This is a genomic window from Myxococcus sp. CA040A (genome assembly GCF_013336725.1).
Classification (GTDB): Bacteria; Myxococcota; Myxococcia; order Myxococcales; family Myxococcaceae; genus Myxococcus; species Myxococcus llanfairpwllgwyngyllgogerychwyrndrobwllllantysiliogogogochensis.
In genome coordinates, this window is record NZ_JABUMR010000013.1 from 57,672 (window position 1) to 173,014 (window position 115,343).

Below are 115,343 nucleotides of genomic sequence, written 5' to 3' on the forward strand. Positions count from 1 at the left end.
CCCAGCTTCCTGGCCATCAACCAGCGCACCGAGTTCGAGAAGGCAAACACCCTGTTCTCCGAAGCCCGGGACCTGGCCCGCACCTCGTCCGGCCCGGACCCGATGGCGACCGGGACGTGGCTGAGCAGCCAGTGCACGGACCTGGTGACGGACGAGCTGGGCTCCAAGGACCGCCTCGACTACGTGCTGGTGTTCCCCGCCGAGGACACGCTGGAGTTCCCCGCCTATGCCCTGCTCAAGGAGCCCACGGCGGACGTGAAGCCGCACTTCGACCCCGACTCCGGCTTCCTCCTGGAGAGTCCCCAGCAGTTCTTCCAGCAATGCCTGTCGGACCACGCGATGGTGGACGTGAGCGTGGCGTTGACGCGGGTGAAGGATGTCGTGAAGTACAACCCCGCCAAGCCGCACCGGATGGAGTACGCGGTGAAGCAGGTCACGGATTTGGAGACGGAGAGCGGCTGTTGCGCGGACTGGTTCACGCCCCGCGTACACATGACAGCGAATGGCTTCTTCCGGGAGAACGCCTTCCTGAACGTCGTCGAGGACCAGACCATCTACCCGAACTGGCTGGTGCACACCGGCCCTGACAATCCCACGCAGTTCCCTGACCTGCCGGCGAACTTCACGGGGGTGGTGAACATGACGTCGGCCATCTGGGAAGAGGATGTCGGCCCCAATGACCACTACGACTCCATCCCCGAGGGGGGCGCCGGGACGACGGTGGACGAGCGGGACGGCCACTTCAGCTTCTTCGCGGGGTCGGGAATGGTCCGCCGGGTGAAGGGTGAGACGAATCCCAATGATTGGTTCATGGGGCTCGAGCTGATGGGGAGCTTCCTCAATGGCTATGAGAACGGAATGACCCTGGAGACCGAAGGCAAGGACATGGACACCGGCGACAACGCCCGGGTCCGGCACTACATCCAACTGAAGGAGCTCGAGTCCCCATGAGCGCAATGAATCTGAAGTCCGCGGTGCTCGCGCTGCTCCTCGGGGGCACGGCGACCGCCCACGCCGTCGAGCCGATGGTGCCCTACGACAACTTCAACCCGACGGAGTCCAACCCGCCTCGCGCGACGAAGGTGCGCGGCATCGACCCGGCCCGGTGGGCCAGCCAGGAGAGCGGAAGCCGGCAGCAGGCCCTTCGTGAGCTGGCCTTCACCCGCCTGCGGCTGATGAGCCGCGCCAACACGGGCACCGGACGGTACGGACTGCGCTTCACACAGCCGTCGGCGGTGACGGCCATCGAGGCGAAGGTTCGCGTGAACAACGCCAGGAGCACGGGTTGCTCGGGCTCCAGACTCGGAGTCGCCCACGGCACGGCGGAGCTGTCCGGTCACTTCTTCAATGCCTCCTCTCCGGGCCGGGGCAGTGCGCGCGATGACATCACAGCCGCCATCCGCATTGTCTCCCGGTCGACAGACCCCGTGGGCTCGCAGGAGCTGCGGGTGGAGGCGGCCATCGAGCGGTGCAGGGACGCGTCCTGCACGGAGCGCAGCTCGCTCTTCACCGCGGACCTGGGGCTGATTCACCAGGGCGAACAGGCGAGGCTGCGGGTCCAATGGGACGCGGTAAATGACCGCTTCGTGTTCCAGCGGGACACCCAGCCGGAGGTGCATGGCGCGTACACCGTCGCGGACACCCAGGCTCCCGGAGTCTCGAACAAGGAGTTGGTGGTGACCCATGCCCTGCCCACCTGCGCGAGCGGCAGTCCCAGTCCGCTGGGGTATGTGAATGCATACTTCCATGATGTCCTGGTGAACGAAGCGGCCGCCCCCGCGCCGTGAGGGAGCCCCGGACTGGGGGCATGCTTTGAGCCCCCAGCACCCGTCCTTCCTTGTCAAGGCCCCCTTCGAGGCGGGCTGTTTGATATGTCGATGCCGTGGTTGCTCCCAATCCATGCGAGCGCCACACCCCGAAGGGGGAATCCACATGGGCATCGTTTCGAGAAGTGGCCGGGGCCTGGTCGCCGCACTGGTCGGGGTGGGCGCAATGGCTTCCATCAATTGTGGTGAGGGTCAGGACCTGCCGGAGAATACCCAGGCACAGGTCCAGCAGGAGCGTGCGCCCCTGGACTGCGCCTCCTCCAACGCGTGCGCCAGCCTCACGGCCCCCACCGTGGAGCTCACCGCTCCGGCTCCGGGCAGCTTCCTGCGTGGCACTGTCACGCTCACGGCGGACGCCTCGGATGACGTGGGCGTCACGCGCGTGGACTTCTTCGACGGGGCCACGCTCATCGGCTCCGCCACCCAGGCCCCCTTCAGTGTGAGCTGGAATACGACGACGGCCTCCGGCCCACGCACGCTGACGGCCCAGGCCTTCGACGCGAATGACGAGTCGGGCACCTCCAGCCCGGTGAGCGTCCTGGTGGACAACTTCGTCCCCATCATCCTGACCGGCTCCCCCCCGTACACGCCCCAGACCCTGAACTACGTGCGCGGCATCGTCAATCTGGGCTGGACGGTGACGGACCAGAACCTCTCGGGCGTCGCCCTGGCGGAGTTCCTCCTGAACGGAAACTTCGTGGCCTCACAGCCCGGCTACTCGGGCTTCACCTACAACTTCACGTGGGATACGCGGGTGCTGGGCAACACCTCCTACAGCCTGACACTGCGTGCGACCGACCACGCGGGCAACGTCCAGACGAACACCCGGACCCTCATCGTCGACAACGCCCTGCCCTCGTCGTTCCTCTCCGCGCCGGCCAACGGCTCGGTGGTCAGTGGCGTCGTCACGCTGTCCGCCAATGCCTCCGACAGCCAGGCCTTGCTCTATGTTGTCTTTGAAATCGACGGAGTCATACAGACGCCCTATTCAACCACCGCGCCGTTCACGAGAGCGTGGGACACGACGGGCAAATCAGGCACGCATGTGATTGTCGCCATCGCCTATGACCGGGCTGGCAACGGCCGACGCAGCAACGCCGCGACAGTCACGGTGCCCTGAGCCGCCCGCACCGGGGCGGGCCACGGGCGCAGGCGTGGCCCGCCCCGGTGCCATGAGGTGGGCCGCGCCTTGACGCACACTCGCCGTCATGTTCTCGTTGTAAACATGCCAATCATTCATGACGGAGTTGCTCTTCGGCGAGTGACGATTGCGATGACCGCACTCGTCTTCTTGCTCATTCCCGCAGCCGATGCTTCGGCGCAGCCCACCTTGACTTATTTGTCCGCGGCAGCGCCGGGCAAAACGGTCCGCGCCTGGGATTGTTGCAAGGCAAGCGGTTCATGGACTGGGAAAGCCGCGGTCAACGCTCCGGTCAAGTCTTGCGCCAAGGATGGCGTAACAGTGCTCAATGCGAGCACTCAAAGCGCCTGCAATGGCGGCTCCAGCTACGCGTGCAATAACAACCAGCCATGGGCCGTGACCCCGACCTTCTCCTATGGATTTGCCAGGGCGGACTTGCCTGGCAAGACCGAGAGTGACACGAGCTGCGCCTGTTACGCGTTGCAGTTCACCAGCACGACCGTGAAGGGCAAGACGCACGTGGTCCAGGTGGTCGGCCAGGGGCCAAGCACCGGGTCGAACTTTTTCGAACTGCTGATACCTGGCGGCGGGGTGGGTCTTTTCAACGGGTGTGCGCCTCAATGGGGTGCTCCAAGCTCTGGTTGGGGGGCACAATACGGCGGCATCAGCACCAAGGCCCAATGCGCCCAATTGCCGACTCAACTGCAGCCGGGCTGCAACTGGCGATTCGATTGGTTTCAGAATGCGGACAACCCCGAGATGACCTTCCGTCGGGTCAAATGCCCGGCGGAGCTCACCAACAAATCGGGGTGCATCCGCAAGGATGGATGAGAAGAGAGGACAAAGACGCTCTGTTCCGAGCGACTAACGGCGGGTGAACACGCCCAGCTTGTCGCGGTTCCACGCATTGATGGTCAGCGAGAGGACCTTCGTTCGTGGAGCCGCGAAGAGCGCCCCTGAGAACCCGCTCGCGTTCTCACCCGTGGTCTGGAAGTAGAACTCGTCACCGCTGTAGTGGGTGAGCGGGAATCGCTTGCCGGCGGGGCCGACGGTGAAGGACAGCGCACCGTCTCGAAGCGACACGGTGAGGTCACCGTAGACGCGATTCGGATAGGTTCCGACGTAGGCGCCAAGGTTCCGCGCGGGGGTCGGGTTCACCGCGGGCTTGGAGTACTTCGTCTGGTCCGGGGTGATGGGCTCGGCGACGATGGGCGCGAGGAAGGCCAGCCAGTCTCGCGTCGACGCATTGTAGCGGACGATGTCCACGAACTCGGCGGCGATGGCCTCCGGAACCCCCCGGGGGTCCGAGTTCGTCAGCACGGCGATGGCCAGCTTCTTGGACGGATAGACGGTGATGACCGTGGACGCTCCGCGCCCGAAGCCTCCCGAGTGGCCGAGCCGCAGCTCCCCGGTGTCCTCGTAGTCGACGTTCCAGCCCAGCCCGTAGAAGCTCGCCCTCCCCCCCAGCTCCTCCGGACCATGGGTGACATTGTTGGGCCGCCAGACGGTCTGCAGCCCTGGCACGTCGACCACGGGGGTCTGAAGCCCCGGGAAGCCGCCCCCCGAAATCAACATCGTCAGCCACCGGGCCAGGTCGCGCACCGACGAGTTCGCGCCACCGGCGGGCGCCTGACCGTCATTGTTGGCGCCGAGGTCCGGCGTCCATTGGCCATTCACCAGCGTGTGCAGCGCCGCCCGGTTCTTGCTCGCCTGAAGGTCCGCGAAGGAATAGGAGGTGCTGCTCATGCCGAGCGGCGCGAAAATCATCTCCCGCGCCAGGTCCTGCCAGGAGCGCCCAGTCGCCGTGGCGAACGCCTGCGCTCCAGCCGTCAGGCCATAGTTGGTATAGGCATAGTTGTCGCGAAACCGCGCCAGGGGATACAGCGCCAGCCTCGAGATGATCTGCTCACCGGTGTAGCCGAGGTCCTCGAGCAGGTCTCCCGCATGGTCGGGCAAGCCACTGCGATGCGAGAACATGTCGGCGACCGTGACGTGCTGCCCCACCCACGCGTCGGCGAGCGTGAAGCCCGGACGGAAGGTCTGGAGCGTGTCGTTCCAGTCCACCTTGGCCAACCGCCGCGTCAGCGCGGCGGCAATCACCGTGGAGCTCAGCGGCTTGGAGACCGAGGCGAGCTGAAACACCGTGTCCACATCGACGTCCCCCACCACGCCCGCCTGGCGTTCGCCCAGGCCCTTGAGGTACCGGACCTGGCCCTCGTACACCACGGCGACCGCGATGCCGGGCACGGAGGTGGCCGCCTTGTCCTTCTTGACGATGTCGTCGAGCACCGCCAGGGCTCGCGTCACTCCCTCGGCGGTGATCTGCCCGGAGGCCGTGGACGTCGCGGAGGCCACGGCCCTGGGGCCCGGTGCTGGCGCGGCCGCCGTCGAACCCGTCCCGGTGATGGCGGCCCCGACTCCCGCCGCGCCCAGGCCCCGCAGCAGCGTCCTGCGTGCCATTCCCGTCGCCGCCGTCGGTGCTGAACCCTGCCCATCGTCGTGCGCCATGACTCCCCCCTGAAGCCCCACGTCGAAACGGTTTCGACGCACCCGCGGAGCGCAGACTGAGAGGCCCGTGGAGGCACGCGCAAGAGACCCAGGTCCCATTGTGCCGCCGAGTCAACGCACCCCGTTTCCCAGGGGCCCCGCGTCGTCGCCGGAGCCAGCCGCGTCGCGGCGGACCGTCCTGGCGCCACGAAAAAGAGCCGCGCCCACCCTTGGAGTGGGGCGCGGCTCTCGGACATCAACACTGACAGCGGGCTACTGGCAGCCACCCGCCTGCAGGTAGTCGACCAGCGAACCACCGCCGCTCGAGTTCTCACGGCTCACCAGACACTGGCCCGCGCCGACGGTCACGCTCGAGTCACCCACGGTGAGCGACAGCTCGCCCGTCACCACCTGCACGCCGCCCTTGAAGCCGGTGGCGACGTTGGCCCGCACCGGACGCAGGCTCGGGCCGCCCGTTCCACCCGTGAGGCGCACGCGATACGTCGCATCCTCGTACGCCGACGGGACTTCCATCTCGGCGTCCGCCTTGAGCGGCGCCAGGAAGAAGCGCGCCACCAGGTCCACCTCCGGCTGCACGCGCACCAGCGGCAGCCCGTCATCCCCACGCGACAGCGTCAGGTCGAAGTGGCGGCCGGACTGGCTGTTCAGGTCCAGGGTGAAGAGCTTGTCGGCACCCAGGCTCAAGAAGCTCTGCGCGTCGCCGAGCCCCACGTGGCCCACGGTGAAGTCCTTCTGGTTCTCCGTCGCCTCCAGGGTGAACGACAGGCCCGACAGGGACACCGTCCAGTCCTTGCCGCGCAGCGCCGGCGCCAGGCCCGCGTACGGCAGGCGCACCTCGGTGGTGTTCAGGTCCAGCAGGAAGCGCGCGCGCTTCGCCGCGCCATCCGCCTCCAGCTCCACCAGCGGAGCGGCGCGCTCCGAAGAGATGGCGATGGTGCCATCCTCGCCCGTCAGCTCCAGACGCAGCGCCTGGAGGATGGAGCCGCTGACAATCCAGTGCTGTTCCCCCGCCTTCGTCACCTTCAGCTCCACCTGCCCCACCATCACCGTGGGCAGCGCCGCGGCCGCCTCCGCGTCGAGCTGCTGCACCGCGCTCTTCACGCCCCCCAGGTCCACCACCAGGGAGGTGGCCTTCGGCAGGAAGCGCAGCGACACGGGCTGGGCACGCTTGGACCCGATGAGGAACGTCAGCTCCAGCCCGTCATCATCCAGGGTCGTCGCGCGCACGCGCAGCTCGGACTGGTTCACGAACTTCACGCAGTCGGCGTCCGCCAGCACGCTGCCATCGGTGCAGACCTTCTCGCCCTTGAGCAGGAAGATGGTGGAGTCACCCTCCGTCGACTCCACGTGCTCCGCGATGAAGACGCGCTCGCGCAGGTACTTCTCCAGTCGCGCGGACTGGGCATTCGTCTTGGCCTCGTCGGAGAAGTCGGGAAGCGACGAGCCACCCTCCTCATCCTCCTGACTCGGGAGCGCCGGCAGGGGCACGCCGTCAAAGCCCGCGCTGAAGACGGAGAGGGCCTCCTCCAGGCTGTCGACCGCGGGCAGGCCGTTCATCGTCCGCACGCTCGCGCTGACACCGCGCACCATCTCCGCCGAACGGCTGGCGGTGACATCCGCGACCTTCTGCGCATCGGGCGGGTTCTCGCTGTCGCATCCGGTGGCGACCAGGGCGAACACCGCGACGCCGGCAAGCCAGGACCTGGCGTTTCTCATGAGCTGCTCCTTGGAAAGGGTGTGAGTGCGTGCCCCCTCTTGAGCAATGCATGGGCCAACCGGGACTCCAGGTGTTTCCAGTGGTTACCACCACGACTGGGGGTGTAGCGCGCTGCACACCGCGACATCACTGTCACGAAGGCTACGCACCTCGCATCCCCGGCGCGCGCGCCCTGACACGGATTGGACGCACCGCGCGAGGCGGCTGGTTTGACTTAATATACACCGTACACTAATCAGGCAGGCCTTGATTCCGGCGGAGCGTGAGCGCTGCACGTCCGGACAAGAAGGAGCGACAGATGGCGGAGCGTTGGCTTCTCCAGGGCGCCACCGTGGTGACGGGAGACCGGGAGCACGAAGACCTTCCGTGCGGCGATATCCTCATCGAGGACGGGCTCATCACCGCGATGGGCCGGGAGCTGCGCGTGGAGGGCTGCCGCGTGCTCCCTCTCGCGGGGAAGCTCGTGATGCCGGGGCTCATCGACACCCATCGGCACACGTGGCAGACGCCGTTGCGTGGGTTGGGGGGTGACTGGACGGTGCTCGACTACCTCGCGGCCGTCCGGGTGAAGCTCTCCCCCGCCTTCCGACCGGAGGATGTCCATGCGGGCACACTCGCGGGTGCGCTCGAGGCACTCGACGCGGGCATCACGACGCTCGTCGACCACGCCCACTGCATCGCATCACCGGCACATGCGGACGCGGCCCTCCAGGGGCTCCAGGAGTCGGGCATCCAGGCACTCTTCGCCTATGGCTACGCTCCGGGCTCCGAGCCGAGTCCCTCCTTCCCCAGCCCCGAGCACCGCTTCGCGGATGCACGACGGCTCCGCGAAGGCCCGCTCGCCTGCGACAGCGGACGGGTGCGCCTGGGCATCGCGCTCACGGAGATGCAGATTCCGTGGGAGCAGAGTCGAGCGGAGGTCCGCTCGGCGCGTGAGCTCGGCGTGCCCATCACCCTGCATTGCTCGGCATGGCCCGTGACGGGGCCGAGCGAAGTCGAGCAACTGGAGCGTGAGGGCCTGCTCGGCCCGGACCTCCTCTTCGTACACTGCACATTCAGCGGTGACGACGACCTGGCACGAATCGCGGGCAGTGGCGGCTCCATCTGCGCCACCCCGGAGTCGGAGCTTCAGATGGGCATGGGGTTCCCTGTCATCGGGCGTGCCCTGCGCGCGGGGGTTCGGACGACGCTCGGCTGTGATGTCGTGGCGAGCAACGGAGGCGAGCTGTTCACCGCCATGCGGCTCGCGCTCCAGTCCGAGCGGGGCCGCGCGAATGCACGGGCGGGCCTGCCCAGGAGGCTCGACCTCAAGGCGGGCCAGATGCTCCGCATGGTGACGCAGGACGCGGCCGATGCCATCGGGCTCGGGGCCGTCACGGGCTCCCTGCGTCCCGGGAAACAGGCGGACCTGATTGTCCTCGCCGCCGACGCCCTGAACATGACTCCGCTGGGCCATCCGCGCGATGCGGTGGTGCTGCAGGCCCACGCGGGGAACGTCGAGTCGGTGATGGTTCGCGGCGAGCTCGTGAAGCACCAGGGGCGCCTCATCGGGACGGACGTGGCCGCCGTCCGCCAGAAGGCCCTGCGAGCGCGCGATGCGGTGCTGGAGCGCGTCGGAGGGCTGTCCGCGCTCCTCGCCGACCACGCGAAGCTGGAGGAGCATTGGGACCTTGGGAACGGGCGTGCAAGCGCCACCTCAGGGACGCGCTGACGACATGGCGTGAAGTACCCGTTTGCGTGCCTCGCGGAGCCCACTAGGTTGGACGCCGCCGCGGAGGGACTCGCGCGGCGATGCGAGGAGCGGGATGGCCGGTCGCGAAGGGGCTGCGGGAAAGAAGGCGCGGAAGACATTGGGACGCCCCGCTCGGCTGTCCCTCCCCCTCGTCACCGAGGCCGCCGCGAAGCTCGTGCGGGAGAGTGGGCTGAAGAGCCTCTCGATGCGCGTGCTGGCGGAGCGAATCGGCGCGACCCCCATGGCCGTCTACAAGCACGTCGGAGACCGCGAGGAGCTCGTATCGCGGGTCGTGGAGCACGTCTTCGAGCAGCTCTCGCTGCCCGATGATTCGCTCGCGCCGCTGGACTGGCTGCGGGAGGTGGCGCTGCGCGTCCGCGTGCTCGGCCTGACACACCGGGGAGTGATGGACTTTCTTCTAGAGGAGGGCCCTGCCGTCCGCGGCGCGCTCCTCGTGTTGGAGCGCACCGTCAGCAAGCTCCACGAAGTGGGCGTGCCCTGGAGCGAGGCCGGGGACCTGCACAACACGTTCTTCTCCTGGCTCGCGGGCACCATTCGCCGCCAGGAGCAGTGGGCCGGCAGGGCCGAAGACGCGCCCCCTCCCCTCCAACGCTTCCACGCCGCCGCCCTCGCCCTTCCCTCCAAGGACTACCCCGGTGTGAAGCACACCCTGGCACGCATGCGAGCGCTGGATGTCGATGCGGAGTTCCAGAACAGCCTCGACTTCATGCTGGAAGGAATCGGCCGACGCATCCTGCGCCACCAGGGCGAGGCCCCGCCCGCGAAGAAGCCTGGCCGGAAGGAGTGAGCGCCGCGCCACTGGAGAGCGATTGGGCGCACCCGGTGGAAACCCGCGAGGTGGGTAGCGGAACACCCGGGATGCGGCAGGGCCCTTCAGCAGTCAAAGGGCAACATCTTCTATACTTGGATGAATGGCACACCAGATTGCCCTGCTGAATCCAGCCGAACTCGCGCGGGCTGTCGACCCGAACGCAGGCGAGCACTTGGAACTCGAACTGGATTCGCTTCAAGCCATCAATTCCCGCGCCTTCCTCGATGTGGCGGAAGCCATCTACGACGAGCTCGCGAAGCGTCGCATCCGATACCACCACGAGCCCTTCTCGCGTGACGTGCACACGCAGTGGATTCGTGAGACCGGGGAAGTGCTCTATGGCGGTGTGGGCGCGACCTGCGTTGATCTGGCGGTCCTGTTCTGCGGTGCGTGCCTGACGTATGGGCTCCTGCCGCTGCTCGTGGTTCAGAAAGGGCATGCCATCGTCGGCGTCTCGGGGAGGTTGGGACGTCACGAGTGGCAAGAGAAGTTTCGGCGCCCGGAAGAGCCCTTCTCTCAGCACTCACCCACGCTGAGGGATGGTGGGCGGCTGATCTATCTGCTTCAGCGGCAGCGATATCGATTCATCGACTGCACGGGCCTCGCGGAAGAGAGCGCCCGCAGGCAGATGACCTTCAGCCAGGCCTGTGAGGCCGCGGCAAACCAGCTTCTCACCAACACTCCCGAATTCGACGTCGCTCTCGATATCGAAACGCTGCACCGGACGGGCTTCGAGCCCTCCCGGGCTTCCCCACATCCGTATGATCCGCTTCGGACCGCGCCGCTCCTGGTCCACAAGCGATGGGCGCGGTTTGCAGCCGCTCATGGTGGAGTCCTGGCCGAGGAAAGCCTTGAGCGCCGCGTGGATGGCCCCAGGCCGCCGCTCGCGGACCGCTGGCACAAGTTCCTCGGCGCCCGCTCCTGGCCAACACGGCTCCAGGAGCGCATCGGCAAGCTCGCACAGCTCGGGCGTGGCAACGAGGCCATCGAAAATCTGGTCCAGAAACTCGAACGGCTCGACCTTCGACAACCCTACGCAGCCATCGGCGAGCAAGCACGCCGGCTCCGCATTCAAGAATGCCATGGCCAGACCCTGCGTCTGCTCAAGAAGGCTCGCCGACAGCAACGTCAGCCCCAGGAAGAAGAGCACCTTGGGCTGTCCGAAGAGGCGATTCAGCGACAGTTGCGTGAGCTGGGCATCTTGGAGAAATTTCTCGACACGCCACGCTATGGCCGCTGCTTCACCGTTCTCGGGAGCTCGGGCAGCGGGAAGACCCACTTCGTCGCATCCATCTTGAACGGACAACTGGCGGACAAGAAGGTATGGGTCCTACCAGTCACGTTGGGGGCCTCCAGCCACGAGGCGGGGAGCCAGGTGCTCGACGCGGCCAGAGCCGCGACCCAGGTCATTTGGACTGACTTCGACCAGCTCAACAACTTCCTGCGGAATCAGAACCTGCGGCTGGTTGTCGCGGTCGACAATGTCCATGCGCTCGCCCGGGATGCCACGCCGGTCTGGCGTCGGCTGGTCGACCTGGTGAGGATGAGCACCGTCTTCGAGTGCATCGACTGGGTATTCACCTGTCTTGACACCCGGTACGACGACGTCGCGGATCAAGAGGATTTCATCCTCAGCTACGGCCCTGATTCCGGAGATGAAGGGACTGTAAGCCCCTCGCGCGGCGGAAATGAACGCGGCTGGCTGATGCTCGACGAACTCAATGAGCAGCATCACGTGGGGCTGCGCGTGCTTGGGGAGTTTGGCGGGGGCCGCATCCACGTCGAAGAAGACACAATCGACCCCAGTGCACGGAGGCAACTCTGCTCGCCTTTCGCCGCGTGGATCCTGATTGATGCCCTCAAGGATGAACAGAAGACCGTATCCGTTGCGAACCTGCACTACATCGACTTCATGGTGCGCTTCTGGAAGGGGCGCGTGAAGAGGACCCCAGCATTGCGTCACGCGAAGGGGGTCGACGCTGTCAGGCGCATCGCGGCGTGGCTCCACCTCGGGATGCTGGAGCGGGGCTGCGCTTTCGAGACACTCATGGCTACAACGTCCGACTTGTTGAAGCAACGTAAGCATCGAGACGGGGTGATCGAAGCCAAGGACGTGGAACATGTGCTCCACTTGCTGCGAGATGCCAACCTGTTGAGTTCTGCCCAGAATCTGGATAGCAATCACGGCGGTCTTCAAAAAGAGGTTGTCGAGTTCAGGTTCGAGAGCTTCTGGCATTGGACCATCGCCAGTGCGATCTGCGAGAGTTCCATGGGGCAGAATGATCTCCCGAAGCGCTTGGAGTCGGCCGTGCGCCAATCGGCACGACGCGAGTCCGCCGAGGCGATTGTGGAGATGACACTGCTCATGGATGAGTTCCGCCATGAGCCCGCGGATGCGCGTTCTCGTCAAACTTCAGCGCTCTGGAAACCGGTCTTCGCTGACACAAGGATGCTGACCGCCGCACATTGGTTCGCCGCCTCGAAGGCAAGGCCCCGGACGCAGCGGAGCCTTGTCGACGCATTGAGCGACCATGGCCCACCCAGCATGGATAGCCGTTCGGCGTTTGCACTGCTGCATTTTCTCGCGAATGCTGTCGACGTCGACCGGGTCAAGTTGCTTCACCTGGCAAAGCCTCACTTCAAGCTCTTCGCGGAGCACAAATTTGGACGGTTCTTCCTCTACGTCGCGGAAAGGCAACTCAGTGACGGAACGGACCCCGTCTGTATCGCTCGTTGCATGGCGGCATTCGTCGGGGCGGAGGACATGGCCATCGAGGAGCCCCTGGCTCGGATTTCGATGGAAGCTCTTGAGCGTGCGTGTACCGCGCCGTCCGAGATGGTCTCCCTCATCATGAAGCATGTCTGCATCGCCCAAGATTTCCGGAATGTGAAAGAGCTCGAGCCCCGGCCGCCCCGAATCGACGCATCCACAACGGACACCACTGAAGGCACCATCAAACGCGACTGGCGCGAATGGGTTTTCCACCTGCTCTGCGAGCGGTTGCTCGAACGGTATGATGTCGAGGCCTTCAAGTGGCTCGATGCGGCGGGGTGGTATGCACTGAAAGGAGAAAAAATTGCGTCTGGCGTTCGTGCTCTAATGCATCGTCAGGCGAACTTCGCCTTCGGCTTCTGGTACCGCGCCCCTTCGCGACACGAGAAGCGTGCCGCATACGACCAACTTGTCGACGAACTCTCCCGCCACAGCGAGCTGAACAAACGCAAGACCGCATTCTTCATGGTCCGACACACCGTCGCGACGTACCAGCAGCAGGAGGTGCTTGTCGACAAGCGCTTCCGTCCCATCCTCGCGAGGTTGCGTGCAGACTTGGAGCTTGCCGACTTCGTTCGCAGGTGGGAGGCGTTCTTCCGATTCAATCTTGACAATTGAACCGGCGGGGACGGGACGCTACCGCCAGGCAATGCCAGGAAGCCGCTCTGGACGAAGCAGCGTGTAGTCTCGTCCTCCGGGCAACTCCAGCGTGAGCTTGCGTTCACGCGTGAAGGCCACGGTTGCTTTCATGGTGGACTCCACATCAAAGGCCTTGAGCCCGAGTGACAAGGAATACTCACCGGCGGCCTCGACCGTATGCGTATAGGTGGATACGTCACCACTCGTATCGCCACCCAACGGATAGGTACGGACTTCGGTGGCCCGCCCCATGAAAGTCTCAACCTCGCTGACGGTCGCGACCCGGGGAACCGCCAGGAAGTGGTCCGAGCGACGGGGGCGCACTGCCTGGCGCTTGAAGAACTTCGAGACCAGTCGCTCGTCCTTGTAGAGCCCCATCGAGTAGGTCTCGATCCGGACGGGAACGTAGATGATTTTCGCCGCGCCACCGTCCCCGAGTGCCTTGAACGCCTCCGAGCGCCCTACCGTGATTGACTGCTTGGCCCCAAGCCCGCTGCCCAGGAGGGTGATGTTCCATTCGTGCGTCCCCGACAGGGTGTCGGTTTGCTCGAAGCTCACCGCGGCCTTCGCGTGTACGGGCGCGGTGAGGAGCAATAGCGGGACATCCACCTCTTCGATGACCGGCTCCATCTGGAGGTAGAGCACGTTGTCCAGCACGAGGCTCCGCAGATACCCCATCGCGTGTGGAAGCAAGTCCTCCATGAGCCTCCCCCGCAGCGGCGGCGCAGCGGCAACCTTCGGCTCGAAATCGCTGACCTCATGCACGAAGCGCTCGTAGATGTCTTCAGCCAGCTCCGGGCTCGCGCCAATCTCCGAGAGGGACAGCTTGAGCTGCGCCCAGTCTGTCGCGGCGAGCTCCACCCACTCCTTGCGCTCCACGTCATTGAGAGTGCGGTCCATTGACTGAGTGTACCAGGACGCACTCCGGACTTCCGCCCACTGCGCCACAGGGGCCCTCCCCTCCTCTGCGGTGTGCAGACCTCGACGGGCTCGTCCCTGCGGACTCCAACCTGGTAGCCTGGTCAGACCCCGGCGCCGTGCCTGACACGGTGCCGGGTGCCCATGACCCAGGACCCCGACTGGCCCATCCGTGTCGCCGCCATCACTGCCCTCCAACAACGGGTGCGGCAGTATGGCGAGGTCCTACCCTGGGACGTCATCGATGCTGGCTTTACCTACAGGGGCGAGACGCTCCACTTCGCGAACCGGGCGCGCGGCATCTTCTGGCCTCGACAGATGAGCGAGTCCGCCCTCTCCATCAAGACCACTGTGCCGCGACAGGGAAGAGAGGCTCGCTACGACGACCTGCCGTCGGACGAGGGGTTCGAGTACAAGTTCCAGGGCGAGGATGTCGAGGGGCGGGACAACCGACGCCTCGTCCGCGCCATGGAGCTGGACGCGCCGCTCATCTACTTCTACGGAATCGAGCCGGGCATCTACGCGCCCATCTGGCCCGTCTACATCTCGGGCGTGGACCTGACCGCGAAGTCCTTCACGGTGGCCTCGGGCCCACCGGGAGCGCAGGTGCAGGCGCCGGGGAGCTTCGCGGCGGACCCGAGGCTGCTCACCCTGGAGCGCCGCTACACGACGGTGCAGGTGAAGAAGCGACTGCACCAGGTGGCCTTCCGGCAGCACGTCCTGCACGCCTATGAGCAGCGCTGCGCGGTCTGTCGCTTTCCACGCAGGGAGCTGCTGGACGCGGCCCACATCCTCCCGGACCGGGATGTGCGCGGCCGTCCCGAGGTGCCCAACGGCCTGTCGCTGTGCAAGCTTCACCATGGCGCCTTCGACGCGGACCTCCTGGGCATCCGTCCGGACGGCGTCATCGAAATCGCGCAGCGGCTGATGGACGAGCACGACGGACCCACGCTGGAGCACGGCCTCAAGGGCTTCGCGGGAAAGCCGCTGGGAATCCTCCCCCTGCTCCCCGCCCAACGCCCCCGTCCGGAGTATCTGGAAGAACGCTACGCGCTCTTCCGACGCACCCGCGACTCGTAAAGGCGAGAGGTGCCGGGTCATTCGTACCAGGTCGGCACGAGCTTCCGGACCTCCGGAAGCGCGGCGACGTCACAAACCATGGTCCACGCGGCGGGCGTGAGCGCACCGTGGCGTGCCTCGCATTCGGTTTCGCCGGTGGGGATGAAGTAGAGCGTCTCCTTCGGCAGGTCGCAGCCGGCGCGGCCTCGGGAAGGGTTTGCCTCGATGGAGGGGGCGAGCGCTTTCACGCGGGCGAGCAGGGCTTCGTCCCCCGTCGGCAGGCAGAACTCCACCGAGCCATCGTTCATGCACCCTGTCTCTCGGCTGAACCTGAGCTTGTGTGTCGGGCAGGCCTCGCCCTGGACAGAGGGGGCACCGGAAGGCCGCGCGCGTGGCGGACCCGGCGACGGTGTAGCGCAGGCCGACAGCGCGGCGAGCAACAGGCACGGCATGGCGAATCGTCTCACGGAGCTTCCTTTACACGCCTCCTTCACTGTCGGGGAAGCGCGAAGTCGCCCGAGAGACAGGTCCACGAAGGCGGGGCCATCCAGTCCCAAAAGACATCACACGACTAAGGGAAATCCACAGGACTGTGACAACTCCACCTCGATGAAGTGACAGTCCAGGGGGTGCGGGCCAAGGCGGAAGAGTGCTAAACCCAACGAAGTCTCACAGCGGCATCCACGGCCACGAAGCGCTCCACCCAAAACCAGCCGTCCACGCAGCCCGAAGTTCGCTCCACCCGTCACGCTCATCCGCGACGAAGAACTCCGTCCATACAGCGACTGTCCATCTCCAGGGGCACGGGGGCAAACCACAAGGGGAGACACGACATGCTTCAAAGCATGAGTCTGCTGTCGCTATGCCTGCTCACCAGCCTGCCAGCAACACCCGTCACACCTGGAGTCACCGCGGCGCCACAACTCGAATCGCCAGACAGCCCGTTCTCCCTGCTCCCCGTCCCTCCACGCGTCCCAGCGCCGCCCTCCGCGACAAAGACTGAAGACACCGGGCCCGCTCGCACGATGCTCCCGGAAGACGCGCCCAACTGGCTCCAGATGCGCGGCACCAGCGGCCTGGACCAGGGAACGGATGTCGCGGCGTCCTGCGAAGGCGTCTATGCGGTGGGCTACACCACGGGCAGCTTCGACGGGAGCACCACTGCCGTCGGGAGTGACTGGTTCCTGGCCAAGTACAATCTGGCGGGCGCGTTTCAATGGGCCCGCCAGCATGGCGCGCCCGCCACCTCCGCCAACCCCAACCCCGCGGACTTCGCCGAATCCATCGCCACCTTCGACGTCGGCGGTCGATGCAACGACCCCGTCATCTATGTCGCCGGATACACCTCGGGCAACCTCGACGGGAACACGAACGCGGGCAGCTCCGATGCCTTCCTGACGAAGTATGACAAGAAGGGGACCCGCATCTGGACCCGGCTGTTCGGCACCCCGACCGCCGACCGCGCGACCTCCGTCGCCACCGACAAGAACGGCAACATCTACATCGTCGGGTATTCAGCCACGAGCTCTTCGGGGACCGATGCCTTCGTCGTGAAATACGACGCAGCGGGGACCCTGCAATGGTCGAAACCGCTCGTCAGCAGCAACAACAAGAACGACCAGGCCCGGGGCGTCGCCACGGACGCCAATGGCGACATCTACGTGGGCGGCCACACCCACGGCAATCTCGGGGGAAACAATACGGACAGCAGCAGCCTGACCAGCGACGTCTTCATGGTCAAGCTGGGCCCCACGGGCACCCAGATATGGGCGAAGCAGTTTGGAACCACCACCCAGGATGTGATGGAGGACCTGGCCACCTCGCGACGACTCACCGGCGAGATTGATATCTATCTGGTCGGCTACACCATCGGGAGCTACGCGGGAACCAACCCCAGCGCCGAGTACGATGCCCTGCTCCTCAAGTTCCGGCCCGACGGCACGGTCCAATGGCAGCAGCAGTTCGGAACCGCCGGACGGGACATGCTGTACGGAGTCACCTCCGACGGCGGCGGTACGGTGTACGTGACGGGCATCAGCAACCACGACATCAAGACCGGCGCCCCGCTTGACAGCGGAGACCTGGCGGAAACCGATGTCTTCATGAGGAGCTTCAGCGCGACCGGAGCCCCGTTGAAGAGCCGGCAGATCGGCTCGACCCACCCGACGCTCCCCAACGCCGAGTTCGACATCGGCGCGGGCATCGCCGTCGACACGGGGGCCGGGGTGTACATCGTGGGCCACACCGACGCGGCCTTCCCCACCCTTCGCGCCACGTCTCAAGGCAGCACCGACCTGCTGGTGTTCAGGTACCTGGAAGGCTGCACCATCACGACTCCAGGCCAATGCCACCTCAGCTATGGCTGGGGAGACCCGCACTACGTGACCTTCGACGGCTATGCCTATGACTTCCAAGGGCACGGAGAGTTCATCCTCGCCGAGTCGACCGTCGGCGACCTTCACATCCAGGCCCGCCAGCTCCCCTGGAACGGCTCTTCCCATGTCAGCGTCTTCAAGGCCGTCGCCGCCAGGCTTGGCACCGAGCGAGTGGCCTACTACCTGGGGGCTTCGCCTCCCTTCAAGATCAACGGCCTCGCGGTTCCCATCACCAAGGAGACCCCGCTGCGCGACGGAGGGCGCATCATCCCTCGGGGGAGCGGATACGTCGTCGAGTGGCCAACCGGAGACCACCTGGTCATCACTCCCGTCGGCTCCTACATGAATGTCGACGTGCTGCTCTCCCCGGCGCGCAGAGGCAACGTCCGGGGGCCCCTGGGCAACTTCAATGGCAACCGCGCCGACGATTTCGTCCTGCGCGACAACACGCCACTCGCCGCGCCTCCTTCGTTCGCGCAGATGTATGTCGGCCCACAGGCCTACGTGAACAGCTGGCGAATCTCCCAGGCGGAGTCACTGTTCGACTATGCCGCGGGCGAGTCCTCCTCCACGTTCACCAACTTGAACTTCCCTCTCGCACCGCCGTCACCCACTCCCGCCCAGCGGCAGCAGGCCCAGCAGGTCTGCCAGAACGCGGGGGTCACCCAGATCGCCACGTTGTGGGCCTGCATCACGGACGTGTTCGTCACCAATGACACTTCCTTCGCCAGCGGCGCAGCGGCCGTCCAGACCAGTGCCCAGACCCAGGGCACTCCGCCTCCTCCCCAGCCCGCCCCCCAGTCCGTCTACCTGGTCAACTTCGAAGCGGGCGCGGGCGCCGGTGAGTGGAGCTCCCAGCTCAGGAGCACGGTGCCCGCGGGAGGCCGCACCTTCCTCGGCGAGTTCAGCAACGAGACCGTCAGCCTCACGCTCCCGTCCCTGCCCCCGCACACCACGGCCACCGTCAGCTTCGACCTGTATGTCATCAATGGCTGGGATGGCAACGGCGCCTTCGGCCCCAGCCGATTCCGGCTGACGGCATCGGGACTTCCCCTCCTGCTCGACACCACCTTCTCCAACACGCGGAGCAGCCAGTCGTATCCAGGGAACTACCCCGCGGTGAACGCGGCCGGAGCAGGCGCTTTCGAGCGAAACACCCTCCTGTATCCCATGGGGGACTCGGTGTACCGGCTCAAGTACACGTTCAACCACTCGGCCACGAACCTGACGCTGTCCTTTGCCGCGGCGGACCTCTCCGGAATCAATGAAGAGGCCTGGGGTCTGGACAACGTCGAGATACAGCTCCAGTAGCGCCCACCAAGGCAACACGCGGCCCTTCCACCCCGTGGCTCCGGGTGGAGGGGCCCCTTGCCTGGAGCCAATCCCATGAAAAACCATCTCGGGCTGTTGCTCGCGGGGACTTGCATGGCCCTCGCCGCGGGTTGTGGTGCTTCCGAGGAGGTCCTCCTCGAAGGACCTGCCGCCACGCGCGCCTCCGCGAGTGTCGAGGACGCCGCCTTCACGACGCTCGACTACCCTGGCTGCGAGCAGGACTATTCCGACCACAACACGCCGGTGCTCTACGAAGGAATCACCACCGAGCGCAAGGCGTGCAGTGGAGAGACGTCCACCGTCTTCGTGAACTTCCTTCACGAAGTCCCAGCGGGCATCACCCTCGACCTGTTCCAGGCAAACAGCTTCGGGAAGTTCGGGCTGGACGACAAGCTCGCGCAGCGCGCGCCGTTGCATCTCGTCAAGCTCGACACCTTCGTGAATCCCTGGGGCGTGCCGATAACGCGCTATCGGATCTCCATCAGCTACACCCTGGTCGAGTCCGAGTACTGCCGGCATGCCACCTTCTCGGCCGCCTACCAGCTCGCCACCCATTGCCCCGAACTTCCGACGATTCGATCACCGCCGCAGACCGACTCGCTCACTCCCAAGACGTACGCGGTCTATCCCTTCACCGTCTCCAGTGCCAGCAACGCCGGGGCCCACAAGTTCGTGGCCATTCCCTCCGTGACCTCGTGTTCCGAGTGTCACAAACCGGCCTTGGGGCCCACTCCCGAGCACGTCTTCGAGTACCGCCGCACCGGCACCACCCCGTGGTCCACCATCACTCGCGGCGACTACCTCGCGTTCGAGGTGACCGTGGCCTCGGCGGGCGTCTACGAGTTCAGGTCGAAGGGCCGGCTCAAGCCCAATGGCAGCTACTCCAGCTACTCCCCAGTCTCCGTCCTGTACGTCCCGTAGCCATGAAGCCAGCCCCTCCAAATCGAGTCAGGGAGTCATCATGAATGCATTCTTTCAAGGCCGGTGCTTGTTCCCCAGAGGTGTCGCCCCCACGCTTCTCGCCGCATTCGTCGGGCTCGTGGGGGGCCTGGCTTGTGATGGGGAGCAGACCCGCCTCTCACACGAAGTGGGCTCACCCGAGGCCTCCACGGACCTGACGGCCGTTGTTTCTCCCATGGCCTCGGAGGCCTCGCTGGCCTCGCTTGCGCCCCGTTGGGAGGCCACCGGCTCCCTGAGCATCGACCGACACAGGGCCGCCAGCGTGCGACTGAACTCGGGCAAGGTGCTGGTGGCGGGTGGGTACTCGTACAACAGCAGCTCCAACAACTACCTGGCCAGCGCGGAGCTCTATGACCCGGCCACCCGGACCTGGTCCATGGCCGCGTCCATGGCCGTCAATCGCGACGGGCCCGTGGCCACCTTGCTCGCGAACGGAAAGGTGTTCGTCGTGGGCGGCTACACCAGCACGGGCAGGACGGCGACCGCGGAAGTCTATGACCCGGCGACCAACTCCTGGTCCGCCGCCGGCGCGATGCGCACGGCCCAGGAGGACTGCACCGCGACGCTGCTCACCAACGGCAAGGTGGTGGTGACTGGTGGCTACGTCTCCACCCCTGAAGTGTATGACCCGGCGACCAACACCTGGTCTCTCGCGGGAGCCCAGAGTCCGACCCGGTTGGGCTCGACGTCGACCTTGTTGCCCAACGGGAAGGTGCTGCACGTCGGGGGATGGGATGGAGCGACCCACGCCACGGCGCGCCTGTATGACCCCGCCACGAACTCCTGGTCCGCGACCGCGTCCATGGCCACGGCGCGTTGGGACCACACGGCGACGCGCCTGCCCAACGGAAAGGTGTTGGTCGTGGGCGGTTGGGAAGATGTGGCGGCCGCGGAGCTGTACGACTCCACGACCAACACCTGGTCCCCCGCCGGAACGATGAGCACGCCCCGGGCGTTCCACACCGCCGCGCTGGTGGATGGCAAGGTCCTGGTCACCGGCGGCCACACCAGCAACAACCGGAACACACGGCAGTCCGCGGAGCTGTACGACCCCGCGACCAACACCTGGTCCCTCACGGCCCCCATGGCGACCGCCCGCTCCTGGCACAGCGCCATCACGCTCGTCGATGGAAACATGCTCGTCACGAATGGAGGGCGGACCTCCGAGCTGTACACCCTCTCCTCCGCCCCCATGGGCAGGGTCGCGCAGGGCTACACGTGCGGCGCGGCCGACACCTTCACCCCGAGCTGCGCCTACAGCGCGTCCCCGGACGCCACCTATGCCTGGACGGCTCCGTCGACCGGCCTCTTCACCTTCACCACCGCCGGCTCCGACTTCGACACCGTCCTCGAGATTGTCGACAGCACCACGAGCCAGTCGCTCGGCTGCAACGATGAGGCGAACAGTTCGACGTCCCAGTCCTCGCTGACACTCTCACTCGTCGCGGGACAGAAAATCACCGTCAAGGTCGAGGGATACAGCGTCCACTGCGGCAACTACGCGCTCAACATCCAGTAGGGCCGCGTGGGGCGGGAGTTGTTCATCAGCCAACCCGCTGCCGGAACGTGGCGCCTCCGGAGACAAGGCCCACGCCGCGCCAGGACCGCTGCGGCTTCGTCACACAAGCCGCAGTCGCGTCTCCCACCAGATTGAGCCCGTGTCCGAGTCGTGATCTAGGCATCCGCACCATGCGCTCGCAGATGTTGCGGTCCCTCCTCGGACTGATGCTTGTCATTCCCTTCCGCACCGTGGAGGCCCGGCCCGTCCAGGCGGAAGCCCAGCTCTGGTACACCGTGTCGGCACAGGGCCACATCGGAGAGCACTTCCTCTACTACCTGGAGGCGCAGCCGCGCTTCAGCAAGGACGACGGCCGCGCCATCCTCCGCTCGGCGGGAGGCGTGCGGCTGTTCCAGGACATGTCCCTGTGGCTGGGCCAGGGCTGGATTCCGCTCTGGGTCTGGGATGGAGACCCTGCGCTACAGCGGGGTGAGAGCCGCCTCTATCAGCAGTACCTCTACACGCCGAAGCTGGGGTCCGTGCGAGGGACGCTCCGGGCGCGCTTCGAGCAGCGCTTCCTCTCCGGGACGACGGAGGTCTCCCTCCGCGCGCGCGTCATGCTCCGCGGTGCCCAGCCCGTGGCCGCGGAGGGGCGCCTGTCACTGATTCTCTGGGACGAGGTCTTCTACCATCTCAACTCGGTGGAGGGCGGTCCCAGCGCGGGCTTCGACACGAACCGCGCGTTCCTCGGCGTGGGCTGGAAGTACGCGGACCACTCTTCCGTGGAGGTGGGCTACCTCAACGCCTTCATCCGCCGGCCCTCCTCCGAGACGGATCAACTCATTCACGCGCTCTCCGTCTCCATGCCCTTCAACTACTTGTAGCAAGGCGATCGGTGCTCCGGCCCCCGGTCCCCGTGACTGGGGTGTCTTTGCCCCAGGGGGCAGATGACCGATAAACAGACATCACTGTGTGTTTCCGAAACACTTCGTAATTTCCCCACAATCCGCAGTGATTACGCGGAGCTGAGCGAAGCGCCGTCAACACTCTTTACGTGTTGGAGAGGAACACCTGGAGCACCCGTAGTCCATGTTATACGCCATTTGCGGGTTTCTCACCCTACGAGATTGCTTGGCCCATCGATTGCTCAAGGCCCGGAGCGCGTCAGGCCGCAGCTGGTGGACACCAGGCGGATGACGCGTCCCCCCGTAGTCTGAATGGACGAGGAATCTCCGATGCCCGTGTTCCAGAAGATGTTCAAGGGAGCTGCTGTCCTCGCGATGACCGGTAGCGCGCTGCTGACTGGCTGCGGCACCGACACGCAGGTCGATGACGCACAGCACGAGCAGGAAATCATCGCCAACCTGGTCGAGGCCGGCTTCCCGGCGAACGACATCATGGTTGCGGATGGCGACGTGTACGTGGGCCGCGACGCCCATGTGACGCTCGAGGCGTCCCGCGAGATGCTGCGGCCCGTCGAGGCCGGCCCGGAGCAGTACCGCACGACCAACCTGGTCGCCTCCAGCATCACGCGCATCTGCATCGTTCCGACGGCCGCGTTCAACGGCTACGCGCGGCTGAGCCAGGGCCTGGATCTGGCCATCGCGAACTACAACGCGCTGGGCCTGAGCTTCACCATGGCGCGTGGCAGCACGGGCACGTGCAGCGCGACCATCTCCGCGCGGACCACGACCGGCACGGGCGGCTCCGCGGGCTTCCCCTCCGGCGGCCGTCCCTACGGCACCATCAACATCGGCACCGGCCTCAACACCTACAGCGTGGGCGTGAACGAGCACGTCATCACCCACGAGCTGGGCCACACGGTCGGCTTCCGTCACTCTGACTACTACAACCGCGCCATCAGCTGCGGCTCGGGTGGCAACGAGGGCACCGCGGGCGTCGGCGCCATCCACATCGCCGGCACGCCGACCACGGCGTCGACGGGTGGCTCGCTCATGAACTCCTGCTTCCGCTCGACGGAGACGGGTAACTTCACCGCCTCCGACCGCACCGCGCTGACCACCCTGTACTAGTCCTGGCGCGCTCCCACGGATTCAATCCTGACGCCGTGGGGGTGCTCCTCGAGGGCTCCGCCCTCACCGCCCGAGCCTCCAGTCCGCGACTCACGTCCGGGCTGGAGGTTCGCGGCTTCATGCGGTGTGGTCCCCGTGTATCGAATCAATTCTCTTCGGAGCGCTGGGACGTCACAAGCCAGCCCTTGCCGTCGAACTGGTAGAACCAGGTGGCGTTGCCCTCGCCCCGGTCGACCAGCCCCTGACTCGAACCCATCGGGACGTAGCGCTGAAGGCAGCTCACCTCGCGCGGCAGCGCCAGGACCTCCCGCACGTGCCCGCCGCGCGTGAAGAGCACCCGCACGGGGACGGACTGGTTGCACGAGTAGCCTTCGCCCGGGAAGGCGTAGTCCGGCGCTCCGTCCTGGTCGAAGTCACCCCTCACGCACGGCCATCCGTCCTTTCGCAGGGCGTCCAGGTCCACGCCCACTTCCTCGAGTCGAGGCGCCGCGTCGCCGACCGTGCCCACGCACAAGCACCGGGTGCTCGTCTCCGTGTCACAGCCTTCGTCCGCGAGCGCGATCGCCACGCGTGACGGCGTCTCCTCGCCGCGCAGTGGCGCCTCCGCGCACCCCACGGCCACTGACAGCACAGACGCCCAGATGCAGGTCCAAGGTCGCTGAATCACGTATCGATGCCTCCTGGGGAAGCCCGATTGCAAGCCACGTGCACAGGTCCGCGCGGCCCTGGGGCCACACCTCCATCGATGGGACAAGGCTCGTGACGCCGTCATGGCCCGCGAGCGCGTGGCGGCGGTTGACGTCCACCCCGTCATGGTCGAGGACGGGGGGATGATTGAACTGCCCCCGGGTGCCTCCATGAAGGACTACCAGCACTACATCCACGAGCTGGAGGCCCTGCATGGCTGGTTGAAGCTGGACCTGGTCCACAACTGCTTCCTCATGGGAGAGGAGGTGGGCGAGGTGTTCAAGGCGGTGCGCCGCCACGAGAAGCTCTATGACGAGGGACGCGGCACGCCCACCGAACAGGCCCGTGCCCATGTCGGCGAGGAGCTGGTGGACGTGTTCAACTACCTGCTGGCCATCGCCAACCGCGTCGGTGTGGACCTGGAGCAGGCCTTCCGCGAGAAGAACGCGCGAAACCAGCAGCGCACCTGGAGCTGAGCCAGGCTCCCCGGTTCAGGGCCCCTCACGTCTTGCGCACTGACTTCTTCTTTTCGCGCTTGCCACCCTTCGATTTTCGCGTGGACCGCTTGTCGACCACCTTGGGCTCGTCGGTATCGCTGTCGTCTTCCCCCTGGCCCCCGCGCGACTGTTGCTTCTGCTCGCTGGAGCTGGAGGAGGCCGGACCGCTCCGAGTCGCGGCGGCTCCGTCGAGAATTCCATCGGCGCCGCCAGCGGACAGCCCCGCGGCCTCGCCGAGCCCATCGCCCACATGGTCCGGCAACCGGGGCTCGGGGACCACGATTTCGGCGGTGTTCCCCTCGTCGTCATACACGGCGGATTCCCAGGCAGCCTCCTCGTAGGCCCGCTTCCAGGCGATGACGTAGGACTTCCGCCAGGCATTGATATAGGCGACACGCTCGGCGGCGTCCGCGCTCCCGCGAGTTGATGCCTCTCTGATGAGGTGGGCACCATCCGTCCGCGCCTGCAGCTGCGTGTAGTGGTCCTCGATATAGGGAATGGCGTCGGGCGCCGGAACGGGAGCGGGCTCATCCAGCTCTGTCTCCTCGAACACCACCTCCCGATACTTCTCCTGGAAGTACCGGGTATAGGTGAGGGCGAACTCCGCCTCATAGGCCTGCCGGGCGGGCGTATCCGTGAGGTTTGTCACCGCGGCGCGCGGAATCTCGCTCAGGACAATCTCCCGGTTGCGCAGGACCGTTTCGTTGGCGCGGTCCGTCTCCCACCTGAGGGGCCCGGATGGGTGGTTCCTCCCCACCTGTTCGGCCAGCTCACCCGCATCGAAGGGTTCGTCCTTGTAGTGGTGGACGAAGTTCGCCACGGGAACCCTGGCCAGATCGATTTCCACCTCGCCATAGCCGCTGAAGCCCACGCCATGATTGGAGGTGATGTCTCCAGGCGTGGACCGGGCCGACAGCAGCTTTCCAACGCCCTTGCGAGTCTGGAGGAAGGACAGCAACCGGGGCTCGTTGGGGATTTCGTCCAGCTGCGTGTTCGCGTGAGTGTTGAGCCACTCCAGGTCGCTCACCTTGCCCTCCCCCACGTTCCGGACCCGCGGCGTCGGCGCTCCCGTGCTCGCATCGAAGTTGTAACCGAGTCGCCCTTCCGTGAGGTGACCCCGATTCATGGGCGTGAGCGCCCGGCCTTCCTTGAGGGCCTTGCGCTCGGGAGGGGTGATGCCGCGCCAGGCCTGGCGCCGAAGCATCCGCCCTCGGACCCGCACGTAGTCCCTGTCGCTGGGCCCCTCCAGGGTGTGTTTCTTGTAGATGTTGGCGACGCCATGCGCGGCCGGAGTCGCGAGCAGATACGCCGCGTTCCCCCTGAGGATGTTTGCCAATGGAGCGCCCTGGTAGGAGATGACATCTCCCGCCACGCTGAAGTCTTCATCGCCCCCCAGACGCGTCACCAGTCCCTGGGGGGTGAGCTCGGCGTTCTCCAGCGCATGGGAATAGGCTGTCTGGGCTTCAATCTCATCCTCGTGTCCGTCGAAGTCGGCGACGGCGGCGGCCTTGCCAGCCTTGACCTCCTCCTTGTACGCCGCATGGATTTCGCGGAGCCGCTGGTGCCCCGCGGATTCGCGAGCCGCATCCTCCACGCGGAGCCCGAACTTCGCGCCGCCCACGCGCTGGATGGGGGCGTTCGGCGAGCGGCCTCCCAGGCTCGCCGCCAGCTTCGCCTGCGCCACCACGCGGGGGCCCTGATTGAGCCGCTCCCCGAGCGCTTGCAGGGCAGCCACCCGGGGAGGTGCCCCTCCCTCCATCCGCTCGTCCCGAGAGGTGACCTGCTCGACCATGGGCACGTCACGCCGCGGCTCGAAGCTCTTCACGACACACTCCTCGCGCTGGAGTCCCAAGCCTGCCACTCGGGTCTGTCCTCCACCCACGGAGTCGGTGAGGGCGGGACGACCCGGGCCGTGCGTGAGCACCCGCGCTTCCACTGTCAGTACGACGCGCCGCCGCTGACCGCCGGGTGCCCATCTGTGGAGAGACACCAGGGAGGCGAGCGTCGCGCGCGGCCTGGAGGAACGCGGCTGCGTCCCCATGAAACGCAGTGCCGACCTCGCGCCTGAGCGCGGGTTGCGATCCCACCGCTCCACCCAGGGTCGGAAGGGACACGTCGGCGCGCGGTCCGAGCCCGGGCAGCAGTCACGGCCCCCCGCCACAGTCGCGCGTCCGTCCGCCGCTCGAGGCGGGCCGCCTCCTGGGCCCATGGAATGGGGCGAATCAGCCCTCGCCGCGTCCACGGCACGAAATGTGGATTGCAGGCAGGTGGCACGTGCGACGTCCGCCTGCTGGCCCGTTCACGGGGGGGCTGGGCTCGCGCGTCTCCTCAAGGAACCTATTCAACTGGGATGAAGCCGGCATGCCGAGTGTCTACACCGTGTGTTTCTGTGGAACCGCCTGCGCGCGAGACGAGGGCGAAGTCACGCGATATTGGGACTACAAGCTTCTCGGCCTCTTCGCCAAGAACGACCAGCGCCTCATCAGCCACAAAGACATCTTCGACAAGGGGACCGGATACATCCCGGTGCGGCTTCACACGGAGATCTCCACCCACCTCCAGGACACGAAGAAGAGCGTCACCGTTCGAGGTGTCGGCGAGAACGACTGGTACGACCAGATGGACACGTGTGACCCTCTGGACGCCACCCTGCCCGGCGCGCCGGAAGAGTTGCGCAAGTACGCGCGGACCTACTCGGAAGGCAACCAGCGGACCATGGGGGGCCAGATAGCGGGCTGGGCGGATGCGGCGCTCGCACTGCATGCCGCGAGCCGTGCCGCCGCCAGCGGGGCGGAACAGTACAACTTCGTCGGGCACAGCCGCGGCGCGGTCGAATCCATCATGGCCGCCTGGTTCCTGTATGCCTATGGGGGCGAGGCCTGTCGGAACATCCCCATCAACATCTTCGCCATCGACCCCGTTCCGGGCACCGGCGAGTGGTACGGCATCCAGACCCAGCTGCCTCCCAATGTCGTCAACTACGTCGGCGTCTACGCCTGGGACCACCTGGACGTGGGCTTCAGCGCGGTGATTCCCCGGCCCAATGCGAGGATGACCCAGCAACGCGAACACGAGGCCATCGAGGGCCGGGGCCTGGGGAGCACGTGGCAGACGCTCGCCAACAACCGCCAGTTGGCGGACCCCCTCCTCGCCTCCGACCTCCCCAAGCCCGAAGGGTATCGGCTCTACGCGACCCGAGGGCGCCACAGCACCGTCGCGGGAATCGGCACCACCGATGGCCTGTATGACCCGAAGAAGTTCAGCGACGACGTCGCGGCGGTTCCCAGGCTCATCTACAAGATGGCGCGGGGCTACCTGACCCGATGGGGAACGACCTTCCACACGAAAAGCCAGGTCCGCGATACCGTCAGGCAGCTGCGAAAGAGAATCCATACAGCGCATTCTCATTTCGACGCCATGGCGGGCGGGCAGACCCGGACGTCTCGTTATGTGTCGCGGCAGTCCGTCCGGCGGGTGTCCTCCATCCACGGCGTCCTGGGCTGGAACAAATACTACTTCGAGGACGTGGTGGGCACGCCTCCCTACAGGCTCGCCTATCCCTGCACCATCGAGCAGACCGGTGGTGGCTGGGTGGACTGGACGTTCCTGTGAATCAGGTCGTGGCTTCCGAGGGGCAGGGACAGCTCAGGCAAGGAGTGCGGAGCAGATGAGTCAGATCAACGCGGTGCGAAGCAAGGTCGAACCCCGCTATTTCAATCACCTGAGCGGTGCGAGCTATGTGCGAATCATGGACACGCCTCGCATCTGGGGGCTCGACTTTGGTCCCGGCATCATGGACCAGGCCCGGAAGCGCACGAAGGAGTTCGAACGAGCGCTCGTCGAGGTCATCCAGAAGTCGAAGTTCCGCTGTGACGTGGCCTCGCTCAACAGCCCGGACCCCGAATGGGCCAAGGTGATTCTGGGGGCCATGGATGCCGCGCTGAGCGAGGACATGGGCAGGACGAAGCGGACCCAGTTCCGGTTCCTGTTCGGGCAGACGCCCATGCTCCTCATGAACGGCACGGCGCCCCCGCTCATCGACTTCCAGGGCGCGCTGATTCGACTGGTGAGGGCGCGGACGCGCCACTGGAAGATGAAGCCGGAGATCTGGATGGGCCAGTTCTACCGGCTCCGGGAAGGACTCCAGTCAGGGCTCCTCGCGCGCCTCGCGGAGTCGCTGCCGAGCTGGATGGTGTCGGAGGGTGATGACGACTTCACGAAGATGACGTGGAATCACTCGAAGATCATCGCCGTGGATGGCATTGAATCCCTGGTGGGGGGACACAACCTCAACATGGACCTGTTCACCAGCTATCCGCCGGTGCATGACGTGTCGGTCGTCATGCATGGCGAGGCGGCCCTGGGGTCGCAGCTGTACTTGAACCAGATGTGGGCGTGCAAAACGGATGTGTTCACGAAGGAGTATCTGGATGTCGATGCCGGCGTCTGGAAGAATGGCGATGACCACGTCGGCAAGCCTTGGGAGCTCAAGGACCCGCTGAACGAGCAGGATGCCATTGATTACCGGACCGAGCGTTTCGAGGCGCTCGCGCAGCTGCATGGTGGGAGCGTGGAGGACTTCAAGTCCTCTCCCAGCCACTCCAGCAAGAAGCTCTTGTCGGAGTCGGACGAGGATCTGGACGAGGACCTCATCGAGGACGACATCCGGAGGGATGACCTCCAGACCCTCGCCGACCTGGAGCTGCCGGTGTTCAAGGAGAAGAAGTACAGCTCCTACGCCAGCCTCGGTGAGTACAAGAAGGCGACCCGCGTCTTGTCGCTCGGCAAGTACTGGAAGGGTTCGAACCTCGAGGAGGACTACGAGAAGGCGTCCGAGCTGATGAAGCAGGAGTTGATCCAGGGCGCGAAGAGCATCCTCCGGTTGTCCCAGATGGACCTGGTGAGCGCGTGGAAGAAGAAGTGGTCCTCCCACGTCGTCTGCCACTGGATCATGGACGCGCTGCTCAAGAACGAGAAGCTGGTCGTCCAGGTCGTGGTTTCCCCCCTGGACGCCGGCGCGGGCGCGGAGGGCGACCAATATTCGTTCGGCTCGGGCGCGTGTCGCACGTTCGAGTTGTTCCAGTACTACGCGACGCATGCCGTGGACACTGACACCCGGCTGCCAGATGCGGACGTGCGGGAGCGTGCGTTGGAGCGACTGCACATCGCGCCGCTCTATTTCACGGACAAGGTCCCCGAGGAGAGCACCACCGAAGGTGAGACCTATTTCTGGCCCAAGCTCACGGAGGAGGGAAAGACGGCGACCCTGAAACAACCCTCGCTCGCCACGGTGCCACCGGTCAAGGGCGTCATCGGGAGCGCACAGGAGTCGGTGAAGAAGGCCAGCGGCGCCTTCTATCCCAAGGTTCCGTCCGCGCCGGGCAATCACGCGAAAATCATGATTGTCGACGACGAGTCGTATGTCGTCGGGTCCGACAATCTCTATCCAGGCTTCCTCTCCGAGTTCAACTACCTGGTGGAGGGCGCGTCCGCCGTGAAGGACATGCTTGAGTCGTATTGGGAGCCCCTGTGGGACTACTCGGGACTGCACTGTGTCAATCCCCTGTGCGAAGGGGGTTGCAAGACGCGTCCTGAGAAGCCCAAGCCCAAGCTGCCCTCGTTGCTGGGGCCCCGACTCGGCCTCTACTCGTCGCTGCTCGGTGGCAGAGGAGGCAATCCCTTGCTCCTGGCGGGCCTGATGTCGACGCCTCTCTTCGGCACGACAGGCTTGAGCGGCTTCAGTGGAGGGGGTGGCCTGGGCATCTTTCCGCCGCTCTTGAGCAACGACAACCGGGGCAAGGTCAAACGGGTGAAGGTGTCCCAGACCGAGAACCTCGACACCCTCCTCCAGCAGGACGACGAGGCCGCGAAGGTGGGAGTGGTGGAGCGGCAGCTCGCCAAGGAGTCGGTGCCGTCGAGTTCGGAGCCCTCCTCGCCGAAGGCCCAGAAGAAGAAGGACCCGGACGTCCATTCGAACGGCGACAAAATCGAGGACGAGCACTACTACACGGATCGCCAGATCCTCCGACTCATGGAGCACTACATCGGGCACATGCCCAATGTGGTCGTGCGCCCCGGGCTCGGCGCCTACCAGCTCCGTCGCCTGGGGCCCGACGCGTTTGACGATGCCCTCCAGGGCATGGCCGAAGATCGCGAGCCCCGCATCATCGTCCAGCCCTACAACGTCAACGGCAACCACTGGGGGTTGATCTACATCAAGGCGGCTCCGTCACCGTTCGGAGGCAGGGCCCAGGCCCGCGTGCTCTACATCGACCCGCTCAACCCGAGCAGCGTGCCGAACCTTGGGCCCCTGCGACGCGCGTTCCCGGACCTGGAAGTCGAGCGGTGCGACATCCCCTATCAGAATGACAATCACGGTGGTGGCTTTGGGGGACAGCACAGCTGCGGCCCCTGGATTGTCCACCTGTCGCGGTGCCTCGTGCACTCCGGGAACGCCCTGCCCCTCCCCGCTCCGAACCCCCGCACGGCCGCAATCAAGCTCCGCGAGGAGCACCAGAAGGCCCTGAATGGTCTGAACCAGGGTGGCAGCGACTTCCTCTGAGTCGAGGACGACGTCTCTGGCCGCGCGGCCGCCTCGGAGGGGGCTCCGCCGCGCGGCCCGGGGCCCCTCGCGCGAGCGGGCCGGGTCTCAACGTCCTGGGTGAAGCACCCGAGTCCCCCGGAGCCGAAGCAGCCGGGCCCAGCCGCCCTCTTTCATGGTGAAGGCCTCGCCCGTCCATTCCCCCAGCACGAAGGGCTTCCGCACGCGGCTGCAACATGAACTCCCAGGGATGGGCTCTGCCCACAGCTGCGCGCCCTTCAACCGGAGGAAGTGGTTGTAGACCGGGCTGTGCCGAGGCTTGCCCGTCTCAGGAACACCTCCGGTGACGATGAGCACGTCCTCCTTCTGTCCCTCCACGAGGAACCGGCCCTTCGCCAGCCTCGGGCGCCCCTCCGCCAGCGTGATGACCTCCGCGAAGCGCAGATAGTCGAAACCCAGGAGGCTGTAACCCGTCAGCAGATACTCCTGGGGGTTGCCAGGAATCGGGGTGAGTCCGTCCAGGATGGCGTCGAGCTGGAGCTCCTCCAGCGACCTGTCGAGAGCGAATCCGAATTTTCCCTCGGGTGTGAGCCATTGGAGGTACGCGCGGCCTCTCTCCAGTTCGTCCTTCAGGCCTCGCGCGGCGCGCCGCAGGGTCCAGGACCGCAGGCGTCCGTCAGGCGAGGTGACTGTCTCCGCGCACCCGAGGGTCTCCGACTGGAACACCCCTCGGTCGTACCTGGCCATTCGCCGAAGCGCCTGGATGGCTTTGTCCTTCGTCTTCGGCACGCGGACCTTCATCGACGAGGACCGACGCAGGAGGCGCTCGAAGTCCCCCAGGCCACAGCTCGCCAGCTCCAGCTCCGCGAAGGCGACGGCGGCCTTCGGGCAAAACTCACCGAGCACAGACAGGTCCGTCACGCTGGAGATGAGCTTCTGGCAGGGACGGGAGGCCCCTCCCGCATCGGGGGGCGCGGGACAATGGACCCAGACCCAGTTCTGGTTCCCGTGGGTGCCCGACCATCTCCCGATGTCCACGCAGGCGCCGCCATCCGCGGTGCTGAAGACGGGCGCCTGGGGTCCCCTGAGAATCGCCTCGGACAGGTCGAGGGCGGGGTCCACCTGCCACCCCTCGGTGACGTCGGAGAAGGAGGAGACCTCTCCGATATCGGGCCCCTCGGACGGCGACGTGCTCAGCAGTACCAGCAGGACCTGAGGCCACATGGTGCGCTCCGTTGCAGGACCCGGCCCTTCTTGTCGAGCGCCACGATTGCCCCGTCTCCATTCGTATCCTCGCGGGCCTGACATCCCATCAGCCACCTCCCGAAGCGATGCGCCGTTCCAAACGGTCCGCTCGGAGCGGGCGAGGGAGGCTCCTCGACAGCCGCGGCAGCCTTCTTCCCGGCCAAGGTCGATGGCGAGGTCGCGCAAGCGGAGAGCATCAGCAACAGGAGCAGGATTGGGCGCATGGCGGGGGCAGGATACGTGGGGCGGTGTTTGACGCCGAAGCCGCGTGGACGGTTCCAGTCCTTCTGGATGGAGCGCGTCCTCTCGAAACGCATGCGCGTCTCCCACGCACGCACACCGGGCCTCCTCCGGGAGGCCGTGCCTCCTCGCCGCGAGACCACCGGGGACATGCCCGAGCAAGGCACGTCACGTGCAGTCTGGATGATTCATGGTGAACCGATTGAATCCGGGCACGCACCACACCGTGCGCGAGGGGGAGAGCGTCGAAAGCATTGCCTACGAATCCGGGCACGTGGGCAGGACGCTCTGGAATCACGCCGAGAATGAGCCCCTCCGGAAGGAGGGGCGTGACCCCAACGCGCTTGCGGCGGGAGACGTGCTCTACATCCCTCCGTTCCGCGAGAAGAAGGTCACCGTCAGGACCGGGGCCGTGCACAAGTTCACCCGCCGGGGCGTGCCCTCGGTGCTGCGATTTCTTCCCCTCGTCTTTGGCCAACCGATGCCTCGCACGCCCTTCACCGTCGTGGTGGAGGGAAAGGAGCTCCAGGGAAAGACCACGGACCGGGGGCTCGTGGAGTGTTTCATCCGCCCTGATGCGCCCCGCGCCACGGTATACCTGGGCGAGGAGCCCTTCCTGCTCACCTATGAGCTGGACCTGAGGATGCTCGCGCCCGTGGAGACTCCCCATGGGACGCTCACCCGCCTGCGCAACCTGGGCCTTCATGACGGCCCCATCGACAACCCTCCCGCGGACGTGTTGGAGGGAGCGCTGCGCCGCTTCCAGGAGCAGCAGGGACTTCCCACCACGGGTGAGCTGGACGCACGCACCCGCGAGACACTCCTCGCGCGCCACGGGCGCTGAGCCCCCACCGAGACCCTCTCCATGATTCAAATCTCAGCGGCCCAGAAGGGCCCCCCACCCGCGAAGCTGGTGGAGACCGCGAAGCAGGCCGCCGCGTGGCTGCTCGAATACAATCAGTTCGCGAGCACCGGACTCTCCGCGAGCCAGATCTCGAAAAACCAGGAGGAGTACCTCGCGAAACTGGAGATCAGCTCGAAGAGCTATGCGCCCAATGAGGTCAAGGCCCAGCTCGTCGCCTGTCACTACGGGAAGTGCGCGTATTGCGAGACGCGCATCATCCACAGCCACTACGGCGACGTGGAGCACTTCCGTCCCAAGAAGGGCGTCACCTTCTTCGACAAGACAGGCAAGATGGCGACCATCGCCGACGCGTATTTCTGGCGCGCCTTCGATTGGAACAACCTCTTCCTCTCCTGTGGCGTCTGCAACGAGCAGTACAAGAAGAACTATTTCGGCCTCTTGCCCAGCCTCACCGCCACCGCCGCCGAGCAACAGTACCTGGGCGTGGGCCCCCTGAAGGTTCCCACCGTCGCGGAGAAGCGACAGAGCCCCGCGAATCCCAACCTCCTCGAGCAGGCCATCCTCATCGACCCTGGAGTCGACGAACCGCGCGCCCTCATCCGCTTCGATGTTCGCAACGGGCAGGCCATGCCCAGCCCGATCATCAATCTGCTCCAGGGCGACAAGGCGCTCGCCTACGGTCGCACGGCCAAGACCATCGAGGTCCTGGGATTGAATCGGCCGGCGCTCGTCGAGGCGCGCGCCCGGCACCTCCTGAGCCTGCACCTGCTCCTGATACCCATCCTCGGCGACCTGCCGGCACTCCAGCAGTTCGTCCAGTTCGGAGCCCTGTGCGACAAGCAGAAGGACACCCTGGTTCCTCGCTCAGACCCGCTCGCCAACGTGCTCGCGCAGGCCGCGACGGCCGCCGGGAGCAACAAGGCCAGCAAGGAGGCCGTGCTGGCCTTCGGCAGGCTCGTCGCGAGCATCCAGCCCTGGGCTGAGTACACGGCGCTCTCCCTGGATGCCATCGTCACCTGGAGCATCCAGGAGTTCGAGCGCGTGCGCGCCGCGGTGACCCTGCAAGCCACGACGCAAGCCTCGGGAGGGAGCGCGAACATCGGCGCCACCCACAGCCTGGCGCCTCGGCTTCCGGCGAGCCTGTCCACGACGCTCGAAGGACAGACGCAGGACTACCGCCAGATCGTCGCGCACTACTGCAAGGACCGCTGGACCGTGGGAACCGAGGAGAAGGCGGACCAGAGCGCCATGCGGGTGGCGCTGCACGGCGAGTTGAACACGCTCATCGAGGACTACGAGGCGGCATGGAAGGAGGTCCACCACCGCGCCAAGGCCTTCAAGACCCAAGAGGCCGTGATGCGGCATGGCTTCCTCAAGGAGGAGGTGGAGAACTACCAGGAGCAGTTCGCCCGGGGCATCGAGGACGCAAGCGAGGAGCCGCTCCTGCTGGCCTGCCTCCAGAAGGTGACGGAGTCGCTCACCCCCCTCTTCAAGGAACTGCTCGCCTCCACGGACCTCGCCACGGCCCTCAAGCTCGTCACGCAGGGAAGCAAGCTGCTCCGAGTGGACATCCCGGCGTTCTATGCGCTTTGCATCAAGGACGCGGACACGAAGAAGGCGCACAGCGACCCCATGGCCCATTGGCTGAAGATGCATTCCTTCTTCGTCGAGCGGGTGGACCACACGCTCGGGAAGGCGCACATCTCCACCTTCGTGAAAGACTTCATGGAAGAAGCCCACGACAACTTCGTCGAGCTCTACAACCGCTTCACGGATGTGGTGGTGAGGTATCGGCTCAACAGCCTCTACAACAAGACGGTGGAGACCCGCGCGAATCCATTGAAGCAAGCCATTCAAGCCATGATTCAGCACGTCAGGGACCACGTGGCGGGCAAACCCACGCCCACCCACGCCCCGCTCGTGGCCATTTCCCTCATCCGAATCGTTGGCTAGCGCCGAGCGTCCACGGGGGCGGCGCCAGGGATGGAGCGGCGCGGCATGGGGCGCTCCTGAAGGCGCCCTCGGACGCCCGGGAGAATCCGTCACCGAGGCGGTGTAGAGGGGAGTCCACCCCACCGTGGCCTCGAGTCACGGCCGCCGTCTGAACAAAAGACAGTCAGGTGTGGAGGGGAGTCCACCCCTCATTCTCGCGAAATGACAGACATTTCCTCTCGTGCCTTGTCACGTCGCCTGATGCTACTGTCGCATGTATGCACTGGCACCTGCACTTGAAGAGCGCGGCCCTCGCGGTCGTGCTGTTCGCGATGTCCGGGCTCGTCGTGCCCGACGCGCACGCGCAGCAATGTGGACCCGGGCCGACCTCGCCGGTCGATCCACCCGAGGACCAGATGAGCGACACGCGCCTGCTGCGGCGCATCGTGCTCGGACTCACGGGGACGACTCCGACCCTGGAGCAGTACGAGTCCATGGCGGCCGCGGCCTCGCCCGAGGCGCGGGCCTCGCTGCTCCGCGCGACGCTCGACGAGGTGCTCGCCTCTCCGAAGTTCTATGAGCGGATGCTGCGCTTCGGACACGAGTGGATCGCCGTGGGCGCCTACACCACGGGCGCCACGGGCGACGCGTACCAGGGCGACATGTCCGGACACCTGCACCGGTGCGCCGACAACACCCTGCACCCGGGCGCGCTCTACGCGGTGAACGAGTTCGCCTCGGGGGACCCGGGCCAGCAGTGCTCCGACAAGGACGGTGGCGGGAACCCCGCCGTGCCGGAAGCGCGCACCGTCGAGCCCTGGTGGGCGCCAGGCACCACGGTCCAGGTGCTGGGCAAGGCGGGCTCCGACATCAAGCAGGTCGTCGACACCACCACCGGGAAGACCTGGGACTGTGGCATCGCGAGCGGCGGCTACTACGACCCCGGGCTGCCTCGGGGCTGTGGATGCGGACCGAATCTGATGTGGTGCTCGCCGCTCGCCGGCCTGGGCTCCGCGAGCACCTCCACCCTCAATGGACAGCGCCGCCACCCCTACGAGGAGCCCGCGCGCCTGTTCGCGCACCTGGCGTGGCATGACCGGCCGCTCTCGGACCTGGTCGTCGGCAACTACTCGGTCGGAACCAACTGGCTGCGCGCGCTGTACATCCGCTTCGGCCGGCAGATGGGCAGCGACGTGGTGGACCAGAACAGCACGTGGTGGCGGCCGGACGTGGGCAATGCCCCGCGCGACCCGATGCACCCGACGCCGGATGATCCGCAGGCGTGGCGGGAGTTCGTGGTGGAGGAGCTGGAGCCCTACCACCTCTCGCTCACCCCCGACAAAACCCGCTCCGGCAGCATGGACCGCACCTATCGCTTCGACCCGCGCAAGACGAAGGACGCGCCCCTGGGCCTGCCCGCCGCCGGGGTGCTCACCATGATGGGGTCCATGTCGTCGTTTCCGCGCGAGCGCGTCCGGGCCGCGCGTTTCCTGGAGATCTTCGCCTGCCAGAACTTCTCGCCGCCTCCCGCGGACGTGCACTTCCCGCCGCTGGAGATAGACCCGGCGACGGGCGGAACGTGCCTGCACTGCCACAAGACGCTGGACCCCGCGGCCATCGCGTTCAAGCGCTGGGACTTCACGCCGTTCCCGAGCTACTACGTTCCGTGGCCCTTCATCGGGGGCATTGGCAACCAGCGCATCACCGCGGAGTGGCTGTCCGGGAAGTATCCGCACATCGGCAATGCGCCGGGCCTGCGCTGGAAGAACGCCTTCGCGCCCAACACGGTGCTGACCCCCGTCACTCCGGAGGAGCTCACGGCGAATCCGGAAGCGGTGCTGCTCGACACGATGCCGGAGTCGTACACGCTGCTGGGCGAACATGGCGATGGGACCATGGGCCCGTTGGGCTTCGGCAAGCTGTTGGTGCGCTCCGGTGAGTTCGACCGCTGCGCGGCGCGCAAGCTCTACGCGATGTTCATTGGCCGGGAGCTGAATCCGGCCACGGAGAAGGGCTTCATCGACAAGCTCGCGCGGGAGTTCGTCGCGGGGGAGCGCAAGCTGCGGCCCTTCATCCGCCATCTCTTCGAACAGTCCGAGCTGCGGAGGGGCCTGTGATGCGCACACTGCGTTCGTTGCTGGGGCCCGTCGCGCTCGCATTCGGCCTGGGGGCTTGTTTCGGGGATGTCTCGCACCCACAGGGGGGCGATGGCACGCCGGACGGGGGCGACACCTGCGCCGCGTCGAGCGACAACGACGCGGTCCGCCTCGCGCTCGCTCCCGCGTGTGAGGGTTGCCACGTCAACGGCAACAAGCCCTTCTTCGCCTCGCTCGCCGCGTTCGAGAGCGGGCTCGTCTACAACGAGCGGTTCGTGAAGCGCGGAGACCCGGAGGGCAGCGTCCTGGTCCAGATGCTCAAGGGCACCGCGCCTGGCAGCTACGCCCAGATGCCTCCGGGCCAGCCCTACGAGCAGCTCGTCGCCAACGGCCGCGTCACGATGACCATCTCCCAGGTGGAGGCGTGGATTCGCGACCTGAAGGCGCCCCCCGCGCAATTGGAGACGCCGTCACCCGAGGAGTTCCGCGTCCGCCGGCTGTCCGCCGAGGAGATGGTGGTGAGCCTGATGGACCAGCTCGGGCTCACGCTCGAGGACTTCGTCAGCACGAGCAACCCCGACTGGCGCAACCGGGCGTACGTCGTGAACTGGGGCAAGTTCTTCATCTGGCCTGGTGACTGGTCTCCCGGCATCTCGGGCGAGTACGTCTCCGACCTGCGCACCGTCGAGCGGTTCGAGGCGCTCGGAGGCGGCAACTCCCTGGCGTACCGCAAGAAGGACACGACCTTCGGCCCCTCCGCCGGACAGGCCCTGGTCCAGGTGTCCCAGGCCTGGTGTGGGCGCGCGGTGGACAAGCCCAACAACAAGGCGGTGCTGCGCTTCGTGACGCTCGCGGACACGTCCACGAAGAACCCGGACGCGGTGCAGAAGAACCTGCGCAACCTCTATCTGCGCATGCTGGGCCAGCCGCCCGACGACGCGGAGCTGAAGGCGCTGTACGAGCAGGTCTACCTCCCGCTCGAAGCGCAGAGCGCGCGCCTGGCCTGGGTTGGCACGTGCGCGGCGCTCATCCGTCACCCGCTGTGGATCACCTACTGAGCCGAGGACGCCATGCCGAACACTTCTCGACGCACGTTGCTCAAGTGGGCCCTCGGAGCCGGTCAGTTCGCCCTCCTCGACCGCGCGGGGCTCCTCGGCTCTGGCCTCGCGCACGCCGCGGACGCCGACGTCCCTTCACGACTGGTGGTGCTCTACGTCCCGGGCGGCTTCCGTCCGGCGTATTGCTTCACGCCGATGGAGGATTCGGAGATTCCGCTCTGCGTCCCGGGGTCCTCCAACTTCAGCAGCGAGCCGGTCTTCTACGACGCGAGCAAGGTGGTGAACCTGGCGCCCGCCAACGGCGCGTACAAGCCGTTGCGGACGTGGCAGTCCTGGAATCCGCAGGACCCGGCGGCGCGCGGTACCTTCAGCCCGCTCATGTACGGCTACCAGCACTTCGCGCTGCATGAGCAGTTGAGCGTGCTGCATGGCATCGACCAGGGGACCAATGACCATGCGAGCGCCTTCATCTCCGCGATGTGCGGCGTCGCGGGCGCGGACTATCGGGCGCCAGCGATGCACTCGGTCATCGCGAACCACCTGTATGCGCGGCACCGGGAGACCCGGCCGCTGCCGTTCGTGGTGGTCGCTGGAGACCGGGGCGTTCCCTCTGGCATGGGGTTGCCCTCGCACGCCTCGCCGGTCGGTGTGCCGTCCATCGATGCGCTCAAGCCGATGCTCTCCGGAAAGGCCGCGGACAACGCCTGGTGGTCGGGGCTGGAGGCGCGCACCGAGGGCGCGGAGCTGGATGCACGGGGCACGCCCACCGGGGCCCAACTGAAGACGACGACGGTGGAGCGCTACTCCCTGGCGCGTGCGCAGCCGCTCCTGGGCCGCTCGACGGCGAAGGTGGACAACTATCTGGAGGGCCTGCATGGCTCGCTGTCGTCCGTCTCCCGCGTGCTGGCGACGGACGTGGTGTCCCTGCTGGAGGGCACCAAGGGCATCGACACGCTGAAGACGAACCGGCCCGCGTACCTGTCGAGCTACCTGAACGAGACGTTCACCTACACGTTCGGCAACGCGAACTTCCATCTCACCGGGTTGGACCCGCGCATGGACATGGCGCTGCGGCTGCTCAAGTCGGACCTGTGCACGTCAGTGCATGTCTCGCTGCGCATGGACTTCGACACGCACAGCGGCGCGGGCCATGCCTTCAGTTGCGCGCATGGTCGCGGGCTGATGGATTGTGTCGCGCGCTTCCTGGGCGAGATGAAGGCCACGCCCGCTCCGGGCAAGCCGGGCAAGACGCTGCTCGATGACACCCTGGTGTTGGTGATGAGCGAGTTCGGCCGGAGCTGGGCTTCCCGCGCGAATGACGGCAGCTACAACCTGCCGGATGACCACCACCCCTACACCTCGGTCTTCTTCGCGGGGGGAAACGTGGCCGCGAACCGGCAGGTGGGCACGTACACGACGCGCGGGCTCGGCGTCCCGGTGGACATCATCGAGGAGACGGGGCAGACCCAGAAGCGCGTCCCCCGGTCCGCGGACGTCGTCACCACCGCGCTGCGCATCATGGGCATGGAGCCGAACGAGTTCTTCATCCCCGGTGGCTACGGCGAGGTCGTGGGACTCCGGAAGGGGTAGCGGCTGGCCTGCCGCGTCATCCCCTCGATGCGACATCAAGGCGTATGCTAGGGCGCACTCATGCGCGCGCTTCTGATGCTGTCAGTGAGCCTCACCCTTGCATGTCAGACCTCGCCCTCGGTTGCCCCTTCAGAAAGGCGCACGGCTTCCCCTCGACTTGAAATCATCCTGGCAAACGACTCCGTGCCTGAGCAGAAGACACGCGAGCAACTCCGCCGCTTGATGGAGAGGTTCGAGGTCGACCCGTGGATTTATACGACCGCGGTTCGAATCGATGAGAGGTCCATTCCGCACAGCCACCCCGTGTTGACGCTTCACGCGCGACACCTCGGCAATGACATGCATCTGCTCTCGACCTTCGTGCACGAGCAGATGCACTGGTTCCTCGACGCGAACAAAACGAAGACCGAGCGGGCGATGGCCGCCCTGCACTCGCTGTATCCGACCCTCCCGACAGGCTTCCCCGAGGGAGCCGAGGAGGTGGAGTCGTCCTATCTCCACGTCCTCGTCAATTACCTGGAGTACGCCGCCCTCCAGCGCGTCACCGGGAAGGAAGCAGCGAGGAGCGTGTTCGACTTCTGGGCGAACGACCACTACCGGGCGCTCTACCGCATCGTCCTGAAGGATGAGGCGCGAATTCGTGAGGTCGTGGCTCAGCACGGCTTGATGCCTGAAGGCCTTTGACCCGGCGACGGCTCCGCCCCCATCTCCACTTTCTCGTCAGGGTGAATACGTTGCCGGTTGTAGAAGCCCTCGACGGACACCGTATCCGCCTCTTCGTCAGTGTCCACCGAAGCAGGGACTCTCTCACTGCGCCTCGTCCCAGTATCAGGGCGCTCGATGCCTGCGAGCGCGGAACGCGCAAGGTCCAGGGCGCGCTTCATCGCCCCACTCAACAAGCCGTACGTCAATCGCGGTGGGCGTTGCTTTCCTGCTGGCGCGACTCGGCGTGCTGCCGCGCCCGCTTCTCCACCGCGCGGAACGTGTCCTCCACCGCGTCCTTCTGGCCCATGCGCGCCAGGAAGCCAGGGATGGAGCCGGCCGGGTCCACGGTGAAGCGATACACGGCATGGGACTTGTCCTCGCCACGAGGCTCCACGCGCCAGCTTCCTTCATTGAGCCGGATGCGCACCGTGCCACGCCGCTGGGGAATGGCGTCCGGCTCCGCCTGCCACCTCTGCGCGAACACGCCCGAGCCGTCCTCCACCAGCTTGGACTCCAGCACCACGTTGCTGATGTAGTCCCGCGCGGACACCACCGGCAGGTCCAGCCTCGTGTAGGTGAGCTGCCCCTCGTCCGGCAGCTCCTTCAAGAGGCGGGACTCCTTCACGTACGGCATCCAGTGCCGGTAGGCGTCCACATCCCGCAACACCGCCTGTACGTCCGCGGCGCTCGCGGCCAGCTCGCCCTCCGCCCAGACGTCCTTGGCCTGAGTCCCCGGCCGAGCCCGGACCTTCACCACGTATGGCTTCTCCGCCACCGTGCTCCAGCCCTCCGCCGCCTGGGACGTCCCCGCGGCGAACCCCAGCGCACAGGCGGCAAGTGCCGCTCCACCCCACAGCATCTTCATGCGTTCTTCCTGGGCGACTCGGGCCCGGTGCGTCTTCACGTCCGCTTCCGACACACGAGAGCCCCGGCGAATTCGCGGAGGCACACCCGGTCAGGGGGCAGGGCAGCCTCCAAGCTGCCAGCCATGACGGCTCGGCAGCGCCATGCGAGCAGCCACGAGGCCCCGCGGCCCTCGACAGCGCTCGAATTCCTCCGAGTGGAGGCGCCAACCCAACCCATCCCATCCGAACCGATTTAGAGTCACGAGGACGCGCGAGGGTCGCCGCGCGGCACTTGGGGGCACGTGCCATGAAGCAGATTGAGCAACACCTCGCGGAGGGTTCCTTCCAGGAAGCACTCCAGTTGATTGACGCGGAGTTGTCGAAGGCCCCCTCGGGCGAGCGGCTGCTGATGGCGTTCAACGTGAGGGTGCGCCTGGAGGACTATGACGGGGCCCTGCGCGCGCTCGAGGAGTTGGAGAAGCTGGAGCCTGAAGTCTCCGAAGGGGTGACCTTCCTCCACCACTGTGCCGAGCTCGAACGCCTGCACTCGCTGCGAAGGAAGGACGCCGAGCGGGCCAAGGAGCGCGGGGCGCTGCAGGCACCACAGCCCTTCTCACGTGCCTACCTCCAGGCGGCGGTGAGCCATGCGAAGGGCGAGTTCTCCGACGCGGCCCGTGCCCTGGAAGAGGGCGCGCGCTCGGCCCCCAAGACCTCCGGAATGCTGACGCGGACCAATGGCGTCCGGGTGCGCTTCTCCGATTTGACCGACTCGGATGAGCTGACGGGGCCGCACCTGCCCTGCTTCCAGGGTGGCACCGTGCTGGACGTGCCCTTCAGCGAGCTTCGCTCCATCCAATTCGAAAAGCCGCAAAGCTCGATGGATGTCGTCTGGCTGCCGGCCCAGTTCCAGACGCTCGACGGCCGCGAGGTCGAAACCCGCGTGCCTTCGCTGTACCCCGGGTCAGGCCTGCATGACCACGCGCCCATCCGCCTGGGGGAAATGACCGCGTGGCATCACGACCCCCACGGGTATGCCGTTGCGTTCGGCCAGCGAGACTTCAAGCTGACAGATGAGGATGGCGGCATGGGGATGGTCGGGCTCCTTCAGGTGGCCCGGATCGACTTCGATGATGCGAGCAGGCCCATGAGCGGAAAGCCGCAACCCCAGGCGAAGAAATCCTTCTGGTCGAAACTCTTCGGCTGAGTCGGGACCTCGGTGCGGGCGAATGCCTGTCAATGACGGGCCTTCCCATGCCAACGCAAGGCTGTCAGGCTCGACCTCGTGGACCTCTTCACGAACATGCCCGAGTTGTTCCCACTCATGCGCGGCGGCGGCGCATTCCTTGTCGCCATCGGGCTCGGCATCCTCGTCGGGTCCTTCGGTCGCGGCAGATGGCCTTTCGGCGGGCTCCTCGCGGGCGCGGCCATTGGCATCCTGATCATGGCCGTCGGTGGTGCCACCCGCCTCATCTTCGACGAGGGTGTGCGCACGCCCATCTGGCAGTGGGCCGTGCTCGGCATCGCCATGCTCGTCGAGGTCTACCTCGTCAGCGTCGTCGCACAGAAGTTCCCCGACACCGAGTCACGTCCCTTCTGGATGTGGCTGCTCTTCGTCGTCGGCGCCCACTTCCTCATCCTCGGGCCCAGCCACGGTCCCATCTGTGCCTTGCTCGCGGTCCTCTGCATGACGAACGCCTGGATCGGGCTTCGCGCGACCACCGTCGACCTCCGCGTGTCCTGGGCGATCGACGGGATGCTCAAAATCGGCGCGGGCGTGCTGATGGTCGCGGTCAGTTACAGATTCGTTTGATCCAGACGACAGGCACGATGTGTCGGGGCGCCCCAGGTGACTCGACGAAGCACCCGGGGCTGAGCCGGGTCAGAGGTCCAGGTACCAGAGCTGGTTGTCCGCCGCCCTGTCGCGCTTCATGGGGTAGGTGATGAGCCGCCCCGAGCCATCCGCCCTGCCCCCCTCGATGTCGAGCACGTGGCCGTTGAGCTGGCTCTGGATGTAGTAGGTGCCGCGGACGCGACCGGGCACCAACTGCCACACCTGATGGGGCTGTCCGTGGGCCTCCCAGGTGACCACGCGTGTTCCCGAGGCCTTGTTGGCGCCCTCCACGTCGAGCACGAGTCCGTTGAGCCGGCTGCGGATGAGGTAGCCGCCGCGCGTGGGCACCAGCTCCCACTTCTGGTTGTCATTGCCCTCGCGGTTGGACTTGGCCCGATGTGCGACGAGCCCCGCGCCGGGCGAGCGGTTGTTACCCGCGATGTCGATGACGAGCCCCGCGAGCTTGCTGCGGATGAAGGTGCTGCGCTGGGGACGCCCCTCTCCCCGGCCATGGTCCCAGTCCTGTCCGTCGTGGTCTCGGACCGAACGCCCGGGCGGCGGCGGGGGCGGCGCGGGGCGCGCCTCGCCCTGGCACCAGCCCGCGGAACTGCATGTGCGTGCGCCATCGCACTGGGAGGCATCGTGGCAGCGGTTGGGCCCGGGGTGGTTGCGCGACTCATCCCTGCGGTAGTCCGGCCCAGGCCCCGCCGCCGCCGTCAGAGGCAGGAGCAGCAACGCGAGCGCCGCCCATCCCCTCCCCTTCGCGGACGACCGGTTTTCACTCGCACGAACACCCTCGGAGCCACTCCGAACCGCCAACATGGGACTTCTCCTTGTTTTTGAGGTCTCCAGCGGAGGGGCCGCTCTCGCCGCCCGCTCGCCCTGTGTCCTTCATGACGGAGGCCCGGGAACTTCATTCACCTGGCCGGGAGGTACGTGCACTCGGCACCCTTCCTCACGAGGTCGCCACCTCCCACGGGCACGGGTGCCCTTGCGGTACTGTGCGCCGCACAGTACTGTGCTCCACATGGGTCAGGCGGAGTCGTTCAGCAAGCTGGAACTCGAGCTGCGCCGTGGAGTGGTGGTGTTGGCCACCCTGTCGCAGCTGAGAGCACCTCGCTACGGGTACGAGCTGCGACAGGCATTGGCGGACAAGGGAATGCCGATTGAAGAGGGCACGCTGTACCCCTTGCTGCGGCGCCTGGAGACGCAGGGTGTCCTGCAGAGCGAGTGGAGGATCGAAGACGGGCCACCGCGGCGCTACTACGCGCTGAACGCGGACGGCCGGAAGCTGCTCAAGAAGCTCACCGACGCCTGGCAGGGCATGAATGACGCCATGGAGAAACTCCTGGAGGAGGGGCAATGAACGCGAATGACGTGCTTGAGTCCTACATCACCGATGTCGCCGTGCGATTGCCACGCAAGCAACGCGACGATGTGGCGTTCGAACTGCGTGCATTGCTCACCGAGGAGCTTCAGGCCAGGGCCCTGGCGGATGGACGCGACGCCGATGCGGCCATGGCCACGGAGCTGCTGCATTCCTTCGGCCATCCGGAGGTCGTGGCGGCGCGCTACCGCCCCCCACTGACCATCATCGACCCAGCGGATGCGCGCGGCTTCCTGCGCGCGACCGTCATCGGACTGGCCCTCATCTGGTGCGCCGGCCTGCTGACGCATCTGTGGCAACCCCTCCAGACTGGAAGGGACGTGCCCCAGGCGCTCGGTCAGTGGTGGGTGCACACGGTGGTGGGGTCCTTGTGGTGGCCTGGATTGCTGGTCGTGGGCTACGGCGGCGCTGCCTGGGTCCGCCGCCGGTGGCCTGACACGTCGAAGTGGAAGCCGCGTGCGGAGGATCGAATCCAGGGAGGCCGCGCGGCCATGGTCCTGGGCATCGTCGGCGTCCTGAGTGGAGTGTTCGTGCTCCTCGAGCCGACCTGGGTGCTGGACGTCTGCTTCGGGGGCCGGGCAGCTCCCGCGGCGTACGAGGCGCTCACCTACGCCGAAGGTTTCCGTCAGCGCCAGGCGCCCTGGTTGCTCGTGCTCCTCCTGATCAATGTTCCCATGTGGCTCGCCGTCATCGTGAGCGGGCGGTGGTCCACGGGCATGCGGCGCCTTGAGACGGGACTGAGTTTGCTCACGTGCGCGGTGATGGCATGGACCGTCCTGGATGGCCCGGTCTTCCGCACGGAGGTCAGCGACCGGACGGTCCGGTTCTGCCTGGTCCTCATCATCGCCTCCGTGCTGCTCCACTATGGCATCCGGATGTTCCGGACCGTTCGCCCAGCTCCATCCCTCCGCGGCATGCAGGGATGACGACGTACAGGGTGGAAATGACCCTGCCTCTACAACGTCTGTCATGGCGCATAGGCTGCGCATCGCCGCGCGCGTGACGTGACTCGGTCCTCCTCGACTTGGCGTCTGTCGTTGCCCGGGGTTCCCGCCCGCCCTCGGTCATCTCGTCGTCAGGAACGGAGGCGCCTTCCCCTGGAGGGCGCCCCTTCAGAGGGACATGCATGAAGAGCAGTTCGACAAGCGCCGGCCGGCTCGGGTGGCTCGCGGTGTGTGTGTGGTTCGCGTGGGGCACGGGGTGCTCGGCGGGCCCCACCGAAGAGGGACGCGAGTGGGACGAGCGTCCCGGGGTCGTCCACTCCGCGGAGGGGACGTTGGGGCAAGGGACGGTGGCCGCCGGGCGGCTGCACACGCTCGCGCTGCGCTCCGACGGCACGGTGTGGGCCTGGGGCAGCAATACACATGGGCAGTTGGGCAACGGCACCACACGCTCGGCGTCGAGGCCCGCCTGGGTCTGGGGGCTGAATGACGTCGCCGCCGTGGCCACGGGGGAGCTGCACTCGCTGGCCCTGAAGGCGGACGGCACGGTGTGGGCCTGGGGCTTCAACGACCGGGGCCAGTTGGGGGACGGGACGACCACCTCCCGCGCGGTGCCCGTGCGCGTGCCTGGGCTGACGGGCGTGATGGGCATCGCGGCGGGCTTCTCCCACTCGCTGGCGGTGAAGTGGGACGGCACGGTGTGGGCGTGGGGCAACAACGCCACGGGGCAGCTCGGCAATGGGCTGACAGCGAACCAGCCGCTGCCGGCGCAGGTGCAGGGACTCGGTGGGGTGAAGGCCATCGCCGCGGGCAATGCGCACTCCCTCGCATTGAAGTCGGACGGCACGGTGTGGGCCTGGGGAGGAAACGCGGACGGGCAGTTGGGGGATGGCACCACGACGTCGCGCCACGTGCCCGCGCTCGTCGCGGGAGTGGCGGATGTGACGGCCGTCTCGGGCGGGGGCTCACACTCTCTGGCCCTCAAGGTGGATGGCACGTCATGGGCGTGGGGCAGCAACGCCTTCGGTCAGTTGGGGGACGGCACCACGACCTCGCGACACGTGCCCGTGGCCGTCGCCGTGTCCGGCCTGGCCCGCCTCACCGCGGTGGTGGGGGGCGGACAGCACTCCGCGGCCCTGGGTGTGGATGGGACGGTCTGGACGTGGGGTAGCAACACGCGTGCGCAGTTGGGGGATGGCACCACGGTGTCGCGCCTGCTGCCCGTGGCGTTGGGGGGCCTGAGCGGAGTGATGGGAATCACGGCGGGCGGTGGCCAGCACACCGTGGCGATGAAGGCCAATGGAGAGACGTGGGCGTGGGGTGGCAACAGCGAGGGACAGGTGGGCGATGGGAGCACGCTGTTGGCGCTGGTGCCCAAGCGAGTGCTGAGCCTGTCTCGCATCGAGTCCATCTTCGCGGGTGGGTACTACTCGGTGGTGGTCCGGGACGGAGGGACGGTCTGGACCTGGGGTTCGGATCGGCTGGGGGAGTCGGGGGATGACATTCCCACCCTGAGCCCGGTGCCCACGCGCGTGACAGGGCTGACCGGCGTGGTGAGCGTGTGCGGCTCGGGTCATCTGCTGGCCATCAAGGGCGATGGCACCCTGTGGGCCTGGGGCGCCAATGGCGCGGGCCAGCTCGGGGACGGAACCACGGTGTCCCGTACGAGCCCCGTCCAGGTGCCAGGGCTCACCCAGGTGGTCAGCGCGTCGGCGTCGGGCCATTCCCTGGCGGTGAAGTCAGACGGGACGGTGTGGAGCTGGGGAGCCAATTCACAGGGGCAGTTGGGCGATGGGACGTCCACGGCGCGTTCGGTGCCCGCGCAGGTGGCGGGGCTGTCCGGGGTGGTGGCCGTGGCCACGACAAGCAACCGGTCAGTGGCGCTCAAGAGCGATGGCACGGTGTGGTTCTGGGGCTTCGTCGGCAACGTCTATCCGTTGCAGAGGACGCCCGCGCAGTTGGTGGGGCTCACGGGGGTGGTGGCCTTGTCCGGTGGGTATGACCATGTCCTGGCGCTCAAGAGCGACGGCACGGTGTGGGCCTGGGGCTCCAATGGCTCGGGCCAGCTCGGCGATGGCACCATCACGCAGCGGCGCCTGGCCGTCCAGGTGGTGGGGCTGACGGGGGTGGTGGCCGTGGAGTCGGGGAACGACGACTCGGTGGCGCGGAAGGCGGACGGCACGTTCTGGAAGTGGGGCTCGGGTCAGCGGACCCCCGTGAGGGCGGCGTCCCTGGATGGAATGACGACAGTGAGCCTGGGCACCCTGCATACGCTGGGGCTCAAGCCGGATGGGACGCTCTGGGCATGGGGTTCCAACAGCTCTGGCCAGCTCGGGCTCGGCATCGCGACCTACTTCGGTCCGACGACGACGCTGCCTCCCCATCTTCGGGAGGTCACCGTGGGAGATTTCTACTCGTTGGCCGTGAGGAGCGATGGGACGGTGCTGACCTGGGGCGCCAATAGCTCAGGACAGTTGGGTGATGGAACCACGGGGCTTCGAGCCTCGCCGGTGCAGGTGTCGGGGCTCGACGGCGTGGTGGCGGTGGCCGCGGGCAACTCGCACTCGCTGGCGCTGAGGACGGATGGGACGGTGTGGGGCTGGGGCGCCAATCACCTGGGCCAGTTGGGGAATGGGACCACCACCTCGAGTCCGCTGCCGACGCCGGTGGTGGGGCTCGTGAGCGTGAAGGCCATCGCGGCGAACAGCACCCATTCCCTGGCGCTGAAGCAGGATGGGACGGTGTGGAGCTGGGGCTTCAATGGCGCGGGCCAGTTGGGGGATGGGACGCGAACCCAACGGCAACTGCCCGTGCAGGTGCTGGGGATGTCGAGCGTGGTGGCGGTGGCCGCGGGGAACGAGTTCTCCCTCGCGCTGAAGGCGGATGGCACCGTGTGGAGCTGGGGTTACAACCTCGATGGTCAGTTGGGAGATGGCAGCACCACGTTCAGCTCGAGTCCCGTCCAGGTGTCCGGCCTCTCCGGCGCACAGGCGATATCCGCGGGACGCAGCCATTCGCTGGCCAGGAAGGCCGACGGGACGGTGTGGGCCTGGGGCTCCAACCAGAACGGCACCCTGGGGGATGGCGGCACGACGCCGCGACTCGTCGCGGGCCCCGTCGTGGGCCTCACGGGTGTGGTGAGCGTGGCGGCGGGACCGATGTCCGTGGCCATCAAGGCGGATGGGACGCTCTGGGTCTGGGGCACACAGTCCACGGAGGACGGGACGATTTCCCGGCGCTTCGTTCCCGTCCCGATGCCAGGGCCCACGGGCATCGTCGCCGCGTCCGCGCGAAGCGGCCACACCCTGGCGCGAACCGCGGATGGGACGGTGTGGGGCTGGGGCCACAATGCCTATGGCGCCCTGGGCAACGGCATCACCGGAGAGCGGAGCGAGCCCTTCCAGCTCTGGTGAGCGCGGCGGTCCGCCACCCGCGCATGTCTGGAATCAAGTGGTGACTTGAACTCTCGGATGTTCGGCCGGGCCCGCCCTCGAACAACGCACGTTCGAGGGCGGGCCCCTGGCGCTTCGTGACGCGAGCCCCCACCCTCCGAGACCTTGGACGCGCCGTGGGCTACTCGATGGGCGGCGGGCAGGAGTGGGGGCAGTCGTATCCGAAGGTGCAGCTATCGCACGAGAGCGGCGGCATGACGCTGATGGTGAGCGGGAGCGTGCTCTGCCCGAAAGGTTGATTGCCCTGCATGAGTCTCCACTCGAACAGGTAGGTCCCCGTCAGCGGGGGGGCGACGGCGGTGAAGAGGAAGGTGGTGTCCTCGCCAGGGTCCACGACTTCGTAGGGCAGCAGCGGGACTCGGGCCACTCCCCAGACCAGGTTGTCCACCGGGTTCTGGGAGCCGAGCTCGACGGGCGTCTGGGCGCTCCAGCTCTTGGTGCCCCAGTTCTTCATCCGGACGGAGAACTGGAAGCTCTCCCCTGGGGCCATGGTGGCGGGAACCAGGGTCTGCTCCACGAGCTCCGAGGCGAACGAGGGGGACTTCACGTTGACGGAGAGGGTCAGCTCGGGGCCGAACGCCGCGCCGTTTCGCTGCATCCTCCACCGGTAGGTAAAGGCTCCTGGCGTCAGGGGCGCGGTGGGCGTGACGGTGAACGTCTTGTGCTGGCCCAGGAGGATGGCGTCACCCGGAGCGAGCACCAGGCTCTGCGCCCCGTCGAGCGAGACGCCGTGCGTGCCATTGGCCGCGCTCCAGAGCGTGGTGCCGGTGTTGGTGACGGAGACGGAGGCGTTGAAGGGCTGCCCGGCGACCACGGTGGGAATCCTTCCGTTGGAGTCGCGCTGGAGGGCGCCGAGGGCGGGGGTGTCCAGGAAGCCGCCCAGAATCTGTTGGCGGAAAGGGAGGAAGGTTCCCGTCAGCAGATTGGAGAGGAGGAAGCGCGGCTCGTCGGGTGGCGCGGTCGGGTCCGGAACTTCGTTGGTGTGGACGAAGGACGTTTGGATGGGAGGGAAGGTGCCGATGGCGCCTCCCAGGTCCGCGAAGCTGCTGCGGTTGTGGCAGCCGGCACAGGACAGAGCCTGGGCGCGCGAGACGACTTGCTCGGGACTCAGCGGGCTACCGATGCGCTGGAGCTCCGCGGCGATGGCGGTGGCGAAGCGGTTTTCGGGAGGAGCGAAGAGGAACTCGTTGAGGTAGTTGTCCGAGGCGTTGAACGACTCCGAGTCGCTCTCGGCGTCGTTGTAGATATCGGGAACCTCATAGTTGAAGCGGTTGATGTCATCGACCGCGAGGCTCGCCACCTGGGTGATGAAGTACTCGCGGAAGCTCACCGCGAGCGGCTCCGTGTTGAAGATGTTGAAGAAGTCGCCGCGCGGGTTGGCTTTCACGGTGACGGGCACGAAGCGCAGGGTGCAGCCGGTGGGGCCACACTGCCGCTTGAGCTTGAACTCGTGGAGCATCCACGGGGCCGGCGGCCCCTGCTGGATGAACTGGTTGGTGCGAACCTGTCCCTCGCCCAGGGGGTTGTTGCCGTAGTGATTGGCGTGGACGACGGGGACATGGCCGGGGCTGCTGGCCTCCAGGAAGAAGGACTTCACGCGGGCGCGGCGGGCGACGGGGTCCGTGAGGGTGGAGAAGCTCGCCCAGGTCTGGGCGATGGGACGGCAGCCCTCCAGACCCAGCTCGCGGCGGGGGTTGGGAAGGACGGCCTCGAAGATGACCAGGTTGCGGTCGGGGGGCGGGTGGGCGAAGACCATGCGGTATTGGCCGCAGTTGGCGCCGTCGGGAGGGGCCAGGTCGAAGCGGTTGAAGAGGCCAATGAGGTTGTAGCGGTCCAGGACGGACCCGTTGCCGAGGACCGCCTCCCTCCCCTCGGACTGACGGCAGTGATAGGGCGCCCCATTGAGCGTGAAGATGTTGTCGCTGCAGTGCGCTCCGCCTGGGAGGTCGGCTTCACCCGGCGCGGGATTCTGGGTGTCCCAGAGCTGGCGGTAGAGCTGCTCGGCGGTGAAGCCCGTGCTCCCGGCCTGTTGGACCAGTTGGTTCATCACCATCCGGAGGGTGATGGTGGAGACGGTCGCGAAGTCGGTGATGGCGAGCGAGCGGCGCGGGTCGAGCGATGCGGACGTCGTGGAGGGTTGGTCGGCCAGGGGCGTGGTGTGGAGCCCGCCGCGCTCGGAGTGGGGAGACGCCGCGGAGGCGGAGCCCAGGCTCGCGAGGAGCAGGCTGACGCCCGCGAGCCGCGAGGCGGTGAGCCACCGGAAGGTGTGGCGTGAGTGCGGGACGGTGGAACGGGATGGTGGGTGATGCATGGCTGTGGCCTCGGAGACACCGATGTCCACGCGGCATTACGCAAGCAGGCATCAACCTGGTTGATGTGAACCGGCCAGTTCGGCCCGGGGTCCGTGTCCGACGTCGTCCCAGGCTCCTTGCCACGCACCTGATCCGAGCTGCCTGGCGGGTGGCGGGTGAATGGCCGGTCCCCACTCGCTCACATCTCCTCCGGAGCGGACTCCCCTCATCGAGAGGCTCCAGAAGTTTCCAATGCCACTCAGGGGGGAAAGCAATGTTTGGTGCGTTCAGACGTATTGGCGGACTCGTGGCCCTCACAGCGGGGCTCTGCGGGTATGGGGCCTTTGCCCAGGAGCAGCAGCCACAGGCGGAAGCGCCACCGCCCGTGGAGCAAGCGCAGCCGGTGAAGCCACAGGCTGAAGCACCACCGCCCGTGCAGCAGGCACAGCCGGTAGAGCCACAGGCGGAAGCCCCACCGCCCATAGAGCAGGCGGCCCCGATGCCCGAAGCACCCGTCGCCAGTGAGCCCCCGGTAGCGGAAGGCGGTGGTGCCGAGACAGTCCCGGCGGCTCCGCCCGAAGCCGAGTCGCTCCCGAGTCCCATCGATTCAGGGCAGGAAGCCGTGGGAGGCAGTGGCATGGACGCGCAGGCCGTGCCGCAGGAAACGCAGCCCGCCATTCCCGATGATCCGGGCGCGGTGATGGGAGAGCAGACCGCTCCCGTCGTCCCGCAGGAAGCACAGCCCACCATCCCGAACGATTCGGGCCCGGTGATGGGCGAGCAGACCGCTCCCGTAGTCCCCCAGGAGGCGCAGCCCGCCATTCCAGATGATTCGGGAGAGGCGATGGGTGGAAGTGGGTCGGAGCCAGTCGCCCCTGCGGCAGGAGAGGTCGTGGGGGAGATGGACGCTCCGGCGATTCCTCCCGAGCCCGCGCCGAGTCAGGCGGTCCAGGTGTCGCCCGAGCCCGTGGCGCCGGAAGCGACGATGCCCGTCGAGTCCCCTCAGGCCTTCGTGAAGGAAGGACCACCGACCCAGGTGCCTCAATCGCCTACCACCACCTCATCCCAGGCGCCGCGGCCGGCGACACCCATTCCCGCTCCCGCCCAGCCGACGGTGGCGGCGAGTGCGCCAACCGCCATGGCCTCGACGAGTTCGGCCATGACGGCCGCAGGGGGGCCACGGAAGGAATGGCACGTCAGCAAGGCCGGTAACGACAAACAGGCGGGCTCGAAGCAGGCGCCATTCCGCACCATCCGTCGCGCGCTGACCGCAGTCGGTCCCGGGGATGTCATCCGGGTGCAGGCAGGCGAGTACCCAGGGAACATCGTCATCGACGGCCCCGTGCGCGGAGGCCAGCCCGGCGCTCCCATCCGCCTGGTGGGAGAGGGCCGCGTGCGCATCGTCCCTGGCGGCGAGCGCGGCACACTCGTCCAGGTGCGGCGCCCCTACTGGCGCGTCGAAGGCTTCGACGTGGACGTGCGCAAGCAGAAGCGCTTCGCGGTCGCGTTCGAGCGGGACACTCAAGGCTCCGCGTTGCTTCGCTCGACACTGCACGGTGGCGCGCTGGGCGCCGCCGTCAGCACCGCCCTGGGGGCGCGGGGAGTGCTCATCGAGGGCAATCACATCCACGACTTCCGCAAGGCGGGCGGGGGTGACTCGCACGGAGTGGTGGTGCAGGCCACGTCGCGGAACATCACCATTCGCGGGAATGACATCCATGACACCTCGGCGGATGGAGTGCAGTGCCTCAAACCGGACAACCGCAATCAGGCGCCCGCCGACGGGGTGCGCATCGAGAACAACCACCTCCACCACACCCGCGAGAACGCGGTCGACATCAAGACGTGCCGCAACGTCACGGTGGTCGGCAACCGGATGCACGGCTTCCGCAAGTCCCGCTCCTCCGCGGGCGAGGCGGTCGTCGTCCACTACTCGGCCAGCAACGTGCGCGTCGAGAAGAACGGCATCTCCGACGCGGGCCGGGGCATCTCGGTCGGCGGCGTGAAGGAGGGGCCTGACCCGAAGAACATCGTCGTTCGTGGCAATCGCATCAACGGCATCTCCAAGGCCGGAGGCAGTGATGGCACGGGCATCCGCGTGGAGAACGCCCAGGGCGTCCAGATTGAAGGCAACACCGTCGAGGGCACGGCCGGGTACGGAATGATGCTCGGGCTGGGGTCCAACAACGGAGCCCCCAGCAAGGACGTGCTGGTGCAGGGAAATACCGTCCGCACGGCGAACCTCGTGCGCCTCGGCAACAAGCGCCCGGGGCTGCGGATGGACAACAACCGCTACGCGCCCAACGGCAACTTCAAGTCCGAAGGGAAGGAGACGAAGAGCATCAACGACTGGAAGAGTTTGTCCGGCGTGGACAAGGCCTCCAGCCAGCAGTGAGGCATTTCAGCGTTCCTCTGTCGGAGCAACGAAGCCCCCGTGGCACACCGCCATGGGGGCTTTCCCTTGAGGACCGCCCAAAGTGCCATGTCGCAACAGGATTGCGCTTGAGCGTCGGATTCCCTCTTGTCATCCAGGCGCACTCCCAGAGAGACTGAGCCCACTCTCCGGGAGTTCCGCGCATGAAATCCATCTCCAGTCATCCCTGGCGGCACATCCTCACCACGTGTCTCGCGCTCACGCTGGGCGCGCTCACGGCTGCCTGCATGGGGCTGGAGGCGGAAAGCTCGGAGTCCTGGACGCAGCAGGACGAGTTCTTCGAGGGCTCCGCCATGGGCGAAGCGAGCTACAGCGTCCACAACTGTCCGGCCGGCCAGGAGTGGGACGCCACCTGGGGCTGTCAGCCTGCATGGGGCGTGTCCTGCTACTACACGCGCGGCTCGGGCTATGTCGGCTTCGAGCCATTCTGCAGCAAGCTCCCGACGACGTCGCCCATCCCCCACAACACCAAGGTGTGCTCGACCACGCGCGGCGGTGGCTGGTGCGGGACCGAGCCCAACTGCTACTCGTGCCCGGTCCACTGCTCCGTCAACCGAGGCCCTGAGTGGTGCGGCGGCGAGCCCAACTGCTACCTGTGCCCCCTGTCCTGTGAATCCACGCGGGGCCAGAACTGGTGCGGCACGGAGCCGAGCTGCTACGCGTGCGGCCCCTCCTGCTCCAGCACGCGCGGCACGGGCTGGTGTGGCATCGAGCCGAGTTGCTACACCTGCACCAACGGTGGAGGAACCTCCGAGGGAGGCTGAGCACCCCGGAGGCCCAGCGAGGGGCCACGGACCATCGTCCCGTGGCCCTCGGCGAGACCAGACACATCCATACAATCAACAGCGGTCGCCGCGCGCCTCCGGCGTGTCCCGCACCTCGCCACCGAGCAACCTCACGATGAGCGCCACCCGTGAATTGACCTCGAAGCGCCGGTAGATGGATTTCGTGTACTGATTCACGGTGAAGCGGCTGATACCGAGCTGGGCCGCGATTTGCTTGTCACCAAGCCCGGCCAGGAGCAGCTCCAGCGTCTGGCGTTCTCGCCGAGAGAGCCTGATGCCGTAGGCCCCATCCCCCGTGATTCCTGGTGCGCCGAGGAGGGTCCCCCACTCCGTGTGGAACAGGTGGAGCAGCTCGCGGTCCGCGGCATCGAAGGGGTGCCTGCCTCGCCCACGGTAGACCCCGATGCACTGCACCACGCCGGGGAGCCTGGACCACCGACTCGAATACACCGAGTCATCGAGGCCTGACGGGTAGAGGAAGTGCTCGACGTAGGGCGCGTCGTACCAGGTCCTGTCCCCGACGAGTTCCTGCCTCATCGCGGTGATGACGGCGCCCGGATTCGAAGGACGCTCCATCAATGAGCGGATGGCCGGATTGCTGTCGCTCCCCATCCGCTGGAGCGCCTCGAGCGCGGGCAGCGCGCTGCCTTCCCACCCTTCCAGGACGATGGCAGTGAAGCCTCCGTGCCCTCCCGGCCTGAAGTCGCGCTCCAGGACGAAGGCCCCCGCCTCCGCCCCCAGGATGCGGAACACGCCAGAGAGCAGATGCCGCACACGTGTCTGCCGCCCCTCTGTCAGCTCACGCGCCTCATTGACCAGACGAACCAGTGCACGAACCTGAGAACTTCGAAGGTTGCCATCGACCATCGGACCTCCCGAATCGCGCCCCATGGGGGCATCCCTTATTTTAGCGAATTACGAGATTTTCCACTTTAAATCAGGATGGGCCCGCTGAACCTCACAACCCCACTGCAGGAGGAAGGCGCATGAAAAGTCAGCTCAAGCGAATGGCTGCACGAGCCGAAAGGGCTACAACATTCCCCTGCCATTGAGCAGCGCCGGCAACAAGACGGTGCACGTCTCCGCCCATGGCGCCACGTCCTCGAACAACGTGGGCTGCCCCCACCGCTCCGGTTCGAGAGTCCGAAGCCGCCAGTCCGTCCGAGACAGACACACACTCGGAGAGCGCGGCAGTCCGTCCCCAGGAGATGACTCCAGCAGAGGCGGTCTCACGACTGGATTCCCGATTCTTCAACGAGAGGGTGGACCTGGCCTGGAGTCAGGAGGCCACGCGGCGCGCGGAGCGACTTCCCCACGGGGCGCGATTCGTGTCCATGGAGTGCCGCGGTTCCATGTGCCGGCTCGAGATGTCCCATCCCAGCCTGGACACCTTTCAGCACTTCATTCGCGAGGGGCTCATCCCTGACACGAACGCGTGGGAAGGCCCCCTTCATGGCCGCGCTCAAGAGCCCTCCAGGCCAGCTTGGAGCAGTGGAGGCGGTAGCCTATCTCGCACGCCCGGGAACCGACCTGGCGCCCTGAGCAACACAAGCACATGGATTCGCAACACGCGCAGGGCAGCAGGCTGACTTCGATTGCAACACAACCACCAATGGGGAAACGCTCTCCTGTCTTTCCCCATCCTCGGTGCCAACGACGGCGCCATCTACGGAATGCCTGACAACAGGACCCTGGTCGCGATTGGCTTGACGAAGACGACCTGCCCGATTCCCCTGAATTGAGGCGCAGCCCGCTGGAGCCTCCGCCGAGCTCTCCCCCAACGCCCCGCCAGAGGCTCGGCGAGCCGGACTGTCACCATAAGAGCACGGCACGCCGCTCCTCCCTCGGCCCCCGGGCCACCAGGCCCACGTGAGGCAACGGCCGTGCACATGGTTTCAGGGGGCCTTCGCGCCGAAGACTCGTGCGCGCACGGTGCGGATGTCCATCCTCGCCTCCGCGCGCACGGGAGCAGCACCCGTCATGGAAACCATGGGCACAACCCGAGCCCTTCTGCCCGGTCAGGTCATCGTCTCGCTGAACTTCGATGACTGCCTGGCAACCCAGACCACGGGGGCCGCCCTCATGGAGGCCCGTGGAATGCGTGGCACCTTCTACGTCCACAGCACCCGGATGGGACTGTCCGGCCGTCTTACGCTCGCCCAGGTGCAGGCACTCCGGGACGCCGGGCACGAGATTGGCGGGCACACGCTGACGCACCCACACCTCACCGAGCTTTCGGCCGATGAACAGCGCCGGGAAATCTGCAACGACCGGGTGGCCCTGTTGAACGCCGGCTTCCGCGTCACTTCGTTCGCCTACCCCTTCGGCGACAAGGACTCGACCACGCGACAGATTGTCATGGATTGCAATTACAACTCCGCACGGGAAAGCGGCGGACTGCGCACCTCCTCGAGCGGCAGCAGCCCGGCCGCCGAGCCCGTGCCACCCGCGGACCCCTACGCCATCCGGACCCACGGCTCCGTGCAAGCCACCACCACGCTCACGGACCTGAAGAACTACGTCCTGCGCGCGGAGGAGTCGGGGGGCGGCTGGGTGCCCATCGTCTTCCACCACATCTGCGGGCCGTGCAATCCACCGCAGACCTACTCCATCTCGCCCACCCTCCTGACGTCATTCCTGGACTGGCTGGCCCCTCGCGTCTCGCGGGGCACCACCGTGGCCACCATGGACGCGGTCATCGGCGGCGTGCTGAAGCCGCCCGTGAGCTGGCCGCCCACGCAGCTCTTGCGGAACCCATCGCTCGAAACGGACCTCAACGGGGACGGGACACCGGACTGCTGGCAGCGCGGCGGCTTCGGCTCCAACACATTCACATGGACGCGGACCTCGGACGCGCATGGGGGGAGCTGGGCCCAGCAGGTGCGCATCACCGCCATCTCCAGCGGCGACCGCAAGCTCATCACCCGGCAGGACGACAACACGTGCACGCCCACTCCGACGACGGGGCATCACTACCGCATCTCCGCCTGGTACAAGGCCACGACGTCGGTCAGGTTCAAGGCGTACTACCGGACCAACGCGGGCGCGTGGGAATACTGGGCCCAGGGTCCCCTGCTGCCCGCGCGCACCAGCTACACCTTCGCCGAGTGGATGACACCGCCCGCCCCTTCCGAGGCCCGGGCCCTCAGCGTCGGGTTGTCCATCGACCGGGTCGGCACGCTCACCATGGATGACTTCGCGCTCTCGGACGTGGAGGCGAGCGCGTCCCCATGAGCCCCCACGGACAGGGAGCGGCATCGCGTCAGACAGCGCCGGGCGTGTGGACGAGGGGCAGCGTTTACTGGAGCAAGGCCCGGAAGGCGTAGACGAACCCGGCAAGCCCCCCGCCCAGAAACAGGATCATCCCCCCAACGAGAGCCACCAACTCCAGGCGCTCCGTCCAGCTCATGGGAGGCACGGCCGGCTCCCGCGCGTCCTCCTCGGTGAAGGGATATCGCGGCGCATCCGTCACGGCATCGAGCAGATAGGATTGACTGAAAGCCACCGCGTAACCGCCCTCCCACCTGTTGAGATACACCTCGATGGCGGTCGCCTCCGCCAGGGTATCGGCATGCTTCCAGTCGATCCCGCTCGGCGGCACCAGGTCCCCGTCCCTGAGGCAACTCACCTCGAAGCTGATGCGCGAGGAGAGCAAGGCGGGGTCGCCACGGAACACCCGCGCGACCCGCCCTTCCACCACCGCCTCGCCCGGCGTGGGAGACGGCAGCACGACACGGTCGACCTCGACTTGAACATGCAGGTCCGCTTCCAACGCAGCACGGGCGTGATAGTGGGCGGGAACGGCCATCGCCCCAGCCTATCCCAATCATTTCCGCCATGTCTGGCCCAGGCCGCTCGCGTGCGCGCGGGAGCAGCCGGCGGATGGCCAGCACGAGCCTCAGGCCCATCACCGTCGGGGCACATCCGGACACACCCCAGTTCACCCGTCGGACGATGGGCTTCAGGCCATGCATCTCCACGAAGCCCAGGGTGGCCATCACCATGCTGCCCGCGCCGTAGCGGAAGCCACTGGCCGCTCCCGCGTACACCACACCGTCCTTCTTGAAGACCTTGGGCAACTCGCGCAGCCCCTCCACCAGGGTGTCCGGCCATCCCTGGCGAAAACGAGCCCACCCTGGAGGGTGACAGGAACACTCCCCTCCAGGAAGCGGCCTGCCTCCTGCGCGGCGGGGAAGCGCCGCTGCGAGAGCACCACGTACTCGTCCACCCCTTCTCCGAGCCTCCCCCCCGCGGTGCAGGAGTTGAAGCGCATCGGAGGGAACCCGCTCACGCGACATCCCCCTTGGCGATCACCGCGACTACCAGGGACTCGGGCCCACCCGTCCGCCGTTAGCGGAGGCCTTGGTGGGGTCGTCCCAGTCGATGACTCCATTGCCGTTGACGTCACGCGGGTCGTTCAAGCCCGCTGCGGTAGGAGGATTCGTCACGGCCGAGCCGATGGCGTTGATGTCGCTCCAGTCGCTGTCCTACCTGGGCGTCGTCTCCGGGGACACCGGCAACCTCTACATCAAGGCCTTGCTCCGGGCGCGCAAGGTCTCCCCCAGCTCGCTCATGGACAGGGTGGTCGTCTCGGAGGGTGAGGCGTCGCGCCTGCTCTCCACCCTCCACCCCGAGAAAAGCCGGGTGATGGGCTCCCAGATGCCGTCCCTGTCCACGCTCGTCCAGCGCCGGACGTGGAGCGCGGCGTCGATGAGCCGCTGTCCTTCCTGGACGGCCGCGAAGTGCTGAGGGGACGGCTCCGTGGGAGGCGCGCCGAGTGCATGATCCGAGGGCGCCTTGGATGGGGGCCCCACATCGCAGTGCGCGTCCGGCGGAGCGGAGGTCCGCGCCAGTAGCATGGTGTCCGCGCTGTTTCGAGCGTCGCCCAGGGAGCCTGATGCTCTCCTCGCGCCCGTGTTGACGAGGACGGTATTTGAGCGGGGCCCCATCAACCCACGGCTGCCATTGATGGGGCAATCACATCCACACGCAAGCCCGCTCATCCTCCCGATGCAAGGAAATTCACCCTGCACCCCCGCGCGCGAGATGACGCGGCGCGAGTCCAGGTCCCGAGGCCCGGAGGCCTGGGAGAGCGCGGTGCGGCAGCGCGACCGGCGAGCCCCTTTTCCACGCCGCACCGGGCAGGGAGCGTCCCCCGACGTCACTCCGGCTCGTCCGAGTCGGGGAGGGCGAGCCCATGGCGCTCGAGCAACCTCCGGAGCTGCGTGCGGTGTATGTCGAGCGCTCGCGCCGCGGCGGTCACGTTGCCGCCGTTCTGGCGCAGGGCCTGTTCGATGCGGGTGCGCTCGTCGGCGGGCAGGGGCTTCGCCTTCGAGGGCGCTTTCCGGGGCGGCGCTCGCGGAGCTTCGGCGGGCTGCGACAAGGCCGGCCCGAAGCCCGCTCCGGCGCCCGGGCTGAGATGACAGACCTCTACCCGAGATGAGCCATGCACCTGCGAGGCCTGTACGGCGACGCACAGCTCGTTCATCAGCTCTCGGACGTTGCCGGGCCAGGGCCTGCGCAGGCACTCCTCGACCAGCGAGACGTGCAGGCCCCGCCCGGGCGACTTGTGCTGGAGTTCCCGCTCGAGCAGCAGGGGAATCTCCTCGGGGCGCTGGCGCAGCGGCGGCAAGGTGAGGTCCGGTCGTCCGATGCGGAAATACAGGTCCTCGCGCAATCGTCCGCTCGCCACCTGTGCGCGCAGGTCCTTGTTGCTGGCGCAGCAGATGTGCAGGTCTATCCGCTGCGCCTTGGATGCGCCCAGCGCGAGCACCTCCCGGTTCTCGAGCACGCGGAGGAGCTTGGCCTGGACCGCCAGGTCCAACTCCACGACCTCGTCGAGAAAAAGGGTGCCGCCATCCGCGGACTGGAGATAACCCTGGGCGTCCACGTCAGCCCCCGAGTACGCCCCCCGCCGAGCACCGAACAGCAGTCGCTCCGCGAGGCTCTCGGGAATGGCCGCGCAGTTGACGGCGATGAAGGGGCCACCTTGCCGGGGAGAGAGGGAGTGGAAGGCGCGCGCCACGCCTTCCTTGCCGGTGCCGCTCTCTCCATGGATGTGCAGGGAATGGCCGAAACTGGCCGCCTGGGAAACTCTCGTGAGCAGGCCGCGCATCGCGGGCCCTCGCACGAAGTCCTCCACGATTTCGACACCGTGGGCCTCGAGCGGTCGCAGGTCCATGCTGGGAACGAAAAGCGAGTCTCCCATGCGCACCACGCGCCGTGCTTCCTGGGCAGTCTCTTTGGGAATGGCCGCTCCATCCACGAACGTGCCGTTCTGGCTCCCCAGGTCCGTCACCCAGAAGCGCTGCCCATCGAAACGGACGTGGGCATGGCGCCGCGACATCTTCGCGTCCTGGACCTCTCCCAACGCGGCGGCGCCTCGCCCCAACTCCAGTGCGCCCTCTTTCAAGCGCACCGCCACGGCCATGGCCTTTCCCCCACCAAAGAGTCGCATCAGTCCCGGGACGCGGGCCCCATCGTCCGCGCCCGCGCCAGCGGCCCCCCTGCTCGCGCGCAGCGTCGACCGCTCCTGTTCCGTTTCCATGACGGTCATCCTATGCCCGTGCCACGGGCACACATCAGGTGGTGCCACCGCTTGTGTCACCCGGTCCCCCTCCGCGAGCCACTGATGCCTCGCAAGCCCCTGAACTTCCAGGTCGAACAGGGAGGTCTCAGGAATTCGAAGTCCGCGCCGTCGCCCGGCATGGCCTTCGCTGAACACAAGACATACGCTTGAATTGAATGAACATGCCCCTGAAGCAAGGACCCCGCCCCCCCGCGTTCCACTCGCGGGCAAGGTCGAGGCTGCTGTATCTGTTGATACTATTCCTGGCCCCCGGGGTCAGCGGTTGCTGTACATTGTTCCCCGGGGGCAAGTCCTGCGTGAGACCCACGCCACCGCCTGGAGAGCCCGACCTCAACGAAGGATTGCCGGTCAAGGACTGCGGCGTGGAGACCTGTGTCCTCGAAGAGGGGGCACGGCGCTCCGGACCTTTCGAATGTCCCACCGGGCAGCCCAACTGCACGCCGGATACAAATGGACTGGGCATCTTCGTCATCGAGGGCGGCTCCTACTGCTTCGCGGCGGATGCGCGGTCGCGTTTCTGCCCTGAAGCCTTCGAGAACGTCCCTGCCTCGGACACATCGCCTCGCCCCACGGTCCGGCTGACGGGCCGAGACCCCGTCGCGCACCAGAACCGGGTCGTCGGCTACACCCTGCTCGGAGCGCTTCAACACCCCCAGAGTCCTGGCCCCGACGAGGTCGTGCGGATTCACAGCATCGAAGCGAAGGGCACGGAGCTCACCGTCAACTATTGTCCCTGGTCCAGCGACTGCATCGACACCGCCACCCAGGTGTTTCACCTCCAGGGTGAGGACCTCCAACGGCTCAAGCTCCGGGCCACACTCCCGGGAATCGACGGCGGCCAGAGAAGAGCGGTCGTCTTCGAGATATCCGTGAGGCTCCGCCCCGAGGGGTCCGGCCGGGTCCGCAAGTATGACGTCCTCTACCGGGAACCCGGGCGTCCTTGGGTCAATCACTGCGACTCGAGAGGCAGCGACGCAGCCGGCAGGAACGCCACGGCCTTCCTGCCGGGGCTCCGCGTCGACAGCGTGAATGCAGCCGTCGACTTCATCCCGGCGTGGACCACCATCGGCTGTGAGTCCGGGTCCATCGTCACCTGCCTCGATTGGGGATACACCCCCTGGGACCCCGACACGGGCGGCGACGACAGGATTCGCAGCCATGTCTTCGGCTCGTGCCTGCAGGCGAAGCGCGCCGCGTACTTCGTCGGTCAAGGCGACTTCAAGAGCTACACCGAGAACGGCACGCGCTTCGTCAAGCGCGACGCGTACGGCCTGGGGAGGGACGCGAACAACCAGGTCTCCGAGCTTCGAACGCTGGAGGCGCTCTGGAGCCCCCTGGGCGCGGTCTGCCTCAACGTGGAGAATCGCCGGGTCCCCGGCATCCCCCTGCCCGAAGGACTGTACGGTGTGCCGTCTTGTGCCAGGCCGCCCACGTGGACACCGACGGGAAAGCTCGCCACGGGGACGGTCAATCCCGCGCCGCACTGAAGCCCGCTTCGCGGAGCGCGTCCGCGTATTCCCGCCGGAGCAGTGGCTGGAGCTCGATGGCCCTCGACAGTGACTCGCGGGCCTGACGCAGGTGCTCGGCGCGAGCATCCGCCCCGCGCGCCAGCCGCGCCTGGAGCAACCGCAACCCTCCACGGACGGCGTGAGCCGAAGCCAGCTTCGGGTCCAGCGCGAGCGCCAGGTCCGCCTGCGCGAGGCCCTCGGAGATGAAGCCGGGGGCCTCGCTCGATGACACGACTTGAGACAGACGCCAGCAGGCCCGCGCCAGCACCTGGTGGGACTCGTTGTAGGGCTGTATCTCCACCGCCCTTCGGGCTTCGACTCGCGCATGCTGGAGGTGTCGCAGTCCGGGTCGGCCGTTCAGTCGTGCCCAGTCTGCCTCCACGAGCGACAGTCGCGCGCTCAGGACCTGGCAGTCGGCGCAGCTCGCATCCCCGCGCGAAGCGGCCACCAGGGCGCGCCGGCCCGCCTGGAGCGAGGCACCGGGGTCGATGTCCGTTCCCACGGCCTGGGTCGCCGCGAACAGGTGTCCCATCGCGAGGAGGAAGTGGGTCCGACCGGAGGTCGGGTTGATGCCGAGGGAGCGCTCGAACCAGCGGGAACCCCGCTCCAAACAAGCGCGCGCATCCGCCCCCGAGGCGACGAGGTACTCCGCGCGAAGCAGCTCCGAGAGCCCCAGCTTGTTCAGCGCGGAGTGGAAGTTGCCGTTGATGGCGAGCGCGGCCTCGCCCGCCGCGATGGCCTTGCGCACCTCTGGCTCCGGGTCGAGCCCCCGCGCGAGGCCATGCGCCGCCATCGCGTTGTACAGCTCAGCGAGGTTCGAGTACGCAAACACGTATTTCGGGTCGTACCTCACGGCCAGACGCAGGAGGCGCTCCGCCTCGGCGTAGGAAGCGGACGGGTCCTCTCCGCGCTCGCGCCGGCGATTGCCCCGCCAACGATGCACCAGCGCCAGGTCGTTGAGTCCCCACGGGTATTGGGGTTGGAGCGCGAGGGCCCTGCCCAACCAGGAGATGGCCGCACCCCAGGCAGGCTCGGGGTCTCTTCCCTCCCACGACGCCTGGAGGCCTTGGAAAAAATGGCCGACTCCGAGGATGTCATGCGACTGGATGTCCTGGGGAGACAGCTCCACCGCGCGCGACGCGGTGGCGAGGCAGTCGGTGAGGATTCGTTTCGGGTCCAGCCCCTGGCCTCCCGGGTTCGCGGCGCGGTAACGATTGATGAGGATGAAGGCCTTGCGGGTGTAGCCGGCCCCGCGAGACGGCGCGGCCTGGATGCCCTGCTCCGCCGCGGCCAGCGCCTTCTCCAGCGAGGCTCGGGGAGACTGCCCCTGGCGCCGGTCGAGCTCCGCCTCCTGCAACCCCACCTCCGCCAGCGCCTCGTAGCTCCGGGCATCGCTGCGTCCCAGCTCCACGGCGCGCTCGTGGAGGCCGCGGGCCTCTCGGAGGCCCGAGCGCGCCGCGTCGTATTCGCCCCGCTCCAGTTGCTCCATCGCTCGCGCATGCGCCACGTCTCCCGCCAGCTTCCGGACCTCGTACAGCCATGGCGCCTGGGCCTCGGCGAGGGATGCGACCCGCGCCGCCGCGTCATAGTCATGGCGGTAGAAGGCAATCAGTCCCTCCAGGTAGCGGGGGGACTCCAGCTCCAGCACGCGGCTGCGCTCGAGGGACTGGAGCGCGGGTTGGAGGTACTGCTCTTCGATGGCGCGCTGCCGCTCCGCGACCCACGCCGCGTCTCCGCCGCGCCGCGCGGCTTCCATCGCCTGGTGGTAGCGCTCGCCGAGGACCCTGCCCAGCGCATAATGGAGCTCCGGCGAGTCCAGCCCCATCCGCCTCGCGCGCACCAGCGCTTCGTGGGCCTGCTCCAGCTCGTGCATCGCCAGATGGCCCCGCCCCAGCGCGTACTGGACGAGCGCGTCCCCTGGTTCCCCCAGCGTGTGCCGCCATGCCGCGATGCGCGCCATGCGCTCGCGCACGAGCTGCTGCTCTCGACGGGTGTCATGCAGGGGAAGCGTGTATGCCATTCGCAGGAACCACTCGATATCCTTCACCTGCTGGCCCAACTGCTCGGCCATCCGCGCACGCCCCTCCGATTGCAGTCGGGCATGCCGCGCCTCCAGGCTGGAGGTAACGCCCAGGACCGAGAGGAGGAGGATGCTCGAGAGCGACACGGCCGAGACGGCCACGAGGGTCCGGTGCTTGCGCGCGCGGCGCCACAGTCGAGAGAGCAGCCCCGGACGCTGCCCGAGGATGGGTTCTCCGTCGATGTACCGCCCCAGGTCCTCGGACAGGGCGCGGGCTGACGGGTAGCGCTGCTCGGGGTCCTTGCTCAGGCACTTGAGGACGATGACCTCCAGGTCGCCGGGCAGGTGCGGCACGAGCGCGCGCAGGGGCGGCGCATCCTCGTGGAGCACCTTGTTGAGGGTGCCAAGGAGCGTCTTGTCCGAGAACGGGGGCGCGCCGGTCAGCAGCTCGTGGAGGGTGGCACCCAGGCCATAGACGTCCGAGCGCCGGTCGACGGCCCGCGTCTCCCCTCGGGCCTGCTCCGGAGACATGTACGCGGGGGTTCCCATCACCGCGCCTGACCGCGTGAGGCCCTGCTCGAGGCCGGACTCGTGCGCCAGGCCAAAGTCCATCACCACCGGGAAGCAGCGCCCGTCCTCCTGACGCCGCAGCAGTATGTTCCCTGGCTTGAGGTCGCGGTGGATGACGCCGAGCCTGTGCGCCTCGTGCATCGCGGAGGCGACCTCTCGCATCACCTGGATCTTCTCTGGGAGCGACAGCCCTCCCGCGGCCTGGTCGAGCCGCTGGCCCTCGATGAGCTGCATGGCGATGTAGTCGCGGCCCTCCGCGTGGCCCACCTCGTACACCGCGCACACGTTCGGATGGTCGATTCGCGCCTGCGCCCGGGCCTCTTGCAGAAAGCGCATCACCCGGTCGGGGTCATCGCCCCGGACGAACTTCAGCGCGACGGTGCGGCTCAGCCGCCGGTCCCATGCCCTGTGGACCTCCCCCATGCCGCCGCGGCCGAGCAACTCCAACAACGTGTAATGCCCCACGGAGGAGTCCCCGTGGAGACCGGCGGTCCCCGCCCCGGGCGCGATGCTGAGCTCCACGGTGGGCCGTGCCGCATCCGGAGCGTCCTCCCGGTCATCGTCCATGCGTTCCCCCATGCCGTCACGATAGTCCACGGCGGTCGACCCAGACACACGGACCCAGTCAATCCGGCACGGCGAAGAGGTGTGCCCGGCACCGCCCGGTGCTGTGCCTGCATCGTGCCCGCCAGGCCCATCGTCACGTGAGTTCAGAGGGAGACGCCTCTGATGAGCGCGTCCTCAGGCTCGGCACGCGGGCTGCAATCACATGCAGTCGACGCGGATGCATGGAGAGGCCATCCCGGCCGCGATTCCCACTCCACACATCCACGTTCATGCCGCCGAGCCGAGGGGCCGGCCGCGGCAAACATACTCACGCGCCTCGAAGTATCCCCACTCCCAGAAACCGAACCCATGACCCATCACATGAAAACCCTCATTGTTTCAGCGCTGATGCTCACCAGCGTCGCTGGTACCGCCAACGCCCGCACCGTGGCCGGGTGGCACGGCAAGCCGCAGCTCCACGCGGACGGCGCTTGCATGGGCGAGTCGTGGACCTCTCAGACCAACAACTGCTCCAGGAACGTCACCCTGTTCTACCCGCTCATGGTCGACGCCTCCGGTAACTACCGGGTCCTCGTGAACGCCTACGGCGCGACCACCGCCAACAACGTCGGCTGCCGGTTCTTCGGGCTCAGCAGCGATGCGACGAGCATCTGGTCGGTGCCCGTCAGCTATCTCCCGGGCTTCGGTACCAACCGGGAAATCTTTCTCGGCCCGGTGTTCGTGCCCGCCTACGGCACGGGCACGCTGAACCTCGCGTGCGATGTCAGCCCGGGCGGACGCGTGAACAGCGTGAACTGGTACCAATAGTTCCATCGAGCCGCCGCTCCCCGGCTTCCGGGGAGCGGCGGCTCCACCCACCGAGGTCATGACCATGAAGCCCCGGCAACTCTTGACGGGAGGCGCCCTCGCCTGCGCGTGCGCCACCGTGCTGTTCGTCCAGCAACGACACGACAGGGACGAGTTCCTTCGGCTCGCCTCCACGACGGAGCCTCTCACCGCCGAGAGGCAGGAGCCGGCCCACGCTTCCGAGCCCACGCCGCCCACCCTCCGCCGCGAGGCGCGCGTCGAAGTCGCCGTCCCCTCCCCCCTGGCACCCGAGCCCACGGCCCCGACACCCGAGCTCGCATCCCCGACACCCGAGACCGTGGTGACGCCTACCCCGTCGCCCGTCTCCACGGAGCAGGTGAGACAGCGCCTCGAGGACTACTTCGGAGACGAGTCTTTTGACACCGCCTGGGCCCGGAGCGCGGAGCAGCAAGCGAAGGACGGCGTGAGGGCCGCGCTGCCAGTCCCCTCGCAGCTCAGGTCCGTCGAGTGCCGGGCCAGCCTGTGCCGCATCGAGACGGAACATGGAGACAGCGAGCAGTCGCTCACCTTCGTGCGCACGGCGTTCATGGATCCGGAGCGACAGGTGTGGAACGCGGCCTTCGTGACGGTGCGCGGCGCGGACTCGACCGACGACCACATCGTCACCGTCACGTACCTGGCGCGAGAAGGCGTGGACCTTCCCATGGAGAGACTGTTCTCTCCGGGGGGAGGATGACCTCGATAGCCACCGCGGATGGGCCACCTGACGACACGAGGCCCAAAGAAAAAGCCCAGCAACCCGTACTGGATTGCTGGGCTTCTCACTGTGGAGGCGGAGGGAATCGAACCCTCGTCCGAAAGCCTTCGGTCCTTCGACCCTACGTGCGTAGTCCGCGATTTGCTACGTCCTCAAGACTCCCACGGACGGGATTCCTGAAGCCGGTCCTGGAAAGGTCTCGCCACCTCGGGCCCAGGCACCCTTGGCAGCCAGCCCGCATTATGACGGTCGATCCCAACCCCACGGGCCGAGAGCTGGGGGACCGCGCACTAACAGCTGTTTTTAGGCAGCCAGCGCGAGCTCAACGTTGTCGTTGGCTTTTGTGTCTTTGCCGGGTTGGATTTACGAGCTACCTGACAAGCTCGGCACGCGTCTCGAACTTCTATGCCCCCGTCGAAACCGGGTCGCCCCCGGGGTGTTGACTGACTGCCTGCTGCTCTTGCGGCCACCGCTTCGACCGCGTCTTCCTCACATTAACCGCTGACGGCGCCCCGTCAATCCTCCTGAGCGTCCACCACCTCACCTTCTCGCACGAAGGCGGACACTCAGCCTGGAAGTCGCTTCCCCTCCGGCTTCACCGTCGTAGGGTCGCCTCCCCGCTCGGACAGCCCTCGCGCTCCCCAGCGGCCACGAGGACCCCGAATGAGACGACTGCTTCCCCTCCTCCTGCTCGTGCTGGGCACCGCGCTCCCCGCGCTGGCGCAGAAGAGCGCCGCCACCCAGTCCTTCCCCTACACCCTCCAGACGGACAAGCTGCCCAACGGCCTCACCGTCGTGCGCGTGCCCTACCCGTCCCAGGGAATCGTCGCGTACGTCACCGTCGTGCGCGTCGGCTCGCGCAACGAGGTCGAGGCCGGCAAGACGGGCTTCGCCCACTTCTTCGAGCACATGATGTTCAAGGGGACGAAGCGTCACCCCGAAGGCGAGCGCGAGCGCATCCTCGGCACGTTCGGCTTCGACGACAACGCCTTCACCACCGACGACATCACCCTGTACTACTCGTACGGACCGACGGCGGGCCTGCCCCAGCTCATCGACATCGAGGCGGACCGCTTCCGCAACCTCGAGTACTCCGAGCCATCCTTCCGCACCGAGGCGCTCGCGGTGCTCGGCGAGTACCACAAGAACGCCGCGGCCCCGTACCTCAAGATGGAGGAGACGCTCAACGCCGCCGCCTTCACGAAGCACACGTACCGCCACACCACGCTCGGCTTCTACGACGACATCAAGGCCATGCCGGAGGCCTACCAGTACAGCCGCGACTTCTTCGAGCGCTGGTACACCCCCGACAACGCCATGCTCTTCATCGTCGGCGACTTCGATGACGCGCAGGTGATGGAGCTCGTGCGCGAGCACTACGGCCCGTGGAACCGCAAGACGTCCACCATCACCGTCCCCACCGAGCCCGCGCAGACGCAGCCGCGCACCGCCCACGTCGACTGGCCGCAGCCCACCCAGCCGCGCCAGGTGCTCGCGTGGCACACGCCCGCCGCGTCCGCCAACACCGCCGACTCCGCCCTGCAGACGGTGCTCGTGGCCTACCTCGTCGGCCCCACCAGCCCCGCCTACAAGCAGCTCGTCCTCGAGAAGCAGCTCGTCGAGGCCATTGGCAGCGACTACTCCGAGCACCGCGACCCGCACCTCTTCACCCTCACCGCCACCCTCAAGGACGAGAAGGACCGCGAGCGCGTGCGCCTGGCCCTGCTCCAGGAGGTCAGCAGGCTCGCCGCCGGCAAGGTCGACGCCGCCCGCGTCAAGGCCATCCAGGACAACGCGCGCTATGGCGCCCTGATGGCCCTGCAGACGCCGCGCGAGGTGGGCATCCAGCTCGGCTGGTACGCCGGCATCCTCGGCACTCCGGATGGATTCCAGCGCCAGCTCGCCAATCTGGCCAAGGTGACGCCCGCGCAGCTGTCCGACTTCACCAAGCGCTACCTCAAGGCCACCAACCTCACCCAGCTCAGCCTCACCCCCAAGGTCGATGCCGCCGGAGGGACGAAGTGATGAACGCCAAGGCCCTGCTGTCCCTCACCGCCCTCTTGTCCCTCGCCGGCTGCGCCTCCACGCCGAAGCCCGCGCCCGAGACGACCCCTCCCGCCACGACGGAGACTCCCGCCACACCTTCCACCGCCGAGAAGACCCCGGCGGCCCCGAAGGAAGTTCCCGCCGTCCCCTTGAAGCAGCCCAAGCCGCTGGAGCTGGTGGTCCTCGCTCGCCCGGACACGCCCATCATCACCTTCCGGCTCGTCTTCCACACGGGCTCCATCGATGACCCGAAGGGCAAGGAAGGCCTCACCGCGCTCACCGCCTCGCTGATGGCCGAGGGCGGCACGCGGAAGCTCACCTCCGCGCAGTTGCTCGAGGCGCTCTTCCCCATGGCCGCCGAGCTGGAGGCCTCCACGGACAAGGAGTTCACCACCTTCTCCGGCCGCGTCCACAAGGACTTCCTGCCGCGCTACCTCGACATATTCACCGACGTGCTGCTCGCGCCCCGCCTGGACACTTCCGAGCTGGAGCGCCTGCGCGCCAACGCCGTCAGCGACGTGGAGAACGGCCTGCGCAGCGCCAATGACGAGGGGCTCGGCAAGGTCGCGCTCGATGCGCTCATCTACAAGGACCACCCCTACGCGCACTACACCGGCGGCACCGTGCAGGGCCTCAAGTCCATCACCCTGGACGACGTGAAGGCCCACGCCCAGCGCGTCTTCACACAGGACCGGCTCGTCGTCGGCCTCGCCGGCGCGGTGGACGACGCGCTGAAGCAGTCTCTGCTCTCGCGCCTGGGCACCCTGCCCGCCACGGGCGCGCCTCGCGTGACGCTGCCCACCCTGCCCACCACCGCGGGCCGCGCCGTCATCATCCAGAAGCAGACACTCTCCACCGCCGTCAGCATGGGCTACGTCAACCCGGTGCGCCGAGGCGACCCCGACTTCTTCCCGCTGGCCTTCGCGCTCACGCACCTGGGCGAGCACCGTCAGTCCATCGGCCTGCTCTTCAACGAGCTGCGAGAGAAGCGCGGCCTCAACTACGGCGACTACGCCTACGCCGAGCACTTCATCGAGGACCCGGGCACCACCTACAACCGCACCAACATCGCGCGCACCCAGCAGGACCTCACGCTGTGGATTCGCCCGGTGGAACCCGGCAACGCGATGTTCGCCACGCGCGGCGCGGTGTACTTCATGGACCAGCTCGTCAAGGAGCCCATCGCGCAGGAGCGCTTCGACTTGATGCGCGGCTTCCTCCAGGGCTACTCGCGCCTCTGGGAGCAGACGGACCCGCGCCGGCTGGGCTACGCCATCGACTCGCTGTTCTACGGCACGCCTGACTTCCTGGAGCAGTACCGCCAGGCGCTCACGAAGATGACGCCTCAGTCCGTGCAGGAGGTGCTGCGCCGCCGGCTCCACCCCACGGGCCTCAACTTCGCCTTCGTCACCCAGGACGCGGAGAAGCTCGCCGACGCCCTGCGCACCGGCCAGCCCTCGCCCATCACCTACGCGTCCGACAAGTCCGAGGAGCTGCTGGCGCTGGACAAGGTCATCGTCCCCTACAAGCTCCCCGTGAGCCCGGACGCCATCACCGTCATTCCCGCGCAGTCCTTCATGGAGAAGTAGCGCAGGGCTGTATTTTGTCCCGAGGGGTGGGTCATTTGTTTCCGCCCCTCGGGACCGGATGGTATGAGCTGCCATCATGCGAGGCACCAGCTCCGGCCACTCTCCACGGTGGCGGCCCCTGAGCGGCTCCGCCGTCCGATTCGTCCTGATGGGCCTGCTCCTGGCCTCGGCGGCGGTCCACGCGGAACACGACCCTTTCTCCCGAGGCTTCGACGCCGTTCCCGTCAAGCCCACGCCCGCGCAGAACAGCGGCATCGCGCTGGAGGGCACGAGCAATAGCGAGCCCGTCGGCAGCTTCCGCGGCGCGCTGCTGTTCGACTTCAACTGGCGCATCCTCGCCCTGAAGCTGGGTGACGAGAAGCTGGGCGACCTGCTGCCGTACCGGCTCGACGCCCACCTGCTCTTCGCCTACCAGCTCCATGAGCGATTGGAGCTGGGCATCGACCTGCCCTTCACGCTCCTCCAGGGCGACAACTTCAATCTCTTGAGAGATGCGCTGGACGCGCCGGACTTCCCGGGCGCCGCCGGGGTGAGCCGCACGACGCTGGGCGACATCCGACTGGTGCCGCGCATCCATCTGCTGGACCGCGAGAAGTTCCCCGTGGGCCTGTCGCTCATCGCGGAGGTCCGCGCGCCGACGGGTGACGCGGACAGCTTCACGGGTGAGCGGGGCTTCGTCTTCGCGCCGCGCCTCGCGGTGGAGCAGCGCTTCGACGTGCTGCCCATCCCCATCCGCGTGGTGGGCAACGCGGGTGTGAAGCTGCGCAAGCATGCGCAGTACCTGAACCTGTTGGTGGACGACGAGCTGACGCTCGGCGCCGGCATCATCGGCGAGTTGCCCAACATGGGCCGCTTCACGGACGTGCAGGCCACGGCGGAGATGCACCTGGGCACGCCGCTGGTGCGCCCCTTCAACTTCGACCAGTCCGACTCGCTGAAGACGCCGTGGGAGCTGCTCGTCGGTGCCCGCGCGAAAATCTGGGGCAACTGGGGACTGGAGCTGAACGTGGGCCGGGGCCTCAACCTCACCACCGGCTACGGGCGTGAGGCCCTGCGCGTCATGTTCGGGCTGCGCTACGACGAGCGCTTCCAGGACTCCGATGGCGACAACGTGCCCGACGTGAGGGACCGCTGCCCCAACGAGGCCGAGGACAAGGACGGCTTCCAGGACAGCGACGGATGCCCCGACCCGGACAATGACGGCGACGGCGTGGTGGACGGCGAGGACAGCTGCCCCGACGTGAAGGGCCTCAAGGAGCGCAAGGGTTGCCCCGAGGTGGACACCGACGGCGACGGCATCACCGACGAGTTCGACAAGTGCCCGGACAAGCCCGGCCCCAAGGACTACGACGGCTGCCCGGACACGGACGGCGACGAAGTGCCAGACAACGAGGATGACTGCCCCGAGCAGTTCGGCCCGCCGGAGAACAACGGCTGCCCGTTCGATTCGCCTCCGTACGTCTTCGTCGAGTCGGACCGCATCCGCATCAAGGGCAACGTGCTCTTCGAGACGGGCTCCGCAGTCATCCAGAAGCGCTCCTATCCGCTGCTGGACGAGGTGGCGACGGTGCTCCGGAAGAACCCCACCCTGGGGCCGGTGCTCATCGAAGGTCACACGGACAACCGGGGCTCGCGGCAGCTCAACATGGGCCTGTCCGACAAGCGTGCGCGCTCGGTGCTCGAGTACCTCGTGTCCAAGAGCATCGACCGCAAGCGACTGAGTTCGGAGGGCTTCGGCTTCGACAGGCCCATCGCCACCAACGACACCGCGCTGGGTCGCGCGAAGAACCGCCGCGTCGACTTCAAGCTCGTGCGCTCCGAAGTGGAGACCGAGGGTCGGGAGACCGTCGTCCCGGCGGGACAGCAGCCTCCCGCTGGCAAGCAGGCCCCGGCGACTCCGGGCGCGGCTCCCGCCAGCAAACCCACGGGCGCGACGACGCCCGCGCCGGGAGCGGCCCCCACGGCGAAGCCTCCGGCGTCGGATGGCAAGCCGGCGACGACTCCGGCCTCACCTGCTCCCGCGGCGAAGCCTGCTGCTACGGACACCAAGCCGCCGCCACAGACACCCGGGAAGTAGTCGGGTCACCGTCGAGAACCGAGGCGCCCATGTCCCACGAGGACATCGGCGCCTTTCTCATGCGCATCGTCGGGCCATGAAGTGGGACGACGCGCCCTTGTCCCACGAGGACGTCGGCGCCCTTCTCATGCGCATCGTCGGGCCATGAGACGGGATGAGGCGCCCTTGTCCCATGAGGACATCGGCGCCCTGCTCATGCACGTCGTCGGGCCATGAAGTGGGACGACGCGCCCTTGTCCCACGAGGACATCGGCGCCCTTCTCATGGGTGCGGTCCGGCCACGACGCGGCGGCGTGTCCCGTCGCGAGTCGCTGCTACTGTTGCTTGAGCGCCCGCTCGATGCGACGGCGCAGGGCGTCCTCGGACAGGGCGCCGCGCTGCGCGTCCGTCACCTTGCCCTCACGGTCCAGGAAGTAGAGCGTCGGCAGCGCGCTGACCTGGAAGGCCCGCGCCATGTCGTCCCCGGCGTACACGACGTAGGGCTTCAAGTCGGGCAGGTGGCGCCGCATGAAGTTGTCCACCAGCTGGGGCGCCATGTCCCCGTCATCCCGACTGGCGGCCAGGAAGACGAGTCCCTGGGACTCGTACTCCTTCGCCAGCTTCACCAGCGCGGGCATCTCCTCGCGACACGGCGGGCACCACGTCGCCCAGAAGTCCAGCATCACCACCTGGCCGCGGAGGTCCTCCAACTTCAGCACGCCGCCCTCGTGACGCTGCAGCTCGAACGAGGGAGTCGCCGCGCCATCCGGAACCAACTGCGAGCGCCGGGCCTCCAGCACGCCCAGGTACACCACGCCCGCCAACCCGAGCCCGGCAATCAGGCCCATGAACAGCTTCGTCCCGCCGCTCGGCGGCCTCGCTGGCGGCGGCGCGCCGATTCCTTCCTGCGTCACGAGAATCCACTCCTGGTCAGGCGGTCATGCACCTGACTCAACACCCAGCGCACTCCGCTTCGGGCCACCGGTCTCCGCGACACCCACCGCGCCACGTCCGGACCCCAGCGATAGTAGCCCCGGATGAACCCGCGCCCGAGCGCGCTCTTCCGCAGAACGTCATCGCGGTACGCACGGAAGGCCACCAGCTCCGGCGCTCCCTCGCCAAACGCCACCGTCGCCACGAAACACGAGGACGCGGGGCTCACCCACATGAGCCGCTGGTTGGTGAGGTTCACCACGACCTTCAGCTCCCGCGCCTCCGTGTAGAGGAACGCGAGCAAATCCCTGCGCGCGGCGGGGAACTCCTGCCCGCCTGCTTCCTCGAACTCGATGCGCGAGGAGTTGGTGGTGCCCACCTCGTCCACCGTGAAGAAGTAGCGCTTCGAGCTGCGGCGGACCTCCACCTCCAACCCTCGCAGCTCGCCGAAGTACGCCAGGAACGGCGTGCCGCACACCGGGCACACGAAGCGGTTGTACGCGTGGCTCGTCAGGAAGGCGTAGTCCCCCACCCGCTTGCAGCCGGTGTTGGGACACACGAGCTTCACGCTCGCCTGCGGCGCGGGCCGAGGGTCATACCGCGAGCCTCCCCCCGACTTGTCGAACACCGGCGGAGGACGCGGAGGCGCCGTCACCAGGTGCCGCGTGGGATGCGCGGCCCGCTCCAATTCCAGCGCGCGCCGCCAGGCAATCTCGGCCGCCTCCAACCGCCCGCCCGCCGTGTGACAAAGCGCCTCGCCATGCGCGAGCAACGCGGCCACCAGCTTCTCCAGCGCGGGCGCCATCGACGGGTCTCTGCCCGCCGCCAGCGCCTCCGCCAACACCTTCTCCATCTCCGGCAGCAACGCCTGCGCCGCCTTGCGTGAAGGGTCCTCGGCGCGGCGGTACACCGGCGGCTCGGGAATCCGGCTGAACAACGAGGACGCGGCGGCTCGGACGCGTTCCACCACCGCGTCTCCACGCCCCACGTCCAGCTGTGCCGCCCTTTCACGGGCGGCCTGAAAGAGCTCTTCGGGCTGCAAGCCGGCGGACATTAAGTGCCGCGAGTCGCCCTGTCAGCGCGGATCACATACACGCGGTCGGAAACTGGCCACCCGTCTCCGCCCCATGTAAGAAGACGTAGGAGGCTGTGAGCATGGGAGCTTTGAAGTTCATCGTCTGGACGGTCTGCGCGGTGGGGCTCGGCATCTTCCTGTCGACGGGAGAGGTGGACGGCCGCACGCCCTTGCAACACATGGAGCGGGCCTGGAAGCGCACCGTGAAGCCGGACACCGTGGACCGGATGAAGGACGGGCTGGAGGACGCCTACGAGGACGCGAAGGGCGCTGTCTCCCGCACGACGCCCGCCGCCCCGCGCGAGCGCATCAGCGCGGAGGACCGGGCAGCGGTCAACCGCATCATCGCGCAGAAGAAGTAGCCTGGCCGACAGGTCCGCTTCCGCGACAGGTCTCCCCTCCCTAGGTTGCGTGGGTGGTGGACGGTCGGTCGGGGCGGAGGCGGGGCATGGGCAGGGCGCCTTTCATCAAGAGTGTCGTCATCCTCACCGCGCTGGTGTGCGCGCTGGCGACCCCAGCGCAGGCCGCCGGGCGCGGGCGCGGGCGTCTGTGGCTCGAAGCCCAGAACCGTTCGCTGGACAACCAGCGGGCCACGCTGAGTGACGTGGCTCGCAAGGCGATGCCGTCGGTGGTCTCCATCACCACCCGACAACTGACGGACGAAGCGTCGGTGTCGGGCGAGGAGCCCCAGAAGGGCATTGGCTCCGGCTTCATCATCCACGCCGACGGCTACATCCTCACCAGCGCTCACGTGGTGGAGGGCGCGTCGGAGGTCGTCATCTCGGTGATGCACCCGCGCGGCTACGTCGAGGAGTACGTCGCGCAGGTGGTGGGCGAGGACTCCCGCACCGACTGCGCGCTGCTGAAAATCGAGGCCCCGCGAAAGCTGCCCGTGCTGCGGCTTGCGTCCGCGTCGCACGTGCGCTCGGCGGATTGGATTGTCGTCATCGGCAACCCGTTCGGACTCTCCCACTCCGTCACGGTGGGCGTTGTCAGCTTCATGGGTCGCACGGACGTGACGCCCAACGGGCGCGACGGCGACTTCGACTACATGCAGATGGACGCCTCCATCAACCCGGGCAACTCCGGGGGCCCCGTGCTCGACCTGCACGGCGACGTGGTGGCGGTGGCCAACGCCGTCAACGTGGCGGGCCAGGGCATCGGCTTCGCCATCCCCATCGACATCGCCAAGACGGTGATTCCGCAGCTGCGGGCCCACGGGCGCGTGCGCCGGGGCTGGCTGGGCATCAGCGTGCAGGACTACTCGCCCGAGGTCGCCGAGGCCTTCAACCTGGGCCAGGGCCAGGGCGTGGTGGTGACGGAGGTGGTGGAGGGCGGTCCGGGCGAGCGCGCGGGCCTGCTCCACGGCGACGTCATCATCGGGCTCGACACGCGGCGCGTGCGGCGAGCGCACACCCTGCGCTGGCAGGTGGCCGCCCGCGGCGTGGGCCATGACGTGCGGCTGCGCATCCACCGGCTGGGCAAGCCGATGCGGCTCAAGGTCCGCCTGGAGGAGATGCCGAGCGAGCAGCCCCCCGCGCCCACCCTGGCCTCCCGACGGCAGGGGCGGCGGCCCACCCGGGCGCAGTCCGTGCTGGACGACCTGCTGTCGCCCGTTCCCCGAGCAAAGACGCTCCCGCCCACGGCTCCGGAAGTCGAGCCGACCGCCCCGGGTTCCGAGGACGGCGCCCCGGCGCCTTGACACCCCTCGCGGACACCGGTCTTCCGGCGTCTCCTTGCGTTCGGGTGGCATGGGCGCTAGACAGTGCGCCTTTTTCGTACCCGGCGGATGGTCCACGTGCTCGTGGCGCCGAGGTACCCGCATCGTTTCGCAGGAGAGGTTCCACAATGGCCGAGGCCACCCCGACGACCCAGAAGAAGCTCACCCACTGGCCCCGCACCGCCAAGGGCAGTGGCAAGAAGGCTTGCACCGTGGAGGGCTGCAAGCGCCCCTACCGCGCCAAGAGCTACTGCTTCTTCCACTTCAAGCAGTGGCGCCAGGGCGACCTGCCCCACTCGCGCTACCGCACCTGCTCCAAGGACGGTTGCCGCATCAAGACGTTCAAGGCCGGCCTGTGCGAGAAGCACCACGGCGAGACGTACAAGAAGGACGCGGCTTAAGTCCCCGCCGTCGTACTCGCAGCGGCGCCGGGGTCTTCTCTTCCCTGATTGAATCCTCAGGGAGAGGTGCCCCGCGCCACCGCGCGACCCCACGCTTGAAGGCCGTGAGCCACCGCTCCGCCTCGCCTCGGGTCTGCTTCGCCCGCATCGCCGTCCGCTCCAGCGCGTGGAGTCAGGTGCGAGATGCGGTGCCAGCCACGTACACGCAGCCCTCGGGACGAGCCTTCCGTCACGGCCATGTCCGCCAACACCGCGTCACCCTTCACGTCGAGCCGCTCCGCGACGCGAGCCGAGCACGTGGCCGGGTCCAAAAGGACCAGAGGGCCATGCGCGGACCCCCGCATCCAGGGTGTCTGTGAGTGCGTCAGGTGCGGGACAGAGGCGAGATGCTCCTCAGGACGCATGCCTCCGAGTTTCACTGGTTGATCCTGAAGCAGATCGGTATATTCCCGCCCGTATGCGTCGCTGGCTCCCTGGGTTGCTCCTCTCGCTCGTCTCCGTGCTCACCGCTTGTGGCGGTGCGGGCACGCCCGTGCGCGCGACCATGAGTGCCCGTCAGGCGCTGTCGCATCCGCCAGAGTTCCTGGAGTTCGAGTCCCCCGCGACGCGCCTCGAGATGTTCCGCGAGGTGGCCCGTCAGTCGGACCTGGAGGCCGGGCAGGCGGCGCAGGCGCTGGTGCTCTTCCCCATCAGCCAGCACGGTGAGTTGCTCGCCGCGCCAGGCTTCGATTCGCGCATGGACCTGTTCCAGGCGCCGGACGCGGGCAAGGGCATCGAGCTGGTGTTGGAAGCCCGTGCGGCCGAGCGTTGGCCGGAAGACCGACGGGAGAGCCTGCAGGGACTGTCCGAGCGAGAAGCCGCGGAGCTGGTGGCCCGCACGCTGCTCGCGCACTGGGGCATCCATCCGGAGAGCGCGGTCCAGGTGGACCGGGCGTCCGGAGCGCCTTATGCGGTCGCCTACGTGGACGGCATCCTGCGCGTCAACCCGGCGTTCCTCTACCTGGCGGCGGCCTACGGTCCTGCTTCCATGCCGGCCACGCTCCAGTAGAGTCCCGCGCCTCAGCAACAGGCCCACCCTTCTCTCGCCGTGCCCCACTTTCCAGAGGGGCGGGCCGCGAGGCGCCAGTGAATACCTCCGCTCTTCACGCTCAGCTCCCCCACACGCTCCAGCAGACGAATCTGCCGGCGCTCGGCCAGCACTACCGCGGCAAGGTCCGCGACACGTACCGGAGCGGCGACACGCTCGTCCTGGTGACGACGGACCGGCTCTCCGCGTTCGACCACGTGCTGACCACCATCCCCTTCAAGGGCGAGGTGCTCAACCGGCTCGCGGCCTTCTGGTTCGAGCGCACGAAGCACATCTGCCCCAACCACGTGCTCGACGTGCCGGACGCCAACGTCACCGTGGCGCGCGCCTGCCAGCCCTTCACGGTGGAAGTCGTCATCCGCAGCTACCTCACCGGCAGCCTGTGGCGCGACTACGAGAAGGGCACGCACACCGCCTACGGCCTGCCCTTCCCCACCGGCATGCGCAAGGACGCGGCCTTCCCCGAGCCCATCATCACCCCGTCCACCAAGGCGGAGTACGGGCTGCACGACGAGCCCATCTCGGAGAAGGAAATCCTCGCGCGGGGCCTGGCCAGCGCTCGCGACTGGGCCCGCATCACCGAGGCGGCGCGCGGACTGTTCGCGGAAGGGCAGAAGTGGGCGCGCACGCGCGGCCTCATCCTCGTCGATACCAAGTACGAGTTCGGCAAGGTGGGCGACGACCTCTACGTCATCGACGAGATGCACACCCCGGACTCCAGCCGCTACTGGGTGGCGGACGAGTACGAGGCCCGCTTCGCCAAGGGCGAGGACCAGCGCATGCTGGACAAGGAGAACATCCGCCAGTGGCTCATCCGCGAGCGGAACTTCTCCGGTCAGGGCACGCCTCCGCCCATCCCCGATGACGTCCGAGTGGAGCTGGCCACCAAGTACGTGGCGGCCTTCGAGCAGATTACGGGGACGACACTCGCGCTCGAACCGGGCGACGTGCACGCGCGAATCGAACGGAACCTGCGCCAGAAGGGCTACCTGAAGTAGCCCTCCCAGCGAGCCTGTGGGACGGCCGTCCGCTACTCGCTCCGGCCGAAGACGCGGCGGAAGACGTCGTCCATGTGCCGCGTGTGGTAGCCCGGGGAGAAGCAGTCGTTGATCTCCTCGGGCGTCATCATCTTGCGCAGGTCCTCGTCCGCGAGCAGCGCCTGCCGGAAGTCCACGCCCTCCTCGTAGAGCTTCATCGCGTTGCGCTGGACGATGACGTAGGCGGCCTGCCGGTCCATGCCTTTGCGCGCCAGCTCCAGCAGGAGCCGCTGCGAGTTCACCACGCCGCCGAGCAGCTCCAGGTTCTTCTTCATCTGCTCCGGGTAGACGCGCAGGTCCTCCATCAGCCGGGCGAAGCGCACCAGCATGAAGTCCGCGAGGATGGTGGCGTCCGGGCCGATGACGCGCTCCACGGAGGAGTGGGAGATGTCCCGCTCGTGCCACAGCGCCACATCCTCCATGGCGCTCACCGCGTAGCCGCGCAGCAGGCGCGCCAGTCCCGTGAGGTTCTCCGACAGGATGGGGTTGCGCTTGTGTGGCATCGCGCTGGAGCCCTTCTGTCCGGCGGTGAAGGGCTCCTCCGCCTCGCGCACCTCGGTGCGCTGCAGGTGGCGAATCTCCACGGCGAACTTCTCGATGCTGGAGCCCAACAGCGCCAGCGCCGTGAAGTACTCGGCGTGCCTGTCACGCTGCACCACCTGGCTGGAGGCGGGCGCGGCCTTGAGGCCCAGCTTCTTGCAGACGTGCTCCTCCACTGCCGGAGGCAGGTGCGCGAACGTGCCCACCGCGCCGGAAATCTTGCCCGTGGCGATGGTCTCCCGCGCGTGCAGCAGGCGCGTGCGGGCGCGGCGAAGCTCGTCGTACCAGATGGCCAGCTTGTGGCCGAACGTCACCGGCTCCGCGTGGATGCCGTGGCTGCGGCCCATCTGGAGCGTGTGCTTGTGCTCGAAGGCGCGCTTCTCCACCGCCGCCATCACCCGCTCCATGTCCTGGAGGATGAGGTCCACGGCGTCGCGCAGCGTCATCGCCAGGGACGTGTCCAGCACGTCCGAGGACGTCATTCCCAGGTGCAGCCAGCGGGCACTGGGGCCCACCCGCTCCTCCATGAAGGTGAGGAAGGCGATGACGTCGTGCTTGGTGGTGCGCTCGATTTCGTCGATGCGCGCGGCATCCGCGGGCGTGAAGTCTCCGGCTTTCTGGAGGCAATCCTCCAGCGCCTCGCGCGGGGCCAACCCCGCCTCCACCATGCCCTCCAGCGCGGCGAGCTCCACATCGCGCCACCGGCGCAAGCGGGCCACGTCGTTCCAGAGGTTGGACATCTCCTGTCGGCTGTATCGCGGAATCACTCGTAGACCTTCACGGCAAAGTCCTTCCGCGCCGCGAACCGGAGCAACTCCAGCACGGACTCGGAGGACGGACCCAACTTCCGGGCGGTGGTGAGATTGATGGACAGGTCCAACCCCTCTGGCTGCGCCACCGCCAGCGCCCCCGGGTCAATCTTCTCGTGGATGATGCGATTGGCCAGCCGGCCCGCTTGCAGGCCAATGGCCATGGGGCTGGGGGACAGCGCGAGGGACGCGCCCTCCTTCACCTGGCTGGGCGTGAGCGCCACGAGCGGCAGCCGCTTCGCCTGCGCGAAGGCGATGAGCTGCTGCACGACGGCGGCGTTGCCCACCGTCTTGTCCGCCACCATCAGCAGCGCGTCCACGCGGCCCGCCGCGCCCTCCAGCACCTTCTCCACCTTCCCTGGTGAGTCCACCTCCAGCGGGAGGATGGACAGGCTCCGGGACGCGGCGGACGTCTGCGCCTGCGTCACGGTGCTGGCGGAGAAGCGGGGGTCATGCACCATGCCCACGCGCCGGGCCTTGGGCGCCACCGCGAGCAGCGCCTCCAGCTCCGGCCCCAGGTCACTGGTAAGCGAAATGCCGGTGACGTTGGGGCCTTCCAGTCCGTACTTCTCGAAGTACGGCACCATGGCGAAGAGGACGGGGATGTCCTCGCCCAGGGAGCGGCGCGCGGCGTTGGCGGCCAGTGGCCCCAGGGCCAGCACCAACGCGGGCTTCTGGGCCGCCAGCTTCTTGAAGATGCGCGCGGCGGCGCCGGGACTCTCGTCCAGCGTCATCTCCTGCACCTCCGCGCGCGCCTCCGCGGCGAAGCCAGCGATGACGGAGGCATAGGGCGCCAGGTTGGCGGACTTCACCGCCACCACGCGGGGACGGGCTGCCCCTTGAGCCCCCGCTACCACCGGCACCAGCAGGAGCAGGAGCGCGAGGGTCCGCCCGTTCATGGCTTCACGCTCGCGCAGCACCGGAAGCCGACCGAGAGGGCGGTCTTCTCCGGAGCGATGAAGGCCCGCGCGCTGCACCTCGAGGCGAGCTGCGAGTCGTTGAACGAGCCGCCCTTCTGCACGACACCCCGGTTGGGGACGCGGGTGCTCGTCCACTCCGCCACGTTCCCGGAGAGGTCCGCCACGCCATAACCCCGTGACACGCATTGCGTGAACGTCCCGGAGGGGGCGACCGTGGGAGGCGTTTCCTGGAGCGAGACCTTCGTATTGCACGCGCCTTGAACGTAATCGTCGCCGTATGCGTAGCGCGCGTTGCCCGGTCCCTTGCATGCCTTCTCCCACTCCTCTTCCGTGCAGAGCCGCTTCTCCGCGGCCTCACACAGCCCGCGCGCCTGTTCCCAGGTCACCTCCACCCGAGGACTCCCTCCCCGCTTGTTCGAGTTCGAGTACTCGAACTCGTCCATGCAGAAGGAGTCCACCTGGATGCTTTCCTCGAAAGGCTCCTCCACCTGCCCCTGGTCGTCGTCCCGCGCCTTTCCCCGGCGGAAGTACCCGCCACTCACCACCCGCATGCCATCGGGACACCCTCCCGCCAGCGCGACGAGGGGAGGAGCATTGGCTTCCGGTGCAGCCTGGCGTGCAGACGGCCCTCCCATGGGCACCACCGGCGCTGTCCGCTGGGCCGAGCGCAGGTAGCGCAGCAACAGGTAACCGCCACCGGCCCCCAGCGCGAGCCCGCCCACGGTCAACACCACCATCCAGATGAATGCCGAGCGACGGCGGGAGGCCGAGGACTTCGACGGACGGGTGGACCGGTGGGTGGGCGCGATGCGAGGCGCCGAGCGCGCCGCCGAGGTCATGGGCGAGTCCAACGTGCGAGCGCCCGACATGGAAGGATGGGAGTCGAGCGAGCGAGGCCCCGTGCGTGCCCCCGACACCGCGGGCGACTCCAGTGTGCGCGCGGTGCGGATGGCCGGCACCGGCACCGCGGGCGCCGCATCCAATGTCCGCGACATGGGCCGAGGCCCGGAGGCCGAGGGCGAGGACTCCAACGCGCGCGCCGAGCGGGCACCGGAAACCGCAGGGGCCGGCTCCTGCCCCGCGTCCGACTCCTGGGCCCGAGGCGCCGCGCGCGGCTGAGCAGCCGGCATCGGTCCGGAGGCACGCGGCGCGGGCCCACCCGCACGAGCGGGCTCGGGGGGCAGGCGCCCACCGTGAGCGGGCTCGGAGGCTCCCCTGGAGGAACGCCCCCCCTGTGACGATTCCGAGGCAGCCCGTCCCTTCGCCGACGCTTCGGAAGCCGAGCGCCCACCTTGAGGCGAATCCATGGCGGCCCGCGCGGCGGACGCGGTGATGAACGGCAGCGCCTGCTCCGTGAGGTGCTGGGATGCGCCGGGGTTCGCGCCGATGATGGCGGCCAGCGTCGCCGCGTCGAGCGGCTGCGTGGCATCGGGCGGAGGCGGCTCCTCCTCGACGGGCGCGGAAGGCTTCGGCGCCGAGGTCACGATGCCCGTGGGCACCGGCATCATGTCCGTGGGCACCGGAGGCGGCGGACGCGCGGACATCCGCACCGCGGCGGCCTGCGCCGAGCCCGCGGGAGGCGGCACGCCGCGCACATGCGTGGCGACCGCCGCGGGGGCGCGCGCGAGGATGCTGGCGAACTCCGCGTGCAGCTCACCCGCCGTCTTCGGACGGGCCAGCGGGTTGATGTTGAGCGCGCGCCGGTAGAGCGCCTCGAAGGACGTGGGCAGGTCTGGGTGCAGCGAGGTCAACCCGGGCACCACGCCCTCGACGGGCACGAGGCCCGCGACCATCTCCCCCATCACCACGCCCAGCGAGTACACGTCCATGCGCGTGTCCAGCTCACCGCCCGCCACGTACTCGGGAGCGACGTAGATATCCGCGCGATGCCCCTTCTGCGCCTGGACGAAGGGAAGCTGCGGCACGGCGAGGCCGAGCCCGTAGTCCGTCACCTTCAGCAGGTCCGGAAGGACGATGACGTTCTCCGGCTTGAGGTCGGAGTGGGGGCCGAAGCGATGGGCCGCGTCCAGCGCCGCCGCCATCTGCGCCAGCAGCGGCTCCACGTCCTTCAGCGAGAAGAGCTGCCCGCGCGAGGCACGCTGCTCCATCATCCGCCGCAGCGTCATCCCCTCCAGCAACTGCATGGTGAAAAAGGGCCGCTCACCGTCGAGCCCCTCTTCGTAGACGCGCAGCAGGTTCGGGTGGTTGAGCTTCTTGCCCACCCGCATGGAGAACGAGAACTGGGTGCGCTCCTCGGGCTGCTGGACGAGTCGCGGGTGGACCGTCTTCAGCGCGACCTCGACGTCGATCTCCTCGTCCTGTGCGCGGAAGACGAAGCCCATGGGGCCGGAGCCCACCACCTCCTGGATGGCGTAGCGGCCTGCGACGACGTCCCCTGGCTTGTAGGGGGCGCCCTCCAGGCCGCGCTTGCGGACGACACCGGCCGATTGTCGCGCGGCCGCGTCGTACTTCATCCCGCAGGTGGGACAGGTGTCGGTCGTCTCGGGGACGTGGCTGCCGCAGCGGTAGCAGAGCAAAGCAGTCGGACTCCAGGGGCCGGTCGAAGGAGGACCGCGAGCGGGGGTGCGGTCCGGCCTCATATTCTGCACGCTCCCCTGTCATCAAGGAACGATGCCGTCGGCTCTCGCGCTACCGGCCGGTGGAACCGAAGCCGTTCCCCCCCCGCGACGTCGCGTCGAGGACCTCCACTTCTTCCAGCGTGGCGGACGTCACCGGCGCCACCACCAGCTGGGCCACCCGGTCGCCCCGACGCAGGGTGAAGGGCTCGCTGGAGAGATTCACCAGGATGACCTGCACCTCCCCCCGGTAGTCCGCATCCACCGTCCCGGGGGAGTTGAGCAGCGTGATTCCGTGGCGCAGCGCCAGGCCGGAGCGAGGTCGTACCTGCCCCTCGTAGCCCGGGGGGAGCCCCAGCGCGAGGCCCGTGGGAACCGCCATCCGCGCCAGCGGCGCGAGCACCCGCTCCCCCTCGATGTCCGCTCTCAAATCCAGCCCGGCGGCGAGCGCCGTCTCGTAGCGGGGAAGCGGCAAGGGCTCCGGATGGGCACGCACGCGGCGCACCTGCACGGTGAGGGACGAGGCCATGGCGCCGATGTACCACACCCCTGCCCCGTCTCCAGTTCCCGCTCCAACGTCACGGGTAGTCCGCGAAAGCGACGACAGCCCGGCAAGCCCCCAGACCCCGGCACGCTCCCGGACTTCGAGGCCTGGCTGGAATCCTCAGCGCGAGGAATCGCCGGACACGGCGCGGACGGAGGCGCGGAACTTGAGGGGGTCCATGGGCCGGGAGGCGAGTTCCAGCTGGTAGTGGAGGTGGGGCCCCGTGGAGCGCCCGGTGTTGCCGGAGCGGGCGATGAGCTGTCCGCGCTCCACCCGCTCCCCCACCCGGACCAGCAGCTCCGAGTTGTGGCAGTACGCTGTCGTCACGCCACGGCCATGGTCCAGGACCAGGACGCGGCCATTCACCGCGTCCTCGCTCGCGCGCCGCACCACACCCTCCGCCACGGCCGATACCGCCGTCCCCGTGGGTACGCTGAGGTCCACGCCCGTGTGCATCCGCCGCATTCCCAGCACGGGGTGGTGCCGCTCGCCGAAGGGGCTCGTCACCCGGGCGCTCTCCGACACGGGCCACGCGAGCCCGAATGCGGTGGACAACGCCAGCGCCTGCGCCGCGCCCACCGAGGCCGTCTCGAAACCCGGAGGAAGCTGCCGGTTCAGTGACTCCAGCGTCGGCGCGCCACCTTCCGCCACCACGCGCTCCTGGGCATAACGCGCGGGGATGCGGCCGACGAAGAGGGCCGTGAGGCGCGCCTCCTCGCGGGGGAAGTCCGCCTCGAGCGCCGCGTGAAGCCTGCGCGCGGCGACGGGCCCTTCCACCGGGTCCAACAGCCGGTCCATGGGAATCCCCAGTTCCTGGGCCAGCGCGGCGAAGGGCTCCCTCGCTCGCGCATCCAGGCCCTTCAATGCCAGGTGCGTGCCCCAGGCCAGCGACTCCGCATCCGTCAGCGGACGCACCAGGGACACCTCGGGCGCCAGCATGGGCGCGGCCAGCGAGGTGCCCGTCATGCCGTCGTAGTACGCCAGCAGGGGCCGCGCGGTGCTCTTCGCGGAGAAGGCCCAGGCGGAGGCCTTGCGCACCAGCGCGCCCGCGGGCGTGTGGTGGTACGCCGTCCACACGCACAGCACCGCCATGCAGAAGTCCAGCAGCCCCCTGGCCCGGCTCGGGAACATGGCGGTCCTCAGCGCAGGAAGGAAACGAGTGGAGTGGCGTCCAGCACGGCGGCCAGTGCCAGCGGCACCACCACCGCGCAACCCAGGAGGCCTCGGGTGAAGGCCCGTCGGCCGCGCTCCTGTGCGCAGGCCGCGTCCGCGTGTTGAAGGTTGCGCAGCACCGCGCGCCACCCGAGCGTGGCCAGCACGCCCACCAGCGCCCCCACGGACAGGCCTCTCGCGCCCCAGTCAGCGACCTGGTCCCCCATCAGCTCGCGCCAGGACAGGTACACCGTGCCTTGCATCAGCTTCGCCACCGTGCACGCGCCCGCCACCACCACCGCCGCGGTGGCCAGGGGGCGCAGCCAGCGCATGGGCGTGGGCTGGCGCAGACAGCGCTGCCACAGCGCGCGCCACGAGGGCTTTGCTTCCTGCCCCTCCAGGGCCGCGCGCCACGACTCCGCGGGCTTCACGGCGGCCGCCGTCGCCTCGCGGTAGCCCAGGGCGGGCAGCGCCAGCACCAGGTCCGCGGCCAGCTCCCACGTCAGGGCCAGGATGCGAGCGATGCGCGTGCGCAGCTCCAGCGACACCCACTCCACCATGGGGGCCGTCACGTCGTAGCGGCCCACCAGTCCATCGAAGGCCGCGTCCACGCGGTCCACCACCGCCACCAGCCTGTCATCCAGCGTGTCCGCCGCCGCGTGCACGCCCACCGCCACCAGGGCCAGCAGCCCCAGGGGCATGAAGGCCCACCGGAAGGCGCCCAGCAGGCGCGAGACGTCGGTGACGAAGCCAGTGGAAGTCGAGGGTCCGGCGGGCGGCGGGCGGGGCGGCAACGGGGCCTCCAGAAGGCGGGGCTCGCACCTCCAACGCACGGCCCCCAGCTCCAGGTCTAAGCCAGCGCCCGCCAAAACGAAAACGCCCCCTGCCGCGCGGTGGCGGAAGGGGGCGTTGGAGCTACTCCGGACCTCGTGAGGAGGCCCGGGAGCGAGGCGACAATCAGGCCTTCGCGTCGGGCTGGGTGGCCTCGGGGGCCGGCTGCGCGGCGACAGCGTCAGCGGCACCCTGCTGCTGGGTCGCCGCGCGCTCCGCCATCGCCTCCTTGCGCGACAGGCGAATCTTGCCCGTCTTGTCGATGCTGACGACCTTCACCAGCACCTCGTCGCCCTCCCTCAGCACGTCGGAGACGCTCTTGACGCGCTTGTCGGACAGCTCGGAGATGTGGATGAGGCCGTCGGTGCCCGGGAACAGCTCCACGAAGGCGCCGAACTCGGCGATCTTCCGCACGGTGCCCGTGTAGATCTTCCCGATTTCCGCCTCGCGGGTCAGCGCCTGAATCATCGCGATGGCGGCCTTCACGGCCTCGCCGTTCGCGCTGGCGATGTCCACCCGGCCAGAGTCCTCGATGTTAATCGCCGCGCCCGTGCGAGCGATGATGTCCTTGATGACCTTGCCGCCCGGCCCGATGACGTTCTTGATGAACTCGGGACGAATCTGGATGGTGGTGATGCGGGGCGCGTACTGGCTGATTTCCTTGCGGGGCTGCGCCAGCGTCTTGAGCATCTCGCCCAGGATGTGGATGCGGCCCTGACGCGCCTGTTCCAGCGCGCGGCTCATGATCTCCGTGGTGAGGCCGGTGATCTTGATGTCCATCTGGATGGACGTGATGCCCTTGCTGGTGCCGCACACCTTGAAGTCCATGTCGCCCAGGTGGTCCTCGTCACCGAGGATGTCCGACAGGATGGCGATCTTGTCGCCCTCCTTCACCAGACCCATGGCGATGCCGGCCACCGGCGAGGTGATGGGAACACCCGCGTCCATCAGCGCCAGCGTGCCACCGCACACGGAGGCCATGGACGAGGAGCCGTTGGACTCGAGGATGTCCGACACGAGGCGAACCGTGTACGGGAAGGACTCGCTCTTGGGCACCATGTTGCGCAGCGCGCGCTCCGCCAGCGCGCCGTGGCCGATTTCACGACGGCCCGGGCCGCGCAGCGGCTTCGTCTCATTCACGCTGAACGGGGGGAAGTTGTAGTGCAGCATGAAGCGCTTGAAGGACATGCCACCCAGCATCTCCAGCCGCTGCTCGTCATCGCTGGTGCCCAGCGTGGCCACCACGAGCGCCTGCGTCTCGCCACGGGTGAAGACCGCGCTGCCGTGGGTGCGCGGCAGCACGCCCACTTCGTTCGTAATCGTGCGGACCACGTCGTGACCGCGGTCGCCGATGCGGCCACCGTTGACCGTCATCTCGCGCATGTGCTCGTACTTGAGGTCTTCCACCACCTGCTTGGCGTGCTTCTCCACCAGCGGGGAGTAGGCCTCGGCGAGCTGCTCCTTGAGCTTCGCGATGGTCTCCTTCTTCGTCTTGGAGAGCGACTCGTAGCGGGCGCCCTTCTCCTTGATGGCGTAGCCGGCCTTGATGCCGTTCATCGCCAGCTCGCGCACCTTGGAGCGCAGGCCCTCGTCCACGGAGGCCGGCTTGTCGAACGAGCGCACCTGCTTGTTCAGCTCGCGGCGCAGCTCGTCCTGCATGTCCAGCGCGGGCTGGGCGGCCTGGAAGCCGAAGTCCAGCGCGGCGACCATGTCCGCCTCGGTCACCTCTTCCGCGCCGCCTTCCACCATGACGATGGCCTTGCGGCTGACCGCCATGACCAGGTCCAGGTCGCTCTGCTCACGCTGCTTCGCGGTGGGGTTGGCCACCAGCTGACCGCCCACGCGGCCCACGCGGATGCCGGCGAGGGGACCGTCGAACGGGATGTCCGACACCCACAGCGCCGCGGAGGCGCCGGTGATGCCGTGCACGTCGCCCTCGTTCTCCGGGTCCGCGGAGATGACGCTGGCAATGACCTGCGTCTCGTACGCGTAGCCTTCCGGGAACAGCGGACGCAGGGAGCGGTCCACCACGCGGGAGGCCAGCGTCTCCTTCTCCGTCAGCCGGCCCTCGCGCTTGAAGTAGCTGCCGGGGATGCGGCCCGCCGAGTACAGCTTCTCCTGGTACTCCACCGTCAGCGGCAGGAAGTCGATGTCCTTCTTCTCCCGCGCGCTCACCGCCGTCACGAGCAGCATGGTGTCGCCATAGCGAACCACCACGGAGCCATCCGCCTGCTTGGCCAGACGACCCACTTCGATGCTCAGCTCGCTCTCGCCAATCTTGACGCTCTTCTTCAGCATGTCCTTGCCTCGGTATTCTTCGGGCGAGGACCCCACCGCACGCACCTGGCCCGCGAGGGACCTGGCACCCCGGGAGGGCCCTCGGGGTGTATGAGCGGTCGCCAAGGCCCGAAACAGGCACATGACAGGCAACCGCCAGCCTGTACTGCGGAAGGGCGCTTGCGGAGCGCCGGAGGGATGTCTCGGAACTTTTGATCCCTGATCGCACCGGCCGACAACCGTGTCAGCCGGTCCGAACGGAAACCAAAACCTCCGTCGGCACCACTCCCTCGCCCGCCACCACCCACCGCTTCTCAACTGCTTCTCTGCTGCCACTTCAACGTCTGAAACGCGCGGGGCGCTGGTTGAACCAGCGCCCCGGGTCCTGCCGAGATGCCTACTTGCGGATGCCGAGGCTCTCGATGAGCTTCTTGTAGCGGGTGACGTCCTTCGACTTCAGGTAGTCCAGAAGCCGGCGACGCTGACCGACCAGCTTCAGCAGACCGCGGCGGGAGTGGTGGTCCTTCTTGTGCGTCTTGAAGTGCTCGGTGAGCTGGTTGATGCGCTCGGACAGCAGCGCCACCTGCACTTCAGGGGACCCGGTGTCCGTCTCGTGGGTCCTGAACTTCGTCACCAGCTCCGACTTGCGCTCCTGATGCAGCGACATGTGATTCTCGTCTTTCGTACCCCGCTCCGGAGTGATTCCACTTGAGTCGCCCAGGTCCGCGGAGGGGTACAGACCGGGTCTCATGCTCCACTTCTAACGAGCGGGGGGCTTATAAGCTTCACCCTACCCAGGGTCAACCTTGGCCGCCTGCCCGTGCGCCTCGCGGGGGGTGGAGCGTGTGAAGACGCACAGCCGGGGGGCAGCCGGGCCTAGACGAGCACTCGCAGGTACCGCAGCCGTCCGCCCACGCCCTCCGCCACCGCCAGCAGCGCGCCGTCGGGGCCCGTCACGCGCAGCCTCCCTGGGCGCAGCAAGGAGGGAGAAACCTCCACCGGCACGCCGTGCGACACGCGCTTGGCGTCGTCGGCCCCTACCCGCACCTCGGGCAGGTCGACCAGGGCCTCGGCGATGGGCACCAGCCGTGAGGCCAGCGTCCCGTCCTTCAGCAGGGCAGGCACGTCCGCCAGCGGCAGCGAGCGTGCCAGGGGGAACGGCCCGCTGGCCGTGCGCCGCAGCGCCTCCAGGTGTGCCCCGCAGCCCAGCACCCGTCCCAGGTCGAAGGCCAGGGTGCGCACGAAGAAGCCCTTGGAGCAGCGCACGGACAGATGGAGCCGGTCCGCGGAGAAGTCCCGCAGCACCAGTTCGTACACCGTCACGTGGCGGGCGGCGCGCTCCACTTCCTCACCCGCGCGGGCCAGCTCGTACAGGCGCTTGCCAGCCACCTTCACCGCCGAATACATGGGCGGGATCTGGTCGAAGCTCCCCCGGAAGCGCGACAGCGCGGCCTCCAGGAGTGCGGGCGTCAACACGGGCACCGGCGCGCGCGCCGTCACCTGCCCCTGCGCGTCCTGGGTGTCCGTCTCCGCTCCCAGGCGCACCGTAGCGTCGTAGGCCTTGTCGCCCTCGGTGATGAAGCCAGCCACCTTGGTGGCCTCTCCCAGACACAGGGGCAACACTCCGGTGGCCATGGGGTCCAACGTCCCCGTGTGGCCCACCTTCTTGATCTTCAACAGCGAGCGCACCTGTCGCACCACGTCGAAGGACGTGGGGCCAGAGGGCTTATCGATGACGAGGACGCCGTCCATGTCGCGCCAATATTGTGGGCCCGGGGCTGGAACTACCAGCCTTCCTTGCTCCGGACCTCGCGAAGCAGACGGTCGATCTTGTCCCCCTCGCCCACGGATTCGTCGAACGAGAAGAAGATCTCCGGCGACACGCGCAGGTTGACGGCCGACGTGACGTGGCGGCGCACGAAGCCCTTGGCCGCCTCCAGCCCCTTCTGCGTGTCCGAGCGCTCCTCGGCCGTGCCAATCATCGAATAGAAGACACGGGCCACACGCAGGTCCGGGGAGACCTTCACCCCGGTAATCGTGATGTAGCCGATGCGCGGATCTCTCAGCTCGCCCCGGGTCAGCAGGTCGCCGATGGCCACCTGGATTTCCTGCCCCACTCGCTCGGGTCGGGAATGCGTCGTCATTTCTTCTCCCAGTCTCGCGGGTTGCGCAGGGAGCGGGCTCGAACCCGCGCCTCGTCCAGCGTCATCCGTCCACCGCCCGACGGTGACGGGCGACCCGTACCGGGGTCGCCGTCGTTGTCGCCGTCATGACGGCGCTCCCACTCACCCAACCCCTCGGCCTCCGCCAGGGAGGCCCGCTCGCCCCGCAGGAAGCGAGCGATCGCCGCCTCCGACTGGGCCGCTGCCGCTTCCGGCGACAGCGGTGCTTCGTCTTCGTCGTCCAGAGCGGACCGCGAGGCCCTGGAATCCGCGGTGTTGCCCGCGGCGAAGAGCTGATCTCCAAAGGCGAGGATTTCCGTCTCCCGCGCCATCAGCGGGGCCACGTACATCTCCTCGATGAAGTGGATGACCTTCTCCAACTGCTCGTCCACGTGGCGGCGGTCATTGCCCACCACCGAGAGGGCAAGCGAGGCCTTCTGCCAGAGGTCCTGGTCGTCCACCTCGGCCACGGCCACGTTGAAGCGGGCCTTCACCCGGTCCGTCACCCGGCGCAACACCTGTCGCTTGGACTTCAGCGAGCCGCTGTCCGGAATCTGGAGGGTCAGACGTGCGACACCTACGAACATGCCAATCCCCCGACCCCGGGGGACCTGGCGACTGCGCGAGGCCCCCAGGGCGAAACCTCCCCGGGAAGGTGGGGCCTTCCCGGGGGCGAGAGGACACGCGGCGGAAGACTAGGTGAGGCTCTGCCGGGTCTCTTCGATCTCGTAGGCCTCGATGATGTCGCCGGCCTTGAGGTCGTTGAAGTTCTCGATGCCGATACCGCACTCGAAGCCCTGAGCGACCTCCTTGACGTCGTCCTTGAAGCGCCGCAGCGACGCCATCTTCCCGGCGAACAGCTGCTTGTTCTCGCGGATGAGGCGAACGATGGCGCCTCGCTTCATCACACCATCCAACACCGCCGCGCCGGCGATGGTGCCCAGGCGAGGAACGTTGAAGGTGTTGCGGACCTCCGCGCGGCCCAGCTTCTTCTCCGTGCGGATGGGCTCCAGCAGGCCCTCCATCTCCAAGCGCACCCCGTCGATGAGCTCGTAGATGATGGTGTAGCTCTGCAGGTTGACTTCCTGAGCCTTGGCCGCGGCCTCCGCACCCGACTCCGGGTGGACGTTGAAGCCGAGCACCACGCCCTTGGAGGCGGCCGCCCGCATCACGTCGCCCTCGGTGATGGCGCCCACTCCGGAGTGGACGACCTCCACCTTGACCTTGTGGGTGGAGAGCTTCTGGACGGCCTGCTTGACGGCCTCGGCCGAGCCCTGCACGTCCGCCTTGATGACGACGCGCAGCTCCTTGGGACCGCCGCCCGCCTTCGTCTTGGCGAACAACTGCTCCAGGGACTCACGACTGACCTTGCCGAGCTCGGTCTGCCGCTCCTTCATGTTGCGGTGCTCGGCGATCTGCTTGGCCGCCTTCTCGTCCGCCACCACGTTGATGGCGTCGCCCGCGGTGGGAACACCGGACAGGCCGATGACCTCCGCGCAGTAGCCCGGCTTGACTTCCTTCACCATCTCGCCGCGGCTGTTGTTCATCGCGCGGACTCGGCCGTAGTGCGAGCCGGTGACGACGGCGTCGCCCAGCTTGAGCGTGCCTTCCTGCACCAGCACCGTGGCGACCGGGCCACGGCCGCGGTCCAGCTTGGCCTCGATGATGGCGCCGACCGACGGGCGGTTCGGGTTGGACGTGAGCTCGAGGACCTCGGCCTGCAGCGCCAGGTTCTCCAGCAGCAGGTCCAGGTTCTGCTTCGTCTTGGCCGAAACGGGAACCATGATGGTGTCGCCGCCCCACTCTTCCGGGACGAGCTCGTGTGCGGCCAGGTCCTTCTTCACGCGGTCCGGGTTGGCGCCGGGCACGTCCATCTTGTTGATGGCGACGACGATGGGGACTTCCGCCGCCTTCGCGTGCTTGATGGCCTCCACCGTCTGCGGCATCACGCCGTCGTCGGCGGCCACCACCAGCACCACGATGTCCGTCACGTTGGCGCCGCGGGCGCGCATGGACGTGAAGGCCTCGTGACCCGGCGTATCCAGGAAGGTGACGTCACCCCGCGCGGTGGTGATGCTGTACGCACCGATGTGCTGGGTGATGCCGCCCGCCTCGCCCGACGCCACGTTGGCGCTGCGGATGGCGTCGAGCAAGCTCGTCTTGCCGTGGTCGACGTGGCCCATGATGGTGACGACCGGCGGACGCGGACGCTCGTCCTCGGGACGGGCCTCCACCTCGGGCAGGTAGTCTTCCACCTCGAAGCCCACGCGCTCGATCTTCCAGCCGTAGTCGCTGGCGATGGTCTCCGCCGTGTCGGCGTCCACCAGCTGGTTGGCCGTGGCCATCTTCCCCTGCGCCATCAGCTTCTTGATGAGCTCCGCGCTGCGGATACCCATGCGCTGGCCCAGGTCGGACACCGAAATGCCCTCCTGCAGCTTGATGACCTTCTTCTCCTCGGCCATCTGGGTGATCTGCGTCTTGGCACCCTTCTTCGTGGGCTTCTTCTTCTTGCCACGGATGGGGATGGTGACGCGGCCCCAGACCATGTCCGTCAGTTCCTGCTTGGACACGCTGGTCGTATCGCCACTGGTGCGCTTGCGCTGGCCACGCTCCTTGTTCTTGGAGACGTCCACCAGTTCGCGGCCCCGGCCCAGATGGTCCGGAACCACCTTGTACTCACGGCGCTCGGGGATGCCCGCGCGGCCCGGAGCCATGGGGTACTGCTTCGCCTGGCCGGCCGTGGGGGTGACCCGACGCACCTGGATGAGCGGGCGCGAGATGACGACGGCCTGAGTGGCCGTGGGACGCGCCTGACCGCCCGTCGGAGACACCTGGGCGTGCGGCACACCGCCCACCATGATGGTGGGACCCTGCGGCGCGGCGGTGCCGCCCGCGGAGGCCTGCGCTCCAGGAGCGGAGCTGGGACGCACCGGCCCCTGGCCGGGACGCGTGCTCTGGCTCTGGTACGACGGATAGCTCGGACGACCGCCCGGACCACCGGGACGCCCACCCGGACCGCCCGGACCACCGGGACGTCCACCCGGACCGCCCGGACCACCGGGACGCCCACCCGGACCGCCCGGACCACCGGGACGTCCACCAGGACCACCCGGGCCACCCGGACGACCACCGCCCGAGGGACCGCTCCGCTGCCCGTAGCCCGGCGCGGGGCCCCGAGACACGACGGTCGCGGACGAAGACGGGGGAGAAGACGTCCGGACAGTCGGCGGAACCGGCGAGCGCGGAGGGGGTTGGGGCAAGTGGGTACTCTCCTGAGAAGGGGAACGAGGCTGCGCGGCGGCAGCTGGGGGAGCGGCGGGGGCGCGAGGCGCCTCGACCGGGGCCTTGGGAGCCTCCGTTGCGGCTGGAGGCGTGGCGGCCTGAGCGGGCTGCTGCTCGGTCACCGGGGGAGCCGTCGGAGCCGCGGGCGCGGCGGTGACGGCGGGAGACTCCTCCACGGAGGGAGCCGGAGCCGTCTCGACAGCGACGGGCGGGGGCTCCACGGCGCGAGGCGCCTCCTCGGGAGGCTGGTAGGCCTCGACGGGGGGATGAGCGGACTCAACGGGTCCGGAATCGTAGTGGTCATGGGAGTCCGCGGAGTGCGACTCCATGCCCGCTTCGGCGGAGCCCGCGGGCGGGCCCACCTTGCGGCGCACCACGAACCCCTTCGCCGTCACGGGAGGCGCTGCCTGCTTCGGCTTGCGCTTGTCCAGGATCTTCTGGACGGCGGCGGTCGCCTGGTCGTCATCGAGGGAGGACGAATGGCTCTTGACGTCGTAACCGAGCGCGGACAGCTCGTTTACGACCTCCTTGTTGTCGAGCTCAATGCCGTGGCCCTTGAGCTCCTTGGCGATTTCGTGGACGCGCTTCTTCGACATATTGCCCTTGTTGGCCTGCCGCACCCGGCGACTCCGGGGCGCAGCACCCTAGCTCAAACCCGAAAATGTGTGCGAGTGGTCCTTAACACCCACTCCCCCCCAACACCCCTCCGCCCTCATGGCGCAGGCTCCTATGCCTACCCGAGCTGCGACGGGTCTACCAACCCCGCCTTCCCGCGAAAGGCCCGACCAAACGCCTTCCGCTTCAGCGCTGCCGTCATACAACCGACACCGCACAGGTAGGCGCCCCGTCCGGGCAGCCGCCGCTCCCTGTCCACCACGACAGCGCCCCCAGGCCCTATCACGAACCGGGTGAGCTCCGCCTGCGGTCGCTTGGACCCGCATCCGACGCACATCCGGACCGGGCCTGACCGCGCGCTCTGCTCCGCTGGTACCAAGCGACCTGCTGGGCGCCCCACATCCCCTCTCCTCTTCACTATTCCTAGCTTACGGCGACTTGGTGGCTTCCGCGCCACCGTCCAGGGTCGCCGTCGTAATACCGCGCTCGGCGTTCAGCTCCGTGCGCAGCTTGGCCTCCTCCACGAGGTAGTTTTCCGCCGCGCTCTTGAGCTGGCGGGCCTTCTTGATGCCCACACCCGGAACGTCGCCCAGCTTCGCCAGGTCCTTCTCGTTGGCGATGTCCTCCACAGTGCGGTAGCCAGACGCCACGAGCTGTTCGATGGTCTTCTCGCCAACGCCGCGCACGCGAGCCATGCGCTCGGTCTGGGACAGCTCGTCGGGGTGGCGGCGCGCCTCGGCCAGCCGGGCCTGCTCCCTTTCATAATCCATGCGGGACAGCTCCGCCTGGTCTTCCACCATGCGCCTGCGGGCCTCCTCCTGCATGGAGGGGACACGGGCGGGGTCCACGCCGGGGATCTGCGCCAGCATCTCCGCGTTGGCCTCCGCCACGTCCCGGGCCTGCCGGAAGCCGTGGGCGTAGAGCGTCTCCACCAGCATCTCGTTGACGCCCGGCAGCGCGCCCAGCGAGCGGCTGGCGAACTCGCGCATCTCGCGCACGCGGCTCTCGCTGTTGATGTCCAGCTTCCAGCCCGTCAGCTGGGCGGCCAGGCGCACATTCTGCCCGCGCCGGCCAATGGCCAGGCTGAGCTGGTCGTCCGGGACGATGAGCTCCATGGCGTGGTTGGCCTCGTCGATGATGACGCGGCTGACCTCCGCGGGCGCCAGCGCCGAGCACACGAAGCGCGCCGGGTCTTCATCGTACGGGACGATGTCGATCTTCTCCCCGCGCAGCTCCTGCACCACCGCCTGCACGCGGCTGCCCTTCATGCCCACGCACGCGCCCACCGGGTCCACGTCCGAGTCGCGGCTGGAGACGGCGATCTTCGCGCGGCCACCCGGCTCACGCGCGGCCGCCTCGATGACGACGATGCCCTCGGCGATTTCGGGCACCTCCATCTCGAACAGCTTGGTGAGCAGGTTCACGGAGGCGCGGCTGAGGACGATCTGCGGGCCCTTGGACTCGCGCAGCACGTCCAGCACGTAGGCCTGGACGCGGTCGCCGGGGCGGTACGTCTCACGCGGGACCTGCTCGCGCACCGGCAGCACGGCCTCGGCGCGGCCCAGGTCCACGATGATGTTGCCGCGCTCGAACCGGCGGGCGATGCCGGTGACGATCTCGTTCTTGCGGTCCTTGTACTCGTTGAAGACGTTCTCGCGCTCCGCGTCCCGCGTGCGCTGCAGGATGACCTGCTTGGCCGTCTGCGCGGCGATGCGGCCGAAGCCGCGGCGGAAGGTCTTCAGCCGGAGGATGTCGCCGTACTGGTCGTCCTGGGCCTTGGCCTCGTTGGCGTCCTCGTCCCGGTAGAAGATCTGGAAGACGAGCTCGTCGCCGGGCTCCACTTCCATGCCCTTCTTGTGCGACTCGGTCAGGTTGATCTGATTGACCGCTTGAACCGGGTCGGTGATCTCCTCGACCACGGTGATGGCCTGGAACAGCTCCACCACGCCCTTGTCCGCGTCGTACTTGGCCTCGAGGTTGCGGTCCTGGCCAAAGTGCTTCTTGGCCGCGGTCTTCATCGCATCCTCGAGGGTGGCAATCAGCACAGCCCGGTCGATGCCCTTGTCCTTGGCGACCTGGTCCAGGACAAGGTTGAGGTTGACGGTCGGGTTGGCTTGTTGCGTAGGCATTGTCTTCTCCTGAATGGGTCCACGGGCCCCCCGCGCGGCAGGGTGCCCTGTATGTCGACGTCTAGAACTCGAACTCCAGGTTCGCCTTGGCGATGTCCTTGAAGAGGATGTGGAAGGTTCCGGCACCTTCCACCTCCACCGAGATACTGTCGCCCGCCACCCCGGTCAGCGTGCCAGTGAAGCTCTTTCGCGGCGGCTCGCCCACCGGCCCGAACGTCTTCACTTTCACCTTCTGCCCCTGAACTTGCGCGAAGTGGGTCGGCTTCCTCAACGGCCGGTCCACCCCGGGGCTGGAGACCTCCAGGCTGTACTCGTGGGGAATGAAGTCCTCCACGTCCAGCACCGGGTCCACCGCGCGGGACACCTGACTGCACTCGTCCAGTCCCACCCGGCCCCCTGGCTTGTCGATGAAGAGCCGCAACACCCAGCCCTCGCGTTCCCGGATGAACTCCAGGTCCACGAGTTCCAGGCCCTCGCCCGCAACGAGGGGCTCGAGCACCGAAAGGGCCCGTTCCTCCACCGTCTGCTTGAGGTTCTTCTCCGACATAACTGGGAAACCAGGCTCCAAAAACGCGAAAAGCGGGCACGGCGGCCCACTTTTCGAGGTGCACATCGAAAAATGTCGGGCGCGTCCGTAACACACGCCCCAGCGGGGTGTAAAGGAAGGACGCTCCCTCTCGGGTCCCGTGAAACCTGGCCAACAGGGCAAGGAATTCCCAGGGGTTCCGCGTGCCGGGCGGGCGTTATAACGCGCCCATGCACCTCATCGCCGCCGCCCAGATGGTGTCCACCGCGGACAAGGCTCACAACGTGGAAGTCGCCACCCGGCTCGTCCGGCGCGCCTGCGACCTGGGCGCCCGCCTGGTGGGACTGCCAGAGAACTTTTCCTGGATGGGACCCGAGCCCGAACGGCAGGGCGCGGCGGAGGGCCTGGATGGCCCCACCCTCGCCCGGATGGCGGAGCTGGCGCGCGAGCGGAAGGTGACGCTCCTGGCAGGCAGCGTCCTGGAAACGGGCGCCCCTGGCGGGCGGCTCTACAACACCAGCGTCCTCTTCGGCCCGGATGGCGAGCGGCGGGCCGTCTACCGGAAGATGCACCTGTTCGACGTCGAGGTGGGGGATGGTGCGACCTATCAGGAGTCCGCGGCGGTGGCGCCGGGGACGGAGGTCGTCGCGGCGGACACGGAGGTGGGGCGGCTCGGGCTCTCGGTTTGCTACGATTTGAGATTCCCTGAGCTGTACCGCCGGCTGTCCAAGGACGGGGCGACGCTGCTGGCGGTGCCGGCGGCCTTCACGATGATGACGGGCAAGGACCACTGGGAGGTGCTGCTGCGGGCGCGCGCCATCGAAAACCAGGCGTACGTGCTGGCGCCCGCCCAGGGCGGCAGGCATTCGGCGCAACGGCAGACGTATGGCCACGCCATGGTGGTGGACCCCTGGGGGTTGGTGACGGCGAGGGCGTCGGAGGGCGAGGGCCTGGCCGTCGCGCCGGTGGACCTGGAACTCCAAGCGCGCATCCGTCGCGACCTCCCCTGCCTGCGACACCGCCGATTGGACTAGCCTGGGGGAACCTGATTTCCGGACGGTCCCCTTCTCGTGAATGGTCGACGTTGGCTTCCCATGCTGCTCGCGCTCGCGCTCCCGGCTTCGCCGCTCGGCTGCACCGCCGAGGACGCGCCCGCCGTGCCCACGACGTCCACGACTCCGGCGCCCGTGCCCCGCGCGCACCTGCGAGGGTTGAAAGGGAACGTCCAAATCAAACGCTCCATCGCCGACGAGTGGAGCACCGCCAGCGACGGCGTCCCCTTGTTCGAGAACGACAAGGTGCGCACCGAGGCGGGCGCGGGCGCGGACCTCGTCTTCAGCGGCAACGGGAGCATGGTGCACCTGGGCGGTGACTCGCTCATTGGAATCGCGGAGACGCGTCCGAGGCCGGGCCGTCCGCGCACGGACCTGACGGTGCTGCGCGGCCGCATCGACGCGGAACTGGAGCGCCCCTCCACGCAGTCGCTCTCCGTCAACACGCCCGCGGCCACCATCCAGGCAGGAAGGGAGATTGTCTTCCAATGAAGACGGCACTGCTCCTGCTCGCGTGGCTGAGCGCCGCGCCCCCGGACACCACCGTGGTGGGCCCCCAGGAGTCCCTGCGGGAAGTGGCCGAGCGCGTGCTCGGAGACGCGAACGCCACCGCGGAGCTGCGCGCCCTCAACAGCCTGTCCTCGGATGCCGTCGCGCCGGGCACGCGGCTGAAGCTCCCCGGTCAGGAGCGGGGGCTGGCCCTCAAGGCCCTGGAGACGGCGCGTACCCTCGTCGCACAGGCCAAGGGCACCGGAGTCCTGCCGGAAGCGGAGGCACGGCTGAGTGAAGCCGAGGTCTACTTCCGCACCGCGCGTTATGCGCAGGCGTCCGAGGCGGCCAATGCGGCCGGGACGCTGGTGTCCGGGGGGCGAGCGCCCCACCCTTCCACCTTCAGCGTGCACGTGGAGCCGGACGCGGGCACCACCACCGTCAGCGTCACCCGAGGCCCGCCGGTCCGCGTGGAGGCCGAGGGCGTCACGCGGCCCGTCGCTCCAGGTGAAACCGTGCTCGTGGAGAAGGGACGACCTCCCGTAGTCCCCGCCACGCCGCTCGCGCCCCCTCAGCCCGAGCAGCCCGAGCAGGGCGCGGTGCTGAAGCGACGCGCGGACGCGAAGGGACACCTGGGTCCGGTGAAGCTGACGTGGGCGGCGGTGACGGGCGTGGAGCGTTATGAGGTCGAAGTCGCCCGAGACATGCAGGGCGCGGCCGTCGTCACGCAGACGGCCACGTCGCCGGAGCTGAAGCTGCCAGTGCTGCCCGCGGGGCGTTACTGGTGGACGGTGCGGGCGGTGGGCGCCTCGGGCCGGTCCGAGCCGTCGGTGGTCCGTCGGTTCGAGCTCGTCCCCGAGCGACTCAAACTCGAAGTCCAGAAGGGCCAGTGGCAGTAGTCCCTGGAGGAGTCGCCCCGTGCGCCTGTTCAAAGCCATCCTCCTGTTGATGCTCGTGGTGAGCATCGTCCCCACGCTGATGGTGGGGTGGCTGTCCGTCACACATACCCGCGAGCTGCTGGTGCGCGACGCGCAGGAGCTGGCGCAGGAGCGCGTGAAGCAACTGCGCCTCAAGGCCGAAATCTTCCTGGGCGAGCCCACCGAGGCCGTCATGGGCCTGGCCCGCGTGCCGGACTTCTTCGGCTTGCCCCTGGAAGCGCAGCAGACGCACCTGGCCTCGGTGCTCTCCCAGCGACGCGAAGTGCTGGCCCTCACCGTCTTCGGCCCGGATGGGAAGCGACTCCCCGGACTCCAGGCCTTCTCGCGTCACGACGTGCCGCCCACCGCGCTCGCCTCGCACGAGGAGCGCGGTCGCGCGCTGCTCGAGGGCGGCATGGAGGGGCCTCGCTACTCCGACGTGGTGGCGACCGGCGGCGGTGGGCCGGTGGTGACGCTGGCGTTCCCCGTGGGCGAGCCGGTGAAGGGCTTCATCACCGCGGACCTGTCACTGGCGGGCCTGCGACAGATGCTGGAGCAGGAGCGCGTGGGCAGCACGGGCTTCGCGTACCTGTCGGACCATCGCGGCCACCTCGTCGTCGGCGGAGGCGGCGTGGCGGCACTGGGCGGAGATGTCTCCCAGCGCAGCCCCGTGGCGCACCTGCTGCGGCAGTTGGCCAGCACGCCCGACGCGGAGCTGTTCCACGTGGGCAACTTCGGCGAGGGCCGCGACGCGGTGGTGGCGGCATACACCGTGCTGCCCGAGACGGGCTGGGCCATCGTCTCCGAGCAGCCGGTGGAGCACGCCTATCGCCAGGTGGAGACGATGGAGCGCCGCATCCTCCTGGGGCTGGGCGCGGCCATCCTCGTCGCCCTGGTGATGGCGGCCCTCTTCTCGCGCAACCTCACCCGCCCCCTGAAGGTCTTCACCGACGGCGCCCTGGAGCTGGCGCGCGGGAAGTTCGGCGTGGAGGTGAAGATTCCGCAGAAGAACGAGGTGGGCGAGCTGGCCCAGACGTTCAACTACATGAGCAAGCAGCTGCTCGCGTACGACATGGAGAACCGCGGTCTCTACGAGAGCCTGGAGAAGGGCTATCTCGAGACCATCGTCGCGCTGGCCAACTCCATCGACTCCAAGGACGCGTACACGCGCGGCCACAGCCAGCGGGTGGGTGACCTGTCGGTGGAGATTGGCCGGGAGCTGAACCTCACCGAGCGCGAGCTGCGACAGCTCCAGTACGGCGGCATCCTCCACGACATCGGCAAGATTGGCATCGTCGAGTCCATCCTCTGCAAGCAGACGAAGCTGACAGACCAGGAGATGGCCATCATGCGCGAGCACCCGGCCATCGGCGACGCCATCATCGGCCCGGTGAGCTTCCTGGGCGCGGTGCGCGCGTGCGTGCGCCACCACCACGAGCGGTGGGACGGCACGGGCTATCCCGACAAGCTCCGAGGCGACGACATTCCCCTGCTGGCCCGCATCGTCGCCTGCGCGGACACCTTCGACGCCTGCACCTCCACGCGCCCGTATCAGAAGGCCATGCCGCTGGAGAAGGCGATGGAGATTCTCGACAGCCTCACCGGCGCGCAGTTGGACCCGCAGGTGGTGGCGGCCCTGCAACGGGTGGTGGCCAAGAAGGGCGTGCGGCTGGAAGGCCACCGGCTGCCCGTCAAGCTCGCCTCGTGAGTCGCGCGCCCCCGACCCGGAAGGATGCTAGGGAGGGCGCACCGCTGTTGAGATTTCGAAAGGTGCAACGTTGAGCTTCTGGGACCGCATCAAACCCTCGACTCCCTCCGCCACCGCGACGGACGCCCGCCTGTCACCCGACGGCTCCCACCTGGAGCTGACGTGGGACGACGGCACGAAATCGGGCGTCTCCGCACAGACGCTCCGTCAGCAGTGCCCCTGCGCTGGCTGCGTGGACGAGTGGACGAACCAGCGCACGCTGGACCAGACCAAGGTGCCCGCGGACCTGCGCGTCAAGCAGGTCCACCCGGTGGGCAACTACGCGCTGACTTTCGCCTTCAGCGATGGCCACACCACCGGCATCTACCCCTGGAAGCTGCTGCGCGACCTCACCCAGCCCCCCACCGCCTGAGAGCGGCTGCCCCGGAGAGCCCGCCGTGAACGAACGCTATCGGCTCGTCAGGCCCCTGGCCTCCGGAGGCATGGCGGAGCTGTTCCTCGGCGTGGCCCGGGGCGCGGAGGGCTTCGAGCGCACCGTCGCCATCAAGCGCATCCTCCCGCACCTGGCCCAGGAGCCCGACATCGCGCGGATGTTCCTGGCCGAGGCCCGACTCGCCACACAGTTGCAGCACCAGAACATCGCCACCGTGTTCGACGTGGGCGAGAGCCCCTCGGGCCTCTTCCTGGTGATGGAGCTGGTGGACGGGTGGGATTTGGGCGTGTTGCTGCGCCTCGCCGCGCGGCAGCGACAGCGCTTTCCTCCGCACCTCGCGGCCTTCGTCACGCTCCAGGCGCTCGCGGGCCTGCACCACGCCTACCGCAAGCTCCACGAGGGTCGTCCACTGTTGGTGGCGCACCGGGACGTGTCTCCGTCCAACATCCTCGTGTCCCGCGAGGGCGAGGTGAAGGTGACGGACTTCGGCATCGCGCGGTTCAACGGTGCGTCCTTCACCGAACCGGGGCTCTTCAAGGGCAAGGAGGCCTACAGCGCCCCCGAGGTCCTCCAGGGAGAACCCGCCACCGCGCTGAGCGACCAGTTCTCCCTGGGCATCGTCTTCCATGAGCTGCTCACCGGCGCGCATCCCTTCGCGGCCACGTCGCAACCGGGCTCCGTCGCGGTGGCCATCGTCTCGCGGGACGTGCCGCCGCTACCACCGGACGTGCCCGCGCCGCTCGCCGCCGCGGTGCAGCGCATGATGGCCCGCGCGCCCGAGGCTCGCTTTGCCTCACCAGAGGCCGTGGCCGAGGTGCTCGCGCGGTGGCTCGCCCGGTCGGGTGAACCCGCGACCGCGCATGCCCTCACCGCCTTCCTGTCCACGCTGCCCTTGCCTCCCACGCTGAAGGAGCAGGGCGAGACAGCCAGCGACGCGTCTTCGGAAGCTGCCCCGTCGATGTCGCTCGCTCCGGAAGTGCCTCCCTTCTCGTCGGAGGCGGACGAGGCCTCGGAGCTGGCGGGTATCGAGCTGAGCTCGAGTGGACGGCTCATCCACCGCTGCGTTCGCTGTGGCTCGCCGTTGTCCGCACCTCGCGCGCCCTGCGCCGTCTGTGCCGCACGGCTCGCACCACCGGCCCCGGGCGCATTCTCGACTCCGGATGAGCATGGCTCCGGGTTTCTCGCGGCGGATGCATCTCCCTCCTTCGGGGATGAGTCCTCGCATGCGCCCGCGTCTCAGGGCGCTCCCAGCCATTCGAAGGGGAGCCACGCTCCGCCCCCCGCTCGTGGCCCTTCTCCCGGAAACGTCGCCGCGCCGCCTGCACCGGTCGCCAAGACGAAGCTCTACGGGACGACACCTCCGGGGCCTCAAGGCAGCGCCGTGGTCGGAGTATCTGCCGCCTCCGCGCGGCGTCCCCCGCCGCAACCTGTTCTTCGAGAGGTGGCCTCCGGCACGCAGTCCCTCGCCGACAGCATCGAAGGCGCACCGCGCAGGCCCTCGGCGCCGAGCGTGCTTCGCGCGGGCCCGGAGGCCCTGGAGCTGGAAGAACGCGCTCCGCGTCCGGAGAGCACCTTCGACGCGGTGCCCGCCTCCAGCGTCCCGAAACGCTGGGGTCGATATGTCATCGCGCTCGTGGGCCTCGCGGCGGCGGTGGGCGGCAGCGTGTGGCTCTGGCCCCACCGCACCCAACTCACGGGGCGACTCATGGCCAGCGTGAATCAGCCCATGGCCGCGCCCGTGCTCATGCTCATGAGCGAGCCCTCGGGTGCGACGGTGCTGGTGGACGACAAGCCCGTGGGGACGACGCCCCTCGCGCTCGACAACCTGTATCCGGCGGGCCCCGTCTCCGTGCAGGTACGCCACAAGGGCTACCGCACCTGGAAGGGCACCTTCCCCGGAGCCAAGGCCGCGCAGCTCGAAGTGAAGCTGCAGCGCTGAGGAGCATCACCCCGCGCGGGCCACGCCGTGTCGCGTGGCCCCCAGGGTTCGCTCACTTCACCAGACGCAGATGACTCCGACGCGGCGGAGGCGAGTCGTCCTTCGGCCCTTCGGGCGGCGGGACTTCCGACGGAGGCGGTGGCGGTGGCGCCACCTCATCCACGGGCTCGGTGGGCACTTCGCGCAGGAAGGTGCGCGGACGCTCGGCGGCCACGGGGACGGGGAGCGGCTGCGGCGGAGGACGCGCGGCGGCGGGCTGCTGAAGCAGCTCCGGCGGCATGTCCTCCATGTACATCCACGACTCCTTCGTCACGTGGCTGGCGATGGCGAACAGCGCCGACCACGGCACCGCCACCGTGAAGCGCGAGCCCGAGAAACTCAACGTGCAACGCACACCCCACTCGCCCACCGTAAGGTCCGGTGGGTCGAAGCGGTACGACAGGTTGAGGCGCAGATGGGCCTCTCCCCGGAGTGATGCGGGAACGAGCACGCCCGGCCTTCGCGCGTCCAGGTGGATCATCACCATCCCCTGGTCCAGCGAGGCGAGCAGCCGCTCCTTCTTGTCCAAATCCTTCGTGTCGTCCATCCGGTGTACGGCGGAGAGAAATGCGGGCGCGCTCAACGACGGCGCACGGCCCGGTCCATCTCCCGCTTCGTCTCCCGTTCCTTGATATCGTGGCGTCTGTCTTCGTGTGTCTTGCCCCGACAGAGCCCCAGCTCCACCTTGGCGCGCCCCTGCTTGAAATACAGCACAAGCGGGATGATGGAATAACCACGCTCCCGCACCTTGGTGGTCCACCGGTCAATCTCGGCCCGGTGCATCAGCAGCTTCCGGCCGCGCGTGGGCAGATGGTCGAACACACTGGCGGACTTGTAGGAACCGATGTGGGCATTGAGCAAGAACAGCTCACTGCCCTTGGGCAGGGCGTACGCGTCCGAGAGGTTGGCCTCCCCTTGTCGCAGCGACTTCACCTCGCTTCCCGTCAGCTCCAGACCGGCTTCCACCTTTTCGTCCACGGTGTAGTCGAAGCGCGCACGCCGGTTCTCGGCGACGACCTTGATTCCCTGCTCGCCGCCAGCCGGCCCCTTCGACTTTCCACCCGATGCCATACGTGTCCTGGGTCTCCTAACCGCCAAGCGCCATGTTGTCGATGAGGCGTGTATTGCCGCTGAAGGCCGCCACCAGCAGCCGAGCGGCCTGTCCGGGGGCCACCGACGCAAGCGGCGTGAGTCGCTGGGCGTCCACCAGCTCCACGTAGTCCTCACGCAGCCCGGCGGACGACAGCTCGTGCCGGACAGCGCCCGTCAGCGCCTCCGCATCCCGCCTGCCGCCCTGAAGCAACGTCAGCGCGGCCCGGAGGCCTCGCGACAGGGACAGCGCTCGCTGCCGCTCCTCGGAGGACAGGTAGGCATTTCGGCTGCTCATCGCCAGCCCGTCGGGCTCGCGAACCGTCGGCATCCCGACGATGTCCGCGCCCAGGTGCAGGTCCCGGTTGAGCGCCCGGATGACCTGGAGCTGCTGGTAGTCCTTCTCCCCGAACAAGGCCGCGTCGGCCCGGAAGAGCGCCAGCAACTGGGTGACGATGGTGGCCACGCCCCGGAAATGCCCCGGACGGCGGGCGCCACACAGGCCCTGGCTGACCTCCGTCACCTCGACGTAGGTCTCGTAGCCGGGCGGGTACATGGCCTCGGGCACGGGCGCGAAGACGACGTCGGCGCCCGCTTCGCCACACTTGGCCAGGTCGCCGTCGAAGTCGCGCGGATAACGCGAGAGGTCCTCGCGGGGACCGAACTGGGTGGGATTGACGAAGATGGAGACGGCCACCACGTCGGCGCGACGGCGCCCCTCGCGGATGAGCGAGAGGTGCCCTTCGTGCAAGAAGCCCATGGTGGGCACCAGCGCGAGCCGGCGCCCCTCACGGCGCAGCCCCGCCGCCCACGTCTTCACTTCATCCACGGTGCGGAGGACGGCGGGCGCCATGGCTAGACCGGAATCCCGTAGACGGGGCCGACCTTCTCCTCACCCTCGGCGGGAGCTGCGACCTCGCCCTCGAGGGCCTTGCCCGCGCCCAGGGCCGCGGGGGCCACCAGGCGGATGCTCTTGCTCGCCTTGAACGAGTGGTCCTCGTCCGGGAACGCGCCCTGGCGGATCTCCGTGAAGAACGCGCCGGCGGCCTCGGTGATGGAGCCGTGCAGGTTGGCGTAGCGCTTGACGAACTTGGGCTTGAAGTCCGGGTTCATTCCCAAGAGGTCGTAACAGACGAGCACCTGTCCGTCGCAATAACGTCCCGCGCCAATGCCGATGGTGGGGATGCTCAGGCTCTGCGTAATCGTGCGCGCCAGCTCCAGCGGCACGCCCTCCAGCACCAGCGCGTAGGCGCCTGCGGCCTCCAGGGCCAGCGCATCGTCGAGAATCTTGCGCGCCTGCTCCTCGTCGCGGCCCTGGACGACATAGCCGCCCATCTTGTGGACCGACTGAGGCGTCAGCCCCAGGTGCCCCATGACGGGGATGCTGGCGCGGACGATGGCGCGGACGACGTCCGCGAACTCGGCGCCACCCTCGAGCTTCACGCTGCCCACGCCGCCTTCCGTCACCAGCCGGCCCGCGTTGCGGACGGCCTCATGCGCGGAGACCTGGTAGCTCAAGAAGGGCAGGTCTCCCACCACGTGCGCCCTCCTGGCGCCCCGGGTGACGGCCGCCGAGTGGTAGACCATCTGGTCCATCGTCACGGGCAGCGTGGAGTCATGTCCCTGGACGACCATGCCCAGCGAGTCACCGACGAGCAATACGTCCGCACCCGATTGGTCCAGGATGTGGGCGAACGTGGCGTCGTAAGCGGTGACCATGCAGATCTTCTGGCCGATCTGCTTGAAGCGCTTCAGCGAATGGATGGTGACCTTGTCCTTCACGGTTCACCTCCTGATGGGTGAGGGTGGATACGGCTCAAGCCGCTTCGCTGCCCCTCGCCGTCCCAGGAAGGGATCGCCGGAAGCCACGAAGTCGGCCCCAGCAGTCTAACGCCCCCAGGGCGCCCGTGGGACTTCATCAGCGGGCAACCCACCAGGAGCCCGAAATCAGGGCCGCCGGGATGCCTTGGGGAGGTAGTGCTGCGTCCCCGGCTTCGCCTTCCGGATGGCGGCGAGCAGGTCTTCCCGGTCCGCCTCGTTATTCACGAAATCAATATCCGACGTATCCACCACGAGGAGCGGCGTCTCCGTGTAGTGGAAGAAGAAGTTGTTGTACGCGTGGACGAGGCCCTCCAGGTACGTGGAGTCGAACTTGCGTTCGAACTCGCGGCCCCGCTTCTTGATGCGCTGGAGCAGCACGTCGAGGCGGGCCTGGAGGTAGACGACGACGTCGGGCTTGGTGACGCGAGGCCCGAGCGCCTCGAAGACGCGCTCGTAGAGGGCCAGCTCGTGGGCGTCCAGGTTGAGGTGGGCGAAGATGCGGTCCTTGGCGAACAGGTAGTCGCTGACCGTGACGGAGCGGAAGAGGTCCTGCTGGAACAGCTCCTGCTGCTGCCGGAAGCGCGACAGGAGGAAGAAGATCTGCGTCTGGAACCCGAACTTCTGCCGGTCCGTATAGAAGTTGGAGAGGAAGGGGTTCTCCTCCACGACTTCAAGGACGCGCCGCGCGCTCAGCCGCTCCGAGAGGATGTTGGAGAGGCTCGTCTTTCCGACGCCAATGGGCCCCTCGACCACGATGTACCGGTAGTCCATCCGCCGAGGCCTCCCGACCCGGAATGCGCGGTGCGGCCCATGCCCGCCTCTGACGAGGACGCGGGGCCTCGCGTGGGGGCGCGGATAACACAACATGGCCGGATGGATCGGCAATTTTCCACGGCCTGGGCGATGACGGGAACCCCCAGCGCTCGCTTGACGCTGTGGGGGGCATCCCCTTACGGTCGCGCCGATTCCATGGTGTGTGCGCGGGGTGCCCTTCAGTCATGAGTGGAAGGCAGCGGGCGAAGACGGTGGTGCGGCTCGAAGAGGCCCGCCAGAGCGCCGCGCCCAAGGCACCGGCAGAGCAGCCTCCCGTGGAAGCAGACCCGCTCTACGGCGTGGTGCTGTTGAAGACGGCCCTGGAGCTGAAGCGGCGCAAGGACGGCACCGTGGAGGAAATCCTCCGCGACGTGCTGGCCCGCATGCGAATCCCGGAGGCGGAGTTCCGCGCGTTCCTGGAGCAACAGGGCGGGCTGCTCCAGGCCCTCGGAACGCGCTGCAGGTAGTCAGGCAGGCGGGCGAGTGCCCGCCCCTCCCCTACTCCTCCGCCCCACCCTCGTCGGACAGGTCCACCTTGGGAGTCACCGTGCCCGGAGCCACGGGGCCGAGCGCGCGCTCTATCGCGGCGAACTCCTCCGGCGCGAGCGTCTCCGCGCGGCGCATCGGGTCGATTCCCGCCGTCTCCAGCGCGGCCAGCATCACCGCGGGCGTGCCGAGCGACTTGTCGGACTTGAGCGAGTTGAGCAGCGTCTTGCGGCGCTGGGCGAATGACGCCTTCACCACGCGGGTGAAGCGCGCCTCGTCGATGATGGGCGCGCGCGGCGTCTTGCGGCGCGTGAGTGACAGCACCGCGGAGTCCACCTTCGGCGGCGGATGGAAACGCCACGCCTCCAACGTGAGGACATTCTCCGCGTCGAAGTGCAGCCCGAGCAGCACGGTGAGCAGGCCGTACTCGCGCGTGCCGGGCTCGGCGGCGAGCCGCTCGACCACTTCCTTCTGCAGCGTGAAGACGGCGCGCGAGACACGGGCTCGCTGCTCCAGCACGCGAAAGAGGATGGAGCTGGTGAGGTGATACGGAAGGTTGCCGGCGACGGCGACCTCGGGGGCTCCGGCGACCTCGGCGAAGTCCACGGTGGCGGCGTTGCCCGCCACCACGCGCACCCCGGGGATGGCCTCCTTCTCCAGCACCGTCACCATGTCCCTGTCCCGCTCCACCGCGGTGACGAGCGCACCGGTGGCGGCGAGGAAGCGGGTGAGGTGGCCCAGGCCGGGCCCCAGCTCGACGACGGGCTCACCCGGGCGCAGGTTCAGCGCGTCCGCGATGGCCTCGAGGGCCTCCTCGTCTCCGAGGAAGTTCTGGCCCCAGCTGTACTTCGCGCGCAGGCCATGGCGCTTGAGGATGTCTCTGGGCGATTCCAACCGGGTGTCCTTGCTCACATGCGCCAGGCGGGGTCAGCCGCCAGACGGAAGTCTCCGCGCAGACCGCGGCGCCAGGCCTCATACCCCGCGACGGCGATCATCGCGCCATTGTCCGTGCACAACCGCACCGGCGGCAGGAACATGCGCAGCCCCCGCTCCTCGGCGCGCTGCTGACACAGCGCCCTCAGGCGCGAGTTGGCCGCCACGCCTCCGCACAGCACGAGGTTCCGGTGGCCCAGCCGACGCGCGGCTGCCACCAGCTTCTTCGACAGCACGTCCGCCACCGCCTCCTGGAACGAAGCGCACAAGTCGTTCAGCGCCTGTCCCTGGGGCACGCCGTGCTTCTGCACGTGGTGGAGCACCGCCGTCTTCAACCCGGAGAAGGACACGTCGAAGTTGTCCCCCGGCAGCGCGCGCGGGAAGCGGATGGCCGCCGGGTCACCCTTCTTCGCGAGTTCGTCGATGGGCTGTCCCCCCGGGTACGGCAACCCGAGGATGCGCGCCGTCTTGTCGTAGGCCTCGCCCGCCGCGTCATCGCGCGTGCTGCCCACCAGCTTGTAGTGGCCGAACGCCTGAACGTCGTAGAGGCTGGTGTGTCCACCCGAGACGACGAGGCCGAGGAACGGCGGCTCCGGTGCATCCTCGAGCAAGCGGATGGCCAGCAGGTGGCCCTCCAGGTGATTGGCGCCGACGAAGGGCTTGCCGGTGGCGAGGCTCAGCCCCTTGGCCACCTGGAGTCCCACCAGCAGCGCGCCGATGAGGCCCGGACCGGAGGTGACGGCGATGAGGTCCACGTCGTCGAGCGTCTTCTGGGCGCGCGTCAGGGCCTCGTGGATGACCGGCATCACCTGGACGATGTGGTTGCGGGAGGCCAGCTCCGGCACCACGCCGCCCCAGCGCCGGTGGATGTCCACCTGGGTGGAGACGACGTCCGACAGCACCCGCCGCCCGTCCTCCACGACGGCGGCGGCGGTCTCATCACAGGAGGTTTCCAGGCCGAGGACGAGCAAGGCGACTCACTTCACTTCCAGCAGGACGGGGAAGGTACCGGGAGGTCCGCCGCCCACTCAGTTGCCGAGCATCTTGAGCATCGCGCGGGCCTCGTTGGCGGATGCCCCCGAGGGTTCCAGCATCAAATACTTCTTGTAGGCGTCGGCCGCCTGGGAATTCTTCCCGATGGACTGGTAGGCCATGCCCAGCGACAGCCAGGCGCGCGAGTTCCGCTCGTCATCGCGCACGACCTCGATGAGCAGCTTCGTGGCCTCGCGGAAGGCCGCATCCGACTCGAAGCCGTTGACCAGGGCGATGCCCAGTCCGGCCTTCGCCTCGGTGGAGCCTGGCTTGAAGAGCAGCGCCTTGCGGTAGAACGCCGCCGCGGACTTGTAGCGACTTCCGACGGTGGCGGACCGCGCCTGCTTGATGAGCCCCGCGTACTCCACCTCGGGGTCCACGGCGGGAGGAGGGGGCGTGCCGGAGTCGGCCACCGCGGGCGGCGCCTCCACCACGGCGGTGCCCGCGTCCGGCCCGGCGGCCACGGGCGTCTCGACAACGAGCGTGCCGGAGTCCGTTGAGGTGGCGGGCGCCTCGACGACGGGCGTGCCGGAATCCGTCGCGGTGGCGGGCGCCTCGACGACGGGGGTGCCCGAGTCGGCCTCGGTGGGCACGGGCGGAACGACGTCCGAGCCCTGGGACGGAGGAGGCGTCTGGACGGTCCCCACCTTCGGCGGCTCGGGAGGCGGCGTGTCTTGCGGCTTCTCGCCTCGACCTCCGATGACGACCACCGCCGCCACCGCGCCGATGAGGGCCAGCGCCCCCGCGACGTAGAGCCCCGTGCGCTTGGGGCGAACGGGAGCCACGTCGGAGTCGGAGGAAGCAGGACTCGACGGCGTCACGGACGGCGTGGGCGACGCAGCGGCGGTGATGACGGGCGTCGGCGTCACCGGGGTGACCAGGGCCGGAGGCGGCGCGGACGGCGTCGGCGGCTCCTCGGGGATGACGGGCGCGACGACGGGGCGCTCGGGAACACCGTGCCCCGGGTACGGAGGAAGCGCGAGCTGCGGCGGCGCGGACGCGGGGACTTCCTCGACCTCCGCGATGGTGTCGACGTCGACGGACGAGGACTCACCGCCGCTCACCAGCGTCACCTCGGAAGACGGAGGCGCGGGCGTCGGAGGCGGAACGGGCGGGAAGGGATTGGGCCCCACCGCCGCCCCACCGAAGATGGGGGCGCGCGGCGCGGGCGCGGGCTCCACGGCGGGAGCGCTCGATGACAGGGCGTGCGCCGAGGAACCCCCGTTTGTTCCGAAGCCCCTCGGCCCCGGCGACCACACCGAGCCCGGTCCCCAGGTCGTGGGCGCGCTGATGCCCTCCGTGTCTACCCGGCTCCAGTCGAGCAGCAGGCTGCGATGCGCATGCTCCACGGCGCGGTGGGCCGGCGGCGGCTCCACGAGGAAGGACGAGCCTTCCGCCACCACGGGCGGCAGCGTGGGCGCTTCGCCATCCGCATCCGCCGGGTCTTCGTACGCCGGGCCCTGGCGCTTGGGGCGCGCGTGGAAGACGACGACGTTGGCGGGCACCGCCGGCGCGGGAGCGAAGTGCTCCTCGGGCGGGGCCGTGACGGGCTCCTCCTCCACTCCCGCGGGCGGCGCGAGCACGCTGTGCGGCATGGCGCGCACGGCGGGCGGCTCCGGCTCTACGTGCGCGACGACGGCGGGCGGCTCCGGCTCCACGGGCGCGGCGACGGGGGCCTGCGGCGCGGGCTCCACGGGGGCGCTCGGTAGCGGGGCCGCGTTGAGCCACTGCTCGATGCCGGGCTTGGTGCTCTGCACCGGCTCCAGCGGCGCGTTGCCCAGCTCGCGGATGAGCCCCTCGAAGTACAGCTTGCTGATGATGCCCAGCGCGGCCAGGTCCTCGAAGTCCGAGTCCTCCACCACGCGGCTCAGCGCGCGCTTGCCGTCGAACAGGCGCAACAGCCCGTTCACCTCGTCCGGAATCTCCGAGAGGCGGTCGGCGAGCTGGTGGTAGTCGATCTCGAACACCGTCTCCAGCGGAGGCAGCTGCTCGAGCATGCGCCCCCACTCGTCGAGGCGCCGCATGCCCTCCATCAGCAGACCCTGCGTGGAGATCTCGATGCGCTCGGGCCGGTCCAGCGAGGTGAACTGGACGTCGAACTGGCCTTCGAAGGTGTTGAGCAGCCGGTAGAAGGCGTTCTCGCCCTTGAGCCGGCCCAGCTCCGCGTCGATGACGCGACCTTCCTTGAAGTAGACGGTGCCGGTGCGCTCGCCCTGGATGGAGATGACGCCCGTCTTGCGGCCAATCTCGAACGTCTGGACCAGGTCCACCACGCCCATGTCGGCGAGGCTGCCGGCGAAGCCACCCTTCGTCGTCTCCCGCTTTTCGATCCTCTCCTTCTCCGCCTTCTGGAGGATCATCTTCACGCGGGTGACGATCTCTTTGATGTAGATCGGCTTGGTCAGGTAGTCGTCGCCGCCAAGCTCCAGGCCGCGCACCTTGAACTCGACCGACTTCTGACTCGTCAGGAAGACGAACGGGATGAACTTGAAGCGCTCATCCGACTTGAGCGCCTTGCACAGCTCGAAGCCGTCCATCTCCGGCATCTTGGTGTCCGCGAGCACCAGATCCGGCGGGCTGATCTGCACCTTCTCGATGGCGTCCTTGCCGTGGATGGCCGTCGTCACGGAGAAGCCGGCCTTCTTCAGGCTGACCTCCATCACGCGAAGACTCTTCGCGTCCCCATCCACCAGGAGCAGGTGCTGCTTGGCCACGTTACTTGCCTTTCATCACGGAGGACGATTCGCGGAAGTGCCCGGCGCGGGGGAGCATCCTGCCCGCTTTCCAGGCATGTCAATGGGTTGGAGCGGCGGGGAAGCTGGCTGCCCCCCGTTCAACCAGGGGGTGCGAGCAGTCCCCGGAGGGTAGCGCGAGCCCCCGGCAGAGGCTCCCATCCGCCGGGGTACGACCTGGGGCGCCGGAGGCGGCCTCAGCGGAAGAATCCCCCCTTCTTGGGTGGGTTCTTCTTCCGCATGTCGATCAGCCGCAGCTCCTGGTTCGCCTCCAGGTGCTTGGAGTTGGAGCGGACCGCGTCCCGGAAGTGGCGCTCGGCCCGGTCCATGTCGCCCTCCACGCGGGCGATGACGCCCAGCTGGTAGTGGGCACGGTCACAGTTCGGGTCGGTGCGGACCGCATCCGCCATCATCTGCTTGGCCTTGGCCATGTCCGCCTTGCGCGCGGGGTCCATGTAGATGGCCCAGGCGCGCGCGGCCAGGTAGGTCGCCTTGGGGTCCAGCGCGTAGGCGCGCTCGTAGTGGTCCGACGCGGTGGTGAAGTCGCGCTTGCGGAAGTAGACCTCGCCCATCTTGTAGAGGTCGTCGGGGCTGCTCTCCGGCCGGCCCGGCGCGGGACGGGACGACGAGCCTCCGGACTGGGGCGCCTTGGGCATCGACTGCTGGGCCTGGAGCGTCTGGATGTAGGCCTTGCGGCGGGCATCGTCGTAGAGGACCTCGTACGCCTCGCGGATGCCCTCGAAGACGGAGGTGATCTTCTGCGCGAGGTGCGGCAGCGTCGGCGGCAGGCGGTCCGGGTGGAAGACCTTGGCCAGGCTGAGGAAGGCGGCCTTGACCTGATCCCTCGTTGAGTCCTGGGAAACGCCCAGCACGTAGAAGTGGTCGCGGCGGGCCTGGATGTCGGCGAAGCGCTGCTCGATCTGCTGGGCGTGGCGCGCCTCGTCCGGCTTGGGGGGCTCGGAGGGGGCGGCGACCGGAGCGGTGGGGCCGGGCTCGGCCACGGGCGTCGCGGCGGTGGTGGCCGGGGCGCCCCGATTCCCGAGGACGCCCATGTTCTCCATGGCACGGCGCAGCAGGCGCTGGCGCCGCAGCTTCGCTGCCTCGTCGGGATTGGAGGGATCTGCCGCCACGTCGTCCTCGTCGAAATCCCAGTCGTCTAGATCACCGGACGGCTCGGACCACGCAGTCTCGCCAGTTGGGCCGGTGTTGTCACCGGGGAAGGTCTCGAAGTCCGATTCAATGGTCGCCTCGACGATGCCTTCAACGGGAGGCTCGTCGACGTTCGCCTGATTGACATCCGAGCGGACGAGCGTCTCCAGGTGGGCATCCACGTGCTGGAGCGCGGCCTCGAAGGAGGCGGTCAGCGTTTCGGCGGCCTCGTCCTTGTCGAATGAGACGATGCGCCAGAGGTCGTCCTCGGTGGCCCTGCCGCTCTTGGGGGGCGTGGGCCCCAGGCGCAGCGGCGGCGGCGCGGCGACAGGGGCGGGACGGGTGGCCCACAGGCTGTCGTCGGTCTCCTGCTCGACAGACTCCTCGTCGGGGCTCTCCTCGGGCTCCACGGGCATGAGGACGGGAGGGCCGTCCAGGGCGACAGGGGTGAGGACGGGCGGCCCCGCGACGGTGCGTGGAGGCAGGGAGGGCGGTGTGGGCAGCGGATCCGCGGCGGCCCAGAGCTCGGGCTCGGGCTCGGGTTCGAGTTCGAGCAGCGGCAGGTCGGACTCGGACTCGGCCGGCGGCGTGAGGAGGGTCTCCTTCGCGCGCCAGGACTCGTCCTGGACGGGGACTCGGTCCCGGGTCCGGGTGGGAGGCACGGTGCCCGGAGGCTCGTCCGCGAGCCAGGGCTCGAGCGGCTGGGACTTCGAGCGCCGCAGCGCCTCTTCCATGTCGTGGAGGAGCTCCGCCTGGGCGCGCTCCCGGGCCGTTCGCAAGGCTTCGCGGCTTTCGGCATGGAGGGGGAGGCTCGCCTGGGA

At 67.9% G+C, this 115,343-nt stretch carries 90 protein-coding genes and 1 other RNA gene (2 of these 91 cut by a window edge); 50 read left to right on the forward strand and 41 right to left on the reverse strand.

The genetic code is table 11. The features are described 5' to 3' along the window. The 4 genes from HUA75_RS40620 to HUA75_RS40635 all read left to right on the forward strand — a co-directional run. Positions 1-951: the final stretch of a hypothetical protein gene (locus HUA75_RS40620; RefSeq protein WP_174489494.1), read on the forward strand. 1,644 nt of this gene lie to the left of the window's left edge; the window shows 951 of its 2,595 coding nt (coding positions 1,645-2,595); its start codon lies off the left edge, out of view; it ends in the stop codon at positions 949-951. Next, the gene (locus tag HUA75_RS40625; protein ID WP_174489495.1) at positions 948-1,787 is read left to right on the forward strand and encodes a hypothetical protein; all 840 of its coding nucleotides are present in this window, start codon (positions 948-950) and stop codon (positions 1,785-1,787) included. The genes HUA75_RS40620 and HUA75_RS40625 overlap by 4 nt, the downstream gene beginning before the upstream one ends. 205 nt (positions 1,788-1,992) lie before the next feature. Continuing rightward, a complete protein-coding gene (locus tag HUA75_RS40630) occupies positions 1,993-2,946 on the forward strand; it encodes an Ig-like domain-containing protein (protein ID WP_254628029.1) in 954 nt (317 codons plus the stop codon). A gap of 153 nt (positions 2,947-3,099) precedes the next feature. After that, on the forward strand, positions 3,100-3,798 hold the full coding sequence (locus HUA75_RS40635) for a hypothetical protein (protein WP_217446514.1): 699 nt from the start codon (positions 3,100-3,102) through the stop codon (positions 3,796-3,798). 33 nt (positions 3,799-3,831) lie between these two features. Here the strand turns inward: HUA75_RS40635 and HUA75_RS40640 are convergent, their stop codons facing one another. Both HUA75_RS40640 and HUA75_RS40645 read right to left on the reverse strand, forming a co-directional pair. Then, positions 3,832-5,475: a serine hydrolase gene (locus HUA75_RS40640; protein WP_174489497.1), complete on the reverse strand. Its 1,644-nt coding sequence runs from the start codon at positions 5,473-5,475 to the stop codon at positions 3,832-3,834. A 252-nt stretch (positions 5,476-5,727) separates the two neighbouring features. Then, a complete protein-coding gene (locus tag HUA75_RS40645; RefSeq protein ID WP_254628030.1) occupies positions 5,728-7,191 on the reverse strand; it encodes a hypothetical protein in 1,464 nt (487 codons plus the stop codon). 299 nt (positions 7,192-7,490) lie between these two features. Between HUA75_RS40645 and HUA75_RS40650 the strand changes: the two genes are divergently transcribed. From HUA75_RS40650 to HUA75_RS40660, 3 genes are all read left to right on the forward strand, one after another. Then, entirely contained in the window at positions 7,491-8,903 is a 1,413-nt protein-coding gene (locus HUA75_RS40650; RefSeq protein ID WP_217446515.1) for an amidohydrolase family protein, read from the forward strand. 94 nt (positions 8,904-8,997) lie between these two features. Next, positions 8,998-9,732 (forward strand): TetR/AcrR family transcriptional regulator, encoded by a 735-nt coding sequence (locus HUA75_RS40655; RefSeq protein WP_174489499.1) that lies wholly within the window; start codon positions 8,998-9,000, stop codon positions 9,730-9,732. A 124-nt stretch (positions 9,733-9,856) separates the two neighbouring features. Beyond that, on the forward strand, positions 9,857-13,147 hold the full coding sequence (locus HUA75_RS40660; protein ID WP_174489500.1) for a hypothetical protein: 3,291 nt from the start codon (positions 9,857-9,859) through the stop codon (positions 13,145-13,147). Between the two features lie 18 nt (positions 13,148-13,165). On the opposite strand, the gene HUA75_RS40665 is transcribed toward HUA75_RS40660, so the two are convergent. Next, positions 13,166-14,068 (reverse strand): hypothetical protein, encoded by a 903-nt coding sequence (locus tag HUA75_RS40665; protein ID WP_174489501.1) that lies wholly within the window; start codon positions 14,066-14,068, stop codon positions 13,166-13,168. Positions 14,069-14,230: 162 nt separating this feature from the next. On the opposite strand from HUA75_RS40665, the gene HUA75_RS40670 reads away from it, so the two are divergent. Beyond that, positions 14,231-15,166 carry an HNH endonuclease gene (locus HUA75_RS40670; RefSeq protein ID WP_174489502.1) on the forward strand — a complete coding sequence of 312 codons (936 nt, stop codon included), beginning with the start codon at positions 14,231-14,233 and terminating at the stop codon, positions 15,164-15,166. Between the two features lie 17 nt (positions 15,167-15,183). On the opposite strand, the gene HUA75_RS40675 is transcribed toward HUA75_RS40670, so the two are convergent. Further along, positions 15,184-15,453 (reverse strand): hypothetical protein, encoded by a 270-nt coding sequence (locus HUA75_RS40675; protein ID WP_246137408.1) that lies wholly within the window; start codon positions 15,451-15,453, stop codon positions 15,184-15,186. 525 nt (positions 15,454-15,978) lie between these two features. Here HUA75_RS40675 and HUA75_RS40680 point away from each other — a divergent pair. From HUA75_RS40680 to HUA75_RS40700, 5 genes are all read left to right on the forward strand, one after another. Further along, on the forward strand, positions 15,979-18,831 hold the full coding sequence (locus HUA75_RS40680) for an SBBP repeat-containing protein (RefSeq protein WP_217446516.1): 2,853 nt from the start codon (positions 15,979-15,981) through the stop codon (positions 18,829-18,831). 75 nt (positions 18,832-18,906) lie between these two features. Next, a complete protein-coding gene (locus HUA75_RS40685; RefSeq protein ID WP_174489504.1) occupies positions 18,907-19,773 on the forward strand; it encodes a hypothetical protein in 867 nt (288 codons plus the stop codon). Between the two features lie 40 nt (positions 19,774-19,813). Beyond that, a complete protein-coding gene (locus HUA75_RS40690; RefSeq protein ID WP_174489505.1) occupies positions 19,814-21,331 on the forward strand; it encodes a kelch repeat-containing protein in 1,518 nt (505 codons plus the stop codon). Between the two features lie 206 nt (positions 21,332-21,537). Next, positions 21,538-22,194 carry a DUF2490 domain-containing protein gene (locus HUA75_RS40695; protein ID WP_254624082.1) on the forward strand — a complete coding sequence of 219 codons (657 nt, stop codon included), beginning with the start codon at positions 21,538-21,540 and terminating at the stop codon, positions 22,192-22,194. Between the two features lie 351 nt (positions 22,195-22,545). Further along, positions 22,546-23,343, forward strand: a complete 798-nt coding sequence (locus HUA75_RS40700) for a zinc-dependent metalloprotease (RefSeq protein ID WP_254628031.1) — start codon at positions 22,546-22,548, stop codon at positions 23,341-23,343. Between the two features lie 145 nt (positions 23,344-23,488). Here the strand turns inward: HUA75_RS40700 and HUA75_RS40705 are convergent, their stop codons facing one another. Further along, positions 23,489-24,010: a hypothetical protein gene (locus HUA75_RS40705; RefSeq protein ID WP_174489506.1), complete on the reverse strand. Its 522-nt coding sequence runs from the start codon at positions 24,008-24,010 to the stop codon at positions 23,489-23,491. A 103-nt stretch (positions 24,011-24,113) separates the two neighbouring features. On the opposite strand from HUA75_RS40705, the gene HUA75_RS40710 reads away from it, so the two are divergent. Beyond that, positions 24,114-24,506: a MazG nucleotide pyrophosphohydrolase domain-containing protein gene (locus HUA75_RS40710; RefSeq protein WP_246137410.1), complete on the forward strand. Its 393-nt coding sequence runs from the start codon at positions 24,114-24,116 to the stop codon at positions 24,504-24,506. A gap of 25 nt (positions 24,507-24,531) precedes the next feature. Here the strand turns inward: HUA75_RS40710 and HUA75_RS40715 are convergent, their stop codons facing one another. After that, positions 24,532-26,352: a hypothetical protein gene (locus tag HUA75_RS40715; protein WP_174489507.1), complete on the reverse strand. Its 1,821-nt coding sequence runs from the start codon at positions 26,350-26,352 to the stop codon at positions 24,532-24,534. A gap of 536 nt (positions 26,353-26,888) precedes the next feature. On the opposite strand from HUA75_RS40715, the gene HUA75_RS40720 reads away from it, so the two are divergent. Continuing rightward, positions 26,889-28,139 carry a Tat pathway signal protein gene (locus HUA75_RS40720; protein WP_141645199.1) on the forward strand — a complete coding sequence of 417 codons (1,251 nt, stop codon included), beginning with the start codon at positions 26,889-26,891 and terminating at the stop codon, positions 28,137-28,139. A 55-nt stretch (positions 28,140-28,194) separates the two neighbouring features. After that, a complete protein-coding gene (locus HUA75_RS40725) occupies positions 28,195-31,089 on the forward strand; it encodes a hypothetical protein (protein WP_174489508.1) in 2,895 nt (964 codons plus the stop codon). An 87-nt stretch (positions 31,090-31,176) separates the two neighbouring features. Here HUA75_RS40725 and HUA75_RS40730 read toward each other — a convergent pair whose 3' ends face one another. Beyond that, positions 31,177-32,292: a hypothetical protein gene (locus HUA75_RS40730; protein ID WP_174489509.1), complete on the reverse strand. Its 1,116-nt coding sequence runs from the start codon at positions 32,290-32,292 to the stop codon at positions 31,177-31,179. A 451-nt stretch (positions 32,293-32,743) separates the two neighbouring features. Here HUA75_RS40730 and HUA75_RS47285 point away from each other — a divergent pair, with 451 nt between their 5' ends. From HUA75_RS47285 to HUA75_RS40760, 6 genes are all read left to right on the forward strand, one after another. After that, complete coding sequence (locus tag HUA75_RS47285; RefSeq protein ID WP_174458053.1) at positions 32,744-33,397, forward strand: peptidoglycan-binding domain-containing protein; 654 nt, start codon at positions 32,744-32,746, stop codon at positions 33,395-33,397. Between the two features lie 21 nt (positions 33,398-33,418). After that, positions 33,419-35,371, forward strand: coding sequence for a hypothetical protein (locus HUA75_RS40740; protein ID WP_141645202.1), 1,953 nt, complete (start codon positions 33,419-33,421; stop codon positions 35,369-35,371). Positions 35,372-35,766: 395 nt separating this feature from the next. Next, entirely contained in the window at positions 35,767-37,467 is a 1,701-nt protein-coding gene (locus HUA75_RS40745) for a DUF1549 domain-containing protein (protein ID WP_254628032.1), read from the forward strand. Continuing rightward, positions 37,467-38,504, forward strand: coding sequence for a hypothetical protein (locus HUA75_RS40750; RefSeq protein ID WP_174478228.1), 1,038 nt, complete (start codon positions 37,467-37,469; stop codon positions 38,502-38,504). Before HUA75_RS40745 ends, HUA75_RS40750 begins: the two co-directional genes overlap by 1 nt. A 12-nt stretch (positions 38,505-38,516) precedes the next feature. Continuing rightward, positions 38,517-40,094, forward strand: coding sequence for a DUF1501 domain-containing protein (locus HUA75_RS40755; protein WP_174458056.1), 1,578 nt, complete (start codon positions 38,517-38,519; stop codon positions 40,092-40,094). Between the two features lie 60 nt (positions 40,095-40,154). Continuing rightward, complete coding sequence (locus HUA75_RS40760; protein WP_141645205.1) at positions 40,155-40,778, forward strand: hypothetical protein; 624 nt, start codon at positions 40,155-40,157, stop codon at positions 40,776-40,778. A gap of 223 nt (positions 40,779-41,001) precedes the next feature. Here the strand turns inward: HUA75_RS40760 and HUA75_RS40765 are convergent, their stop codons facing one another. Then, entirely contained in the window at positions 41,002-41,664 is a 663-nt protein-coding gene (locus tag HUA75_RS40765; protein ID WP_217440652.1) for an START domain-containing protein, read from the reverse strand. A 287-nt stretch (positions 41,665-41,951) separates the two neighbouring features. Between HUA75_RS40765 and HUA75_RS40770 the strand changes: the two genes are divergently transcribed. Then, entirely contained in the window at positions 41,952-42,848 is an 897-nt protein-coding gene (locus HUA75_RS40770; protein WP_174489511.1) for a type VI secretion system accessory protein TagJ, read from the forward strand. A 96-nt stretch (positions 42,849-42,944) separates the two neighbouring features. Next, positions 42,945-43,454 carry a DUF6609 family protein gene (locus tag HUA75_RS40775; RefSeq protein WP_217446518.1) on the forward strand — a complete coding sequence of 170 codons (510 nt, stop codon included), beginning with the start codon at positions 42,945-42,947 and terminating at the stop codon, positions 43,452-43,454. A gap of 69 nt (positions 43,455-43,523) precedes the next feature. Here HUA75_RS40775 and HUA75_RS40780 read toward each other — a convergent pair whose 3' ends face one another. Continuing rightward, on the reverse strand, positions 43,524-44,210 hold the full coding sequence (locus tag HUA75_RS40780; protein WP_217446519.1) for an RICIN domain-containing protein: 687 nt from the start codon (positions 44,208-44,210) through the stop codon (positions 43,524-43,526). 292 nt (positions 44,211-44,502) lie between these two features. On the opposite strand from HUA75_RS40780, the gene HUA75_RS40785 reads away from it, so the two are divergent. The 3 genes from HUA75_RS40785 (at position 44,503) to HUA75_RS40795 (ending at position 49,216) form a co-directional block, all read left to right on the forward strand. Then, positions 44,503-44,841 carry a PadR family transcriptional regulator gene (locus HUA75_RS40785; protein WP_141645209.1) on the forward strand — a complete coding sequence of 113 codons (339 nt, stop codon included), beginning with the start codon at positions 44,503-44,505 and terminating at the stop codon, positions 44,839-44,841. Next, positions 44,838-45,788, forward strand: coding sequence for a hypothetical protein (locus HUA75_RS40790; RefSeq protein ID WP_141645210.1), 951 nt, complete (start codon positions 44,838-44,840; stop codon positions 45,786-45,788). Before HUA75_RS40785 ends, HUA75_RS40790 begins: the two co-directional genes overlap by 4 nt. Before the next feature lie 200 nt (positions 45,789-45,988). Beyond that, entirely contained in the window at positions 45,989-49,216 is a 3,228-nt protein-coding gene (locus HUA75_RS40795) for an RCC1 repeat-containing protein (protein ID WP_174489513.1), read from the forward strand. Positions 49,217-49,376: 160 nt separating this feature from the next. Here the strand turns inward: HUA75_RS40795 and HUA75_RS40800 are convergent, their stop codons facing one another. Then, entirely contained in the window at positions 49,377-51,566 is a 2,190-nt protein-coding gene (locus HUA75_RS40800; protein ID WP_174489514.1) for an NBR1-Ig-like domain-containing protein, read from the reverse strand. Positions 51,567-52,183: 617 nt separating this feature from the next. Here HUA75_RS40800 and HUA75_RS40805 point away from each other — a divergent pair. After that, positions 52,184-53,941 carry a nitrous oxide reductase family maturation protein NosD gene (locus HUA75_RS40805; protein WP_174489515.1) on the forward strand — a complete coding sequence of 586 codons (1,758 nt, stop codon included), beginning with the start codon at positions 52,184-52,186 and terminating at the stop codon, positions 53,939-53,941. A gap of 182 nt (positions 53,942-54,123) precedes the next feature. Continuing rightward, positions 54,124-54,744 (forward strand): hypothetical protein, encoded by a 621-nt coding sequence (locus HUA75_RS40810; RefSeq protein ID WP_141647242.1) that lies wholly within the window; start codon positions 54,124-54,126, stop codon positions 54,742-54,744. Between the two features lie 75 nt (positions 54,745-54,819). Here HUA75_RS40810 and HUA75_RS40815 read toward each other — a convergent pair whose 3' ends face one another. Beyond that, complete coding sequence (locus HUA75_RS40815) at positions 54,820-55,539, reverse strand: response regulator transcription factor (RefSeq protein ID WP_371746309.1); 720 nt, start codon at positions 55,537-55,539, stop codon at positions 54,820-54,822. Between the two features lie 1,215 nt (positions 55,540-56,754). Between HUA75_RS40815 and HUA75_RS40820 the strand changes: the two genes are divergently transcribed. Further along, positions 56,755-57,999, forward strand: coding sequence for a polysaccharide deacetylase family protein (locus HUA75_RS40820; protein WP_174489517.1), 1,245 nt, complete (start codon positions 56,755-56,757; stop codon positions 57,997-57,999). Between the two features lie 64 nt (positions 58,000-58,063). Here HUA75_RS40820 and HUA75_RS40825 read toward each other — a convergent pair whose 3' ends face one another. Continuing rightward, positions 58,064-58,573 carry a hypothetical protein gene (locus HUA75_RS40825; RefSeq protein WP_174489518.1) on the reverse strand — a complete coding sequence of 170 codons (510 nt, stop codon included), beginning with the start codon at positions 58,571-58,573 and terminating at the stop codon, positions 58,064-58,066. A gap of 74 nt (positions 58,574-58,647) precedes the next feature. Between HUA75_RS40825 and HUA75_RS40830 the strand changes: the two genes are divergently transcribed. Then, positions 58,648-58,785: a hypothetical protein gene (locus HUA75_RS40830; RefSeq protein WP_174489519.1), complete on the forward strand. Its 138-nt coding sequence runs from the start codon at positions 58,648-58,650 to the stop codon at positions 58,783-58,785. Positions 58,786-59,223: 438 nt separating this feature from the next. Then, a complete protein-coding gene (locus tag HUA75_RS40835) occupies positions 59,224-59,514 on the forward strand; it encodes a hypothetical protein (RefSeq protein ID WP_141647239.1) in 291 nt (96 codons plus the stop codon). A 412-nt stretch (positions 59,515-59,926) separates the two neighbouring features. Here HUA75_RS40835 and HUA75_RS40840 read toward each other — a convergent pair whose 3' ends face one another. Beyond that, positions 59,927-61,312, reverse strand: a complete 1,386-nt coding sequence (locus HUA75_RS40840; protein ID WP_174489520.1) for a sigma 54-interacting transcriptional regulator — start codon at positions 61,310-61,312, stop codon at positions 59,927-59,929. 338 nt (positions 61,313-61,650) lie between these two features. On the opposite strand from HUA75_RS40840, the gene HUA75_RS40845 reads away from it, so the two are divergent. Next, the gene (locus tag HUA75_RS40845; protein ID WP_174489521.1) at positions 61,651-62,841 is read left to right on the forward strand and encodes an ADYC domain-containing protein; all 1,191 of its coding nucleotides are present in this window, start codon (positions 61,651-61,653) and stop codon (positions 62,839-62,841) included. Here the strand turns inward: HUA75_RS40845 and HUA75_RS40850 are convergent. Continuing rightward, entirely contained in the window at positions 62,822-66,019 is a 3,198-nt protein-coding gene (locus HUA75_RS40850; RefSeq protein WP_254628034.1) for a serine/threonine-protein kinase, read from the reverse strand. The two genes, HUA75_RS40845 and HUA75_RS40850, sit on opposite strands and share 20 nt — an antisense overlap. A gap of 360 nt (positions 66,020-66,379) precedes the next feature. Between HUA75_RS40850 and HUA75_RS40855 the strand changes: the two genes are divergently transcribed. Together HUA75_RS40855 and HUA75_RS40860 are read left to right on the forward strand one after the other, a co-directional pair. Next, positions 66,380-66,826, forward strand: a complete 447-nt coding sequence (locus tag HUA75_RS40855; RefSeq protein WP_141647235.1) for a hypothetical protein — start codon at positions 66,380-66,382, stop codon at positions 66,824-66,826. A gap of 64 nt (positions 66,827-66,890) precedes the next feature. Further along, positions 66,891-67,562 carry a hypothetical protein gene (locus tag HUA75_RS40860; protein ID WP_174489522.1) on the forward strand — a complete coding sequence of 224 codons (672 nt, stop codon included), beginning with the start codon at positions 66,891-66,893 and terminating at the stop codon, positions 67,560-67,562. Between the two features lie 88 nt (positions 67,563-67,650). On the opposite strand, the gene ssrA is transcribed toward HUA75_RS40860, so the two are convergent. Then, positions 67,651-68,016, reverse strand: a transfer-messenger RNA (tmRNA) gene (gene ssrA / locus HUA75_RS40865). 230 nt (positions 68,017-68,246) lie between these two features. On the opposite strand from ssrA, the gene HUA75_RS40870 reads away from it, so the two are divergent. The 3 genes from HUA75_RS40870 (at position 68,247) to HUA75_RS40880 (ending at position 73,295) form a co-directional block, all read left to right on the forward strand. Continuing rightward, positions 68,247-69,608 carry a pitrilysin family protein gene (locus HUA75_RS40870; RefSeq protein WP_174489523.1) on the forward strand — a complete coding sequence of 454 codons (1,362 nt, stop codon included), beginning with the start codon at positions 68,247-68,249 and terminating at the stop codon, positions 69,606-69,608. Continuing rightward, positions 69,608-71,218: a pitrilysin family protein gene (locus HUA75_RS40875; RefSeq protein WP_174489524.1), complete on the forward strand. Its 1,611-nt coding sequence runs from the start codon at positions 69,608-69,610 to the stop codon at positions 71,216-71,218. The genes HUA75_RS40870 and HUA75_RS40875 overlap by 1 nt, the downstream gene beginning before the upstream one ends. 76 nt (positions 71,219-71,294) lie before the next feature. After that, on the forward strand, positions 71,295-73,295 hold the full coding sequence (locus HUA75_RS40880; protein ID WP_254628035.1) for an OmpA family protein: 2,001 nt from the start codon (positions 71,295-71,297) through the stop codon (positions 73,293-73,295). Positions 73,296-73,609: 314 nt separating this feature from the next. Here HUA75_RS40880 and HUA75_RS40885 read toward each other — a convergent pair whose 3' ends face one another. Both HUA75_RS40885 and HUA75_RS40890 read right to left on the reverse strand, forming a co-directional pair. Beyond that, positions 73,610-74,122 (reverse strand): TlpA disulfide reductase family protein, encoded by a 513-nt coding sequence (locus tag HUA75_RS40885; protein ID WP_141644275.1) that lies wholly within the window; start codon positions 74,120-74,122, stop codon positions 73,610-73,612. 62 nt (positions 74,123-74,184) lie between these two features. Then, positions 74,185-75,261, reverse strand: coding sequence for a CFI-box-CTERM domain-containing protein (locus HUA75_RS40890; protein WP_174464344.1), 1,077 nt, complete (start codon positions 75,259-75,261; stop codon positions 74,185-74,187). Between the two features lie 95 nt (positions 75,262-75,356). Here HUA75_RS40890 and HUA75_RS40895 point away from each other — a divergent pair, with 95 nt between their 5' ends. The 5 genes from HUA75_RS40895 to HUA75_RS40915 all read left to right on the forward strand — a co-directional run bounded on the left by HUA75_RS40895 (position 75,357) and on the right by HUA75_RS40915 (position 79,488). Next, a complete protein-coding gene (locus HUA75_RS40895) occupies positions 75,357-75,644 on the forward strand; it encodes a hypothetical protein (RefSeq protein ID WP_174458105.1) in 288 nt (95 codons plus the stop codon). Positions 75,645-75,730: 86 nt separating this feature from the next. Next, positions 75,731-76,984, forward strand: a complete 1,254-nt coding sequence (locus HUA75_RS40900) for a S1C family serine protease (protein WP_141644254.1) — start codon at positions 75,731-75,733, stop codon at positions 76,982-76,984. A gap of 146 nt (positions 76,985-77,130) precedes the next feature. Further along, positions 77,131-77,403, forward strand: coding sequence for a vegetative protein (locus tag HUA75_RS40905; protein WP_141644253.1), 273 nt, complete (start codon positions 77,131-77,133; stop codon positions 77,401-77,403). A 457-nt stretch (positions 77,404-77,860) separates the two neighbouring features. Further along, on the forward strand, positions 77,861-78,451 hold the full coding sequence (locus HUA75_RS40910) for a hypothetical protein (protein ID WP_141644252.1): 591 nt from the start codon (positions 77,861-77,863) through the stop codon (positions 78,449-78,451). A 77-nt stretch (positions 78,452-78,528) separates the two neighbouring features. After that, complete coding sequence (locus HUA75_RS40915) at positions 78,529-79,488, forward strand: phosphoribosylaminoimidazolesuccinocarboxamide synthase (protein ID WP_174489525.1); 960 nt, start codon at positions 78,529-78,531, stop codon at positions 79,486-79,488. A 32-nt stretch (positions 79,489-79,520) separates the two neighbouring features. On the opposite strand, the gene purB is transcribed toward HUA75_RS40915, so the two are convergent. The 15 genes from purB to rimP all read right to left on the reverse strand — a co-directional run bounded on the left by purB (position 79,521) and on the right by rimP (position 97,911). Continuing rightward, a complete protein-coding gene (purB, locus tag HUA75_RS40920; protein WP_141644250.1) occupies positions 79,521-80,834 on the reverse strand; it encodes an adenylosuccinate lyase in 1,314 nt (437 codons plus the stop codon). Beyond that, a complete protein-coding gene (locus tag HUA75_RS40925) occupies positions 80,831-81,775 on the reverse strand; it encodes an ABC transporter substrate-binding protein (protein ID WP_174464347.1) in 945 nt (314 codons plus the stop codon). Before HUA75_RS40925 ends, purB begins: the two co-directional genes overlap by 4 nt. After that, positions 81,772-84,333 carry an SUMF1/EgtB/PvdO family nonheme iron enzyme gene (locus HUA75_RS40930; RefSeq protein WP_174489526.1) on the reverse strand — a complete coding sequence of 854 codons (2,562 nt, stop codon included), beginning with the start codon at positions 84,331-84,333 and terminating at the stop codon, positions 81,772-81,774. Before HUA75_RS40930 ends, HUA75_RS40925 begins: the two co-directional genes overlap by 4 nt. A 112-nt stretch (positions 84,334-84,445) precedes the next feature. Continuing rightward, a complete protein-coding gene (gene dut, locus HUA75_RS40935) occupies positions 84,446-84,901 on the reverse strand; it encodes a dUTP diphosphatase (protein ID WP_174489527.1) in 456 nt (151 codons plus the stop codon). Positions 84,902-85,036: 135 nt separating this feature from the next. Continuing rightward, entirely contained in the window at positions 85,037-86,047 is a 1,011-nt protein-coding gene (locus HUA75_RS40940) for a M23 family metallopeptidase (RefSeq protein WP_174489528.1), read from the reverse strand. A gap of 8 nt (positions 86,048-86,055) precedes the next feature. Beyond that, positions 86,056-86,862, reverse strand: coding sequence for a hypothetical protein (locus tag HUA75_RS40945; protein WP_174489529.1), 807 nt, complete (start codon positions 86,860-86,862; stop codon positions 86,056-86,058). A gap of 163 nt (positions 86,863-87,025) precedes the next feature. Beyond that, positions 87,026-89,197 (reverse strand): polyribonucleotide nucleotidyltransferase, encoded by a 2,172-nt coding sequence (pnp, locus tag HUA75_RS40950; RefSeq protein ID WP_174489530.1) that lies wholly within the window; start codon positions 89,195-89,197, stop codon positions 87,026-87,028. Positions 89,198-89,573: 376 nt separating this feature from the next. Continuing rightward, the gene (gene rpsO, locus HUA75_RS40955; RefSeq protein ID WP_141644273.1) at positions 89,574-89,843 is read right to left on the reverse strand and encodes a 30S ribosomal protein S15; all 270 of its coding nucleotides are present in this window, start codon (positions 89,841-89,843) and stop codon (positions 89,574-89,576) included. A 209-nt stretch (positions 89,844-90,052) separates the two neighbouring features. Then, positions 90,053-90,928 (reverse strand): tRNA pseudouridine(55) synthase TruB, encoded by an 876-nt coding sequence (gene truB, locus HUA75_RS40960; protein ID WP_174489531.1) that lies wholly within the window; start codon positions 90,926-90,928, stop codon positions 90,053-90,055. A gap of 32 nt (positions 90,929-90,960) precedes the next feature. Continuing rightward, complete coding sequence (rbfA, locus tag HUA75_RS40965; RefSeq protein ID WP_141644243.1) at positions 90,961-91,320, reverse strand: 30S ribosome-binding factor RbfA; 360 nt, start codon at positions 91,318-91,320, stop codon at positions 90,961-90,963. After that, complete coding sequence (locus HUA75_RS40970; protein ID WP_174489532.1) at positions 91,317-91,925, reverse strand: DUF503 domain-containing protein; 609 nt, start codon at positions 91,923-91,925, stop codon at positions 91,317-91,319. Before HUA75_RS40970 ends, rbfA begins: the two co-directional genes overlap by 4 nt. 108 nt (positions 91,926-92,033) lie before the next feature. Next, positions 92,034-95,216 (reverse strand): translation initiation factor IF-2, encoded by a 3,183-nt coding sequence (gene infB, locus HUA75_RS40975; protein ID WP_174489533.1) that lies wholly within the window; start codon positions 95,214-95,216, stop codon positions 92,034-92,036. A gap of 137 nt (positions 95,217-95,353) precedes the next feature. Further along, the gene (locus HUA75_RS40980) at positions 95,354-95,572 is read right to left on the reverse strand and encodes a YlxR family RNase P modulator (RefSeq protein ID WP_246137650.1); all 219 of its coding nucleotides are present in this window, start codon (positions 95,570-95,572) and stop codon (positions 95,354-95,356) included. Positions 95,573-95,663: 91 nt separating this feature from the next. Then, on the reverse strand, positions 95,664-97,364 hold the full coding sequence (gene nusA / locus HUA75_RS40985; protein ID WP_141647290.1) for a transcription termination factor NusA: 1,701 nt from the start codon (positions 97,362-97,364) through the stop codon (positions 95,664-95,666). Between the two features lie 61 nt (positions 97,365-97,425). Beyond that, positions 97,426-97,911: a ribosome maturation factor RimP gene (gene rimP / locus HUA75_RS40990; protein WP_141647291.1), complete on the reverse strand. Its 486-nt coding sequence runs from the start codon at positions 97,909-97,911 to the stop codon at positions 97,426-97,428. A 209-nt stretch (positions 97,912-98,120) separates the two neighbouring features. Between rimP and HUA75_RS40995 the strand changes: the two genes are divergently transcribed. The 6 genes from HUA75_RS40995 to HUA75_RS41020 all read left to right on the forward strand — a co-directional run bounded on the left by HUA75_RS40995 (position 98,121) and on the right by HUA75_RS41020 (position 104,428). Beyond that, positions 98,121-98,924, forward strand: coding sequence for a carbon-nitrogen hydrolase family protein (locus tag HUA75_RS40995; RefSeq protein ID WP_174464352.1), 804 nt, complete (start codon positions 98,121-98,123; stop codon positions 98,922-98,924). A gap of 60 nt (positions 98,925-98,984) precedes the next feature. Next, complete coding sequence (locus HUA75_RS41000; RefSeq protein ID WP_141647293.1) at positions 98,985-99,434, forward strand: FecR family protein; 450 nt, start codon at positions 98,985-98,987, stop codon at positions 99,432-99,434. After that, positions 99,431-100,330, forward strand: coding sequence for a peptidoglycan-binding protein LysM (locus HUA75_RS41005; RefSeq protein WP_141647294.1), 900 nt, complete (start codon positions 99,431-99,433; stop codon positions 100,328-100,330). Before HUA75_RS41000 ends, HUA75_RS41005 begins: the two co-directional genes overlap by 4 nt. A gap of 19 nt (positions 100,331-100,349) precedes the next feature. Continuing rightward, complete coding sequence (locus HUA75_RS41010) at positions 100,350-102,056, forward strand: HD domain-containing phosphohydrolase (RefSeq protein ID WP_174458118.1); 1,707 nt, start codon at positions 100,350-100,352, stop codon at positions 102,054-102,056. Between the two features lie 70 nt (positions 102,057-102,126). Next, the gene (locus HUA75_RS41015) at positions 102,127-102,468 is read left to right on the forward strand and encodes a DUF971 domain-containing protein (protein ID WP_141647296.1); all 342 of its coding nucleotides are present in this window, start codon (positions 102,127-102,129) and stop codon (positions 102,466-102,468) included. A 25-nt stretch (positions 102,469-102,493) separates the two neighbouring features. Continuing rightward, positions 102,494-104,428: a serine/threonine-protein kinase gene (locus tag HUA75_RS41020; protein ID WP_174489534.1), complete on the forward strand. Its 1,935-nt coding sequence runs from the start codon at positions 102,494-102,496 to the stop codon at positions 104,426-104,428. A gap of 52 nt (positions 104,429-104,480) precedes the next feature. Here the strand turns inward: HUA75_RS41020 and HUA75_RS41025 are convergent, their stop codons facing one another. The 5 genes from HUA75_RS41025 to HUA75_RS41045 all read right to left on the reverse strand — a co-directional run bounded on the left by HUA75_RS41025 (position 104,481) and on the right by HUA75_RS41045 (position 108,148). Beyond that, complete coding sequence (locus HUA75_RS41025) at positions 104,481-105,014, reverse strand: ClpXP protease specificity-enhancing factor SspB (protein WP_174489535.1); 534 nt, start codon at positions 105,012-105,014, stop codon at positions 104,481-104,483. A 32-nt stretch (positions 105,015-105,046) separates the two neighbouring features. Further along, positions 105,047-105,538: an SsrA-binding protein SmpB gene (gene smpB, locus HUA75_RS41030; protein ID WP_141647299.1), complete on the reverse strand. Its 492-nt coding sequence runs from the start codon at positions 105,536-105,538 to the stop codon at positions 105,047-105,049. A 16-nt stretch (positions 105,539-105,554) separates the two neighbouring features. Then, positions 105,555-106,409 (reverse strand): pantoate--beta-alanine ligase, encoded by an 855-nt coding sequence (gene panC / locus HUA75_RS41035; RefSeq protein ID WP_174489536.1) that lies wholly within the window; start codon positions 106,407-106,409, stop codon positions 105,555-105,557. 2 nt (positions 106,410-106,411) lie between these two features. Continuing rightward, positions 106,412-107,338, reverse strand: a complete 927-nt coding sequence (gene panB / locus HUA75_RS41040; RefSeq protein WP_174489537.1) for a 3-methyl-2-oxobutanoate hydroxymethyltransferase — start codon at positions 107,336-107,338, stop codon at positions 106,412-106,414. 165 nt (positions 107,339-107,503) lie between these two features. Continuing rightward, positions 107,504-108,148 (reverse strand): deoxynucleoside kinase, encoded by a 645-nt coding sequence (locus HUA75_RS41045; protein ID WP_141647302.1) that lies wholly within the window; start codon positions 108,146-108,148, stop codon positions 107,504-107,506. A gap of 227 nt (positions 108,149-108,375) precedes the next feature. Here HUA75_RS41045 and HUA75_RS41050 point away from each other — a divergent pair, with 227 nt between their 5' ends. Beyond that, on the forward strand, positions 108,376-108,657 hold the full coding sequence (locus HUA75_RS41050) for a hypothetical protein (RefSeq protein WP_141647303.1): 282 nt from the start codon (positions 108,376-108,378) through the stop codon (positions 108,655-108,657). A gap of 31 nt (positions 108,658-108,688) precedes the next feature. On the opposite strand, the gene rsmA is transcribed toward HUA75_RS41050, so the two are convergent. From rsmA to HUA75_RS48115, 4 genes are all read right to left on the reverse strand, one after another. After that, positions 108,689-109,570 (reverse strand): 16S rRNA (adenine(1518)-N(6)/adenine(1519)-N(6))-dimethyltransferase RsmA, encoded by an 882-nt coding sequence (rsmA, locus tag HUA75_RS41055; RefSeq protein WP_174458123.1) that lies wholly within the window; start codon positions 109,568-109,570, stop codon positions 108,689-108,691. 14 nt (positions 109,571-109,584) lie between these two features. Next, positions 109,585-110,580: a tRNA (adenosine(37)-N6)-threonylcarbamoyltransferase complex transferase subunit TsaD gene (gene tsaD, locus HUA75_RS41060; RefSeq protein ID WP_174464358.1), complete on the reverse strand. Its 996-nt coding sequence runs from the start codon at positions 110,578-110,580 to the stop codon at positions 109,585-109,587. A gap of 57 nt (positions 110,581-110,637) precedes the next feature. After that, positions 110,638-113,355, reverse strand: a complete 2,718-nt coding sequence (locus HUA75_RS41065; protein ID WP_174489538.1) for a response regulator — start codon at positions 113,353-113,355, stop codon at positions 110,638-110,640. Between the two features lie 215 nt (positions 113,356-113,570). After that, on the reverse strand, positions 113,571-115,343 hold part of the coding region annotated (locus HUA75_RS48115) for a DnaJ domain-containing protein (protein ID WP_371746310.1) (this coding region is incomplete at its 5' end). 1,063 nt of the annotated region lie beyond the right edge of the window; 1,773 of 2,836 annotated nt are visible.

Excerpts from the sequence above, each read along its gene's own strand:
- HUA75_RS40625 (WP_174489495.1), top strand. The coding sequence starts at position 948 with ATGAGCGCAATGAATCTGAAGTCCGCGGTGCTCGCGCTGCTCCTCGGG.
- HUA75_RS40630 (WP_254628029.1), top strand. The coding sequence starts at position 1,993 with ATGGCTTCCATCAATTGTGGTGAGGGTCAGGACCTGCCGGAGAATACC.
- HUA75_RS40635 (WP_217446514.1), top strand. The coding sequence starts at position 3,100 with ATGACCGCACTCGTCTTCTTGCTCATTCCCGCAGCCGATGCTTCGGCG.
- HUA75_RS40640 (WP_174489497.1), bottom strand. The coding sequence starts at position 5,475 with ATGGCGCACGACGATGGGCAGGGTTCAGCACCGACGGCGGCGACGGGA.
- HUA75_RS40645 (WP_254628030.1), bottom strand. The coding sequence starts at position 7,191 with ATGAGAAACGCCAGGTCCTGGCTTGCCGGCGTCGCGGTGTTCGCCCTG.
- HUA75_RS40650 (WP_217446515.1), top strand. The coding sequence starts at position 7,491 with ATGGCGGAGCGTTGGCTTCTCCAGGGCGCCACCGTGGTGACGGGAGAC.
- HUA75_RS40655 (WP_174489499.1), top strand. The coding sequence starts at position 8,998 with ATGGCCGGTCGCGAAGGGGCTGCGGGAAAGAAGGCGCGGAAGACATTG.
- HUA75_RS40660 (WP_174489500.1), top strand. The coding sequence starts at position 9,857 with ATGGCACACCAGATTGCCCTGCTGAATCCAGCCGAACTCGCGCGGGCT.
- HUA75_RS40665 (WP_174489501.1), bottom strand. The coding sequence starts at position 14,068 with ATGGACCGCACTCTCAATGACGTGGAGCGCAAGGAGTGGGTGGAGCTC.
- HUA75_RS40670 (WP_174489502.1), top strand. The coding sequence starts at position 14,231 with ATGACCCAGGACCCCGACTGGCCCATCCGTGTCGCCGCCATCACTGCC.
- HUA75_RS40675 (WP_246137408.1), bottom strand. The coding sequence starts at position 15,453 with ATGAACGATGGCTCGGTGGAGTTCTGCCTGCCGACGGGGGACGAAGCC.
- HUA75_RS40680 (WP_217446516.1), top strand. The coding sequence starts at position 15,979 with ATGCTTCAAAGCATGAGTCTGCTGTCGCTATGCCTGCTCACCAGCCTG.
- HUA75_RS40685 (WP_174489504.1), top strand. The coding sequence starts at position 18,907 with ATGAAAAACCATCTCGGGCTGTTGCTCGCGGGGACTTGCATGGCCCTC.
- HUA75_RS40690 (WP_174489505.1), top strand. The coding sequence starts at position 19,814 with ATGAATGCATTCTTTCAAGGCCGGTGCTTGTTCCCCAGAGGTGTCGCC.
- HUA75_RS40695 (WP_254624082.1), top strand. The coding sequence starts at position 21,538 with ATGCTTGTCATTCCCTTCCGCACCGTGGAGGCCCGGCCCGTCCAGGCG.
- HUA75_RS40700 (WP_254628031.1), top strand. The coding sequence starts at position 22,546 with ATGCCCGTGTTCCAGAAGATGTTCAAGGGAGCTGCTGTCCTCGCGATG.
- HUA75_RS40710 (WP_246137410.1), top strand. The coding sequence starts at position 24,114 with ATGGCCCGCGAGCGCGTGGCGGCGGTTGACGTCCACCCCGTCATGGTC.
- HUA75_RS40720 (WP_141645199.1), top strand. The coding sequence starts at position 26,889 with ATGCCGAGTGTCTACACCGTGTGTTTCTGTGGAACCGCCTGCGCGCGA.
- HUA75_RS40725 (WP_174489508.1), top strand. The coding sequence starts at position 28,195 with ATGAGTCAGATCAACGCGGTGCGAAGCAAGGTCGAACCCCGCTATTTC.
- HUA75_RS40730 (WP_174489509.1), bottom strand. The coding sequence starts at position 32,292 with ATGTGGCCTCAGGTCCTGCTGGTACTGCTGAGCACGTCGCCGTCCGAG.
- HUA75_RS47285 (WP_174458053.1), top strand. The coding sequence starts at position 32,744 with ATGGTGAACCGATTGAATCCGGGCACGCACCACACCGTGCGCGAGGGG.
- HUA75_RS40740 (WP_141645202.1), top strand. The coding sequence starts at position 33,419 with ATGATTCAAATCTCAGCGGCCCAGAAGGGCCCCCCACCCGCGAAGCTG.
- HUA75_RS40745 (WP_254628032.1), top strand. The coding sequence starts at position 35,767 with ATGAGCGACACGCGCCTGCTGCGGCGCATCGTGCTCGGACTCACGGGG.
- HUA75_RS40750 (WP_174478228.1), top strand. The coding sequence starts at position 37,467 with ATGCGCACACTGCGTTCGTTGCTGGGGCCCGTCGCGCTCGCATTCGGC.
- HUA75_RS40755 (WP_174458056.1), top strand. The coding sequence starts at position 38,517 with ATGCCGAACACTTCTCGACGCACGTTGCTCAAGTGGGCCCTCGGAGCC.
- HUA75_RS40760 (WP_141645205.1), top strand. The coding sequence starts at position 40,155 with ATGCGCGCGCTTCTGATGCTGTCAGTGAGCCTCACCCTTGCATGTCAG.
- HUA75_RS40765 (WP_217440652.1), bottom strand. The coding sequence starts at position 41,664 with ATGAAGATGCTGTGGGGTGGAGCGGCACTTGCCGCCTGTGCGCTGGGG.
- HUA75_RS40770 (WP_174489511.1), top strand. The coding sequence starts at position 41,952 with ATGAAGCAGATTGAGCAACACCTCGCGGAGGGTTCCTTCCAGGAAGCA.
- HUA75_RS40775 (WP_217446518.1), top strand. The coding sequence starts at position 42,945 with ATGCCCGAGTTGTTCCCACTCATGCGCGGCGGCGGCGCATTCCTTGTC.
- HUA75_RS40785 (WP_141645209.1), top strand. The coding sequence starts at position 44,503 with ATGGGTCAGGCGGAGTCGTTCAGCAAGCTGGAACTCGAGCTGCGCCGT.
- HUA75_RS40790 (WP_141645210.1), top strand. The coding sequence starts at position 44,838 with ATGAACGCGAATGACGTGCTTGAGTCCTACATCACCGATGTCGCCGTG.
- HUA75_RS40795 (WP_174489513.1), top strand. The coding sequence starts at position 45,989 with ATGAAGAGCAGTTCGACAAGCGCCGGCCGGCTCGGGTGGCTCGCGGTG.
- HUA75_RS40800 (WP_174489514.1), bottom strand. The coding sequence starts at position 51,566 with ATGCATCACCCACCATCCCGTTCCACCGTCCCGCACTCACGCCACACC.
- HUA75_RS40805 (WP_174489515.1), top strand. The coding sequence starts at position 52,184 with ATGGACGCGCAGGCCGTGCCGCAGGAAACGCAGCCCGCCATTCCCGAT.
- HUA75_RS40810 (WP_141647242.1), top strand. The coding sequence starts at position 54,124 with ATGAAATCCATCTCCAGTCATCCCTGGCGGCACATCCTCACCACGTGT.
- HUA75_RS40820 (WP_174489517.1), top strand. The coding sequence starts at position 56,755 with ATGGGCACAACCCGAGCCCTTCTGCCCGGTCAGGTCATCGTCTCGCTG.
- HUA75_RS40825 (WP_174489518.1), bottom strand. The coding sequence starts at position 58,573 with ATGGCCGTTCCCGCCCACTATCACGCCCGTGCTGCGTTGGAAGCGGAC.
- HUA75_RS40830 (WP_174489519.1), top strand. The coding sequence starts at position 58,648 with ATGGCCAGCACGAGCCTCAGGCCCATCACCGTCGGGGCACATCCGGAC.
- HUA75_RS40835 (WP_141647239.1), top strand. The coding sequence starts at position 59,224 with ATGGCGTTGATGTCGCTCCAGTCGCTGTCCTACCTGGGCGTCGTCTCC.
- HUA75_RS40840 (WP_174489520.1), bottom strand. The coding sequence starts at position 61,312 with ATGGAAACGGAACAGGAGCGGTCGACGCTGCGCGCGAGCAGGGGGGCC.
- HUA75_RS40850 (WP_254628034.1), bottom strand. The coding sequence starts at position 66,019 with ATGGACGATGACCGGGAGGACGCTCCGGATGCGGCACGGCCCACCGTG.
- HUA75_RS40855 (WP_141647235.1), top strand. The coding sequence starts at position 66,380 with ATGAAAACCCTCATTGTTTCAGCGCTGATGCTCACCAGCGTCGCTGGT.
- HUA75_RS40860 (WP_174489522.1), top strand. The coding sequence starts at position 66,891 with ATGAAGCCCCGGCAACTCTTGACGGGAGGCGCCCTCGCCTGCGCGTGC.
- HUA75_RS40870 (WP_174489523.1), top strand. The coding sequence starts at position 68,247 with ATGAGACGACTGCTTCCCCTCCTCCTGCTCGTGCTGGGCACCGCGCTC.
- HUA75_RS40875 (WP_174489524.1), top strand. The coding sequence starts at position 69,608 with ATGAACGCCAAGGCCCTGCTGTCCCTCACCGCCCTCTTGTCCCTCGCC.
- HUA75_RS40880 (WP_254628035.1), top strand. The coding sequence starts at position 71,295 with ATGCGAGGCACCAGCTCCGGCCACTCTCCACGGTGGCGGCCCCTGAGC.
- HUA75_RS40885 (WP_141644275.1), bottom strand. The coding sequence starts at position 74,122 with ATGGGCCTGATTGCCGGGCTCGGGTTGGCGGGCGTGGTGTACCTGGGC.
- HUA75_RS40890 (WP_174464344.1), bottom strand. The coding sequence starts at position 75,261 with ATGTCCGCCGGCTTGCAGCCCGAAGAGCTCTTTCAGGCCGCCCGTGAA.
- HUA75_RS40900 (WP_141644254.1), top strand. The coding sequence starts at position 75,731 with ATGGGCAGGGCGCCTTTCATCAAGAGTGTCGTCATCCTCACCGCGCTG.
- HUA75_RS40905 (WP_141644253.1), top strand. The coding sequence starts at position 77,131 with ATGGCCGAGGCCACCCCGACGACCCAGAAGAAGCTCACCCACTGGCCC.
- HUA75_RS40910 (WP_141644252.1), top strand. The coding sequence starts at position 77,861 with ATGCGTCGCTGGCTCCCTGGGTTGCTCCTCTCGCTCGTCTCCGTGCTC.
- HUA75_RS40925 (WP_174464347.1), bottom strand. The coding sequence starts at position 81,775 with ATGAACGGGCGGACCCTCGCGCTCCTGCTCCTGCTGGTGCCGGTGGTA.
- dut (WP_174489527.1), bottom strand. The coding sequence starts at position 84,901 with ATGGCCTCGTCCCTCACCGTGCAGGTGCGCCGCGTGCGTGCCCATCCG.
- HUA75_RS40940 (WP_174489528.1), bottom strand. The coding sequence starts at position 86,047 with ATGTTCCCGAGCCGGGCCAGGGGGCTGCTGGACTTCTGCATGGCGGTG.
- pnp (WP_174489530.1), bottom strand. The coding sequence starts at position 89,197 with ATGCTGAAGAAGAGCGTCAAGATTGGCGAGAGCGAGCTGAGCATCGAA.
- rpsO (WP_141644273.1), bottom strand. The coding sequence starts at position 89,843 with ATGTCGCTGCATCAGGAGCGCAAGTCGGAGCTGGTGACGAAGTTCAGG.
- truB (WP_174489531.1), bottom strand. The coding sequence starts at position 90,928 with ATGGACGGCGTCCTCGTCATCGATAAGCCCTCTGGCCCCACGTCCTTC.
- rbfA (WP_141644243.1), bottom strand. The coding sequence starts at position 91,320 with ATGACGACGCATTCCCGACCCGAGCGAGTGGGGCAGGAAATCCAGGTG.
- HUA75_RS40970 (WP_174489532.1), bottom strand. The coding sequence starts at position 91,925 with ATGTTCGTAGGTGTCGCACGTCTGACCCTCCAGATTCCGGACAGCGGC.
- infB (WP_174489533.1), bottom strand. The coding sequence starts at position 95,216 with ATGTCGAAGAAGCGCGTCCACGAAATCGCCAAGGAGCTCAAGGGCCAC.
- HUA75_RS40980 (WP_246137650.1), bottom strand. The coding sequence starts at position 95,572 with ATGTGCGTCGGATGCGGGTCCAAGCGACCGCAGGCGGAGCTCACCCGG.
- nusA (WP_141647290.1), bottom strand. The coding sequence starts at position 97,364 with ATGCCTACGCAACAAGCCAACCCGACCGTCAACCTCAACCTTGTCCTG.
- rimP (WP_141647291.1), bottom strand. The coding sequence starts at position 97,911 with ATGTCGGAGAAGAACCTCAAGCAGACGGTGGAGGAACGGGCCCTTTCG.
- HUA75_RS40995 (WP_174464352.1), top strand. The coding sequence starts at position 98,121 with ATGCACCTCATCGCCGCCGCCCAGATGGTGTCCACCGCGGACAAGGCT.
- HUA75_RS41000 (WP_141647293.1), top strand. The coding sequence starts at position 98,985 with ATGCTGCTCGCGCTCGCGCTCCCGGCTTCGCCGCTCGGCTGCACCGCC.
- HUA75_RS41005 (WP_141647294.1), top strand. The coding sequence starts at position 99,431 with ATGAAGACGGCACTGCTCCTGCTCGCGTGGCTGAGCGCCGCGCCCCCG.
- HUA75_RS41025 (WP_174489535.1), bottom strand. The coding sequence starts at position 105,014 with ATGGACGACACGAAGGATTTGGACAAGAAGGAGCGGCTGCTCGCCTCG.
- smpB (WP_141647299.1), bottom strand. The coding sequence starts at position 105,538 with ATGGCATCGGGTGGAAAGTCGAAGGGGCCGGCTGGCGGCGAGCAGGGA.
- panC (WP_174489536.1), bottom strand. The coding sequence starts at position 106,409 with ATGGCGCCCGCCGTCCTCCGCACCGTGGATGAAGTGAAGACGTGGGCG.
- HUA75_RS41045 (WP_141647302.1), bottom strand. The coding sequence starts at position 108,148 with ATGGACTACCGGTACATCGTGGTCGAGGGGCCCATTGGCGTCGGAAAG.
- HUA75_RS41050 (WP_141647303.1), top strand. The coding sequence starts at position 108,376 with ATGAGTGGAAGGCAGCGGGCGAAGACGGTGGTGCGGCTCGAAGAGGCC.